The organism is Adhaeribacter pallidiroseus (assembly GCF_003340495.1).
GTDB lineage: Bacteria > Bacteroidota > Bacteroidia > Cytophagales > Hymenobacteraceae > Adhaeribacter > Adhaeribacter pallidiroseus.
In genome coordinates, this window is the sequence record NZ_QASA01000001.1 from 2076171 (window position 1) to 2191513 (window position 115343).

Here is a 115343-nt window from a genome sequence, read left to right on the forward strand (position 1 = left end):
CCGGGAGTAATTTATAATCTGCGTCAGATCAGCAAAGAGTTAGACTACGAATTAGTAATGGTCACGAATCAGGATGGTTTAGGAACTTCTTCTTATCCCGAAGAAACGTTTTGGCCATACCAGAACAAAATGCTAGAAATCCTGGCTGGAGAAAGCATTACCTTTTCGGATATCCTGATTGATAAAAGCTTTGAACACGAAAATTTACCAACCCGAAAACCGGGTTTAGGATTGTTGCAAAGGTATTTAAGCGAAGGTTATGATTTAGGGAATTCTTACGTGATTGGTGATCGGTTAACCGATATACAACTGGCTAAAAATCTGAGCTGTAAAGCTATTTACCTACATCATAACATTAATCCGGAAGCTGCCTTGTCAACAACCAGTTGGGACGATATTTTTAAATTTTTACGTTTGCCTGCTCGTAAAGCTTCCATTATTCGGAATACGAACGAAACCAAAATACAAGTAGATCTTAATCTAGACGGAACGGGCAACATGCAAATCCATACCGGTTTGGGTTTCTTCGATCACATGCTGGAACAACTAAGTAAACACTCCGGGGTAGACATGCGCATCCAGGTAAACGGGGATTTACACATCGACGAACACCACACCATTGAGGATACCGCTATTGCCATTGGCGAAGCTTTCGCGCAAGCGCTTGGCGATAAAAGAGGCATTAGCCGGTATGGTTACTTATTGCCCATGGATGATGTGTTGGCGCAAGTTGCATTGGATTTTTCGGGTAGGCCCTGGATTGTTTGGGAAGCCGAGTTCAAACGGGAAAGGGTGGGAGATATGCCTACCGAAATGTTTTATCATTTTTTTAAATCTTTCTCCGATGCTGCTAAGTGCAACTTAAACGTAAAGGCCGAAGGCACCAACGAACACCATAAAATAGAAGCTATCTTTAAAGCCGTAGCTAAATCCGTAAAAATGGCGGTAGCCCGCGATGTGAACAAAATGGAAATTCCGAGTACCAAAGGTATTTTATAATGAGTGTCGTAATTATTGATTACAAAGGCGGTAATGTGCAATCGGTAAAGTTCGCCTTGGAGCGATTGGGCGTAGAAGCAACTTTAACCGCTGACGCCGAAGTAATCCGATCAGCCGATAAAATTATTTTCCCGGGCGAAGGGGAAGCCAGCTCCGCCATGCAGGAGCTGCGGGAACGGGGCTTAGACAAAGTAATTCCGGAACTAACCCAACCGTTTCTTGGAATTTGTTTAGGTATACAATTACTCTGCCGGCACTCCGAAGAAAACGACACGCAAATGCTTGCTATTATTCCGATTAACGTGAGAAGGTTCCAGCATCACTTAAAGGTGCCCCACATGGGTTGGAACAATTTATTTAACTTGCAAGGCGAGTTATTTGCCGGCGTAAAAGAACAGGATTACGTGTATTTCGTGCATAGTTATTACCTGCCCGTTTGTGAATACACCATCGCCACTGGTGCTTACCCAGAGCCTTTTAGCGCGGCTGTACGATATAAGAACTTTTTTGCCATGCAATTCCATACAGAAAAAAGCGGCCCAACCGGTACCCGTATTATTGAGAACTTTCTTGCTTTATGATCCAAATTATTCCCGCTATCGATATAATTAACGGCCAGTGCGTGCGCCTGACGGAAGGAGATTTTGCCCAGCAGAAAACCTACGCCAGCAACCCGGTAGAAGTAGCTAAACAATTTGAAGGAGTAGGTTTAACGCGTTTGCACTTAGTAGATTTAGATGGAGCTCGGGCAAAAGAGCCTAAAAATCTAGCGGTGCTGGAAGCAATTGCTACCCAAACTAATTTAACTATAGACTTTGGGGGCGGCATTCAAAACGATATAGCTATTCAGCAAGCTTTTAACGCGGGGGCTCACCAAATTACCGCCGGCAGCATCGCGGTGCGGGAACCCGGTAAAGTGCAGGAATGGCTGGTTAAGTATGGGGCAGAAAAAATTATTATTGGTGCAGATTTTCGAGATAACTATATTGCTATTAATGCCTGGGCCGATCAATCCACGGTTTTACTGACGGACTTCATTGATCAATATGTGACGGTTGGAGCAAAAACTTTTATCTGCACCGATGTTAGTAAGGATGGTAAATTGCAAGGTCCGGCCACCGCTACGTATGCTGAATTAGTAAGAAGTACACCCAGAGCAGCTTTTATTGCCAGCGGTGGAGTTACTACCATTCAGGATTTAGAGGAACTTGATGCAGGGGGTGTAACCGCAGCCATTATTGGCAAAGCTATTTACGAAGGAACGATTGCCTTAGCTGATTTAAACCGCTTTGTATGCTAACGAAAAGAATAATTCCTTGTTTGGATATTAAAAACGGACGCACCGTTAAAGGCATTCGGTTCGAGAATATTCGGGATGCGGGTGATCCGGTGGCTCTAGCCGCGGAATATGCTCGGCAAGGTGCGGATGAACTGGTTTTTTTAGATATTACCGCTACGAACGAAGAACGGAAAACTTTTGCGCAATTAGTGCGTGCTATTGCCCGCCACATCGATATTCCGTTTACCGTGGGTGGCGGCATTGGGGCTATTCGCGATGTAGAAGTTTTACTACGCGAAGGAGCCGACAAAGTATCCATAAACTCTGCTGCCATCAAAGATCCCCAACTAGTGTATGATTTAGCGAAACGCTTCGGGAGCCAGTGCATTACAGTGGCTATCGATACGAAGTTAACCACTACTGGCTGGAAAGTTTTTAGCCGGGCTGGCACCTTGGAAACCGAACATTATACCCTGAATTGGGCTAAACAAATTACCGACTTAGGAGCCGGCGAAATTTTACTTACTTCTATGAGCCACGATGGCACCAAAAATGGTTTCGCTTTAGATATTACCGGTGACGTGTCGCGGGGGGTTTCTATACCGGTAATTGCTTCCGGCGGCGCCGGTAATATGGCGCATTTTGCGGATGTATTTAACCAGGCCGAGGCCGATGCCGCTTTAGCCGCCAGTATTTTTCACTTTGGCGAAATTCCTATTCCTTCTTTAAAAGAATATTTAGCCAGTCAGCATTTACCCATTCGATTATGTTATTAGATTTTGCCAAATCCGGCGGATTAGTGCCGGCCGTTATTCAAGACAACACCACCCAGGAAGTTTTGATGCTGGGTTTTATGAACCAGGAAGCTTATGAGAAAACGCAGCAAGAGCAGGTAGTTACTTTTTTCTCCCGTACTAAAAACCGGCTTTGGACCAAAGGCGAAACCAGCGGAAATTTCTTAAATGTGGTTAGCATGCACCTAGACTGCGATCAAGACACTTTATTGATAAAAGTTAATCCGGTGGGGCCCGTTTGCCATACCGGGGCGCGTACCTGCTTCGACTCCCCGGAATCAGCTGAAAATAAGAGCCATACAGGTACCAAGCCTACCGCTGCTTTTCTGGATTACCTGGAAAATATTATTAACGACCGGCGCCAAAACCCACAGGAAAAATCGTACACCAACTTGCTTTTCGAAAAAGGCATTCAGAAAATAGCGCAAAAAGTAGGCGAGGAGGCGGTGGAAACGGTAATAGATGCGGTAGCGGGCAATAAAGAACGCCTGAAAGAAGAAGCGGCCGATCTCATGTATCATTTGTTAGTTCTTTTGGCGGCTTCAGATTTAAAACTACAAGATGTGGTGCAAGTATTACAACAAAGACATCAGAAGTAAATCTTGGTACTAGAACCCAGGAGCAAGGTTAATTTTTTAAAAAATCTTTAATCTCCTGTAAAATTTCGGCGGGTTTTTCTTCTTGTAAAAAATGGCCGGCTTCCAGTTCTACTACTTGGGCCTGCAAAAAATGCATGCGCCACTTATGTAGAAAAGAACGGCGAAATAATTTGTCGTGTTTACCCCATAATAGCAGCATGGGTTTGGTAGCCAAAACCGCATGATTTTGCCAGAGCGTGGCATACCAGTTCTGGGAATCTAAAAGTTCTTTGGCAAACTGCCAGGTGCCCCTCCGGTGCGCAGGTTTACTCAGTGGTTTTAAATAATGTTGCTTAATCTCCGGAGTTAAATTTTTAGAATTGTAAAAACCACGGGGCAGTAAAACCTGGGCCGAAAAATTGAAATACTGGTACAATATTCTCCCGAAGCTACTTCCAAACAACTGGCTGGCCTGCTTAATATTTTTATCTTTATTTAAAGGCCAAAGCCAGGAATTTAAAACAACAATGCGTTTAACATTTTCCGGAAATTGGATGGCATAATCTAATCCAATTGGGCCCCCGAAATCGTGCACTACCAGGGTAATGTCCTTTAATTGTAAATGTTGGATTAGTTTCGTAAAATTTTCAGCGTGAGCGGCCGGCGTATAGAGCCATTTTCGCGGTTTATCCGAGAAGCCAAAGCCTAAAAGATCCGGGGCTATGCAGCGGTATTTATTCTGCAAGCCTTTGATCAAATTCCGGTAAATAAAAGACCAAACCGGCGAACCGTGCACCATAACGATGGTTTCACCGGAACCTTCATCCACATAATGTATTCGGCCCGGCCCCGCATCAAAATAATTTGGCCCAAAAGGATATTCCTGGGGATCTAACCAAGCGGCATTCTTCATTTTGTTTAATATGTTAAATAATCGTTGGTTTTTGTTTAAGCAACGGTTAAAATAATGGCTATTTCCTTATTTTGCATTGGGTTGTGGGTACTTCATCAGCAATAAATGAACTACATCATTCACCGGAAAACTGTTCTGCAATAAAAAATGTTGGGCCACGCCATCCAAAGAAGCCAGGAGTAATTTAGCTTCTAAACCTGGGAAAGCAATTTCTGCCTCTACTAAACAATTTTCCAGTATTTTCTGCAGCACGCTTTCTATTTCTTTTACTTCGTTTGTTACAACCAAGGCCGTAGTACCGGATAACCTTAGATCATAAAATAATATCCAGAAATGATTATTGTTCTTTACATTTTTAAAAAATTGGCGGATAAACCTATTTAAAGTAATTCCCTGGTCTGATTCTTTGCTGTTACGCCAATCGGCTTGAATGTCTCTTATGTTTTTTTGAAAAATAGCTCTTAAAACTTCCTCCTTACTTTTAAAATAATTATAAAGTAAACCCAGAGAAATACCGGCTTTTTCGGCAATCATTCGGATGGTAGTTGGAGAATATCCGTTTTCGGCAAATAAATCTAAACCAACTTGTAAAATCAATTGCATACTGGCGTCCCGTTTCTGTACAAACTTAGTAGACATGTAGTTGTTATATTATGAATGAACAATCGTTCATAAATATATAAAAAATTTTTTGAAATTTAAAATTTTAGCAAATAGCTGTCATTGTTAATTTGCTTCCATAAAAATTATCTATAACCCCTATATATTTTTTGGAAACATGATGCCTTGTATTTGTACTACTTGTGGCGTGCAATATGCCGCCCAAACGCAGAAACCGGAGTATTGTACCGTTTGCTGCGACGACCGCCAATATGTAAATTGGCAAGGCCAGACCTGGACCACTTTAGCCCAAATGCAGCAGTATTACCGCAACAACATACAAGAAGTAGAGCCGAATGTCTATCAGATTCAAACTACGCCCCGGTTTGCTATCGGTCAAAAAGCGCATTTAATCCAAACGGCCGCGGGCAACGTTCTTTGGGATTGTGTTACTTTGCTAGACCAGGAAACCATCGAAAAAATAAATCAATTAGGCGGAATTGCCGCAATCGCCATTTCTCATCCGCATTATTTTGCCACCATGGTTAATTGGAGCCAGGCATTTGGTGGCGTACCCGTGTACCTGCATGCGCTAGATAAAGAATGGGTTATGCAGCCGGATTCTAGCCTGCATTTTTGGGAAGGCGCTAGGAAACCACTGCTAGATTATAATTTACAACTAATTAAATGCGGCGGTCATTTTCCGGGAGCTAGTGTGTTGTATTGGCCCAATGGCGCAGATGGTAAAGGCGTTCTGTTTTCCGGCGATACGATACAGGTGGCCATGGATCGCCAGTCGGTTTCGTTTATGTATTCGTACCCGAACCTGATTCCTTTAAATAAGCCAAGCATTTTAGGGATACAAGAGGCGGTGGCAAAGGTAAGTTTCGACCGGATTTACGGAGCTTTTGAAGCTCATATTCCAGAAAATGCCCGGCAAGCTTTAGATAAATCTATCACGCGTTACTTACATATTTATGAATAAAAATCCTTACTTTTCAGTACCAGAAGTAAGGATATCCTTAATTGTTTATACTTTTTTAAAAATTTTATCAGCTTCAAACATTAAAATGGGATAATAATTTTCGCACTGAAGTTGCGGCCCATGTTGTAAATACCAGTTCGGTTGGTGGGCGATGCCTGGTAGTACTCGAAGTATTTGAGCCGGTTTAAGTGCGACTGATACGCTTTGTCGAATAAATTAGTTACTTGAAAGAATAGCTGGCAGAAAACACGCCCGGATTTTTGTTTTACCGAAGTACCCATTCCGGTATTTATTAAAGAATAACCGGGCGTAGGAGTTTCGGTATTATCTACCGCATAGATTTGATTTTGCCGGGCATAGGTATCAAGTTCCAAGCGAGCGTAAATACCCGTGTAAGGACCTACTGATTTCCGTAAAGTGCCGCGTACTTCGGACCGGAAGTGCAGCGGCAGAATAAAAGGCAAGTACTTCGCCGCGTTCCCGTATTGTTCTATCAATTCATCATTCTTGTTTAATCCTTTAACATAAGCCAAACTATTATTAAAATTTAGCCATTTTACCGATTCCGGATGTACATTTAAGGTAAATTCCCCTCCATAAAGCTGTGCCTTGGATTGTTGGTATTTGTAAGTCAGATTGCCCTGTTCATCTACTACCGGCTGCCCTTGCGAGTCGCTTAACCGGGCCTGAAAGATATAATTACTGATGCGGTTATCAAACAGTTCCACACTAATATCCAAATTTTTCAGGTAAGCTAAAAAGCTGATATCTTTCTGAAAATTAAACTCCGGCACAAAATCGCGGTTGCCTTGGTACCGGATATGCGCCCCCGGATCTAAGCCGTTCGAACCTACTTCGTTAATGTTGGGCGAACGATAGCCCCGCGCCAGGTTGGCCTTAAATAACAGCCTTTCGGATAAATTATATGTAGCGCCTACACTGCCGGAAATGCCGTGGTATTGGTGCGTAAATTCCGGAAATTGCAAAGAGGCATCCGGAAAAGTAGCCGGTACTCTTTGTCCCAAACCAGCTGCATCAATGCCGGTATAAAAGTTGTTCCAGGTTAAATGGCGGGTATCGTAGCGGATACCTCCGGAAACATCAAATTTGCCGATACTTTTTTTAGTAAACACAAAAGCGCCAATATCAAATAAATTGTAATCCGGAATGGGGAAATCGGTAGCATCTTTACTTTTATTTATTTGATACATGCCATTTACGCCCACTGCAGTTTCCAGCGTATGCCAGGTAGGCAGGTTATAGCGCAAATCGTAGTTTATGGTGTTCAAAACCAGAAATAAAGCGGCTTTGTCCGGCAGCGTTGGAAAAAGGAACTCGCGCCGCCGGCTTTGCTGAAACCCTAGAGAGGCATTGATATTGCCTTGCCCGATAATTAACTGATTGTGGGTATAAACCCGGTAATGCTGAATAGCCTGGTGTAAAGTTCCGATTGCGTACGTTTTTAAATCGTTTTCCGGCACTAAAGGACGTTTTTTTACGTCATCCTGAATTCCTTCCAGCACCGGCTTGGTAAATTTACGGCTCAGCGAATCGCGGCTGCCATCGGGTATTTCCTGCAGATTATCGTAGAGCGTAGCGGAAAGTTGCGAAAAGCCCCAGCTCTTATCTAACCGGATGGTGCCACTTACGTTATATTCGCGGTAGCCGCTGCCGTACACGAAACCATCTACGCTATTCCGGTAATTATGCGCTCTTTTCTGGGTGCCGCGTAAGTAATACGTCCACCCGCTTTTATTATAGGATATGCCTAGGGAATTGCCAATTAAACCGTTGTTGCTGTGCCAATCGGTTAAAAAATCACCTTTTAATTTACCATCTACGCCTTTGGGTACTGCCGGAATCATATTGATAACGCCCGCTAAAGCATCTGATCCGTAGGTGAGACTAGCCGGGCCTTTTACTACCTCGGCTCTTTCGATGCCGTATTGATCTACTTCGGTGCCGTGTTCATCGCCCCATTGTTGCCCTTCTTGCCGGATGCCGTCGTACATGTTTAATACCCGGTTGTAGCCCAAACCCCGGATAAAAGGTTTTGATATATTCGGCCCAGTAGTGGTGGCGCTGACGCCGGGTACGCCTTTTACGATTGCATCTATTATATTGGAATTAACATTAATGTTGATTTCTTTTTTGGAAATTGTAGCAATCGGAATCGGACTCTTTTTAACTTCGGTAGCCCGGGTAACGCCGGTTACCACTACTTCTTCCAGCCGAGAGGATATTTCCTGCAAGGTAAAATCCAGTACCACCGTAGCACCGGCGCTTACAGTAGCCGAAGTTTTTTCGGATTGGTAGCCTACACTCGAAGCACCTACTTCCACGGTACCCGGTGGTACATTTTTAATTTCGTAATAGCCTTTATCGTTGGAAGTCGCGCCCAGGCGGGTACCCACAATTCCAACGGAGGCGTAAATCAGCGGCTCTCCGTTGGCCATAATGCGCCCCTTCACCAAGCCATTCTGTGCGAAAAGGCTGTTTATGGAAAATAGAAAAAATGACAGGGTAAAAAGTAACTTCATAAGAGAAAGCGGATATTAAGCTGGTAACGTAAACGATAAATACAGTCGAATTTAAACATCTTCAATTTAATTAAAGGTTACATGGTACAAACAAGATAAAAAATTGTAAAATTTTAAAATTAATCAAATACAAAGCTTTATTAGCAGTAAATAGCGTTTCAGCAGAACCTTCCAATACCTAAATTTAAAAATTTAATTGCTTCTTGCTGGTATTGCCTTTATTCTAAGGTGGTAATCAAACAACCCAACATTCTACTACACATCATACATCCATAAACTCCGCTAAAAATACCTCTATTAAGATTTTTAGTCTTAACCGGTTGCCTTCCGGAATTTTGAAATTTAAAAATTTCTGGCAGTCGCTTATCTATTTCGGCTAAAAAACCGGCTTATACCAGGTATTCGTTTTAAGAGGGATACCGCATGTTGCTGCATTGAAATTGCATGGTACGCAGTACTACTTAATTTACTAAATCCTGGTTTTCGCGCAGGTTTGGGGGTTAGTAGACGCCTACCTTTGTATCATTCCAATGAGTAAAAAATAAATACTTATTTTAACTATAACCTAAACCCCACTATTAATCCATCCACTCTTTAACAACTTTCTATTTTATGAAAAAGCCAAAACTTACCCTGGTTTTCCTGGGACTTACTTTTATGAGCTTGTTTTCTGCGTGCGAAGATTCAAAAAAGAACGATCCGCAGCCCAATCCTAATAATAACGGAAATCAAGGTAATTCTTGCCAAATCGCGGGTATTTCAGAGACTACCGGTGCGGATAATGAACAATCGGAGTTTGTTTACAATGCCCAGGGTAAACTAACCCGGGTAAATACCAAAGAAAATAACACTTTAACCGAGTACATTACTTTTGATTACAACAACGCGGGCAAGGTAACGAAAATGTCGTCTTTTAATGCCAGTAATGTGTTGCAGGATTATTTCACGGTGGAACTAAACGCGGCTGGGAATCCTGCCAAAATGAACTTCTTTTCAAAAGACGATGATTCGAACCAAATGAAAAATATAACGCGGTACGAATATGAATACAACGCTCAGAATAAAACCAGCAAGGTTAACATGTTTCTGGACGTAGAAGAAAACGGAACCTTAAGTTTAGCCGGTTACATGACTTTTACTTACGATAGTAAAGGAAATCCGAATCACAAAGAATACGCGATTGTAATGGGAGCAGGCCAAGCGCCCACGCCGGCTTTTGCTTACGATTACACCTACGATGCCAAGTTAAATCCCGTGAATAGCTCCCCCATTATCAACATCGAGCCACTGGCAGTAAATAATGTTACCAAGATAGTGGCTACTAACAAAATGACTAATGCCGTAGATAAAATTCAATCGCAGGATATGACTTACGAGTACAACAGCAACGGCCTCCCCACCAAAGTAACTACCAAAACGCAATCCGGCGTCACTACGTCGCAAGTGTACAGCTACAACTGTAAATAATACTTGGTTTGTTTGGTCCAAGTGGTCGCTTGTTTTTGACAAGTGCCCACTTTTTTGTTTTAAAATAAAGACGGGAACCGGCTCCAAAGTACACCGGGAAAAGAAGTTAATCGACTTTATACGCTATGGAAGATCTTTAATATAATATTAGGTTTTGAACAATGAACAACTAATAACTACTTGATGGAATTACTTAGTTTTTTCGCGTGAGCGAATCCGGATTACCTACTTCCGGTAGAACCAAGCTGGGGTCCAGAGCATCTTCTTCGTGGTAGTCGAGTTCTTTGTGAAAGGTTTCTTCGAGCCGGGATAAAGCCCATAATGCTATGGCCACAATGAAGCCGCCCACCATGGCAGCCCCCAAAGTAAGGCCAAAATGAGCTTTGGCGAACACAAACAAGGCCGAAATGGGAATAACCGAAGCCCGCACAAAGTTAGGCACCGTAGTAGCCACAGTGGCCCGCAGGTTAGTACCAAACAACTCGGCCGCAATGGTGATGAACAAAGTCCAGTAACCGTTAAAAAAGCCCAAGGCGGCGCAAAAAAAGTAAAAAGTAGGGAGGCTGGTGGTGTTCACCAGTAAATACACCAACATAAAGGTGTACGAACCTAGCAGAAAAATGAGCATGCCTTTTTTCCGGCTTTTAAACCGCTGACTCAGGTACCCCGAAACAAGGTCGCCGGCTACTTGCCCGGCAAAAGCCAGCATCACGGCTTTACCGGCTTCAATGGGCTCCGTTACGCCCAGGGCTGCCCCAAATTCCGGGGAGAAGAAGATGAGCACCCCGGATACAAACCAGATGGGGGTACCAATTAAAATAGAATAAAGGTATTTACTAAAGCGGGCGCCGCTCGAGAAAAGCATGAAGAAATTGCCGCGCTGTACGTTCTTGTGTTTTAAATGCAGAAATACACCCGATTCAAAAACCCGCACGCGCATCAACAGCAAGATTAAACCTAAGGCACCGCCTACAAAATAAGAAATGCGCCAATCAAAAGCTGAAGCTACAAAATAAGCCAGTATTGCCCCGAAAACGCCCGTAGTAGCCACTAAGGTAGTACCCCAGCCCCGGATTTCTTTCGGTAATATTTCCGCCACTAAGGTAATACCTGCCCCTAGTTCCCCAGCCAAACCAATGCCGGCGATAAAACGCAATGGTAAATATTGGTCGTAGGAAGTAACAAAACCATTGGCAATATTGGCCAGCGAATACAACAAGATAGAACCAAAAAGTACCGACAAACGGCCTTTCTTATCACCCAAAATTCCCCACAAGATACCGCCAATGAGCATACCGGCCATTTGCATATCCAGGATCAGTAAACCTTTGGAAAACAATTCATCCGACGATAAACCTAAGGCTTTTAAGCTGGGTACCCGCACAATGTTAAACAAAAACAAATCGTACATATCTACCAGATAGCCTAAGGCAGCTACAATTACGGGTACCTTTAAAAGTTGCTTAAAAGGAGGATTGTCGGTCATACAGAAATGCTTAATACAGAATAACTAAATGGAACTTAGGTGAAAATTTAAAAAAAGAAAGGTGTTTTACAATCGAGGCAACGTTAAACCGCCATCTACCATTATTACCTGACCGGTAGAATAAGGAAAATAGCCCGTGGCTAAAGCTGCCACTGCTTTGCCTACATCTAGGGCTTCGCCCCATCGTTCTTGCACCGTTAAACCTTCGGCGATTAATTTATCGTATTTTTCGGTAACGCCGGCTGTCATGTCGGTTTTTATAATTCCAGGCCGTACTTCGTACACGGGTATGTTGTATTCGCCTAAGCGCGCGGCAAACAGCTGGGTAGCCATGCTTATGCCTGCTTTAGCCACGCAGTATTCGCCGCGGTTAACCGAGGCCACCGTGGCCGAAATAGAAGATACGTTTACGATGCAACCGGAAAAGTTAGGCTTTTCGTTTTTTTGTTCTACCATCCAGTTGGCTACGGCTTGGGTGAGAAAGTAAGGCCCCTGTAGATTAGTGGTGAGCACGTGGGTAAAACTTTCTTCGGTGGCTTCCAGAATGTCCCGCCGCTCTTTGGGCGCAATGCCGGCATTATTGACGAGCACGTGTAAAGCGCTATAATACGATTTAATTTCCTGAATCATTCGGGCTCTATCGGCACCGGAAGCAACATCGCCCGGCACGTAAATAACATCGCCGCCGTGCCGCATCAACCCGGTTATCACATCCGTAACAGCATCAAGCGGGCGGACTCCATTGACAGCCAGATCAAACCCAGCCTGAGCTAACTGGGTGGCAATGCCTAAACCAATTCCGCGGGTACCTCCGGTGATAAGGGCTACTTTTCTCATAAAAATTTAAAAATCCAGATCATCATTATTATTTTAAATCAGTTATTCCAAAAAATTTAAAATCTGTTTAACTTGAAACAAGAGAAATCCCCTTTTTAGATTTTCAGCTTTGGTCAGCCTTATTTCTAAATTAAGTTTAACTACTACGGGCTATCAACCATAAACTATCCACTATCGACCAAACTACAACTCCGGTACCTCTACCCAACACCGTTTGGCCCAGCTTTCTAAACCTTTTTCCGCGAGTTGCACGCCTTTGGCGCCTTCGCGTAAATTCCAGGGGAAAGGTGTGTCTTTTACTACGTGTTTTAAAAATAATTCCCACTGCACCTTAAAGGCATTTTCAAAAATTTCCTGCTCGGGTACTTTGGCCCAACCTTCCATGAACTGGATCGGCTGCGGAATATCCGGATTCCAGACCGGTTTGGGCGTGTTGCCGTAGTGCTGCGTGTAACATTCGCGCAAACCGGCCACGGCCGAGCCTTTAGTACCATCTACTTGTAAGGTCAGTAAATCATCGCGCCGCACCCGTACCGTCCAGGACGAATTAAAATGCGCGATAATCCCATTATCGAGTTCAAAGGTGGCGTAAGCGGCATCGTCGGCGGTACAACGGTAGGGTTGGCCGTTTTCATCGATTCGTTCTTTAATGTGCGTAGCGCCTAAACACGAAACGGCTTTTACTTTTCCGAAGATATGATCCAGTACGTAGCGCCAGTGGCAGAGCATATCCACGATAATGCCGCCGTCGTCTTCTTTGCGGTAGTTCCAGGAAGGGCGTTGGGCCGGTACCGTGTGGCCTTCAAAAACCCAGTATCCAAATTCGCCGCGCACCGATAAAATTTCGCCAAAGAAATCGTTCTGAATCAATCGTTTTAATTTTAACAAACCGGGCAGCCATAGTTTGTCCTGTACCACGCCGTTTTTTATATTGTTCTTCTGGCAAAGTTCGTATAACTCGAGCGCTACTTCGGTACTAACGGCGGTGGGCTTTTCGCAGTAAACGTGTTTGCCGGCTTTTACCGCCTGGCGCACGCCACTGGCCCGGCGGCCGGTGGTTTGGGCATCGAAGTAAATCTGGTACCGCGGGTCTTGCATTACGCTATCTAAATCAGTGGTAAATTTAGGTACGCCCGATTGTTCTGCCAGCTTTTGCAGTTTCACGGCATCGCGCCCCACTAAAATCGGATCCGGCATGATAAATTCGGAGGGACTTACTTTTACGCCGCCTTGCTTTATGATTTCAACAATGGAGCGCATTAGATGCTGGTTGGTGCCCATGCGGCCGGTAACACCGTTCATGATAATACCTACTTGGTGGATAGTGGGAGTCATTTTTAGAATTATGCGTTAAAAGTTTAGAGTTATGCGTTTAGCGGGAGGCGTTTAAAACTTTTAAGTGTTGTTACCAGATTTTTTTTAAATTTTTCACCTCTCTGCGTTCTTGTTATTGGCTGTTAGCATTGTATTCAAGGCTTCGTCGCCGGAAATAGCGTTTGCCGGTTTAGGATGACTGGCATTCCAAACCAGCAATTTAGCCCGATCTTCTACGGTAACAAAACTTTCATCGATCACCCCGTTGCTGGTTTTTACCAGGTTAGTATCTAAATTTAAATGTTTGGCCAGGAAAGCGTAAGCAGCCTGGCGTTTACTGCTGCCGTAATCGTGGCCTTCGTTGGGCAGATGTACGTTTTGTACCAGGTTTTCCTGATTATAGAGTTTATAAATGTGGCGGATGTACGGGTATTCTACCGTAGGCGTGTTTTTGGTCCAATCTTTCCCATCGGATACTAACAACATAGGTCGGGGAGCAGCTAAGGCGGCAATTTCTACATTGTTGGTTTGGTGATGCGCGCTTTTGTGAATTGGTAAACCGCTTTCGCAGTTGCAACCGCCAAAAAAATGCGCCGAAACCATTACTACCGGTACCGATACCGCTACCCGTTTGTCTAAAGCAGTCAGTAAAAAAGTTTGGGTACCGCCGCCTGATTCGCCGGTTACGCCAATTCGTTTGGGGTCAACTTGCGGTAACGAAATTAAAAAATCAATTGCCCGCATGCCGTTGTTTACCTGAATGGTAATGGTTTTCGGGTGAACCTGGGGCATTTTGTGGACGCTCTGGTCTGATTCGCCGTAGCCCAGCATGTCGTAAGTAAAAACAATAGCACCCATGCGGGCTAAAGTAGCGCAGCGCTTTTGCACCGATTCCAGAAAACGACCCATAGTGGCCGGATTGCTGGAATGGCCGTGCGGGGATAATATAGCCGGGTAAGTAGCTTTTTTTACGGTGGGCCGGTACAAATTACCGGTTACAAAGAAACCCGGAAAGCTTTCGAAAGCCACGTTCTCCACGGTGTATCCATTGTACACGCGTTTGCTGTGGATAATTGGTTTTAAAGGATTCTTCGTGGGCAGATTAGTCAGCTCACCGCCCGAAATTAGGCCTTGCCGGATTATGGCCGCCCTTTTTTCCCAGGTAGTTTTATCGTGGTAAGTAGCCGCCATTTTTTCCAGAGCCGCTTTGCCTTCGGCTTCGGTAGAGTAAGTTCCCCGGCACAACATAGCGGTATCTATTTCCTGCGCCGCCGCATGTAAGTTCCCCAAAGAGAAGAAGGTAAAAACCAGTATAACGGGTCGTAATAGTAGCTTCATTTTCCTGATTAATCGATTAACCAATTATTAAAGGCCGTTTATTCGCTGGTGGCAGCAACCTATTTTTAAATTCGGGAAAGTACTCTATTCAGGTAGATTAATTTATTTAACAGCGAGCCTAAAATTTAAAAATTTATGCGTTATTCATAATCTCAGGCATGCTGTTGGTACGCCGCCATGATTTTTTCTAAAAACTGCGACTGCTCTTGCTGCCAGTACAGGTTCGAAAAAATCTCTACTTCGTGAAAGCCCGTAAAACCCGTTTTTTCTACCCAGCCGCGAATTTGTTTTAAATCAATGCACCCTTCGCCCATTAAACCGCGGTCGTTGAGCATGTCCAGAGTGGGAGTTTTCCAGTCACAAATGTGAAAGGCCGATAAGTGGTTATTGGCCGCGCACCGTTTTATCTGGGTTTCCAGATCCGGATCCCACCACAAATGATATACATCCACGGCAATGCCGACGTGGGCGGAGTTTAAAGCTTCGGCCATGTCGTTGGCCTGGGCTAAAGTATTTACCGCCGACCGGTCGCCGGCGTACATGGGGTGCAAGGGTTCAATGGTCAGTTTTACGTTGGCCGCTTCCGCGTGGGGTAAACAAGCCGCAATGCCATCCTGAATTTGCTTCCGGGAATCCGCTAAGGATTGTCCGGGAGCGGAACCGCACACCAATACGACCATAGGCGCACCTAACGCTTCGGCTTCGTCGATGGCATTTAAATTATCCTGAATGGCTTTTTGTCGTCCTTCCGGGGTGAGCGCCGGGAAAAAGCCGCCCCGGCACAGGGATACTACTTCCAGATTTAAATCCCGGAGCCTGTTACCGGTTTGCCGGATATTGCGGCCCGCTAAAGCATCACGCCAAACGGTTATGCCGCCAATACCTGCTGCCGAAAACTCCTGCGCGGCGGTTTCAATGGGCCAGGGTTTGGTGGTAATGGTGTGGATGCACAATTTTTTTAAATTTTTTCTTTCTTCGGCCATTATTGCACGCAGTTGTAAAAGGTGTAATAAGGTTCTTGATTATTCAGTTTGTGGAGGTAAAGCGCTACTTCCCGGATGTGGTAATCGCCCCACATACTAGATTCGCCATAGGGGATGGTGCTGCCTTCGGGTACATAATCCCAGCCATTCGGCCAATGATACACGGAATGCAGCAAAATACCCTGGTGGTGCGGATCGGTGCTCAGGTAAGGTTCCTGTAATAAGGTTTGTACCACGGTTAATCCGGCCTGCCAGTACGTATTGCCAGCTTCAGTTTGGCCTTTGTTTTTTAAAAATTTACCTAACCGCAGTAAACCCTGGGCTCCTATGGCCGCCGCCGAAGCATCCACGGGTTCCTGATTATTAAAAGGATCGGCCGGTTGGTCGAGGTAATTGCCTAATTTATGCAGCTTCGGGGCACCGGTATCCCAGTAAGGAATGCCATCTACGGGCGTGTGGGCCAGATAAAAATCACAAGTAGCTTGGGCCGCTTTGAGCAGGTAAGCTTCTATTTCTGAGCGGCCGCCAAAATGCAGTAATTCCGTGTCGGAAATGGTTTGCAGAAATTCGAGTTCTTCGGCAAAGCCGCACATGGCCCAGGCTAAACCGCGGGTCCAGGTGCTAAAGCCAGTGTAGCCTTGCTGGGAATTGGGTGCCCGGTAATTGCCATCCCGGGTGTTAAAGATGCTTTCGTGCGCAGTGCGTCCCCACAAATCGTAAGAATCGCGACCTTCGCCGTAATACACCGAATATTGCGCCGTGGCCTGGCAATGTTGTAAAGCTCTTTCGAGTAAGTTTATTTTAATGTCGTTCTCGGCTTGCAGCACATGGCCCAGTTGGTGGCTCACCATTAAAGCCCGGCAGGAACGGATGGTATCCACAAATAAAGAATGGGGCCCGTTGAAGGAATGAATAAAACCGCCGTTTTTGGTGGTAGTCCAGCGGCTGGCCTGGACCGCGCCGGAAATTTTTAACGCTAATTCGTAAAAGTTTTTTTCCCACTCGTTATACGGCGATTTGCCTTCGTACATTAACCGCAGCAGGTTTCCGTAAGTACTCACGTTGTTAAAACCATGATCGTGTACGCCGATGTGACTCACGTGCGGCGCCATCACTGCTACCGTTTTCTGTCGTCCTGCTTCTAAAAACTCTATTTCGCCGGTAGCATCAAACTGTAAAATGGCGGAGCCAAAATGAAATCCCTGGGTCCACTCGGTCCAGCCGCGGGTGGTATATTGCCCTTTTACCGTAAATACCGGCGAACCCTGGCTGGTAGCGTAATGTTGTTCAATATTTTTAATTTTTTGTCCGGATAGCTCCCAGAACTTCTGTAATAAAGGTTGCAGATCAGCTGCTTGTAAACTGTTTTGGATTTGAATCATTCCTGCGAGGTATGGTTGGTACTGTTCCTGCTTTTACAAAAATTAAAAAAAAAAATTTAAAAATGATTAAACATTATGAAGCGAAAATCTAAATTTTTAAATTTTCTTGTTAAGCAAACAATTATTTACCCGCCAGATTTTGCCGTCCGTTTTGGTATAAAGGTACAGATCGTTGTTCAGCCCGACACCAAACCTAAGATCCGTTTTCTTGTTGCCGGTTATGTCCTGAAAGGTGGCATTTTTGCCCGCAAATTGCAACGTAAATTCCTGAATAGTGGCTTGCTGGCCTAATTTTAACTTATGGTTATCCACAAAAAAAACGCGCCCGCTTACGATGTCGCCAAATATATATTTGTTTTTTAAAGCCGGAATGCTGCCGGTATACACAAAGCCGGCCGAAAAAGCATTCCCCTCGTCGTGGTCGAACTGCACCACCGGATAGGTATAATGAGAAGCAGCATCATCGGCCGGTAAGGAGTATACTTTGTCCATTTTCCCTTGGTAGTTCAGCAGAAAAGTGCCTTCCCGGGCAGGCCAGCCATAATTGGCGCCGGGCTTACCAATGTTTAACTCTTCAATATTGGTCAGGCCAATGTCCGAAATCAACATTTTGCCGTCCGGAGACCAGTAAATGCGATTGGGGTTCCGGAAACCTGTCGCGTAAATTTCACCCAGAGTACTTGGGTCTTTGTCTTGGGCAAACGGGTTGATGGTCGGAATGCCGTATTTTTTATTTTTGCTGTTATTGCCCCTTGGATCAATGCGCAGCACCGTACTCCACACCGTTTGGTTGGAATTGCACAAAAACGAATATTTCTGTTCAGCGGCGCCACCATCGCCCACACCAATATACAACAAGCCATACTCCGGCGAACCCGGCTTAGCAAAAGGGTTAAACGTAATTTCCTGTACCCCGTGGATTTGATTTACCATATTGATGCGCAACAATTCGCGACCTTGACCGGCGAAAACCGGCGCATGCGGGTCGGGTAAATGCCACTCGGTTAATACCCATTGCAACGCCACTTTAATAGAATCATGGTAGGCAAAATCGGCGGGAGCGGTGCGGGCTTTTTCGGTGTGCGTGGTGTAAAATAAACCGTTTTTGTAAAAATCCGGGTGAAAAGCGTAACTGCCAAAGCCAGTGGCTAAACCGGGAGTAGGAATAAAAGCAGGTCGTTCTTTGCTTATATCCAGGTACTCCCGCAGGGTAGGGCCTTCCATTTCGTAAAGCTTGCCGCGCAAATCCTGCAGAAAAACCCGTTTCTTTTTACCCGGCAAAACTACCATGGTATTGATACGAGCCGTTGGTATTTTTTCCGAAGTAGCAGGAGCAGTAGTAACAGATTCGAGGCTTAGCAATAATTCCGATTTGGGGATTTTGGTAGGAATGGGGTCCCGCAGGGGAGTCCCCAGTTTAGCGCTATTTTCATCTTCCGGGCTTGGTTGCTGCGCATGCAGATAGCCCAAAAGTGCCTCTACATTTTCCGAAGTTAATGACGTAAAAGCGGGCATTACTTGTTTGTATTCCGCCACCAGTTTGGTAGCGTGGGCATCCCCCGATTGAATGACGGCAGGCGCATTCGGAATAAATTTTGTAAGCCATTCTTTGGTTTCGCGCCCGGTAACGCCGGCCAAATTAGGGCCGATGCCTTTTTGTTCAAAATTATGACAAGCCGTACAATTACTCTGAAACAATTGTTTGCCATCAATAAGTACGTGTTCGTCGGTGGCGTATACTTCTTTCGCGGGCTTTTGAGCTGGTTGCGTAGGACTGAGAACAGGTAAGTTAACTGCGGAACCGGTAATTGGCGAGGAAGCTTGCGTAACTACCCGATTTTTGCTATTAGCCTTTTCACTATTAATACAGGCTTGTAATCCCGCCAATAAGCTTAAACCCGTAAATCCAATCAGAATAAATTTTTTATTAGGAATGCTGTAACGATAGAACCCACCGCGATTTTTTCTCATAATATAATGTATTAATTGCCTGCTTTCAATCATTAGAACAGCATACAGCTGAAGAACCAGAGGCAAGTGCCACTATTTCGTTTTATAAAATGGCTACATAATACTTAAAAATCAGGAGAATTTTAAAATTACAGCTTAGTTAATTTTACCGGAACACCCGCAATGAAAAATTTTTAAATTTTATAAATATGGATCTGAGTAGGATAAAGTTAAACACCTGGTACCTCGAATGCTATTAATCCGGTTAAAGCCCTAATCGTTGGTTCAAATAAAAAATTTAAAAAAGTAGAGGAATGAGCATAAAAAAAGCAGAAACTCATTAGCTTCTGCTTTCTAAAGAATATTAAAAATTTTAAAATTAAGCTTCGTCGCGCAATCCCCGGATGTGATCGTGGGCTTCTTTTACCTGCTGGTATTGTTTTTCTACAATTGATTTTAAGTTAGTAGGCAAATCAGCTTTTAGCGCTTTTTCGTAAGCCGATACCGCGTAATCTTCGCCGCGCTCGCACTCCGACAAGATTCTTTTCCGATCCCGGGCCACAATAGCCGAAGATAAATCCAACCAGGTACGGTGAACGGTACCTTCAATTGAACCGCCTTCGTCCTGGGTTTTACCCATTTGGTGCAGTTGATCTTGTAGTTCGGTAATCATGTTATCGCGTTGCACGGCGTACTGGCGGAACAAACTTTTTAAATCTTCCTCGTGAACATCGTGCGAGGCAGTCCGGTATCCTTTTTCGCCATCTTTGGCGCGTTCAATCAGGTGGTGTACCACCGAAACAATTTCTTTTTCTTTGTCCATAGTCTTATTAGAGTTAATAACCGTTTTAAGTTTGAGTTATTTGCTATAAACTGAAAACTGGTCGAAAATGTTACTTATAATCCTAAATCAGACGCGGTGGGGGAATCAATGCCTTAGAGTAGTTTTAGTTGGTGGCCATGGCTTTACCCGCCAGAAAAGCGGTAGTCCAGGCAGCCTGGAAGTTAAAACCACCGGTTACCCCATCTACATCCAGGATTTCGCCGGCCAGGTATAAACCCGGAATTTTCTTGCTTTGCATGGTTTTGGGATCGAGTTCGTTTACATCTACGCCTCCGCAGGTTACAAATTCTTCTTTAAAAGTAGTTTTGCCCCGTACGGTAAAAGGAGCCCGATGTAATTGTTCGAGTAATTTATTTTGATTTTTGGCCGGCAGCTCGGCCCATTTTACCTGGTCGTTAATGCCCGCCAAATTAATTAAAGCTTTCCAGAGGCGCTGCGGTAATTGAAACATGGGATGCGCGGCAACGTTCCGGCGGGCAAACTCGTGGCGGTACTGCATTAACGCGGCCCGCAATGATTCTTCGGTATGTTCAGGTACCCAATTGATTAATATAGTAAACTGGTAGCTTAACTGTTGTAATAAGCGCGCCCCCCAAGCGGATAATTTGAGTACCGCCGGACCACTAAATCCCCAGTGCGTGATGAGTAAGGGGCCTTCGTTTTCGAGTTGCTGGCCCACAATTTTCACTTTGGCTTTAGGTACCGCCACTCCCGCTAATTCCTGTAAAGGCGAGCCCGGCACATTAAAAGTAAACAGCGAGGGGACCGGTTCCTGAATGTGTAAACCTAAATCTTTTAACCATTGGTAACTTTCCAACTTAGGGGCGCCACCGGTGGTTATAAGCACTTTGTTGGCGGTTAAAGTTTTTCCGTTGGATAATTGCAAATTAAAATGAGGCAGCGCTGCGGTAAAAACAGGCAGTATTTTTTCAACGCCTAAACTGGTTTCCACTGTAATATTGGCTTTTTGTGCCGCCTGCAACAAGCAGTTTACAATGGTGTCGGAATCATTGGTAACCGGAAACATGCGGCCGTCGGGTTCGGTGTGCAGCAGAACGTTCCGGTTCTGAAACCAGGCCACGGTTTCGGCAGCACCAAACGATTTGAATAAATTTTTTAAAAATTTCCCGCCCCGCGGGTAAAACTGCGCTAATTGCGTAGGATTAAAGCAATGGTGCGTTACATTGCAGCGCCCGCCCCCGGATACCCGAACTTTAGAAAGTAACTTAGTAGTTTTCTCGAGTAAAATTACCTGAGCCGTTGGGTTATTTTCGGCGCAGGTAATAGCTCCAAAAAAACCGGCGGCTCCACCGCCCATTACCACAATTGTTTCTCGCATTATCGAATTTAAAATTCCCAATTAAAATAGGATTAAAAGAAAAACATGGGATCGGGGTAAATAAATTCATAAGCAAGCTGCGCTTTTAATTTAGCGTTACTAATAATTTTATACGCCTTTGGTCCGGACTCCGTAAATTGGGGTGGTTCTAAGTTTAATGCTTGCGCCGCTGCCGTATAAAAGTGCTGCCGGGAAGGATGCTTATCCGCGGCGGCATGAAACATTTCGTTAAAAACACGCTGGGAAATTATTTGCCCGATAATGCCTACGCAATCATTTAAATGAATCAGGTTAACCGGTGCTTCTGGTTGCGGAACCTGAGTTTTACCCGCTAAAAAACGCCCCGGCTGGCGGGAGCCACCTACTAAACCACCAAATCGCAAAACAGTAGTTTGGTAAAAAGAGCTTTCTCGAATTATTTCTTCGGCTTGGTACAAAGGGCTGGCAAGATCCAACGCGTCACTGGGTTCATTTTCCGTGATTACCTGGTTTACGTCGCGGTACACCGAGGTAGAAGAAATAAATAACACAAATTTAACCGAGGAATGATCTAAGGCATTTTTTAAGAAATGAATCTGCGGTAAATACTCTTTTTCTAAACCCGCCCGCAATCGGGGTGGGAAGCTAATAATCAGGCAATCTGTTTCTAAAAATTCCAGTAAAGTTTCGGAGTTCGCCTGATCCAGAAGATTAATTTGGTAAGGAAGTATATTTTTTTGCCGCAGGATTTCTAATTTCTCGAAAGTAGTGGTGGAGCCGGCCACTTGGTAGCCGGCCGTAACTAATTGTTCTGCCAACGGTAAACCCAACCAGCCACATCCCAGAATACTTATTCGTTCTATTAAATTTTTCATGAAAGTGTTTTTCGGTGTACAATAACTGCATTATAAACAACAGAAAAAACACTAAAAATTTAAAAAACTTACACTACGGCTACCATGGGCTCTTCGTCTTCCAGGTTTCGGGTTTCCCAACTTCTAAACCGGGTAATCTCGCTTTGAAAAGTAGTAACAAACCAGGCAATCACACTTAAATCGTCGGAGTAGCCAATTAGTGGTAAAAAATCCGGTATAATATCCAGCGGCATCACCAAATACAACAGAGTAGCTACACCCAGTAAGAGCGATTTGGTAGGAATTTGCCGGTAAGAACCATTAATATAAGCCCGCACCAAGCGGATAAAGATAAAGAAAATCTCTTTTACCTGGGTAAGCCCACTTTTATCACTTTTTACGTTGATTAGCTTGCTGTACGCTTCTTTTAACAATAACCCAATTTTAACCGGTTTGCCCAGCAGGGTAGAAGCCCGCCGTACCAGCATATGAAAAATAGCTTTTTTCGAAATTTCTAAACCCTTATCAGAAAGTGTGCTCATACATTTTGCTCCTGTTTTTGCAGTATATACGCAATTTAACCAGGAGAGATAACCTAAGTAGTTGTTCGTTATTAGTTGTTCGTTGTTAGACTAAAAACATTTAAATAATCTGATTTTTTAAAATAAATTGCTTAAAGTACTTATTTTTAACGCATCATGATTAATCTATATAACAATGATTGCTAAAGCGCCTTTAACGGAGGTAGCTCCATTTTACCACCGCTACCTAGAACAAATTCCGGAAGGAGATATTATCACTCTTTTGCAGCAACAGGCAGAAAAGTTAAAAACCAGTTTGCAGGATCTACCCTTGGAAACACAAGATTTTGCTTACGGACCTGGCAAATGGACGATAAAAGAAGTACTGGGCCACCTGGTAGATACCGAGCGCATTATGGCTTACCGGGCCTTATGCATTGCCCGCGGCGAACAGCAGTCGTTGCCCGGCTTTGAAGAAAATGAATACGTAGCGCACGCCGCCTTCGGGGAACGCGAACTCGGTAGTTTACTACAGGAATACCGTTGGCAACGGCAAAGCAACCTTGTTTTGTTTCAAAGCTTTCCGGCTGAAACGCTTCAGCGTTCCGGAAGAGCAAATAATAGTCCGGCTACGGTGCGTGGCTTAATCACGGTTATTGCGGCGCACGAGTTTCATCATATGCAAATTTTAAAAGACCGCTATTTACTCTCTTAAACCCGGAATTTTTAAATTTTTATTTACTTTTCACAAAAATAAAACCATTTGTTCTTCGTGGTAATAATTGCCAGCCGGCGTTTTAATGGCATTTTTTTCGTGGGAAAAAGATTCGAAGCCAAAGCTTTGGTACAAGTTTTTAGCTTTGGTATTGGTGGCAATTACCGTTAAATAAATTTGTTCTAAACCGGAAAGTTGGCGAGCCCGGTTAATGGTATTATTAATTAACATTTTTCCGATGCCTTGACCGGCAAAATTCAGCCCCACGTACATGCGATACAATAAAGCTTTGTGCCGCATATTTACGGAAGTTTCGCGCTCAAAACTTACAACGCCCATAATTTCCGCCTGATTCGAAACAGCGGCCAACGTAAAACTTTCCGTGGTGCCTTCCGTCGGGAAGTAAGCCCACAACTCATCCGCCGGACTGGTCCGGAAACAGTCGGGATGGTCGCGCAGACCTTGTAGAAAAAAGTTTTTATAATCAAGCGGCTTTCGAGCCGTTAACTCCACTAGGCGCATAACCAGATGTTAGATGTTAGACACTAGATGTTACTCTGTAAGTAAAATCTTTTTGTAAGATGGTACTTTAAAGCACTAAAGTAAATTAGTTTAAGTATAAGTAGAAATCCGGAGCTGATCGTAAAACTAGCCCCGGATTATAGAAGTAAGAAGAGTAAAAATTTAAAAATTACAACAGATCGTTCGCTAAGTTCGCTAATTCGGATCGTTCTCCTTTGAGCAAGGTAATGTGGGCGTAAAGTGGGTGGTTTTTAGCTTTATCAATTAAATAAGACAGGCCGTTACTTTGCGTGTCCAGGTAAGGCGTATCGATTTGGTAAATATCGCCGGTAAATACAATTTTGGTGTTTTCGCCGGCCCGGGTAATAATGGTTTTAATTTCGTGGGGCGTTAAGTTCTGGGCTTCATCCACAATAAAAAAGATGTTCGATAAGCTCCGGCCCCGAATGTAAGCCAGGGGCGTGATAACCAGTTTTTCTTGTTCGGTTAGTTCTTTTATTTTCTGGTGTTCTTTGCTGGTTTCCACGAACTGATTGGATATAAATTTTAAATTATCCCACAAAGGCTCCATGTAGGGGTTTATTTTGGATTTAATATCGCCGGGTAAAAAACCAATATCGCGGTTACTGAGCGGTACAATGGGCCGCGCCAAATAAATTTGTTTGTAATTACGGCGTTGCTCAATGGCCCCGGCCAGGGTTAACAAGGTTTTTCCGGTACCTGCTACTCCTTGTATGGTTACCAACTTTACCATTGGGTTCATGATGGCGTGCAACGCAAAAGCTTGTTCCGCATTGCGCGGTTTAATGCCGTAACCCGATAATTTATCTACTCTTTCCAGTCGCCGCTCCACGGGATTGTAGTACGACAGCACCGAGTTTTTGTAGCTTTTAAGAATGTAGTAATGGTTATCCGGCGGCTCTTGTTTTAATACTTCCAAATTCGCGGAAATCCCGGTTTCGTATAATTCGGTAATTAAACTGGCGGGTACGTTTTCGAGCAGGTCGTTGCCGGTATATAGCGAATTTACATTTTGCACCTTACCGGTTTCGTAATCTTCGGCCGGCAAATTCAAGGCCCGGGCTTTCAGGCGCAGGTTAATATCTTTGGTAACCAGTATTACTTTGTGGTTGGGCATTTCGTGTTGCAACTGCAACGCCGAATTTAAAATTTTGTGGTCGGCTTTTCTTTCGTTAAAAACTTTCTCGGCATCTATGGGCGAGTCGTGGGTCATTACCACCCGGAATTTCCCTTTGTTTTTGCCCGTTAAAGGCAGCCAGTCCTGTAGCTTATTTTCATGCGACAGCTGATCGATGAAGCGGATAAACTCCCGGGCTTCAAAGTTTTTAATATCGTTTCCTTTCTTAAAATTGTCAAGTTCTTCCAGAACCGTAATCGGGATAGCAACATCGTGTTCTTCAAAATGTTCCACGGCACTGTGGTCGTACAAAATCACGGAGGTATCCAACACAAATACTTTTTTTATTTTGGGGGGCGCATCGTTTTTTTTGCGGGCGGGAGCTCTTTTAGTTTTTTGGGATTCAGTCATACGCAGAAAAGTAATTTAATTAAAAATAGAAGTGTTAGTTTAGCTAATGAAGCGCGCAACTCCTAGTATTTAGCCGGAATATTTCTACGAAACCAAGCAGGAAGCAGGCAATTTTCCGGCAAATATTATTTTAAACTAACCTCCGTAATTTCTGCGAATAGGTAAAAAGAGGAATTTGAACAAGTGCCACAAAACAAGGATTAAATTTAACCAATAGAATGAAATATTATGTTTAATTAAAGCTAACCTGTAAAGGGTTGGCAAATAAACCTGCCTGATTTTTTCATAAAAACACAACCGGTTCGTTAAAATAAAACAGAAACTTTTGGATGGACAAAAAAATAATTATCTTTCATTAGTTAGCTGGCACAAATACAATTAATTAAAAAGATGAAATTTATTCTACGTATAGGCTTGCTGGTAATCCTGGGACTAGCTATTCAACCCACCGCCCAAGGCCAAGTTTTAAAAAATATTTTTGGTAAAAACAAAGTAAACCGCGACAAAGAACACGTTGGTCGCTGGAACTATAAAGAAGACAAAGAAAATCCGGACCAGATTACCAGTAAAGGCCGGTTTAAAAACGGCAAGCAGGTAAAAAAATGGAAGTATTTTTACCCCAACGGTCAATTATATTTGGTTGAAAAATACGATTCTAAGAAAGATTTCCGGATATTAAACGCTACTTATTACCACAAAAACGGGCAGGTGGCGCATACCGGCAAAGCCGTGCAGGAAAATACCAAAGAGCGCATTCATTATTACTGGATTGGCGATTGGAAGTATTACAACCTGGATGGCACTTTGCGCAAAACCGTGGTTTACGAAAATGGCTGGCCCATCAAAGCCATTTACCCCGACGGACACGAAGAAAAAGAAACAGCCGAGCGTTTTCAGTCCGGGCCGCAGCTGCGCACTTTATAGAAGATTGCCGGAAATTTTAATACTTATAACCGGTAAACGCGGGTAAAATTTAAAAAAATCATCATCACCCTTTTGTTCTGATAATTAATAAGATGGAGAGCAAACTTATGCTGCTAAAAGTAAAACCATATTAAAAAATTTCAAGAGTGGCAAAGCAGTTGCCCTTTACTGCGACCCGTTTAATGCCTGAACTACTAGCTTTTTTAAAAAACGGCTTGCCCGATTAGCTTAACGTATAATAATCTTCTTGGTCTTTTTCATGTAGGCGAAGATAGCCGTGTAGCACCAATTTGATTAAGATGCGGTAAGCCCGGCGTTTCGAGATATTAGCTAGTTTCATGAATTCCGGCAAGGTAATACGCCGATTGGTTTTTAGATAATCCAGCACTTGGTAATCGGGTTTATCTAGGTTTAAGGGCCGGGCGGTTTCACTTAAGGGATGTTCGGTGCGCAAAACTTTATTTACCAGTTTGCTGGTTTGCACACTTTCGTCTTTCACGCGCACATACCCGCGCCAGTCGTTGTCTTTTACTTTGGCTAGGTGCGGCTTTTGGGTACTTTCCGGAATGCTCACTTCCAGAATGAGCCGGTTATCCATTTCTACTTCCTGGTAACCCAAGGTTAAGGGCGGATCGCAGTAAAACTGAGCGGCCAACTGCAAGGTATGCTTTTCTTCTTCCGGATCCACGCCCCTAATGGTGCCATTATCCTGCACCCCCACCAGAATGATACCACCGCGGGTATTGGCAAAGGAAACCAAAGTACGGGCAATTTTATCCGGATGCGTAATGGTTTTTTTAAAATCCAACTGCTCATTTTCCCCAATAGCAATCAAACGCCACAAATCGTGCATAATTAATCTTATTTTCCGGCAACCTGAGGAGTTCCGTATCTACCTTTTATATTTTAACCTGCGCTTCACTTTCTTGGTAAAGTTGTTGGGCCAAGGCTTGATTATACGATAGTTTGGAGGATTTTACTGTTTTTTTATTTTTAAAATATAAGCCAGTTGTTTGGGCTACGTTCGGGGAAGTAGCGAGGTAAATAACCGTGCTGGCTCCTTTTTCGGGAGTACTCATAAACGGCCGGCCCAGTTGAAACATAAATTTTAAAAAACCACTTCCTGTTTGGCCAAAACTGCTCGCAATTACGCCCGGATGCAAGGCATTTACGGTAACAGCCGTCGATTCTAAACGGCGGGCCAGTTCATACGTAAATAATACATTGGCTAACTTAGAGTTGCAGTAAGCAGTAAAAGCACTGTATTTTTTCTCATTTTTCTCCGGATCAAACGCGATCTTGCCCATGCGGTGCGCTTCCGACGAAACATTTATAATGCGGCCGGCCGGCGCTTGCTTTACTAAATCTAAGAGTAAGTTAGTCAGCAAAAAAGGACCTAAATGATTCGTAGCCCAGGAGCGTTCAAAGCCATCGGGGGTGATTTCGTGCGCACCGGGTAAAATACCGGCGTTATTAATTAAAACATCCAGGTGGCTGTATCTTTGCTGAACTTTGGCAGCTAGCTGCCTAACGGCGGAAAAGTCGGCTAAATCGCAGGGCATAAACTCGGCTTCGGCACCTGGTAATTCTTTATAAATCTCCCGTATTACCTGAGTGCCGCGTCGCTCGTTTTGCGACACCAGAATTAATGTATATTTCTGACGCGCCAGTTCTAAAGCGGTGGCCTTGCCAATACCCGAACTAGCTCCTGTTATTAAAGCGATTTTATCTATCATGTATGATAAAGATTTAGGGCCCGGATAATGTTTGCGTAAAATTTGCCTACCGGCTATAAATTTTAAAAAATAATAACGGACCTAACCTGAAAATAAAAATGCGGGCTGTTGGCCCGCATTCTCTTGTATATACCAAACAAGATAATCCTTTAGAAAGGCAAATCGTTGTCAATTTCTTCTGTTAAAAAAGGACTATTGGTGGCTGGTTGCTCAGCGCGGCTCGGATTGGATTTACCTGCTCCTGTAGCAGCTCCGGCATTTTCTATCCGCCAGGCTTGCAGGTTAGTAAAATACATGGTAGTGCCATTCTTGGTGAATGGTTTACCCGACAAGTTAAAATTTACTTTAACCTCATCGCCAATTTTATATTGGTCAACTACACCGCATTTATCTTGCGTTAACTGAAATTTTACGTGCTGCGTAAAAGAGCCATCCGGTATTTCCAGCACAAATTCGCGCTTCCGGAATTTATCGCTCACCTGAACTTCATCGAATATTTCGTGTAATCTTCCTTGAACCTCAAAAGACATAATCCTGATTTTTTTTGTATGAAAAACAATTTACTTGTAGCAAATATACGTATTAAATTAAGGAATAATTCCTTCCGGAACAGATAATTTCGGGATTATTTTGGTCTAAAATTGCCCTTATTTTTAAAAATAATTGCTGCCAGCAAGCTTTAATCGCGCGATTTATTTTATTTTAAAAAAATATAACTTATAGCTAATGAATCCAATTGCTATTGCTATTCACGGCGGAGCCGGTACCATTTTGCGCGCCTTGATGACCGCAGAAAAAGAAGCCATGTACCGGAATGCTTTGCGGGAAGCAGTAGAGTTGGGGCATCAGATTTTACAGGAAGGCGGGAGTTCTTTAACAGCCGTAGAAGCCGCCGTGCGTAACCTGGAAGATTGTGTTTTGTTTAACGCCGGGAAAGGCGCAGTGTTCACCCACGAAGGCAAACACGAGTTAGACGCGGCCATCATGTGCGGTGCTACCGGCTTAGCCGGAGCAGTAGCTGGCGTGCGGCGGGTGCGAAATCCGGTTACGCTGGCAAAAGCCGTAATGCAGCATTCCGAACACGTGTTATTAGTAGGTAACGGAGCCGAAGTTTTTGGTCAGAGCCAGAACATTGCCTTTGAACCGGAAGAATACTTTTATGACGGCGCGCGGTATGAACAATGGCGGGCCGCTGTAGCTTCGGACCAGGTGGTTCTGGATCATAGCTTACGGCCGGAAAATTTAACCGAAAAAAAATTTGGAACCGTGGGAGCGGTAGCTCTGGATCAATTGGGCAATTTGGCGGCAGCTACTTCTACGGGTGGCATGACGAATAAAAAATTTAACCGCATAGGAGACAGCCCCATTATAGGCGCGGGTACTTACGCGAACAACGCCACTTGCGCGGTATCCTGCACAGGGCACGGGGAGTATTTTATGCGGGCGGTGGTGGCGTACGATGTTTCTTGTTTAATAGAGTACAAAGGATTAACATTAGCGGAGGCTTGCCACTACGTGGTGCACGAAAAATTAAAAAAACAAGGTGGCGAAGGCGGCTTAATTGCTTTAAACCAACAAGGAAAAGTTGCCTTAATGTTTAACTCCGAAGGAATGTACCGGGCCAGCAAACAGAACCAAGAACCAACTTACATCGGGATTTACGGCTAGAGTACTAGTAGTTATTGGTTGTTCGTTTCTTGTTATTAGGACTAAAATCAATTTAACTACTGCATGCCTGGGTAACGAGTATATCTATTTACTCTTTTAGAAAGATTTATTCTACTTTTCCTGCAATAACCAGCAACTAAGTATCGGGACAAAAATAAACGTAAGGATATTTCAAAGTAATGTTTTAGATATCAATAGTTTATAGGTCGAACAACGAACAACTAATAACGACCAACTACTTAGTAACTATTAAGATAAGTTATCCAGAATATTCTGCACGTGCTGCTGACGCGTGGCGGCATCTTTATAGAATTCGCGGAGGTAGATATCGTACACGTTGCCTTTGGCTAAAACGTGCATCACCAAGTTTTCGATGGATAATGGTTCTCCGCGGTTTGCTTCGTGCACATTATTATGCTTGATGTGATAGCCATCTACTATAATCACCAGGTTAGAGCCAATGGTTTCGATCAGGTTGCCGTGCGTAATAAGCACTCCGGTGTCTTCGCCCAGGCCAATGCCAATTTTGCGGGAATGCAGCGCCACAGCTTCCATGAGTCGCCCAAAACGGCCGCGTTTTACAAAGTGCGAATCAATTACTGCGTTCGATAAAAAATCCAGACCCTGGCCTAATTTTACGGTTCCTTTCATCAGGGCTTCAAAGCTGCTACCGCGTTTAATCATAATCCCCGACATGGCCATAGCTCCCGCGCTGGTGCCGGCAATTACAAAATTTTCCTCGTGCTGGTAACGCTCTTTGCAAATCCGCAAAAATTCGGTTCCGGTAAAAGCCTGGATAATCCGCGATTGATCGCCGCCGGAGAACAAAATACCGTCGGCCGCTTTTAACCGTTCCAGGTAAACAGGTAAATTCGTTTCGGCGAAGGTGCGAATGTGCATTAAACCAATGTTAGAGAAATTTAAAATGCCAAAGGCTTTTTGGTAAATGTTGCCTACTTCTTCCGGAATCATAGAAGCCGTGGTAATAACTTCAATTCGGGGAGCAACCTTGCCCAATTCGGCGGTAAAGCGCTTTAAGATGCCGAGTTCAAAAAAATTTAAATAGTATTTGCGTTGGCTGCGCGCATGGGAGTAGGTGCCTTTGTCTTCGTTGCCACCAATAGCTATAATTTTTCCTTTGGGTGTATTCACGAGTAGTTTACGATCTTGTAAGATTGAGAAAGCCCGGTTTATTTTGGCAGTACTTAGCTTGATTATGCAAAGTAAAAAACTTTTGGTTACAAGTTTCCCGGAAAGCAAGAGATCATGCTGCAACAGCGTTAGCCGTACGGAGGGAATAAACAGGTATTTAATATTCTAAATAGAATTTTGAGACCTTACTATTGTAAATTTTTTAAAAAATCTAAAAAATACAATCCATTCAAAACCTTAAAATAAAAATTTAAGACCATAGGCTTTCGCTTTACATACGGGGTTATCTTTTTGTTATTTCACTAACCTTACCCGTACAAGGGCGTATAGGAGAGAAAGAATTTTACGGGTTTATTCTAAATATAAAATTAAAAGACTATGAAACTGCAATCATTAAATGATTTATTGGTTCACCAATTACAAGATTTGTACGGCGCGGAACAACAATTATTAAAGGCCATGCCTAAGATGTTATCGACGGCCCAGTCTCCGAAATTAAAAGAAGCTTTTCAAACGCACATGACCGAAACCGAGAATCAGGTAAAACGGCTAGAGCAAGTATTCCAATCCATGGGGATAGAAGCAGAAGCGATTAAATGTAAAGCCATGGAAGGCTTACTGAAAGAAGCAGAAGAGATGATGAGCGAAGATGCGGATGCCGAAGTAATGGATGCCGGTTTAATTGCCAGCGCCCAACGCGTAGAGCATTACGAAATTGCCGGTTACGGAACAGCCAGCACTTACGCTAAATATTTAGGCCATAACGAAGCGTTTAATCTGTTACAGGAAACACTGAGCGAAGAAAAAAAGACTGACGAATTATTAACGGTAATCGCGGAGTCTTCGGTGAATATAAAAGCCGAAAATCATTAGAAAATAATATTTAAATTATTGAATATTATTTAAAAATATTCGTATATTTGAACAAGTATAGTGTAATTTAGAAGTGAAAATCCTGTTGGTTGCTTTTTAAGGCGGCCCGCAGGATTTTCCTTTTAAGAGCATTTTTAAAGCCCGAGAAGCTTTTCCACGGATTGCCGGGTAACAGCATGGTAATTAGCCCGGGCTTTTTTAAAAATTTGCTGCGCTTTTTCTTTTCCGGAGCTATTCTGAGCCAATAACCGGTACAAGGGCAACACAAATTTGCGTCGGCCTACTTTCATTAAAAATTCCTCCAGAGCAGCAGATATCGGCTGGTAATCTGCTTTTATTCCCATTTCAAACCAAGTAGCGGCAATTTCGGCGTTCTTAGATTCCGTAAAGTGGAAAGTAGCATCTAATACTTTCAGGATACTTGGGTTTATATTTGTTTTAATTAAATGAAAGCAGTAAAGCCATTCGTGCGTGGTCCAGTGGTGGGTATTTTCTCCAGCCGCAGCTGGATTTACAAACCAATTATGCACAACTTCCTCCACCAGAGTTAAACGGGCAGATTTTACCTGAATTGCTGTATCGGGCAGTCCGGGCTGATAAATCCAATTTTCTGGTTTTACTCGTAGCTCAAGCAAGTCTTTCTCCTGGGAAAAATAGGAAAGTAGAAATTCCAGAAAATACTCGGTGGTGTTCGACTGAAATTTAAAATTTTTAAAGTATTCCGTTATAAAAGCATCAAAGCGGGGGCGGCCAACCACATTTTCCAGCGTGAGTAAAAATAAATTACCTTTTTCGTAAGCAATTTCGGTAAGTCCGTCATCCGGATCCCGGTTGGCCAAGTGTAGTTTCAAACAAGTATCAGGGTTAGTTGGTCCTAATTCGTTTAAAGTTATCAGTAAATCCTGAAATCCCAGCACCTTCAACATATCCGCATAATCCGCCCCATATACATTTTCCATAATCCGGCGTTCAAAGTACACCGTAAATCCTTCGTTTAGCCAGAAATCATTCCAGGTGGCGTTGGTTACTAAATTGCCCGACCAGGAATGCGCTAACTCGTGGGCAACTAAACTGGTTAGAGAGCGGTCGCCGGTAATAATGGTAGGAGTAGCAAAAGTGAGACAAGGGTTTTCCATGCCTCCAAACGGAAAACTGGGCGGTAAAACCAGTAAGTCGTAGCGACCCCAGGGGTAAGCGCCGTATAATTGTTCGGCCACGAGCAGCATATTTTCCATTTCGCTAAACTCATCAGCCGCTGCTGACAACATAGCTGGTTCGGCGTAAACCCCCGTTCTGGTGCCTATTTTTTTAAATTCCAAGTGCCCGACGGCCAATGCCATTAAGTAAGAAGGAATAGGATAGGGCATGGTAAAAGAATACCGGCCCGTTTCGTTTGACTCCTGCGGGTTGTGGGCGCTCATCAAAGCCAAAAATCCAACCGGTACTTGTACTTGGGCCGTGTAGGTAAATCGGATGGCCGGCGAATCCTGGCAGGGCAACCAGGTGCGGGCCAAAATAGCTTGCGATTGCGTAAATAAAAATGGAAACTTGCCCCCGGCGGTTTGTTCCGGTGCTAGCCACTGGAGAGCCGCCGCCCCCGGGGGCGTTTGGTAAATAATAGTAATTTCTGCCGTGTTATCCTGGAGTTCAATTTCTAAGGGCTGCCCAATATAAGGCCGTACAGCGCCTAGTGTAAAAGGAGTAGGGTAACCATCGGCTAATACTTGCTGTATAATTAGATCTTGCACATCCAGAATAATCCGGGTGGCCTTTGGTGCTTTATGAATGGTATAGCAGGCTTCCCCGGTTAAAGTTTGTGCCGCAAAATCAACTTGCAAGTGCAGTTGTAAATGCGTGACCATGGCTGCTTGTGGTTGAGCAAAGCTATGCGGATCTTGTACAGGCAAAGTTTGGTGTGAAAGCATAAAACCGTTTAACATTTAGTTTAGCAAAGCAAATTTTAAAAATTTAAATATTTTATGAGATTAAAATTATTTCTTCTATTCAGGAGCCATGCTAATTATTTCACCTGTATACTAATCTTTATAAATACTCGGATAAAATTAATTAAAGGCATAATTATAAAGTAAAGTTCTCACCAATAGTGTCTTATTAATCGAACAACCAACAACTAATAACAAACAACTACTTACATCATTTTTACTCAAAATACAGGCTTGGGTAAGTAGCACAGCATCTTAGGTTCTATGAAACCGAGCTGCTAAAGAAGGCGAACATTTTTAGATTTTTCCAGTAAAAACAACTATCCAATTATTATTTTCTAAACGGAATTTTTTTAAACGGAAATATTTCTGATAAAAAACTATTGCCATTCCGCTCCTTGTAAGCAATAATCTGGTTTGTGAGTAAAGAAAATTGATACCTGAATTTGACCTGAATCTATGATTTACCAACGCCACTATTACCAATACAATCAATTATTTATTTTTATAATTTTTCTGCTACAATTAACTGCTTGTAATAAATCTAAAACCAGCACCAAAGAAGCGGGCAACGAACAGGTTGCCAAAACTGATAGTGTTTTTATAGAAAATTATTTGAAGCAAGAACCAAAATTAAAAAAATACCGGGCTACTACGATGCTGTTTTACCGCACCCGGAACTATCGCCTGGGCTGGTTTAAAAAAGATAAACTCGTACCGCAAGCCAACACATTTTTGCAAGTAGTAAGCAAAGCCTCTCTTGAAGGATTAAACCCTGCCGATTACAAGGTCAAAGATTTTAACGCTTTGTTTAAACAATACCAGGGCACGCAAGATGATTCATTAAAACAAAGGTTACAACAAAAAATAGACGTGGCCTTATCCGCGGCGTATTTTAATTATGCATCTGATTTTTACCGGGGCACGGTTAACCCCCGGGAACTGGATAACATTGAATGGAGCGTAAAACGTAATAAAATTAAATTGCACAAAGCCCTGCAAACCATTTTACGCGAAAGAAACAGCCGCTATCCGTATTACCAGTTCGAACCTTTACACGAGGAATACGACCGATTGCGCACGGCTTTGGCACAATATCGCGAAATTCGGAAGAATGGCGGTTGGCCCAAAATAGTAAATGTTACGAATAGCCTTAAAGTGGGCCAGACTTCGGCGGCAGTACCTTTGCTGCGCCAGCGTTTGCTGCCCCCCAACCAAGCAATAGTAAACCGGCCGGATTCTTTGGTTTACGATGCTGAACTGGTAAAAGCCGTAAAAGATTTTCAGGAAAGGCACGGCTTAAAACCCGATGGCAGTTTAGGAAAAGAAACTTTGCGTTTGATGAACGTATCGCTCGATGACCGGATTGATCAGATTATTATAAACATGGAACGCTGGCGCTGGATACCCAAACCCAAAGAAATGGAACGCAAACACATTTTTGTGAATATTCCGGCGTATGAGCTTTATGCTAAAGATAAGGGCAAGACCGTGTTTAACATGCGGGTGATAGTGGGTAAAGTCATGAACTCTACGCCTATTTTCAGTGATAAGCTCGAGTACATCGTATTTTCACCTTATTGGTACGTTCCTTACTCCATCATTGAAAACGAAATGATGCCTCATTTACTGGCAGATCCCGGTTGGCTCGAAAGAATGGATATGGAAGTAGTGCAGGGGAGTGGTAAAGCCACGACTCCGGTAGATCCTTATTCTATAGATTGGAGTGCAATCACCAAAGAAACGTTTAAGTATGCTATTCGGCAAAGGCCCGGCCCGAAAAACCCGCTGGGTGATATAAAATTCATTTTCCCGAATGAACACGAAGTGTACCTGCACCATACCGCTGCGGAACAGTTATTTAATCAAACACAACGGGGTTTCAGCCACGGTTGTATCCGGGTAGAGAAGCCGGTGCAATTAGCCGAGTTTCTATTAGCTGATAAACCACAATGGACGGAACAGACCATTCTGGAGGCCATGCACGCCGGCGAAGAACAGTACGAAAACTTAAAAGAAAAAGTACCGGTTTACATTGTATACTTTACTTCGTGGGTCGATGATCAAGGGGGAATCCACTTCCGGGATGATATTTACGGCCACGATAAAGAATTGGAGAAAGAGTACTTTAATTAATCAGGAAATAAATTAGGGTAAAAACAAATGCTCCGTCCAACGAAAATTTAAAAAATCATTTTGAAAAACAGCTGGTAAGTGCTTTTACTGGCTGTTTCTATTTTAGGTGAATGGGATAAGAAAACTCAGTGTATTGCGGGTTAATTTAGTTAAAGGTAACTTTTACCCAGCGGTTAAGTAAATAGAACAACAAGTTATAAGAATGAATAAGTAAATATTTTTACCATAAAAGCTATGAAAAAGAAAATGTATGTATTTTTGCTGGCGTTAGCCACGGCCGGGGTTGCTTGTCAGTCGAAAGATCACAAGACTCCCCCGGAAGGGTACGGCGCCGGACAATACGAAAACAACCAAGCCGATAACCCAACCGACAATAGAAATACCGGCACGCAATCGCCTGTTAAAATAGAACCGGACAGTGGTATAGTGGGAATGGATAGTGCCAATATGGCTAAAAAGCCGGGTCAAAATAGTGCGGAGGATCCGGATGCGGCCCGGGCCACGTCTATTACGGAGAATAATGCGGGCACCTCCGAAACCCGGGGGGCCGAAAATAATTCGCCGAGCCGGCAAATGCCGCAAACGAATAAACCTAAAAACCAGAAAAACCAGTAAAATACGCTATAAAACCCTTTAATTAAACATGAGAAAATTAATCTATGCCGGTATGCTGGCGCTTACGTTTCTTTCCCTACAAGCCTGCGAAATGCAAAGCGACCGGGACAATGACCCGGCTAAAGATGCGGCCCACAAACGAAATCACCGGGCCGATTACGCGGAAAAAGCGCAAGAGTCGCACTAAAGCCGGAACCATATGAAGGATAGCAACCAAAGCTATCCTTTTTTATTTCAAGTCAGGGAAGTGGTATTTGCCGAGCCTCAAAAGTTTAACCTAATTTTTTAAATTTGATCTGCTTGCCTTTTCCACCAGCAAGTTGCGGGTTTAATTATTTTGCCATTTCTGGAACAGGATTATGACCGGAAATCGTTAGATTTGTTAGTAGTATGCAAACATCGGCTCCCTTAAAGTTATCTCAGCTTAACCAATTAATTCAGTATGCCATTGATGGTGTATTCCGGGAGCAGACTTATGCCGTAATTGCCGAAACTTCCGGCATAAAAAATTATCTGGATAAACGGCAATGTTATCTAACGCTAGTCGAAAAATCCGAGCATTCTAACGAAGTGTTGGCCTCCATACAAGCTAAAATATGGGGTAAATGTTACCACACCATCCGTAACTTTGAGGAAACTACCGGTCAGGTTTTTAAAGATAATATTGAGGTTTTATTTAAGGTCCGGATTCAATATCACATATATTACGGTCTCACGGTATTAATTGAAGAAATTGATTGCAATTACACCATTGGCAAACTAGCCTTAACCCGGCAAGCGGTGTTGCAAAAGCTCATTGATCAAAATCCGGATGCGGTACAGTTAATTAATGGTGAATTTCTTACCCGCAACCGGCAGTTAACTTTTCGGCCCGTTATTCAACGTTTGGCTTTAATATCTTCGGCCCAAGCCGATGGGTACAATGATTTTGTACACGAGCTTTATTTAAATAAATACCAGTATACTTTTCAGGTAGATGAATATTTTGCGCAGGTACAGGGGAACGAAGCAGCCAATCAGATTTGCCAGCAATTAATTCAAATTTTTCAGTCTAATATTGCCTATGACGCGGTGGTAATTGTGCGGGGTGGGGGAAGTCAGTTAGATTTTAGTGCCTTTGATACGTACACGGTTGCCCGGGCGGTAGCCCGCTTTCCCATACCCATTATTACGGGTATTGGCCACGAACGCAACGAGTCGATCTGCGATTTAATGGCTCGTTTACCCACTAAAACTCCTACCAAAGCGGCTGCCACCATTGTGGCGCATAACCGTACTTTCGAAGAAAATTTATTGCATTTGCAAAAAAGAGTTCTTTCTAAAACAAACGAAATTTTAGGAGCACAAAAATTAATTTTACAAACCTTACACGCCCAGGTTATCCGGTATGCCCACCAATGTTTACATCAACAGCAACAACGTTTGCGGCCCTTATCCGGGATTGTTATTCAATTAATAAATCGGCTGGTTTATAATCAACGATTTAAGCTAGAGAAAGTACATTATCGCTTAAGTTGCAGTATTGAATCTTTTGTTAAAACAGAACAGCATAAATTAGCCAGTCTCCGTAATACCATTAAACTTTTAAGTCCGGAGAATGTGCTGAAACGGGGTTACGCCATTATTTTTCGGGGCGATACCATTATTAAAAATGCCACTGAAGTAAGACCTGGTGACGAGATTACTACCATCTTCCAGGATTCGGAAATTATCAGTACCATTAAGGAAACACGATCTAGTTATGAATAAAGAAAATGATGAAAGTGAATGAGGATTTGACCTACCAGCAAGCGTTAGTGGAACTGGAAAATATTGTGGAAGCTTTAGAAGACGAAACTATTCCGGTAGATGAACTAGCCTTAAAAGTAAAGCGAGCTTCAGATCTAATTGAATTTTGTCAGGCAAAACTAACAGAAACAGACACCGAAGTGAAAAAAATTCTCACCTATTTAGAAGATAAAGCAAAGAAATAGCATATTTTTTAAAATATTTTTAAAAAATTTTTTCTATAAATAATACTTTCTGATTACTTTTTTTACTTGTCTTTTTTAATTCTATATAATAAATTAAGTACAATTTATTTTAAAACTATCCGCATTAGATTACTTAAAATCTAAATTTTTAAAATTTTCTCTCTAAAATATTTACAACTAATTAAAATTTATTGCTCCAGTTGTAAATTCATCAGCTATTTAAATATTTACATTTAAGTATTTATGATGCGTAGTAAGCGTTTATGTACTACCGATAATTCTGGAACTAAGCTCTCGGTATTTTTGTGGTAGGGTTGCATAAATGCCTCATTTTCATAGTATTCATACATATTTTGTAAATGCGGGTTTGTTAATGATAGCCCACGTAACAAATTTCTCATTTATGCAGTATTATACTTCAAAACTTGGAGTACATAAATTAAGGTAGGACTTTTAACAGGAACAGGAAAATGAAAGAAGTTAATCAAACAAAAAGCGCATCCACCGGGTGGATTAGTACAGGAAAAGATTCTGCCGCAACCGCTGGTTCTAACCAGTCCGGAAAAGTAGCGGATGAAAAAATTGTTAGCCGCGTATCTTTTGAACCGGATCCTTATGCTCAAGTTAGTTTTAACACGTATCAGGCTATTCTGGACAGCCGCAACCAAATGTTAGGTTCGGTAAAACCAAGTTTGTATAATTACGATGTAGATTAACTTTACGAAATTCATATAAAAAAGCCGCTGGTTCTCCTAAGACCAGCGGCTTTTTATTTTTAGGTAATTCTTGTAATAAGAGATTATAGTTTTTAAATTTTTGTCTTTGTTACAACTGTAATACGGCTTTTAATTTGGTGTATCCGGCTCGGCTTACCGGAATTTCGGCACCAGACCGGAGCTTAGCCATATACGTATCTTTCTGATAAGGGTCCAAACGCGTTATTTGAGCAATTTGCACCATGTAAGACCGGTGCACCCGCACAAACTGTTGAGCATCCAACGATTTTTCAAAATAACTCATAGTCCGGTTTTTCAGGAAGGTGCCGTATGCTGTATGCAGGTTTACATAATCATCATCCGCAGCCAAATATTGAATATCATCTACCGGAATTATATTTATTTTATGGCCCAACTTAACCACTACGCGGTCGTGGCGTTCGGTAGATTGGGCAGCGGTGTCTAATAAGGCAGCTGTTTTTACTTTGGTATCCGGGGGGGCTACTTTTTGTTCCAGCAACTTATTAATAGCTTTTTCAAACCGCTCCTGGCTAAAAGGTTTCAGCAAATAATCAACGGCATGCGCCTCAAAAGCTTTTAAGGCATATTGATCGAAGGCCGTAGTAAATATAACAGTAGGGGGCTCTTCAATTAATTCCAGCATCTCAAAGCCGTTTATTTTCGGCATCTGAATATCTAAAAAAATTAAATCCGGTTGGTGCTGTTGCACGGCTTTTACCCCTTCAAAGCCATCGTTACATTCCTGCAAAACGTGGATTTGCGGAAATGCCTGCAAATATTCGAGTACCAGGGAACGGGCCAGCGGTTCATCGTCAATAATTAATGCTTTTATCATAGTTGCGGAATAATTAAAATGGTAGTAAAAACCGATCCATCCGTTTGCGTGGTGAATAAATCGTTTCGGGCAAAGAGTAAGTACAAGCGGCGCTGTACGCTGCTTAATCCAAAACCCGTGCCTTGCCGGGGGCGGGCGGTTTGCGGATCAAAAGGATTTTGTACGGTCAGTCGCAAATAGTTTTCCAGGCATTGTGCCTGTAAGCTGATGACTACCGTACCAGTGGTATCGTATAAACCAAATTTAATGGCATTTTCTACTAAAGGTTGCAGCAGCATGGGAGGGAGGTGCATTTCGGCGCAACCTGGTTCAGCGGTAATTTCGGTTTGCAGGCGGTGGCCAAACCGAACTTTTTCAATGTCCAGGTATAGTTGCAAATGATTTAATTCCTCGGCTAAACTCACCCACTGGTCTTCTTCTTTTTTTAAAGTTCCCCGCAAAAAATCAGATAACTGATGGATCATGTGCCGGGCTTCCGCCGGCCGCGTGCCTACTAGAGCACTAATAGAATTTAGGCTGTTAAATAAGAAATGTGGGTTTAGCTGTTCCCGTAAATTAAGCAGTTCGGCTTCGCGGGCCAGTTTTTCGGCATGAGCCCGCCGGCGTTGGTGCGCTTTTTGGTCTTGCTGGTTATGCCAAATAATGGTAAGCATAGTAACCCAACCCATGGTAAAAAAGCCAAAAATAAACCGGATAGGTAACGAACGAATCAGAAAAACTTCGTAGTTGATTTCGTCTTCGTTGCACAAGAGTAAAAATTCAAAAGAGGTAAAAAGCCACATCAAGGCAAATACAGTACAGTACGAAAGCAAAAACCAGTACTGATCGGGCCGGGGGCGATAGAAGCGCAGGATATTTACCAGTATAAAACCCATCAGAATCAACAGAACCGTACTGATACTACTATCCGATAAAACTACATTGCCTTCCCAACCAAAGCTATTGAGGGCATAAGCTTGCAGCAAAGCCAGCACCAACCAGCAAAAACTTAAGGCCAGTAATAAGCGGGGTTGCGTAAATGGGGAGGAAAACTCCATAATGCTGTTTAGCTGGAAAGGTATTAAACGGTTTTTTAAAATTTATGAATGGTCAGCTATGAATATCTAAAATATATCTATCCTAAATATAACTGGTTATTTCAATGCCTCCCATTAAGGCTACGCCTTTTAAAATTAATACTTTGGGGTTGGCGCCATTGGTATTAGGTATAATATTCCGTTTATCGTCGATACCACCCATAACAGCCGTTATCTCAGAAATTACTTGCCAATTAGAAGGTACAATAAGCTTGCAACCGCCCATAATTAAAGTCATATCAATGATTACCCGGCCGTTTATATCAGCTTGAGCAAAATTTAATTCGGCTCCGCCCATAAAAGCGGTAATATCAGCGCCCGTTACATTTTTAGACAAAATGTTACGTTTAATACCACCTAGTACCGCGGTAATTTCTACAAACTCACTGTTTTGATTAGAAGAGTTTCCCGCATCAGCGTTTTGGGTGGCATACATGGGATATTCTTGCTGCTGGGTATAAGGGATTGGTTCCGTGGTGTTGAGGGAAGAAGCACCCGTTGTTGCGGTTGCATTGTTTATAAAGCGTTCCCGGCGATTTTGCCAATGTTGCCGACGTTCGGCACGGTCCGGCCACGAACGGTTGCGGTTTAAAATCATAAATAAACCCGCGCCAATAATAAATAAGGGCCAAGCATACCGGGTAATATGGTAAATCGGATACATTTGGTCGAGCAAAAAGGCTACTCCTAAACCAATTAAGATAAACCAGGCAAAGTGGCGGAAGCCGTGTTTAGCTCCGTTTATTAAGCCAATTACAATTAAAATCATGGGCCAGGAAAAAAGCCACTGGGGAAAATAGTAACCCATTTGGCGCAGTAAAAAAATTACCCCAACGGCTACAATTATTAATCCGGCTACAATTTTACCAGATGGAGAACTTGTATGTTGCATGTTCATATGTAAAGTTTTTAGGGAAGATAGTGCGCTTTAAGCTAGCTTAGCAACTGCTATAAGGCAACTAGGAACGAATTATCGGTAAATAGAGGTGAAAAGTCGGTGAAATGTATTGTCGGGTATTACTTAAATTACTGCTTATTTCTATAAATAAAAAAAGAGCGGCTACCTAGTAACCGCTCTTGTAAAAAATTTAAAAATAAGCTTAGGTTTATTCCACTACTACTCGTGTTTGCGTACTTCCAGAGTTGCCGGCTGCCTTAAGTATGTAAACACCGTGTTGTAGCTGCTGCTTCACTGTAATGTCGCTGGTGCCGGTACCTTGCGCATCCGTTACAATAGAAGAAGTATGAACTACCTGGCCTATTGCATTATACAGGTTAAATATAACGGGTTCCTGAGCCGCAAAGTTTTTAACTTCCACGTGCAGGTTATCTCCTGGATTTGGATTAGGGTATACACTTACCGCCATATTAGCTTGTTCGGGCGTAGCGGTAAATACCTCGAGGGTAGATGCATACGCTTCGGTCGCGGTAGCGCTGGCAGCCGGCGTATTTGCTTTTAGTAAAGTAATCCGGGGCTGACCATCGCCATTGCCATCGTAGTACTCGGAGATATACAAGTTACCGGTTTTTACATCTTCAATTATATCTAAAGGATTAGCAAACGGCCGACGGAAACCAGGTACCTTAATGCCTTCGGTAGCGGTTATTTTGCTTTTATTTGTGGCATCGGGGTCCAACACCATAATATCATCGCCGCCACTAAAACGGCAAACCAGCATTTTACCTTTTAATTTGCCGTTAAAAGCATTGCTCTTGTATTCAATAATCCCGTTTGGCGATTTATTTAAACCAAAGCTGTAGGCGTAGCCCCGGTAATTGGGCTCTTTTGGGGTACCTACTTTGTAGCCAGATACTTCGGCCGGATCGTTGCCACTGGTTGGATTGCCTCCGTTTAAGATATATTCATTTCTTAAAGGATTGGGATGACCGTAGTAACCCCCTTTTACCACCCGGAAGAGAAAATCACCCATGGTTTGGCGCACATCTGACATGGCAGGAACGGTTGCTCCGGAGTAAATCGTACCATTCGACCATTTTGTACCTTTTACCAAAGCGGGGGTATTACCCCCCGCCGCGGAGCCATTGGTGGGTACGTACAACTCCCCGTTAGAATGCCACACTAAATCGTAGGCGTTGCGCACCCCCGTTGCAAATATCGTTACAGGTGCACTAGAAGAATAAGGGTCATACCGGTATCCTTCTTGGGTTTTTACGTTAACCGGCAAACCTTGCTGTTGCGCTTTTGCTAAATCAAGGCGTAGTATCGCTCCATTCAATAATTTTTCAGGCCGGTTTCCCCAAGCACCATCTAAAGCACCCATTGCCGAGTTACTACCCTGCGGAAAATACAAAGCGCCATCTTTACCAAAGTCCAGGCTGTTAGTCGAGTGATCTTTGTAGGAGCGGGGCAAGTTAATCACGAAGTCAGTTACCTTGGGACTAGATGGAGTAGTTAAGATAATCCGGGAAATCTTACCAGACCACTCCGGGGCATTGGTAAATACAGGAGCAGAGTGGCTGATGTAAGCAACTAAGTTGCTGGAAGTAGCATTAGGAGCAAATCGGAAACCAATTAATAAACGCTTAGCAGAACCAAAAGGCGAAATGGTTACGTGGTTCGTAATGGTACCATCTGACCGGATATCCCAACGCTCAATTTTACCAGCAGAAGTAGCGGCATATAAGCGGTGGTCTGGTCCGATAACTAAAGTAGTAAACCCGGCAGTTCCAAAAGAATTCGTTATTAAAGTTTTTTCCGTAAAAGCAACATTGCATAAGTAGCCGCAATCCGGGGACGATGTAGTGGTTTTGAACTTAGAGGTAAAAGGAATTAAAGCGTTCCCGTTATCATCCTTTACACCATCGGTTATTTGGAATTCGTAGTTGGTATTAGGGCTGAGCGTAGCCGATAGAGTTACCGCATCGCCTGCAGCGGTAGAATTAACCGCGGTACCACCAACCAATGACTTACTAGTTGAATACACTTTGTATAATCTAACGGTATTGGTATTGACCGTATTGGTGTTAATGTAATTACCTCCCGGATATTTTAAATCCACCGATATAGATTGATCTAAATCAACATTGGTAGAGCCATTAGTGGGTCGTACTGCTGTAACATACGGGCGCACACTGGTGGTACCCGTATTTACCGTAAAGTTAATGGTTAAAGAAGTACCAGCTGTACCGGAACCAGCTGCACCGGAATAAGGTGTACATTTTAAAGTATAACTGCCATTAGTAGGAATCCAGGGGTTATAGTCACCGTTTGAATCACCGAATAAAGCTAGGGGAGGATCCGTTTGCATTTGGTTATGAATTTGCGCCCCGGTTAAAGTAAAATAAACGCTACCAACTTTAGATGGATAAGTATCAGCCCGAACATTTAAATTTTTGGTAGGGAGCTTAGATAAATACAGGGTAGTGCCGTTCGTTAAAGTTTGAATAGGCTGATCGGTATCGGCATTGATCAAAGTAAAACTCGTTACTTTTTCGCCGGCGAAAGCAGCGGTCTGGTGGTTAGTTGATTTGATAACCTTAGTAATTTTACCGGGATTGGAGGCAAATACAGGTAGATTGATTTTAATGCTAAAAATAAAAGCAAGAAGCAGGACCGCAGATACCCGTTTGTTTGGCAGACTTCGGGTTCTGGAATACATGGTAAATTCTTTTTTCATAAAAGTTAAAGTTGGGAAAGATAGGTAAGTGAAGATCTAAATGCAGATTTTTTTAAATTAGTCTAAATGAACATAAATATAATTACATTTTTATTGGTTTCTAAATTTATATAAAAAATATTATAATAAAGGATGTATTATTTACTTTCTAATGATTAGGAAGTCTAACCTTTAAAAACTAAAAAATTTTACCTTTTGGCTATAGTATCAATTTAAAGCGTCAAGAAGCCATACTTGTACTTAAATATAAATAGTGGTAACAAAATATTTAATATATTGTACAAAAATCTGGAGACTCATAATTTTGATTATAAACCTTATTTTTGAAAAATCCTGCCTGACACAATAGCCTTTTTGAAATACTAAAGCTAAAATTATCTTGAAGATTACATCGATGAAATTAAAAAACCAGTTCGTTTTCGCTATATTTTATTTGGCACTGGCGGCCATGAGTTGTACCAATGAAGAGCAAGATACTCTTGAACCACAAATCCATGTTATTTCCGAAAAGCTAACTGGGGTAAGCCCGACTATTGTTGCTAGCAATATAGGAAAACCAAATAATTTTGTTGATTATGCCGAAGGCCAAGAAGTATTTGACTGGGAAAACCTGGCCTACTTACCATTACCCCCGAACAACTCTTCTGTTCCGATGCCATGGAATAGTAGGGCAAAAATGCAGTTTAGCGAGGATATACGAAACGATTACAAAAAATCGGATGGTTGGGAATTGTATCTGAGCAGTTTTTCTACAAAATTCCGGGAAGGATCATTAACCTTTAGCCTTTATAATAAATATCGAGGAGTACTACGCTATTATTTTTTTATTGGTTCAGGTACGCAAAAGTTTCAGGATTATAATATTCTACAAAGCCAGGTGAGCTCCGTGGAAGAATCTCCTTTACTAAATTTTACCAGCCAATACCTAGTGGATGTCAATAAAAATGTTCCGCATTCCATGGGTTATGAACCTCAATTATTTAGAGATTCCTCGTGGTATGCGGTAGAATATGAGCTAGCGTATGATAAAAATATCTATAGCAAAAATTCTAATGATCAGATAGGGCTTGATTTTGCTATGACAAAGCAAAACTCTCTTCTAGTAAACGGACAGCAATTACCTGAATTAAAGACAAAAATCCGGGTTTTTGGTACGCATGATATAATTAGCAACACAATAGCGGCAGATGCCTACTATTTAATTTATGGTTACCAGGATTTAAATCAGATAGCTACTACCTTGCCCAGTAGTAATCTGGAGTTTTTTAATAATATATACGATTCTAATGTACTAAGTGCCATAAAAGCCGGGACACAATCCATGCACGTATTATGGAATACAAAATTAAACTTACAATTAGCTCCAAATGGAGTTGGTGTATTGAATGAGTCATTTGTGATTAGTGGGGCTAACCTATCTAGCATTCAAGGTCTAGGACCGTTTTATAATAAAGCTTTAGGTATATTTTATTTGAATAAGAAGCCTACATACGTAAAAACAACTAGTTCTGAAAAAAGCCATCCTTACCAATACACGCTTGCTATAAATTCGGTGGAGTATTTGTTCAACCCAGCAGTATTAGAAATTGCCAAGATCGAAAACCTGCAGCAAGAACTAATAGCTACAGAAACAGAATCATTAATAGAAAACAACAAAAGAGCTCCGCTATTTTCAGGACAAATTTTAAAATCAAATAAACCGCTCCATATTCAAGGCGTGAAGGTGAGTTTTGAAGTTGTGCCGAAAGATGGCGGAAATAAAATCCTCGTTGTAAAAACGTTTATGGCGGAGGAAGAAAATTGAAATTATTTTTTCGTTAAAACAGGATAATTTACAATAGGAGACCACTCCATAATTCAATATATGAACTCAAAAATGAAGCTCCTTAAGATTTTAAATCGTCGAGATTTTCTATTTAACATAATATATATTATAGGACAATTGGTAAGTTCCTGAAATAGCTTTACACCAATTATGTGAAGCCATGCATAAAAGGAATTTTAAAGGCAACTCTCAAGAAGCATTTTCGCCTACCGAGAAAGAAGGATTGTTTAAGAAAGTCGATCTGGTAAGCTGACCACCAAACAATATTGAAATTAGAAAAAATAGCGGACTGGTAATTTTATTCGCATATAGATTTCATAACTCTATCTTAAAGCTAAAATCAAAAATTAAGCTATTTTTTTGGTTCCAAATTCCGGCAACCGGATGGTGAATACTGAACCCATGCCTTCTTCACTTTCTACTTGAATTTGACCGCCATTATTTTCAGTAATTTTCTTGACAATATATAGCCCAACACCACTACCCACTACATGGGTATGCATGCGTTTAAAAAGTTGAAAAATACGTTCCCGGTTTGCAACCGGTATACCCAAGCCGTTATCTTGCACGACCAGGTGAAACTCACCATTCTCTAGCCTAATGGTAATTTGGATATGCGGTTGCCTGAAGGGGGAATGGTATTTAATAGCGTTGCTTACTAAGTTGTAAAAAATGCTTATAATATCTCTTTTGGGATAGCGGAATTTAGTTCCTGATGCCGCATTTAATTCGATATTAGCTCCCGTAGCAATTATTTCCCGCTCTAGAAGTTGTTTTATTTCTTCTAGCAAATCATTCATATCAATCAGAGTGGCTTCTCGTTCCGAGCTTTTCTGGATTCGGGAAACGGCAGTTAAATCTTCTACGGTTTGCTTAAAGCGCTGAATGGATTTTTTAATATGAGCTAAATCCATGGCAACCGTAGATTCAGCGCCCAGTTCTTCTTCTAATGAGGTCACTAATCCTTCGATGTTTAAGATAGGTGATTTTAAATCATGAGAAGCGGTATAGACAAAGGTATCCAGGTCGGCATTAACGCGGGCCAGGTGCGCATTTAGCTCTTCAAGTTCTTCCAGATGCGCTTGGGTTCGTTTTTGCGCTATTACGGGGGCGGTAATATTATTCAGGAGAAGCAGCTTGTAATTACTGGCAGCGTTCATATTTATTGGCGTAAGGGAAAGCTCCCAGTATTGGGAGCTTTCAGACCATTTTACCTCAACCACCTTTTTAGATTCCCGCAGATAACTATCCAACAAAAAAGAATTTATCTTTCCCTGGGTTTCTTCCGGAAATAATGCTAAAACCGCATTTCCGAGCACATTTTTTTCTGATTGTTCAAATAAGGTTAACGCGTAGCGATTAATACTATAAATGGTACCGGTATCAGAAATAAGAATAACGCCAATAGGTGCTTCTTCTAATGCCTTCGTGGTGAAATCCGTCCGGACCTTTTCCAAAATATTGGGCGCAAATCCTTGCTCAGAGAAAGAAGTACGTTTTATTTTGGCAAAGCTGCGCCGTTGCGAGGTACGCAGAATGGCATCTTCTACAATAGGAGCCATCCGCTGCCCAATCTCATTGGAAATGCATTGTACCGTAGGGCCGATAAAAGGAGAATATTGTAATGCCTGTTTGATTTTAGTATGGGTGTTACTATCGTCTATCAGCAAAATGGAAATATATTTATCATGTGTATAGGCTTCTTGGGCAAAACGAATCGGGTTTGCAACTTCTTCTCCAATTAATAGTGCCTGGTAATGGAGCAGTGTTTTGCAGCTATGCGGGAAATTATTTTCGGTGATTCTTTCAAAGACAACATCTAAAGCCAGCATACCGTTTTGCAACAAGTCCAAGGAGGTCTCGCGCAGACCAAGGGAAAGTATTGAAGTCATAGAAATTAGTTATCGAGGATGGGCTGCTCCAATAGAGCTCTTCCTAACCAAGTATACAAGATATCGGTAGTGGGAGACATAACGTGCGCGGCGCGAGCATCACGCAGCAATACATCTAGCCGCGAATGCTGACTATACGCAATGCCTCCCATCAGAGTCATCGCCTCGTTTACGACTTCCACGCAACAATGCCCTACTTCGGCCTTAGAGGCCAGTATTGGCAATACGGCGGCCGCCGTATTTTTTTCTCCTTCTCGAGTAGCGTGATAAAGTAATTGCCGGGTTCTTTCTATTTTTGACCATAAGAGGCCTAATCGATGTTGCAGCAAAGTATTCTGACTCAAAGTGGTTCCGTTGTGCCGGTAACTTCTTTCCATTAAGTGCTTTCGGGCTTCATTAAAAGCCGCTTGCGCGATGCCTAAATACGTACCCGACATAGCGGTGAGAAAATAAGGAGCTACCACCTGAAAGATATACCAGAGTTGGTCGCCGACTTCTCCCAAAAGGTTTTGCGCCGGAACTTTTACGTCTTTCAGAAATAGCGTTTTAGAAGAGTTGCCGCGCATACCCAGTCCCTTCCACTCGGGACCCCACGCGAGTTCTAGCGTATCACCTCGCAAAACCATGCAAGAAAATGCCTCTTGCGAAGCTTCCGGATCTACCCCGAGCGTGGAAAGCACATAAGAATCGGCTTTGCCGCCATTGGTAACAAAGCTTTTGTTGCCATTTACCAGATATTCCGCTTCGGACAAGGCTAGTAATTGGGTTTGTGGATAATAGAAATGAGCGCCGGTACCCGGCTCACTTAGGGCCAACGTGGTAAGATGTTCGCCAGCGGCGATGGGTTTTAATAAGTCTTGCTGCTGCTGCGCCGTAGCTTTGGCACCAATTACCGCTGATCCTACGCAATGCATACCAAAGCAAAGCGCCGTAGAACCGGATACTTCTCCTAAAATTTCACAAGCTTGGGCTAGGCCAGTTAAGCCCTGACCAAGACCGCCCATTTCTGTAGCTACTACCAGGCCGCCTAATCCCGCTTTTTGCAAGGCCCGAATACTTTGTTCCGGCCAAATGCCTTGTTCATCCACTACTAATGCTTCCTCTGTGACGGTAGATTTTGCGATAAATCTTACAGTTTCCAGGCTTTCTTGTAAATTCATTTAATGATTGTTCTAAAAGCTACTTATTTTGGACTGGAATATACTGACCATTTTATTAAAAAATTTATTTTTAAAGCATATTAAAGGTTTAAGAAAGAATATAAATTTTTATGTACTTTCTTTTGGGCTTGTACTATTTAAATATATAAAGTTAGACATACGTTTGTATTGATTGATTAGTTTGTCCTATATTAATGCTTATGTATTCTTATACTTACTTAATAAATTATTCTAAATGAATGGAAGTTACTTTATCCATCCAGAATAGATTACGTAGTATTATTTTACGTGAGTTCGCAGTCTACACTTTTGATTAATATAGTAATATATGCTTAAGATCTCTTGTACCTTACTGGTAGACGACGATGAAACCACCAACTACCTAAATGAAAGACTTTTTAATCGAATGAATATTACGGAAAAACTGCTCGTGGCTAATAATGGATTGGAAGCTTTAGAGGTTATTGATCGCAACTGCCCGGAGAAAAATTGTCCCGCCCTTATTTTGTTGGATATCAATATGCCTCTCATGGATGGATTTGAATTTTTGAAAGCTTATGAGCAGCTAAACTTCACTCAAAAGCAGTCAGTCGTCATCATCATGCTAACTACCTCCCTCAATCCGCTTGATATTGAAAAAGTTAAAGGGGCAAATGTAGCGGGTTTCCTCAATAAACCTTTAACTAAAGCAGCATTAGAGCAGATTGTAGAGCAGCATTTTGCATAAAACAACTTAAATTTATAATTGTTGTTTCATCCTTCAGCATTTCCCAAATTACTGTATTTACTCCAAGTAAATTTAGTTTAATATGGCAGAAAGTTCTCAATTGGAAGTATGGCTTCGTGGACCTTTACCGGATATGACGGCTGAATTACAACCGCTAGCACACGCTTTATTACAAGCGCGCGAAGAAGTTAATGAACTTACCAGAAGTTTCCCGGAAGAATTGCTTTGGAAAACTCCCGGACCAGTTGCCACAGTAGGATTTCATTTACAGCACCTTACCGGGGTGTTAGATCGATTATTTACGTACGCTCGCGGCGAGGCCTTACAAGCAAGTCAATTAGAATTCTTAGCGGAAGAAAGCAAACCAAACCAGGCTAGATTAACATTGGCTTATCTTCAGGAAAAGTTTAACAATCAAGTAGAATTGGCATTAATTCAATTAAGAGCAACTGATAAAAATCAATTAACGGCGACCAGACTCGTTGGCCGGGCTAAAATTCCTTCCACGATGCTGGGATTGCTTTTTCACGCCGCCGAGCATACTCAAAGGCACGTGGGGCAATTATTAGTTACAATAAAGATAATAGAAAATCAAAATAGGAAGTAAGTTTAAATATTTCAAGTTTTACTTAACATAATATTTGAACAACTTAGTGAATTGCTACCGAGTAAAACAGTTTATGATTGCGATAATGGTTAGAGCATGTTTAAATTTTAAGAAGTGTTGAATTATCTGTTTAAACCTTTTCTGAATAATTTTTAAAAATCATGCTCTATACGGGAGGCTTATGCAAGTATAATCGTCCATTTAAATTATTTGCCTCTTGACTTTTAAGAAGTTAAAAATTTCAGCATGCATGCTCTTAATTGCGTATGGGTAGTTTCTCTTCCACGTAAATCTCCGCTTGCCGGGTTAGCTTCCAGCCGGCTATACTTTGATCTAAAATTTTTTGAAACCAGATCCGCTCGTTTTTTAAGTTAATGATAATTTGCTTTAAATGCGCTGGTTTTCCGCCTAAATTTAAAATCCGGTAAGCATAATCAATGTTTCCTTCGGTAAAATATTCCTGGTGATTAATTTTGGTTATGTAGTAAGCTATGGTTACAATCCGGTTAGGATTGCCATTACCTGGATTTTTTTGCCGAAAAAAAGATTCTAGAGATTCTTTGTAGCTATTTTGGTAAACATCAAATTCATTAGGAACAATGCTGTTAGCCACTACTTTCCGGGAAACAGGTATACTGCGTAGGGTGTTTGGCCGTGACTGGGCGCTACTACCTGTTTTGCGTGTAAATGAAGACTTACTTTTTTCGTTCGCTTCATTCAGGTGCAGCAAGCTTTTTACTTTTTGTAAACCAGCTGAAGTAAAACGAAACTCGTTATCTTTTACCGTAGCAATGTATTTTTTAAAAAGTGTTTTCCAATTAGTGCCTAAATTTTTGAACCGCGTTTCCGTTTTCCGTTTATCTTTATATACCTGCCAGACTACATCTTTGGTAAATGTATTAACTCCATAATTAGAAAAGTAAAAAGCAAACAGCAACAGCCACTCGTTTTCTTTACAGTTTAACTTTATCTCTAAATCATTTATGTGCGGATAATCATTGATAGATGCAACTTGCGTACTACTTTGTTGATTTGGTAATTCAGCTTGTCCAGAGTTACTAGTCAATTCAGCTATTTGTGCCAGATTCTCCTTTTCTGAAATACTAGTTAGCTTGGAAGTAGTGTAGGAGGTATCCGCCATGTTATTTATTAAAGTGTTTTTGTTTTTAAGTAAATCTGCAATTACTTCTTTTATCTCTTTACCAACTTCATTGGTAAATTGAATTTCGTAAATTCTTTCTTCTTTATTTTCGCGCAGTTTAAAAGTATTAACCAGGTTAGGTGCTTGTTTGGCTGTAACCGGAGTACCACAGGCCATGCAGTTATTAGCACCCGGCTGTAAAATTTCTCCACAATTTTTGCATCTAAATTGATTGCCGCAATCAGAGCAATAAAAAGCTTCCGCCATAATAGGCAAATCACATTGCCCGCACTGCATTACTAATTTGTCAGAAGTACTCATTTTTGTAAGTCTAAATGCCTAGCGAGATATTTAGCTAAATATAAGATTAAAATTTAAAATATAAGAAATTTGTAAAAATTTTGTGAGTTATGGATAACTATCGGTTATACACATTTGTAAACAATTATGGATAACTTTATGTTATTAACACCTGTTAAACTTTAAGATAAACTATAATTAAATAATATTTCGTCTTATCTTTTAAACACTTAATTCATAATTGAGATGAAATATTTATAAGGTTTATCTTAAAAAATAATAAATTAAAGATATTTAACGAAATAAGATAAGATTTTAAATTAATTAAGTTGAAGGTACGAAGGTACATTTCTTCTCTTTAGAATTAGTATGATCCTTAAGTAGAGATTAGAGTAAAGTTTATAATATTTAGAACAACAGATGGAGCTAAATAGGTGGAGCTAGTAACCAAAAGAGGCTATGGTTTAGGAAGGAAATTGGTAATCAATTAAATAGAAGAATTATGAAAAAAATAATCAAAAGTAAGGTTGCTTACATCTCAATTATAGTTTTAATGAAAGTTAAAACAGTTGTTTGTTTTGCTACTCCCCTACCCTACCGTAGTTGTAATAGCTTTTGCATAGTTTAATTACAAAAAGCACAAAACTTAAAAGCTCTAAATAGTAAATACTTAGCGCTTTTAAGCTAAACAATAAATTAAAATACTAGGCTGAATTCCGCTCCGCATTGATTATACCAAAGGAACAACGCATAACTAGCTTTTCATAGATTTTCTTTTCTTCGGCTTCTTGTTGCTGTTCTTCCATAGTACGTATTTTGGTAAGTGCGTACTGCTGTATTGTAATAAGTGGTAATTCAATTCGCTGGCGCAGGTGTATAGAAAGCTGATCAATGGGTTTATCCGCCATTAATTCTTCACTGCCTGCTAGCTCCAATAAATATCTCTTAGTTCTCTCGAATTCTTCGTACATGATTTTCCAAAGAATTCCATACTTAGGATGTTTTGCCAAGTAAGCCGTAACCGGAAAACTGCATTTGTTCATAGCCATTTCGCAATTATCCAGTAAAGTTTTAAAAAATAAGGATCCTTCGTATAGGGCTTTTAACTCTGGCCACTTACCAGCTTCTTTTAATTTCTCCAGCGCGGTACCTACGCCGTAAAAACCGGGAACATTTTGTTTTAACTGACTCCAAGCTCCTACATAAGGTACTGCTCGCAAATCATCGAGATTTAATTGACCGGAATTACGTTTAGCGGGTCGGCTGCCAATATTAGCTTCGGCGTAGTATCTTAGCGGACTCACAAAAGTCAGGTATTCCAGAAAATCCGGGTGATTTTTGAGCATATTGTATGCGGCAAAGCTTTCGTTGGCTAAAGTTACCAATAATGCTTCCTCGGGTTCGGTTAAGGTTTTCTCTCGTGTCGAGAAAAGCGCATTGCTGATACCTGCGTGCACCAATTGCTCCATGTTGTAGCGAGCAGCATCTACGGTGCCAAAATTTGAACTTATAGTTTGTCCCTGGATAGTTAGCTGAATTTCTTTATTGGCAATGTTATGGCCCATAGAAGCATAAAACTGATGTGTTTTGCCTCCACCGCGTGCAGGCGGCCCTCCCCGACCATCAAAAAACACGACTTCCACTTCGTATTGTTTAGAAATAAGGCTGAGCATCTCTTTTGCCTTGTATATACTCCAGTTAGCCATTAAATACCCGCCGTCCTTAGTGCCATCTGAGAAACCCAGCATAATGGTTTGCACGTTGTTGCGCTGTTGCAAATGGTGCCGGTAAATCTTATTCTCGTATAAAATTTTCATGACGGTACTGGCATTCCGCAAATCTTCTATGGTTTCAAAAAGCGGAACAATATCTACCGTAATACTCTCCGCGGACCAGCCGCGTAGTAAAAACAAGGCGTATACTTCTATAATGTTCAGGGCACTGGTGCTATGGCTTATAATATACCGATGGCAGCCCGCTTCTCCGTTAAACTGCTGAATAGTTTGGATGGCTTCTAATGTTTCCAGCGTATCTCGGAGTAAAGCATCTTCAAAAAATGCAGGTTGAATGGTAGCATTTATTTGCAACAAAGCTTTAATTTTATTTTCTTCCGAAAGCTCCAGGTAATTGGCCGGTAATATAGTAGTATGTTTAGCCAGAACTTCTACTAGTTTTGTATGCACCGACGAATCCTGCCGGATATCCAGGGAGGCAAAATGCAAACCAAACAAATCTACTTTGTTCAGAAAAGAATCTACTTGATTTACGAATAAGCCATTATGTAAACGCAGGATGGTACTTCTAATTTCCTGCATGGTTTCTTTTATTTCGGAAACCGATAAATCGGCTCTATAGCCCGGCACAAATAGATTATTGTATAATCGTTGCTCTAAATCCGCTAATTTGCCGGCTACTCCTTTAAAAGTTAAGCGTTTTTTCAGGCGACGTACTTCCAGATAATACGATTTTACTATACCTCCTCGCAATGCTTCTGCTACTTTTAAAGTATTAGGCGCAGTTACATACGGGTTACCATCCCGGTCACCACCCGGCCAAAAACCCATTCGTATTAAAGGATTTTTTAAATTTATGGCATTCGGGAAAGTGTTTTTTAAATAAGATAAGATTTGACCAGCGGCCGTATAAAAGACATTTTCCAGGAACCAAATCAAATTAACGGCCTCATCGTAAGGAGTAGGTTTTTCTTTCTTAAAAAAAGGCGTTTTACCTAGTTGCTGCAAATAAGAGTTAGCTAAAGCGGTATTATTACTTGTTAGAGCTTTGGATAAATCGTTAATAATCCCAAGTACTTCGCTGGGATAAAATTGTGTTGGATGAGCCGTTAATACTAAACGCACTGAAAAGTCGCGCAGCTTTTCGGCCAGGTTATCCTGTGCGCGATGCTGCATTATTTCGGCTTCTAAATGCTTCAGGGTACCGATTCCCTGCATATCGTTTATTTCGTTAAAAGCGGCATCTTCTAAGGCATCGAATAATACTACCTGGCGTTCGGCAAATTGCACAAACCGGAACAACAAATCGGTCTGCTCTTGCTCGGTGGCGTAAGAAGTATATTGTTTAAAAAAAGAATCTATAATTTCGTTGGGGCTAGATTCTTTTTTCAATCCTTCTTCGCAGTGCAACAGAAATAATGACAACAGCACTCCTGTTTTTTCGACCCGGTAAAAAGGGAGTGACGAAAAAAGGCTATTATACATTTCGTATTTAAAACCTACTAGATTTCTGAATTTGTGCAAAGAGCCGTTGGAAAGGGCAGTCATCGTAAGGGGATTTTTATTTTCGGAGCAAAGCTAGAATTTTATTATAATTTATATAAAGTAAAGCGCAACTTTTAAAAAATTTTTATAAAGAAAAGCTTTTTTGTTGAAAGTAAAATGAACCAACCTAATCTTTTATATTTTATTTTTTTGCTTCGATGTATTCTTAAACGGAATATCCGGAGCAAATAAGTAATAATTAAAAAGCCTGTTCCGGGCTAACCAGAACAGGCTTTTATGAAAGCAAAGAAGTTAAAATTTAAAAATTTTGAGCTACCGCGCGGTTCACGGAGTTATGAAAAGCCGTATTATAGTGTTCTTCGGCCTCGTTGCGGTTTAAAAGCGTTCCGGCAATCGCTAAAGCTATCGCTATTACTAAAGCTGGCCAAAATCCCCGAATTTCAAAATTGCTGACAAATTTATCTACCAGCTTAATGATAATGGCAGTTACCACTAGACGAATTACAAAACTTAACAAGAAAAAAGTGACTAAATTAAGCGGTAGTCGCAAAATAAAACCAACGGTTGCGTTTAAAATACCAACCAGAAAAGCAACCCAAAGGGCTGTTCCAAAGCTTTTAATTTTTACTTGCGGCAATATGTAAGCCATTAGCATTAACACACCGGCACTTATTAAAAGGTTAATTATAAAGTTCATAGTTATAAGGTTGAGTGAATGATAAAATATAATTGAAAGCTTCTACGCAAACTATGGATTTTTGGCTAGGCTATAACTTTAAATTGCGCTCATGATAAATTTTTTAAATTTATTCTACTAAACCTCTTTTAATCGCTTCTTTTACCAAAGCGGCCGTATTTTTAGCATCTAATTTTTGCGTGAGATTATACCGGTGCGTTTCTACGGTTCGTAAACTTAAAAAAAGCCGGTCGGCTATTTCCTGATTACTAAACTCTTCGGCAATTAATTTCAGTATTTCTTTTTCGCGTTTGGTTAAAGGTACTTCGTACAACGACCGGCGTTGACCCGTGAGGCTTTCCTCAATTAATAATTTTTGCATCGAACTGTCAACAAATTCCCGATCCAGGATAACGGTATTAATCGCTTTTAGTAAAGTATTTAAATCGGCATTTTTAAGTACGTAGCCCGATGCCCCATTGCGCAGGATTTGTTTTACCAGGTGAGTATCATCAAAACTACTGAAAGCAATAATTTTAACTTCGCGATGTTGTTTATGGATTAATTTACATAAATCAATACCACTGATTTCAGGCATTTGAATATCCATTAAAATAACATCAACGGGTTGCTTTTGCAAATACTGCAATAACTCCTGATGTTGCGTGGTCGTGAAAATAATGGTTACGTCCGGGTGGTTGGCAAACATGGCCGTTAAACCGTTAATTACCACTTGGTGGTCATCAATAATAGCTACATGTAAAGGATACATAGGTTATAATTCTAATCCGCTGGTTTCAAATTCCAGGTAAGCGCTTACGCCACTACCTGTTTGGGTTTCTAGTTCTAGTAAGTTATGCTTTTCTGGTAATCTTCGATATTATCATACATAATACCCAAATTAAGATAAGTGCGGGAAAGCTCTGGCAAATACTTATTATTTTCTAATATTTTGATAGCCGACATAAACTGACTAATGCAACTATCCGATTTTCCTAAGTAACCATACACATTGCCCATGCTCGTCTGGCATTATGTACATAACCTAAAAGATATAAGGCTGCTCCTGTTCCATTGGGGTAATGTAAGTGATTGCTTAATTTTACAATTTTAAGTAAAAGCAGTAGCGCTTGTTTGGCATTGCAATCCGTTAATTTATCAGCATACTTAATCAATTGGTTTACTTTGGCAGTATCGTTTTTAGCCGTCAGCAACGTTTGCAAAGCCATAGAGGCACGGATGCTAAAATGGTTAAAACTAAGTAAGCTAATAAATAGAAATACCTTGAAATACATTGGGTATGCACTTGAAAGAGCAAGTAATGATCATAACAATATAATTTAAATATTTAAAATTTAAAATTTAAATCCATTCAGGTTTCTATCTATTTATCAAATATTTATATTCTTACCAGAATATAATTTACATAACTCTGATCATCAAGTTTTTAAAAATAAAAAATGATTATTACGTATATTAATTTTTTAACTATTGATTCTAGATTTATACACTTACATTTCATAAACAAAACAGTCATAAATAATTGGAATCATAAAAAAAGGTTAGGAAGCTCTCTGTAGCTCCTAACCTTTTTTTATGAAAATTTAAAAATCAAAACCCGGATTTTTAAATTTTAAACAGCTTTTATTCTGGTTCTTTTAGGGTAGCCAAAAAGCTAACTACATCTCGAATTTCTCTTTTCGTTAATAAGTAGCGCATTTCCGGCATGCTGGAGGGTGAATTGGTGCGCTTGGCAATTTGCTCTTTGCGGATCACTACTTCTGGTTGATCGCCCACTTTTACAGTTAAATCGTTATTAGTTTCGCCCAGAAGTACTCCACTCACGCTCCTGCCATTTTTTAAAGTAACTGCTACAGTTCCGTAACCAGGAGCTAAACGCGCACTCGGATTTACCAAAGCTTCCAGAAGCTGTTCCCTGGAAAGTCGGCTGGCCACTCCGTTTAAACGCGGACCAGCCTCGCCGCCTAAATCGTCGTAAGAATGGCAGCGGATACACTGAGCTGTCTGGTGCCGGAAGAAAATTTGCCGGCCTTGTTGCGGTTCTCCACCTGTTAAACTACCCTTAAAAGAAGCCGTAAGTGCGTCAGGGGATAATTTATTGGTTATGGATTTATGCCGGGCTAATAACTGCGGCGACCGGGTACTATCAATGGCTTCTTCCAATTCCAGTTGTATCTCTGGCGCTAACTTACCGCTTTCCATCGTAGTGAGTAATTGGTCAAAAATTTTCTGAGTACTTTTTACGGGTAGTTTGCCCAGCGTTACCAAGGCCGCTTGTTTTTCTTCGGTGGTACGGGTATGGATTACATCCGAGAGCGATTTTACCATTAAATCCTGCGGCATGTTAGTTTTGCCCAGCAGATCTAAAGCAGTTACCCGAACGGTTTTCTCCTGGTCCGATAAGGCTTGCTCAATGGCTTTGCTAATTTGCTTATCTCCCATACTCGCTAAAGCACGTAGCGCTTCTATCCGCACAATGGCATCTTTATCTTCTTTTAGGCGGGCAAACAACGGAGCAGATCCTTGCTCTATTTTTAATTTGCTGATGGCTTTAACAGCGCTCATGCGGATGGGTAGTTCTGGATGGCTGAGCAATTTAATGTACATATCACCCGCTTTACTTTTTACAGCCATGGGATCTCTTTGCGCGCTGCCCCGTAAACGCCCATCTACCCGGTCTAAAACCGAGGGCTTCGCCCAAGTGCTGAGCGCATCCAGCGCTTCGGCCCGCATGGCAATGGGATTGCCATCTTTCTGCGCATACGTAATTAAATTTTGCATCGCCTCGGGAGTACCCACGCGCAGGTTAGCGTTAATGGCCCGACGAATTAACGGTTCGTTAGTAAAGCGGGTGCTAGCTAACAAATTACCCAACGCGGGTAAAGCTTCGGTGATGGAAAGATCATCGTTGATGGCTCGTGCGGTTTCAGTTACTACAAATTCATCCTGATCATTCAGGAAACTGGCAATTCCCGGATGGTTCATGCGCCGTAAAGCCACCACGGCAGCAATGCGCAAACCGCGGTTGGGTGATTTGGCTAAAGCAATTACTGGTTCGGGCTGACCGATGCGGGCTAAAGCTAAGCTACCCGCATGGCGTAGATAAGCATCTTCATCGTTATTAACTTCCAACATCTTAATAATAGGCTGGACAGCCGGTTGAAACGCAATTCTACCTAATGCTTCGGCAGCAAAGAACCGGGCGCGGCTATTATTGTCCTGCAGAACCGGCAATAGGGCTTTACCTGCTTCGGCATATTTTACATCACCCAGCCATTTAGCGGCTTGGGCCCGAATTTCAGGATCTTTGTCTTTTAATAAACTAAGCAATGATTGCGCGTATTTTTTGTCCTGTCGGGCTAATTGACTCATTCCCCAAATCGCATGCACCCGGGCCAGTTGATGGCTGGTTTGTTTCAGGTTTTTTTGAAAAATTGCGGCTCCTTTTGCTCCCCGGTTAGCTAATTCAAATTGGGCTTTTTGGCGGACGCGCATGTCGGCATTTTTTAATAAATCACTCAGCTCATTATCGGATTTGGCAGTAAAGTTAGCGCCTAATAAGGTTTTAGTCAGTTGGCGTTCCGGAGAATTAGTCTGGCTTTTGTCGTCTAGTTTCCAGATGCGGCCGTTGTTTTTAGTGCCCCAACCGTTAATCCAATCGGCTACGTACATGGCGCCGTCCGGGCCAAAGTCAATACCAGTGCCTAACACATTACCAACAATTTTTTTAGTTTCGCCAAGCTCAAAACTAGCACCTTTGGGTTTTAAGGTAAACGCATGAATTCCCGAGCGGGCCGCACTACCCGTAAACTCACCCACAAAAAAATGGTTTTTATATTTAGGGCTAAGAGCCGTACCCGGGTTATACAACATACCCGCCGGGCCACTCACGTAATTGGCAATGGTGGGTGTAATGTAAGCCGCCTGGCCCTCGAAGCGCGGCTTAAACATATTCTCGTCCATCCAAACTTTGTAGGTGTTATTATCAGGGTCGCGGTATTTGCCGTATTGCCAATTGCTGCGCCAGCCAATATCGGCGCCGTTTACGATATACACTAATCGTTCTTTTTCGCCGGGATGATCGCCGTCATTGTCGTGGCTAATTAAGTTACCGTATTCATCGAACACAAATTCGTGCGTGTTGCGGTTACCGGAAGCAAAAACTTCAAAATCGGAGCCGTCGGGGTTGCAGCGTACTACTACGCCGCTGTTGGGATATTCCCATTTTTTACCATCCGGACCTTTGCCGTTAAACCCAATGTCGCCAATTTGCCAGTATATTTTTCCATCCGGGCCTACTTCTAATCCCGATAAGCCGTGTCCACTAAAGCCGATGTGGACGCCAAATCCAGTCATTAGGGATTTTTTCTCATCCATTAATCCATCGCCGTCTTTGTCTTTTAAACGCCACATGTCGGGAGCAACGGTAACGTATAGTTCATCGTTATGCGCCAGCACTCCGTGGGCCACATCCGTCACTTCGTCGTTAAAATCCTCCACTACCATCTGCTGAAAGTCGGCCACGCCATCGCCATCGGTATCTTCTACCCGGTATACGCGTTCTTTTTGAACAGCTAAATCGCGCCAATCATGCGAGCCATCTTGGTTTATATCTGTTAACCAATTATTCTGAGTACTAAGGTTAGGAGCTAAAGTTTTGCGCAAAAAGGCGCGCCGGTCTTCCACGCTTTGCATACTTATAGAGGGAATTTCCCAATCCTGGTGGCCGCGAATATCAAACTCCGAACTTTTCTGGCGGTTGGTACGAGTATAAAACAGACGGCCTTTATCGTCAATGTCTATGGCAATAGGGTCGGCAATCAGCGAATCAATGCCCCATACCCGCATACTCAGTCCGGCATCTAAAATAGGGTTTTCGCTGGCTTCAATGGCTTTCGCCCGCGCCGCGGCTTCTGCCGGAACCAATCTGGTAATTTTTTTTCCGGTGGGATCGTCTTTCGTAAAGCCTGCTACAAATAAAACTGGAACTAAGGCAGATGCCCAAAAGAATTTATAATTTCTAGTAAAAGCGTCTAAAAATTTTTTCATGATTTTAAAAAATTGCTTTTGCTTTAAAAAACGCAAAATTTATTTGTTACTGGAGGAGTTAAAAAAGATTTGCTATCTTCCCTCATTTTTGCAACCTGAAAGTACTAAGGCTTGTAGTAGAAACCAAGTTTTAAACCTCTGGTTTAGATTTTTTAAATTTTACGCTTTGTAAGAAGAAAGTACACCAACTTTATGCAGAGTTGGTTTTTACTTATTTAAACTTGTAAACATAAGTTTGAGCTACAACCGCAGATAAATGCACGCTTCAGTTTCATGCACAATGATATTTAAATTTCTTGCTGCCAACTCAAACGACGGTTCTGCTTCTGAATATTTTTTTGCATTGCCCAATGCGGTGAAAGTTCTTGTTTAATGCGGAAATACCAGATTTTACAGTAATTTGCGGGAATAGTATGGCAAGTTATTCTTGTTTGAAACAATACAAACTCAATAAAATTTAAAAAATGCGAAATACCGTACCGTTTTTATGTAGCATCCTCTTTTTTTTACTTAGTATAACAAGTCAGGCGCAAAAAATTCCGCAACTTGGGTTAGTAGAATCGCTGGATCGGGACAGTTTAGTATACGCTTCCGGCTTTCGTTTGATGGGTGAAACGGTAGGCAAAATGCTGGCTCCCACTTTAACCGAAGAACAATTTAAAGCTAACTTACAACAAATAAAAAAAGCTAAGTCTAAGTTATATTTATGTAATGTTCTTTTTCCGGGCAGTTTAAAAATCGCCGGTCCGGAAGTAGATCATAAAAAAGTACTCGATTACCTTGATCAGGTTTTTGCCCGGGCCAAAAAGGCCAATGTTCCGGTGATAGTGCTGGGCAGTGGTGGTTCCCGGAGACTACCCGATGGTTATGATCAAGTAAAGGCTACTGCTGATTTTATTCAGTTGTGTAAACAAATGGCCTTAGTGGCAAAAAAATACGGCATTACCATTGCGATTGAAAGCCTGAATAGTACCGAAACTAACTTTCTGACAACCGTGCAGGAAGCGGCTGCAGTGGTACGGCAAGTAAATCATCCGAACTTCCGGCTAAACGCGGATATTTACCACATGATGAAAGAAAATGAACCGCCGCAGCATATTATTGATGCGGGTAAACTGATCACCCACGTGGAAATAGCAGAAAAAGAAAAAAGAACCATGCCCGGAGTAGTAGGCGAAGACTTCCGCCCTTACTTTCGGGCTTTAAAAACCATTCAATACAAAGGCCCTATTGTGATAGAAGCCCGAATTAATGATGCAACAAAAGAGATTCCGGCAGCTTATCAATATTTAACTAAACAGTTGCAAGAAGTATACGGTGAAAGCAAATAAGCAAATAGCGTAATTAACTAAGTTTTAATCTATAACGGAGTGTAGTTTTTAACTACACTTTTTTTATTATAAGCCTAGCTAACGAGAACTGGAGGTAAACTAAAAAGTATTAATTATACCACAATTTTAATTTTGCCAATATCCAGTATCTAAGCTTAGTTTTAACTAAGTTTAATGTAGCTTATTAGAAGTTTAATGCTCCCGATATTAATCTTTAGTAGTTACATGTGTAACCTGCGAGTAATTGCTGCAGTCTAATAAAATAAACTTAGTAGAAAAGCAAAAAATTAAAAAAGCATGACACTCTCTATCCCATTAGCCTAAAGAGTAACTTTTTGAAAAGTATCATTAAAGATAGTTGCATTTTTATGATTACTCCAGCACCCAGGATTGAGCAGAATCTAAGTCTAAGAAGAATTCCAAGCTAAACAGTTTTTTAAGAGGAGAAGCAGGGTTGTAGTTTTCGGCTGTTGGGTTCTCCGTTATGGGATTCCGATCGGTCATCATTAAAGTTTCGGGTTGCATGACTATTGCCATTTTGCGAAGCTTACCTCCTTTAAGTAAAGGACGCATTTTTGCGTACATCCAATGCTGATCAGCCATGTGCAGGTAAGATAATAAACGCGAATCAGTTATCCAGTGCCTGATTTTATGATCTATGGCCAACAGAATAGCTTGCCGGTATCCCCGCCGGTAATGTTCACTGGTTGGTTGCTGGCGCCAGGTAAGTTTTAAAAAAGACAAGCTGGTATTAACTTCAATTTGAAGTATCTCATCTTCAAAAACGAGGTGTGTGGTGGAGGTATGAATCATCCGGTTAATTCTTAGTTATCACTACATTTAACTAGTTTGCAGTAAGATAATTAAGAGGATTCTAACTAATACAATAATATTTTATTATTTAAATATTATCTCGGAATACTCCTGTATATGAGCGAATTACACAGAAAGATTGGAATCTAACAGAACAGAAGCTAACCTGTTTAATTTTTAATTTTTTTCTCCTTTTTGTATTTGATACCATGTTTGCCGGGCATTAGTTTCCGGCCGTTCCGTTCCGCGCTGTTGTTCAATGCTATTAAGGTAATTATCACAAAAACAACTATCACCGTGATAAAGACCCACATCGTAGTTTTATGGATCTTTAAACTAGGTCTTTTTGTTGCCATCTAATTGTTTAAAAATTTAAAATTTTTTAAATAAAACAGTTCTGCTTTAATGTTGCAGGTAAAAGTAGTAACCTGTAGGCCATTGTACGAAGTTTCAGAATTATAGATGGCACTTTGTTTACATACAAAACTATACATTCCCTTTAAAAATCCAAGAGGATTACAATCACTGGAGTTAGCAATTTACTACTGGCAGTTAGATTTTGGCAAGTATAACTTATAAGAATGCTGAACTTTGTAGGTTCAGCCAAATAAAACCTGGCCGGCTAAAAATAAAAGCAAGCAGATTGTAAACCAAAAAAGGTATATACGGAGGATAAATGCTAAAAGGATAGGTAAAAAATTACAAAAAAGTGAAATTACCAGATAAACAGGTAAATGAAAGAGTAAGCATTGCTGCTGGAAACGATTAAACGCAACCGAATAGTGGACAAGTTAAAGGAAAATTAAAATTATTTTTCCGGCATTATGGGTATTTAAGTAGTTGTTCGTTAGTAGTTGTTGGTTGTTCGATTCATAAGACTCTACTAATCAATGTTTTATTATAAGTTATGCACTTAATTAATTTTGTCCAAGTACTTACCTACTAAACAAGCTAATAGGATGTCAATAAAACTTTAACAAGTTTTGGTTTTTGAATCCCTTTACAAAATACACTTGATTGTCCCAGGAACGGTGGTAAACTTCCGCGTAAAAGTTTTCTATGTGATACAAGCATACTTTACTACCCTGGTAATTTCTATCGGCCAGGTAAGTTCCTTGTTCTTGTAACCAAGCAGTACATTCATCAGGAGTAGCTTTATTAAAATCGGAAAGATTCATGATAGCGGAAATTTGGATTAGACTATAATATATACTATAGTAAATATTATGCCAATTTCAGCTTTCCAGCAATCGTGTAAAAGTCCTATTTTGGTTAAGAATTAATGAGTTTGCAATGATAAATCTTAATTTTTTAAAAATTTATATTTAATTAAGATTTACTTTGAAAAAATTACCCAAATAAGCGATGTAAACTTATTTGGGTAATTTTTTTTATCAGTATAAAACGCAACTAGATGGTGGGGTAACCGCCTGTAACTTGTACCGTGGAGCAGGTCATATAACTGGAGTCCTGGGAAGCTAATAACACGTATATAGGTGCCAGTTCGGCCGGTTGTCCCGCCCGCTTTATAGGTACACTTTCTCCAAAAGATTTAACATGGTCTTCCGACATGGTACTGGGAATTAAAGGCGTCCAGATGGGGCCGGGTGCTACGCAATTAACCCGAATGCCTTTATCAGCCCATAATTGGCCTAAACTGGCGGTAAAATTCTGAATAGCCGCTTTGGTAGCGGAATAAGGAATTAATTTCGGCGGAGCTTTATAAGCGTTCACCGAAGTAGTGTTAACTACCGTACTACCGGGTTTTAAGTGTGGCTCCGCTGCTTTGCACAGGTAAAACATGGCATGGATATTTACCCGAAAGGTACGATCCCATTCTTCCGTCGAGATTTCCTGCAGCGATTCTCTTTCCATTTGAAAGGCCGCATTATTTACCAATATGTCTAAACCGCCCAGTTCACTTACGGCTTGGCTGATAATATTCTTACAATGTTCTTCATTGCTGATATCTCCAGGTACTAAAACTGCTTTTTGGCCGACTTCTTCTACGTATTTGGCAGTTTCTTGCGCATCTTCGTCTTCGTTTAAGTAAGAGATTAGCACATCGGCACCTTCCCGGGCAAAGGCAATGGCTACTGCCCTACCAATACCAGAATCTCCCCCGGTAATAATAGCCTTGCGGCCGGTAAGTTTACCCGACCCTTTGTATGTTTCTTCGCCGTGATCTGGCTTTAGTTGCATTTCTGCTTCTGTACCCGGTATAGATTGAGGTGGTTCTGGGGTAGGTGGCTGCGGGTATTGTTCCTGCGGGTTTTGCATGCTGGCTGCATTTCCTTCTGCCTCTTTCATAGTAGTTGTTTTTTAAATAGATGATTGATTGATTTAGGATTTTCTTAAAATTTTAGAATGCTAGTAACGGGGTAACCCCGGTTAAGTTGTGGGAATAACCATATTTTAATTTTAAGCAGCAAAATAAGATATTAATACTGAGTACCTTAATAGTATATAAACGGATTTCTGATCTCGATATGGTTCGCTGAAGCACAGCCCTACGCCTTTACATTAATCCAACTTCTAAAAGTCAGGTACCCTATCCCTCCTCTATTGGTAAAAATTTAAAAAATAAACCACTAAATATTTAAAGCCCAAAAACTACACGCCAAGTTGCATTTTGCCAGAAGCACGGTGGTCAGTAGTAAAAGGATTGATTCAGCTACATTCCAAGGTAAACATTTATTTAAAGGAGGCGGTAATTGAGTAAAACCATTTCATTGCACTAGTAGAAAACTATTGCTTTGTTTGTTGGTTAAAGATTATTTACAAATAGTAATACAAAATAATTGATCGCTAAAAACTATAATTATAATTTACATCCCGAAAATATCTGAACCAATTACTATGCAACTTGCGCCAACCCCCTACGCCGATTTTTTAAAAAATTTCGAAGAAACCTTAGCAAACTTGTTTCATTCGGAAGTAAACATTGATCAGCTGAGTTTAGAAAGAGGCTTACCTCCCGAAGTTTGGCGCAAAATCATGGCACCAACGCCTTTGGCCGTGGCTATACCGGCGCCATTCGGGGGCCGGGGTAGTTTGGTAAAAGAATGCTTAGGCATTTTAGCCGCTGCTTCTTACGAATCGCTTTCTCTTTCATTAGTTTTTGGCATTAACATCGCGCTATTTTTAGAACCAGTGGCCAAGTATGCTTACGAGGAAGTAAAACCAGAAATTTTTGGCCGCTTTCTGCAAAATCAAAACATGGGCGGGCTCATGATTACCGAACCGAACTACGGCAGCGATGCCTTAAATATGAAAACCATTAACTCGGCGGTGGAGAATGGTTATAATATCAAGGGTACCAAACATTGGCAAGGCTTAACAGGCATGGCCGATTATTGGTTAATTGCTTGCCGCCACGAAACTGCTAACAGCGAATTAAGCCGCGATATTGATTTTTTTATTTGTGATGTTACCCAAGATAAGCAGCAGATAGTAGTAGAAGAACTATTCGATAATCTAGGGCTTTATATGATCCCGTACGGCTTAAATAAATTAGATATTGAAGTGCCCCGGAATTATAAATTAAAGCCTGAGTCTACGGGTATTAAAATGATGCTGGATATCTTACACCGGAGCCGGATGCAATTTCCGGGTATGGGCATGGGTTTTATTCATCGGCTACTCGACGAGGCTATTGCGCATTGCACAAACCGCGTAGTAGGAACTGCCCCATTATTAGCTCTGGACCAGGTGCAATACTCCATAAACCGGATCCAAACGGCATACACTGTATCTTCGGCTATGTGCGCGCGCAGCAGTAAAATTAGTGGCATTGAACATAACCTAGCCGCCGAAGGCTTAGAAGCCAATACCATGAAAGCCGTAGTTACGGATTACATGCAGGAATCCGCCCAAATTCTGGTGCAGCTTTCGGGGGCTAATGGCTACCGAATCAGCCATATCGGCGGTCGGGGTATTGTGGATAGCCGGCCATTCCAAATTTTTGAAGGCTCCAATGAAATGCTTTATTCCCAAATAGCTGAGCTGATACTCCGCCAAATGAAAAAGCAAAAGCAAATGCAGTTATTTGATTTTTTGAAAAATTTTGAGCTGACTGCTCAATCAAGTTTATTCTTTAAATCAGAAATTAATTTCACTTTAGATGATATTTTACCTCAGCGTAAACTGGTAGACTTAGGCAAAATACTGGGCCGTATTATTGCCACCGGTTATGTATTAGAATTGGCAAACAAAGGATTTCGCCAAGATTTAGTGGATAATTGCATTGTTTCCGTTAGACAGGAAATAGCGGCCCTGGTGGCGGCGTTTAAAGCCAATAACGACATTAAAGTAATTACGGATTATGCGGCAGATAGCGCCTGGTTGCAATTTGTGTAAGTTGGCAAGCTTAAGATGCCTTTAAGAGACGAACTGCAAGCCTACTTGAACCATGTTTATCCAGGCTCCAACATTGAAACGGAGCGTTCTCTTTTTAATTCTGCTCATTTAAGGTTTGAATTAGGAGCAAATCAATAAAACGGATCAAAGATATAACTTACATGATAACATAAAAGGTTTTTACGCTTATCCGACCGACTAAAATTTAAAAAAATCGATCATCCTGTTAACAAGTAAACGTAAGCATATTAAAAAATTTGAAAATTTTTGTTACCTATCCCGAATTAATCTATATAAAATTTCAAGAAAGCTAGGGTCGTTTTCTTCTTCGGGGACTTCCTCCTTTGCGGATATTTCGCATGATGATAAAGTAAATACCCGCAGCAATAAAGGCATAAGCTATATAATCGTACCATTCCATAACATACAAACTACATCTATTAATTATTTTTTCATTGATTTTCTCGTACTATCAAGAAATATAAAAGGTTTAATTAAATATTTATGTATACAACAACCATTATAATTAATAATCCTGATTCTTATGTAAAAAGCCCGCAGTTACTGAAAGAAGATGTATTAACAAAGCTCTGTACGGAAGCAGAAGTTAAAAGTGGTTCCAGACCAGATAAGAGCGACATAAATATTATCAGTGGTTTCCCCGAGCTAATAGATGGAGAATTACTTCCCTTTCAGGTAGAATGGGAAATTGTTGCTAAAGAGTAAAAAAACTGCTTAGCATTAGTATATGCCATTCCAATTAGTTTATTTAATTCTATATTCGTCGGTTAGATTCCTAGAGTAAAAATACGTTTCCAGATAGCGGTTAAAACCGCAAAATAACTCCATGCCATTGAAAGGCATTATGGCCAGGAAAAGATACGTTAAACAAATACATCTTAAACTTATATATCGGATTAAGTTGAAATAAAAGAAAGCTGTTAATGTAAATAAAAAAAGCCACTTACAAGTTTTATCTTATAAGTGGCTTTTATTTTAGGGAGCCCCCTGTCGGAATCGAACCAACGACCTACTGATTACAAGTCAGTTGCTCTACCAGCTGAGCTAAGGAGGCTTTATAAAACGAGTGCTTCGTATTTGTAAGCGGATACAAAATTAGTAAACCTGTTTAATAATCCAAATACCCGTTTCTCGTATTCCGCCATTTTTTATTAAATCTCTGATTATCAAAAAGAATATTTATTAAGAACGGATAGCTTTCAGCTGTTTTTTTAAAATATTCATGCGGTTATTGGCTTCTTCTATCCGTTGCTGGTATTCTTCGCGTAATCTTTCGGCGTTTTTAGAGCGGGCAAAGAACTCGATGTTGGTGCGTAAGGTACTAATATCGTTCTCCAGGTTACTAATTTCCTTTCGAATGTTTTGTTCTTTCTGGTAGATCTTATGATTTGCATCCGGATGCTGCCGCAAACGATCGAGCTGTAACTGAAAAACCAGTTCGTTCTTTTTCTCATAAGTAATATCCGGCACGGTATCTAAATACTTTTGCAGTAAATCAAAGAAACGTTCCTCCAGTTTTGCATTGGACCGTTGATCCTTATCATCAAAATTACGCCATTCGCTTAGCAACGTATTAAACTCTTCCAGGGAACCAATGGTAGTTGCGGAGTGGGTCAAGCGGCTCGCTAATTTATCGTAAAAAGCCATTTTTTCGGTAGCAGCCCGCTCCTGCTCAGCCTCCTTCTGGGTTTGTTGATTTTGTTTGCGGTCGAAAAACTCGTTGCAGGCTGCCCGGAAACGATTCCAGATTTTGTCGGAGTATTTGTCGGGTACCCGGCCAATGGTTTTCCATTTTTTTTGTAATTGAATCAGCCGTTCTTTGGTTTCTTCCCAATCGGTGCTGTCCTTCAGGGCTTCGGCTTGTTCGCAGAGCTCGGTTTTATGCCGCAGATTCTGCATTTTTTGCTCATCTAGCTGCTTAAAAAACGCATTTTTGTGTTGGTAAAAAGCTTTATAACTGCTCCAGAAACGTTTATTTACTTCGTCAGCATTTTCTTTGGGCACCAAACCAATAGCATCCCACTGTTCTTTAATTTTTTGAATTTCGTCTGTTTTATCGCGCCAATCGTTAATGCGATCGGAGTTAAATGATTGGAAAGGCGAAATAATTTCCAGTACATTTAACTTTCGTTGCAAATTTTCCTGTTCCTGCGACTTCCGGACATTTAGGTATTCTTTTTTACGCTCGTGAATTTTTTCAGAAGCCTGGATAAAACGTTCCCAAATAGCATCGCGCGACTCATTCGGCACTGGTCCTACGTTTTTCCATTCTTCGTGCAAATGGCGCAGCTCCTGCAATGAAGCATTTATAGATGGATTTTGCAGTAAACTTTCCGCTCGTTCAACCAGTTGAATTTTTTGCTGCAAATTTTTCTTACGGTCGAGTTCTTTTAATTCAAAGAAAATGCTGCGGTTGTTGTAAAATTTATCTAACAGAGCATGGTACGAATTCCACAACTGCTGAGTATCGGAGGTTGGTACGGCGCCAATTGCTTTCCATTCGCTTTGAATGGCTTTTAACTTATCAGCGCTATTTTTAGTTTCGGCGGCTTCCACCAAGGCCCGTAGTTGTTCGAGCAGTTCGTTTTTCCGCTTCAGGTTTTTTTCTTTCTGCTCTTCTTCCTTCTTCAGCTCGCGGGTACGGTTATCCCGAAATTGTTGAAACCCTTTTTCAATTTCAATATTTTCCGGACTATTATGAAATTCAAAATCTTCGGAATCGCCTCCTCCTGCAATGAATGCTTCTAAAGCATCGTGTTTTTCGGCCGCGAGCCGCAGTTCGTACTGCCGGTACAATTCAAAAATCTGCCGGGCATTCTTTCGCGGATCCGAAGTTTTGTAAGCCTTTAAAATTTGCTTCTTCAGTTCCGGAGCTGCTAAAGTGCTGTAATCTATCTCAGGAATATAATCATCCGCTGCGGCATCATCGTGCTGTTCCAGAGTGGTTGGTTCACTGGTGGCTGCTTCCGGATTGGCGGGAATAGCGGGTTTGTTAACCGGCTCGGTCTGATCCGGGATGATACCAGCAGTACTCATTTCGGGAGCTGCCGGACTATTGCCTTCCGGATTATTTATCGTGTCGGGTTGAGCCGGTGTGGTTGGCGTACCTGCTGCATAATCGGGCTCCGTTGCATCCGAAATAGTTTCGGACATAGGCTCATCCGGGGCAATATCTTGGTTACTGGTTAAATCGCCTTCAAACCCCGAAACTTCATCGGCCTGATTTACCACGCTACTTTCAATAGGCGGCAAATCAGTTGTTACCGTGCCTTGCGGCAATTCGGCGGGAACAGGTGTTTCTGAAGCAGGTACTTGGGGTGTTGCCGGTACCAGAGTCTCTGCCGTATTCTCGGAAGAAGAATCCGTAGTGGAAGCAGTAGAACCAGCGGAAAGTTCGTCCTGGGGCACCACCAGCGCATCGGCTAAACCCGGATTCGGATTGCTTCCCATGGCTTGCGTTCCTTCTGCGTTCCGGGCATTTATTTCGGCCAATCTTTTTTCCAACACTTTCTGCAGCTGATTTTCATCGGAGCGGGTGTTAGCAGAATTCTCGTTATCGGACGGACTATTTTTTTCGTTATCTAACATGATGCATTTGCTTATTTACAAAGCCGGGTTGTATTAATTTAAACTTGGGTCGATGGGATAATTCGATAAAATCTTGTATTTACCTCCCATTTGTTTGAGTATATCGCGCCAGAGCGAATCTACATTTAAGTGAAATAAGTTATCGGTAACGGTATTGTTTACAATCCAAACATTATTTTTTATTTCGTCTTCCAATTGCGCGGCCGACCAGCCGGAATACCCCAGAAAAAAGCGGATATCATCCTGATCAATTTTGCCGGAATTTAGCAAATCTTTTAGCTGCTCAAAGTCGCCTCCCCAAAATACATTAGGCCCCAGCACAATAGACTCGTCCAGAATTGCTAACTGATGAATGTAATGCAAAGTATTGTGCTCCATAGGGCCACCTAGGTGCAATTCCATATCAAAGTTTATGTCTCCCAATTCCGGAACATCACTTAATTTTAAATTAGCTTTTCGGTTTAAGACCAAGCCAAACGAACCTTCGTTGTCGTGTTTACAAACTAATACAACAGTACGTTCAAAATTCGGATCCCCCAGAAAAGGCTCAGAGATGAGAATACTGCCGCTTTTAACTTTCGCCATAAGAATAATATGCTTCGTAATAAATTAAACAAAAGGTTATAAATACCAGTTTGCTTTACGTTATTCCGGGGTTAATAGTAGTAGTATTTTAAAAAATAATCTACTTTATAAATTTTATTTCTGAGATTTGAAAAGTTCTCTCTTTATTCCGGTAAATAATAAAAGTATTTACGGAAAGAATCGAGATTTTAGCAAGCAAATTACAAAATTATAACGGCATATACGACATACCGCCTAAAATTTAGTATTTAGGTAATGGCAAATATTATTTTTTAATTATATGAGTACTAGCTTAAATCTGGCGGACATCCGGAAAAATTATGCGCGCCAGGAATTACACGAAAGTTTGGTTTCGCCGGACCCCTTACAGCAATTTAATACCTGGTTGCAGGAAGCCATTCAGGCCAACCTCCCGGAGCCTACCGCTATGGTGCTGGCCACCGCCGACCCGGAAGGAGTTCCGTCGGCCAGGGTGGTACTATTAAAGGGGGTAACGGATCAAGGATTTATGTTTTTTACCAATTATTTAAGCCATAAAGGCCAGGACATGGCCCGGAACCCGGCGGTGGCGCTTACGTTTTTCTGGCCCGAACTGGAGCGGCAAATCCGGGTAGAAGGTTTGGTTACCAAGGCGAGCTCCCTTGAGTCAGATCAGTATTTTGGCAGTCGCCCTCTGGGCAGCCAGATTGGGGCCTGGGCTTCGCCCCAAAGCAAACCCGTAACCAACCGCGAACAACTGGAAGCGGCAAATCAGGAATACGAACGTAAGTTCGCTGGTTTAGCCAATATACCCCGACCCGAACATTGGGGCGGGTATTTGGTGCAGCCTGATTTAATAGAATTCTGGCAAGGAAGACCCAACCGGCTACACGACCGGATTGTGTATTCCAAAAACGACAATAGTGCCGATTGGCAAATTGGCCGGTTGGCTCCATAACTACGCAGTTTTTAAAATTTTACTATATAAGCATTTTACTTTGGCCGAAATTATTCCTTTACGTGGCTGGCGTTATAACCAGGAGCTAAGCAAAAATATTCAGGATTTAACTTCTCCTTTGTTTGATGTAGTATCCATTAAACAGCGCGAAGCCTTATACCAAAATCCGTACAACAGCATCCATTTATCTGTACCCCCAGGAGAAAACCCCGCCCAAGAAGCGGCCATACGTTTACAAACCTGGAAAACCGAAGGAATATTAAAACAGGATTACTTACCCGGTATTTACGTGTATTATCAATATTTCCGGCTTCCGGGTTCGGAGCAGGAATATTGCCGCAAAGGTTTTATGTGCCACATCTGGACTTACGATTGGGCCGATAAGGTTTTGCTGCGCCACGAAAATACCATACCAGCCTCGGTAAACGACCGCACAGAATTACTGGCCGCTACCCACATGCAGGTAAGCCCCACCCACGGTTTGTATACCGATCCAAATTTTATTCTGGAAAAATACATGGACGAAAGCATTCAGGCGCCCTTGCACGAATCGGAAGATTACCAGGGAGTGCGCGATGTTGTAGCCGTGATTCAGGATGTAGCCGTTGTCCGCGAATTCATGAAAGTTTTGCAGCCTAAACAAATATTGCTCGCCGATGGCCACCACCGGTACGAAGGCTCCTTGCAATTCCGGAAAAGACAGACGGCCGCTAACCCGTACCATACCGGTAAAGAAGCGTACAATTATCATTTTATTTACCTGACTAATACCGAAGCCCACGACTTACGGATATTGCCTACGCATCGGCTTTTACTGCGTTTGCCGCTGACGAATGCGGAATTTTTAAAAAAAATAGAAACTTACTTCACTATAACGGCCTTAACTGATCCGTATGATTTAAACGAAATTATTGTGGGTAAAAAATGGGCTTTTGGTTTGTATTTGCGCGGCGTACCTTATAAAATTCGTTTAAAGCCCGAGGTGCACCACCAAATGGCCTGGGAAATTCCGGATGAGGTAAAAGACCTGGATTTAACGGTGCTGCACTACTTTGTGCTGGAAAAAATATTAGGGATAAGCCAGGAAGCGCAACGGAACTCCGACCAGATTCAATATATTCGCAGCTTTGCCGAGTGCCTGGCCCGGGTAGATCACCAAGAAGCAGAGGTGGCTTTTATTACCAATGGCGTATCCATGGAGCAGGTGAAAACGGTTTGCTACAGCGGTGCCCTTATGCCCCAAAAATCTACATTTTTTTATCCAAAAGTAATTTCGGGATTGGTTTTTAGTTCGATAAAGCAAAATGAATTTTACCTCGAAAATATTACTTGCTTCTAATTCGCCACGTCGGCACGAACTGCTAACCATGATGGGACTTCCCTTTACAGTCCGGGTGAAAGAAGTACCGGAAGATTTTCCGGATCATCTGAAAAAAGCAGCCGTAGCGGAATACCTGGCCGGTAAAAAAGCGGCGGCGTACCTGGATGAATTGCAAGCCGAAGAATTGCTGATCACGGCCGATACCATTGTTTGTCTGGATGATCAGGTGTTGAACAAACCCGTTGATTTTGCCGAAGCCCAAGCCATGCTGCAAGCTCTTTCGGGCCGAATGCACGAAGTTTATACGGGCGTTTGCTTACTTTCGCGGAGTAAAAAAGTAGTTTTTCATGATGTTACCCGGGTGTTTTTTAAAAATTTAACGAACCAGGAAATAACCGGGTACATTCATAAATACAAACCGTACGATAAAGCCGGCGCCTACGGGGCGCAGGATTGGATCGGGATGGTGGCCATTCAAAGATTAGAAGGCTCTTTCTACAATGTAATGGGTTTACCCGTACACCGGTTATATACGGCTTTGCAAGATTTTTAAATTTTTAAAGGTCAAGCCAATTAAACCAACAAACAAAATATATTTTAAACCTAAAACCTATAAATAAGCATATAACTATGGAATACAGACGATTTGGCCGCACGGGCTGGCAAGTAAGTGAAATTGGTTACGGCATGTGGGGATTGGCCGGCTGGACCGGTTCCGATGATGAGGAATCAAATAAATCGCTGGACTTGTCCGTGGAGCGCGGTTGCAATTTTTTTGATACCGCCTGGGGATACGGCGCAGGTCGCAGCGAACAAATATTGGGTGAATTACAAAAACGGCATGCCGGTAAAAAACTGTACTTGGCTACTAAAATTCCGCCTAAAAACTTTCAATGGCCTTCGAATCGGGCTTCTAAATTAGAAGATTGTTTTCCCTATGATCACATTGTGGAATACACCGAAAAAAGTTTAAAAAACCTAAACGTGGAAACGATTGATCTGCAGCAGTTTCACGTGTGGGAAGATGCCTGGGCGCAAGATGAGCAATGGCAGCGGGCAGTAGAAGATTTAAAAAAAGCCGGCAAAATCCAGGCCATGGGAGTTAGCGTGAATCGCTGGGAGCCCAACAATGTATTGGATACATTGCATACCGGTTTAATCGAAGCGGTGCAAGTAATCTACAATATATTCGACCAGGCTCCGGAGGACCAGCTATTTCCGCTCTGCGAAAAACTAGATGTGGGTATTATTGCGCGGGTTCCGTTCGACGAAGGTACATTAACGGGCACTTTCACCAAAGAAACCACCTTCCCTGCCGATGATTGGCGGAGTACGTACTTTGTTCCGGAAAACTTAATTTCCAGCGTTGACCACGCCGATGCTTTAAAGCCTCTGCTCCCTGCCGGTATGACTTTGCCCGAAATGGCTTTGCGTTTTATTTTAAGTAACCCGCAGGTAGGAACCGTTATACCGGGCATGCGCAAAGTAAACCACGCCGAAGCTAACCTAAAAGCCAGCGATGGACAAGGTTTGCCGCCTGAATTACTCCAAGCCTTAAAACGACACCGCTGGGACCGCGAACCGACCGAATGGTCGCAGTAGTGGAAGGTTAAAAGGTTAGAAAGTTGAAAGGTTAGAAGGTTAAAAGGTTATTTAATAAGAAAGTAGAAAAGGTAGAAGGTCAAAAGGATGAAATATGGAATTAATGGGATGGTTTAAAACTCCTTAATATCTCAACCTTTCAACTTTACAACTTTTAAACCTTCCAACCTTATAACTTTCAAACTTTTCAACCTTTCAACTAAAAATTAGCAGCAACCACCGCCATCGTAAAAGTAAGTGGAACCGGATATGTAAATGTCTTTTCGATCAAGATTGGCCAGGGCAGCGGCGGTTTTATCGCATACGGCTAATGGTTGATTCGCATATAACAGATGGCCTTTCTGATCATCAAAATAAGATTCAGAGCCAAAGTAAATGGCTGTTTTTCCGGTGAAGATGCAAGGGCCGTCATGGGGCATGGGGTCTTTAATAGCGCATACTTCTACACTTTCGATGTAAATTAATTCGGGAGTAGCGTAATGTTCCGGCGCCAGTATGCGGTAAGGTCGTTTTGCGCGAACTTCTACCGTTCCAAATCCCACACTGGTTATTACGTCTAAATATTGCTGCAACGGTAAAGCGCCGCTTAAACACAATGCCCGCAATTTTTCGTCTTGTTGCAGGCTGGCGGGCATGGTGGTTTCGCAAACCGGGTCGGAAAGAACCAGGCGACCATGGGGCTTTAATACTCGGTACGTTTCCTGTAGAGCTTGCTTTAAATCATCGGCTTTAAAAATATTGAATAAGCAATTCTGGGCAGCTACGTCTATGGAATTGGCGGCAACCGGTAAATGCAGCGCATCGCCTTTAACCAGCTCCACAAAATCTGATTGAAACCAGGAGTTGCTCTGCTCCGCCTCCAGCATGTTCTCCCGACTAGCCTGAAGCATTTCATCAACGACATCCACCCCCAAAACGCCCGCGGGTTGCCGGCTGAAATAAGCGAATTGCAGTAATTCCATACCTCCGCCTACCCCAACGTACAAAACTTTGGGATTATTAATTAAATCGCGGGGATGTACTGTACTTCCACAACCATAATTCATCTCCAGCATTCGCTTCGGAATCTGCAAGCCGGGTAATTGCCAAACCGGCGACGTGGTACAGCACAATCCTACTTCCGGGGTTAAGGCAGCTTGCCGGTAAACGTCTCGGGTAATATCTAAATAGGTATCCATGGTTGATCTAAAGAAAAAATTTAAAAAAATTATGTAACAAGATGGCTGTTAATAGTTTAGCATTTTGTATTAAAACTTCCGATTAAATGCAAATAAACCCACGCGCTAAAGCCATGGTCCAAAAACCTAATTATTTATTTCGTTTAACCGCCAGTTATAATCTAAGTTGCTTACTTGGGCATTAGCCTTTATTTGAACTGTAGAATAACGATTTAAGTATTGGATTAAAGGGCCATTGTGTGTAAAATCAGCGGTAAACCAGCTGAATATTTTAGAAATTTTGATCTTATGTGGTCGGATCTGGTTACGGCTGGGATCATTAATAAAGGTGCGGGCCTGATCTTCGAGTTGTTGATGGAGATTAGCTGCGGAATAAGCTTCGTTGCGTAACTTAGGGCAGGACACTGACGCACAAACAATGGCAAAATGAATGCGCGGTTCTTTAAATGTTTTTCTTAAAATTTGGTGCTCTATCTCGTTCAAGGATAATCGTTTAGCACCGATCGGAATAAAGGAAATATCCCAACAGGTATTCACAAACGGAATATGTATTTTACTTCCAATATCTTTAATGCTTTTCACGGGATAATGACGAAGCACCAGTTGCAGGGTAAAAGCATTATAAGCATTTAGCCAATAAGCCAATTTTTCGGGCGTACTCCAGGTATTTGCGGGCGGGTTACGCGATAAAAGCTGTAAATATTGGTTTAAGGCTAAGGTATCCAATAACAAGCCGCGGTAGTTTACTTGTCCGTTCGGGGTAACGTACTTGTGCAGGATATTACTAAATAACTGGTGCGAAACAGGTTTTACAGCGGGTGTTGATGAGTGGTTTTGCGAAGGGTAGTTTTTATTATCGCTAGAACAATTACCAAACGTTACTACGGTAATTAAAAGAATAAACAAAATTTTAAATAACATGCGCTTAGCGGCTAAACAAACATAAAAATTAAAAATTAAGATAGAGCCATCACCAAGGTCTGAAAAGTTAAGTAATCCGAAGGAATGCTAGATGTAGTAAAAACTGATTTTTACCGCACTTGTTTTAGCAAAAATTAAATTTCTGGCAAACGGAGGCCCATTATTGGTTTATCTTAAAGATCCTATTTGCCCGATAATGAATTTACAAAGCGTAATTTACCTTCTCTTTGAAATAGGACGAAGCATTATTTTTAAGGTAAATATTATAAGTATTCGCTGGTGTTGCTTAAATGAATAAATTAAGTATATTAGGTTAATTTGCTTAAATTCAATTTATTACAATATTTTGTTGTATTTAACTACAATTCACTTAAAACTTTATCAACCCATCCTTTACCCCAATCCGCAATTTCCTGATCGCTCCAGATTTCGGGGAAAAAGATGCGTTTTTGAAATTTAGGAGGTAAGTATTGCTGCCAGTTAGTTCCTCCGGTAGCGGCTAAACTGCCTTTATCGCTTTGTAAATACCGCACCGCCGATTTATAATGCATTAAAGGCCAGTTAACATTTACATTGCTGTCGAGTTCCTTCAGCTGGCGTAGAAGTTTGGGGTTTTGTTGATCTAGTTCCGGCAATCTTTTAACCACCGCCCACACGTTTTTATTTTTGTAATCGACGGCTAGTTTTAAAAGCGTTTCGGTGTATTTGGCTTCAAACTGCAACAACGTTAGGGTTTTGGTACTGGAACCTACCTCGGTGGCCCCTTCTTTCCAGTAGATACAGCCCATCATTTCGTCGTGCCCGGCGGTTAGGCCCAAAGCTTTGCGTTTTTCTTTATCCATTAAGTTTTGCAAATCCGTGGAGCAAATCTCTATCATCCGGAACTGTACCGATTGAAAACCACTCGCGGGCATCAAGGCCATCCGGAACTGTAAAAATTGCTGCGGGTCCATACCGTCTACCATTACATCAAAAGAATCAATCAGATTTTCAAAATACCGGTTAATCCGCTTCAATCGTAGAATTAATTCCGGCAAGGCATCCGCCGGCAGGTTGCCAATTTGTTCGTATTCGTTTAAGCACAACTTAAAGTAAAGCTCGGTAATCTGGTGATAAAGAATAAATATCTTTTCGTCCGGTATGGTAGTCCGGGGGGTTTGCAAACTGAGTAAAGTATCCAGATGAATGTAATCCCAGTAATTCAGAAAGTCGGAGTGGTATAAACCTTCCAGGTAAGCGGCTAAATCCTGACCCAAAGCAGCGTATTTTTCTTCTAATTTTTTAAGCTGCTCCAACACTTTTGGTTCAAAATAGATACTCATGAAAAAACAGGAAATTGTGAATTCGTAAACTTAAGGCAAAAATTTAAATCTGGTAATACCAGCAGGCAACCTTTCCAAAAATATTTGCATCTGCTTTTGTACCTGCGTAACCTGTAGTGAGCGTTGAATGAACAACATGCGCCCTTCCTCTGCTTTTTTTCTTTTATTTTGCTTGCTACTTTTCTTCAGTCAGGCAAGTTTTGCCAGCCAGGTAGATACCCTGCGTTTACGTTCCTATTTGTTGAAAATTACCGAAACACCGCAAGCTCGCCAGTACCAGCATTTGGCCAGTTTAAACCAGGTTGCCGATTACCTGCGGAGTGAATTTTTAAAAAACTCTAGCCGGGTAACCGAACAAGTATACCGGGTAAATAACCAGGAGTACCGCAACATAATATGTTCTTTCGGGCCGGAAGATAAACCGCGTATTATCATTGGAGCGCACTACGATGTGTGCCAGGATCAACCCGGAGCCGACGATAACGCCAGCGGAGTGGCGGGATTGCTGGAGTTAAGCCACTTGTTGGCGCAGGAAGAACTAAATTACCGGGTTGATTTGGTTGCTTTTACTTTGGAGGAACCGCCTTTTTTCCGGACCGAACACATGGGTAGCTTTGTGCACGCGCAATTTTTAAAAAAACAGCAAATACCTGTTCTGGGCATGATTAGTCTGGAAATGATTGGCTACTTTTCCGACCAAAAACACAGTCAGCAATACCCTTTAAAGCCGTTGAAACTTGTTTATGGTTCCAAGGGCAATTTTATAACCGTGGTCCAAAAATGGCAGGCGGGCACGTTCGCGCGGCAGTTTTACCGGCACGTAAAGCAGCAAGCCTTACTACCCGTAAAGAAATTTAAAGGTCCGGCTAAAATTCCGGGAATGGACTTTTCGGACCATTTAAATTACTGGCGGATGGGCTATTCGGCTTTTATGATCACGGATACGTCCTTTTACCGCAATCCCCATTACCATTTACCAACCGATACGTTGGAAACTTTAAACCTAACCAAAATGGGCCTGGTTCTGGAAACAGTTTACCAAGCTTTAATTCATTTTAACTCAAACGGATAAATAGCGGTGCCGGTATTTGCTACAGAAGTAAATAAAAACTGGTAAATCTTTCTTAATTGCCAGTTATACTTAAATTTGACGCAGCAAAAGCCATTACAAAGTTATTGTTTGATACCTGCTAAAAACAGTATTTTTAATCTGACCAGAAGTTATTTTCTTAGATGTTCTACGGTTGGTTTATGAAAATTAGTCAGGTCTGGTTTCCGAATATTAAGATCGCTCTTAAGATGAAGCGTATTTTTTAAATTTCCGGCATGGATTCGTAAAAGGTAAGACTCAGACCCAGACAATAATTTTGACTTAGGGCGGGTTACCACCGATAAAAGTTAATTAAAAGTTTCTTTTACCTTTGCCATTATAGGGTGCATATAACTGAGTGGTTGGGTAAAAAGGAAGGCTACTATCCGGGGCTCCGAAAATTTAGAAAAGAAAGTAACCAAGTTACTAACCAGTTAAAAGAAAGTACGGTAGTGAAAACCAGGTGAAAATAGTTCGGCTAACTTTCACCGCTCGGTTTGTTGCTAGGTATAATTAGGCTACCCGGAACGTGGGGCCTGGCACAGGGAATGATTTGCTTTCGGATATAAGTCAGGCAAATAGTGATCTTAAGTTTATTACGCTACAATATAGAAACCAACTTAGTTGGATTAATACTTAACTTACATCCCAAATATCGTTTAAGAATGGTAGATCAATCCAAAAAAATACTATTAGCCGCCATGCTCTGTGCTGGGCTGTTGGCATATTCCCCGGCGCAGGCGCAAACGCAGGATCAAAATAAACCCCAAAAAACCACCTGGACTTTACAGGAATGCGTAGAATACGGCTTGCAAAACAATTTACTCCTGAAACAATCCGGCTTAAACCGTGAACTGGCTTTTATAAACGCGAAACAAGCGCGTAATAACGTATTACCCAGTGTTAATGCGAGTACATCGTATAGTTTTAATTCTGGTTTAAATAACGACCCCACTACCGGAGTTCTGGTTAACAGTAATACCCGCACTAATAATATTCAGTTAAATGCCAATGTGCCCATATTTAATGGTTTTCAACTGCACAATTCCATTAAACAAACTTATCTCAATTACCAAGCTTCGCTCTCGGATTTAGAAAAGACCCAGAACGATGTTTTACTCAACATTGTATCGCAATATTTAGAAATTATTTTAAGTGATGAATTACTGGAAGCGGCTAAACTACAATTAGCCAGTTCCAAAGACCAGGCAGCGCGAACCCAGAAGCTTTTTCAAGCGGGTAGCGTAGCCGAAAACAACGTGTTCGAAATAAATTCCCAAATTGCCACCGATGAAGTGAGCATTATAAATGCCCAGAACCGGCGCGATATTGCGGCAGTTAATTTGATGCAATTATTGGATTTGCAAAACCTGCCGGATTTTAAAGTGGTAAAGCCCGATATTAAAGATCCGGATGAAGATGTAATAGCTTTTGATGCTGATAATGTGTTTGATGTGGCCCAGCAACGCATGCCCGAAATTAAAGCCGCTGATCTACGGGCTAAAAGTGCTTTGGTCGGCATTCGTGTGTCGCAGGGTGCTTTAATGCCTCAGTTATCTTTAGGCGCAAACTTTAATACAGCGCATTTTAACCTCTTAACTGATCGGGTAGTTGACCCAGGCCCCGAAGTAACCACTATTCAAACGATTGGTTATGTGGACGGGGGTGAAAAGTATCCGGTTAAAACGGCTATTACCAGAAGACAGCCCGTTACGGAAGATTACACATACTTTACCCAGTTGCAGGATAACCGGGGGATCGGCGTTTTTTTAAATTTAAGCATACCCGTGTTCAATGGATTCAGTGCCCGCAACGGGGTATTGCGATCTAAAATTAATCACAAAAATGCGGTTCTGAACACCGAAATTACGCGCAACCAATTACGGCAAACGATTCAGCAATCGTACGCCGATGCGGTAGCCGCCCAGAAGCGATTTAGTGCGATGAAAAAACAATTAGAATCTTTTCAGTTAACTTTCCGCAATGCCGAAATCCGGTTTAACAACGGGGTACTGAACTCCACGGATTATAACGTGGCTCGCAATAACTTTACCCGGGCGCAACTGGATCTGATTCAGGCTAAATATGAATACACATTTCGATTAAAAGTATTAGACTTTTATCAAGGTAAAAAAATAACTTTCTAGCTGATATAAATACGCACGTAAATGGCCAAAAGAAATTCAAATCGCTTATTATACATATTAGGAGCTTTGGCACTGGTATTAATTGCTGGCTTAGCCGTAGCTAAGAAACAAGGCTGGATTGGTAAACCGAACGGTGTGGAAGTAATGGTGGCCAAAGCCAAACAAGCTAAAATCGTCGAAAAAGTAAGTGCTTCCGGTAAGGTGCAGCCCGAAGTTGAAGTAAAAATAAGCCCTGACGTTTCCGGGGAAATTACCGAACTGCACGTGAAAGAAGGCGACTCGGTAGTTAAAGGGCAGCTGCTTTTAAAAATCCGCGCCGATAATTACGAATCCTTGGTACAGGCCCAGCGGGCCCGCGTGGATACAGAGCGCGCGAACATGGCTCAGGCCAAAGCTCAATTATCGCAGTTAATTGCCAGCAGTTCCAACATTCGGTTAACGCACCAGCGTAACACCGAGCTGTTTAAGCAAAAAGTAATTTCCCAATCCGAATTTGATCAAAGCAAAGCCCAGTATGAAGCCAGTATTCAGGAAATTGAATCGGCCCGCCAGCGGGTACGTGCTTCGGAATTTAGCTTAAAAAGCGCCCAAGCCAGTTTAAACGATGCCAACGAGAACTTACGCAAAACCACTATTTATGCCCCGGTAAGCGGCACTATCTCTAAATTAAGTGTTGAGCGTGGGGAACGCGTAGTGGGAACGTCGCAAATGGCCGGTACCGAAATGCTCCGGATTGCCAATTTAAATTCCATGGAAGTGCGGGTAAATGTAAACGAGAACGATATTATCCGGGTTGGCCTCGGCGACTCGGCCATTGTGGAAGTAGATTCTTACTCCAACGACGATACCAAGTTCCGGGGGGTGGTTACCGCCATTGCCAATACCGCCAAAGATGCCACTACCCTGGAAGCCGTTACCGAATTTGAGGTACGGATCCGGTTACTCAGTGATTCGTACAATAATTTAAAAAAGAAGAACACTACCCCTTTTAGACCGGGCATGACGGCCTCGGTAGATATTATAACGGAGCAAAAAGATAATGTTTTAGCCGTTCCCCTGGCGGCGGTTACTACCCGCACCGAAAACGGCGACGAAGCTAATCCTTCGGGAAACAACAATAACCAGCCGGAAAACCAGGATAACGCCAACAATTCCAATGCCGCCGCCAAGCCGGCGCCCGCGGATAATTTAAAAGAAGTAATATTTGTGCAGGAAAACGGCAAAGCCAAAATGATAGAAGTAAAAACGGGCATCAGCGATTTTGATAATATCGAAATTACCAGCGGCTTAAAACCCGGTCAGGAAGTTATTTCGGGACCTTTCCGGGCGGTAACTAAACAATTAAAGACCGGTACCGCCATTATCGTAAAAGATGAAAAGTCGTTGAATAAAGCCGGCGGCGACGAAAAAGAAGGTAATTCGTAATTTGTTCTGCTGATTAATCAGATTTTATTTAAAAAGCCAGGTATTTCTTTGTGCTTAAGCAAAAGGAAACCTGGCTTTTTTTAAATTTTAAGCCCGAAAGGAACTTGATTGTAAGTACTTGGCCAAAATTAAGTTGATAAAAACCAAAGTTTAAGTACTTGATGATTAATTTCTTAACGATCGAACAACGAACAACTAAAAACGAACAACTATTTAGTAGTTTATTTATCCAGCAATTTTCTATTTAATACTTCTTATTTTGGAAAGCGTAGCAGTAATAGGCGGCGGTAGTTGGGCCACGGCATTAGTAAAAATAATCTCTGAAAATAAATTTTCGGTAAGTTGGTGGTTTCGGAAAGAAGCCGATGTAGACCACGTATTAAAATACCAGCACAACGACCGGTATTTAAGTGGGGTAACCTTAAACCTGAGCTACGTACAACCTTCCACGAATTTGCCGCAGGTGATACAACAAGCTACCTGGGTTATTCTGGCCGTACCAGCGGCTTTCATCGAATCGGTATTGGCGAATTTACCTCCGACTATTTTTACCGGTAAATACGTGGTGTCGGCGATTAAAGGCATGATCCCGGTGAAAAACTGCCTGGTAACCGAATACATGCAAGCTACATTTGGCGTACTGATGCAGCAGCAATGCGTTATTGCCGGGCCGTGCCACGCCGAAGAAGTAGCCCTGGAAAAACAATCATACCTCAGCATTGGGTCTTTAGATTTGCAACTGGCCGAACGCTTTTGTGTTCTTCTTCGCAACCGCTACGTTCGGGCATCTCCGTTGGATGATATTTACGGGATTGAATACTGCGCCGTTATGAAAAACATTATTGCGTTGGCTTGCGGCATTGCCCATGGTTTAAACTACGGCGATAACTTTCAGGCGGTAATGGTTTCTAATGCCATGCTCGAAATAGAAGCTTTCCTGCAAGCCATCTACCCCCGGCCGCGTAATTTAAGCGGCTCGGCTTACCTCGGCGATTTACTGGTAACCGCTTATTCTCAATTTAGCCGTAACCGCACTTTCGGCAACATGGTCGGGAGAGGTTATTCGGTTAAGTCGGCGCAATTCGAAATGAATATGATTGCCGAAGGGTATTACGCGGTAAAAATTATTCATGAATTAAATAAAAAACTGCGGGTAAAAATGCCCATTACTGCCGCGGCTTACAATATTCTATACGAACGTATTTCGCCGCCCGTGGAAATTGCTATATTGAAGGATAAATTCCAGTAAGATTTAGATGTTGAATTAATTTGTAGTTAAGCACAAAATACTCTGGACTGATAAAATCATCTAAAATTTAAAAATTCTGCTCGTAAGGCGCAATTGAAGAAATTTACCGGTAAATGAAATACCAATGCCATCTGGAGTGTAATTTTTTGCGTATAGCTTTAGAATATACAACCTGTTAAAATAAAATTTTTTAAATTTTTTCTTCTTACTTGCTGTCCACTCCTTTAAATACCGCGTTAATTCTTTTTACCCGCACGCCGCAGGAGGAAGTGGCGCATAAAAGGATTTTAAAAAACGGGAAAGTAAAGCAACAAAAACAGTTATTTCAATTGCTGGTGCAGCATGCCCGCTCGCTGGGTCAGCAAACCGGATTGCCTTTTTTTGTGGTGGATTCTACAAGCCAGCAGGGCGCTACCTTCGGTGAGAGATTACACAGCGCTTTTGCTGCTTTATTTGCGCGGGGCTATGCTAAAGTAATTGCTATCGGTAACGATTGTGTGCAGTTAAAAGCCGGGGACATCCAGCAAGCTGCTCTAAATTTGCAGAACAATCAAGCAATTTTTGGCCCGGCCCAAGATGGTGGGGTTTATTTACTAGGTTTAGATCAAACTTTATTTCAACACAAACCCGGCTTTACCGAAATAAGCTGGCAAAAGGCTACGGTTCTGGCCGACTTACAAACCTGGTGCGCTGGTTTTAAAACATTACTTCTACCTAAAGTTTACTGTGATTTAGATTCTTGTCAGGAGGTATTTGCGACTTTTGCTACGAAACAATTGCCTTTTGCCATTATGGCGTTTTTGGCTAATATTTTAATTACACAGGCTTCCCGAGTAAATCATATCATCTTACGCGTTAATAGATTATTTGCTTCTGCTTTATTCTTTCGCGGTCCACCCGTACTTCCATCTTAGAAGTACACCTGCTTTTATCTACATACGATAAACATTTTTGCATCAACTTAACGGTCTTTGTAAAACCATTTACAAGGCTATCAGTTGCTATGTTGTTTATGACAAAAGGTTGTAGTTAAAATCCTGTAAGCAGTAGTTAAAATCCTGTAAGTATTTAATAAGCAAATTAATGTTTGTTGAAAAGGCGCAACCCTCCGTTTTTATAAAAAATTTAAAAAAATTAAAAATTAAAACCATGAGCAAATCGTATTATAATCCCGATGATCTAAAAAAGTTTGGTAATATCAGCGAATTTCAGCCGGAACTGGCAGCCAAATTTTTCAGTTATTACGGCGAAGTATTTAAAGAAGGGGAATTAACCGAACGCGAGAAATCTTTAATTGCTTTAGCCGTGGCGCATACCGTACAATGCCCTTATTGCATTGATGCTTACTCCGTAGACTCTCTGGAAAAAGGGGCTACCGAAGGGCAAATGATGGAAGCCATCCACGTGGCAGCGGCCATTAAAGGCGGAGCCTTGTTGGTACACGGCGTGCAAATGATGAACAAAGTGAAAGAACTGACCATGTAATCATGAAAACCTTAAAAAGGCAGGAACACCAATTAGCCGATTCGTTTATTCAGTTACAAGTGTTAAACCAATCAACGCAGCAGGGAATGCAGTTCCCTGCTTTTGCGCATAAATTAAATCAATCCGGTTTATTGCCTTTCAAACCTACCGGGATCAGTATTTTCCAAATGAATCTGGGCAAAATGTGCAACCAGGTGTGTAAGCACTGCCACGTGGATGCCGGTCCGGATCGCCGGGAAATTATGACCCGTGCCACCATGGAAGAATGCCTGACCGCCTTAGCCGGCTCAGATATCACTACCGTAGATTTAACTGGCGGAGCGCCCGAAATGAACCCCGATTTTTGCTGGCTCGTGGAGCAACTTAGCCAGTTGGGCAAAAAAGTTATGGTGCGTTGCAACCTCACCATAATATTGGCTAATAAAAAGTACCACCATTTACCCACGTTTTACCAAAAACACCGGGTGCATGTAGTATCGTCGTTGCCTTATTTTACGGCGGCCCGCACCAACGCGCAACGCGGAGACGGGGTTTTCGAAGATTCTATCAAAGCGCTTCAACTGCTAAATGCCGTGGGCTACGGTCAACCCGGCAGCGATTTAGTAGTAGATCTGGTGTATAATCCCTCCGGTGCATTTTTACCCGGGAACCAGTCGGCTTTAGAAACAGAATTTAAAAAAAAGCTGAAAACGGTTTACAACATTGATTTTAACAATTTATTTGCCATCACCAATTTGCCCATTAGCCGGTTTCTCGATTATCTCATCCAGAGTGAAAATTACGACGGCTACATGGAAAAACTGGTGAATGCTTACAATCCAACCGCCGCCGCCAATGCCATGTGTCGCAACACCCTATCCGTTGGTTGGGATGGTTATTTATACGATTGCGATTTTAACCAGATGCTGGATTTAAAAGTGGAGGCGCCCGGTACCCAGCACATTAGTCAGTTTGATGTAAATACTTTAAATAACCGGTCTATTATCGTGAACCAACATTGCTACGGATGTACCGCCGGGGCTGGTTCCAGTTGCGGAGGAGCTACTGCGTAACATGAAAAAAAGTACCTTATTGGTATCCTTGCTGTTGGGGTTTGCCTTTCCGGGCTGCGGCCAAAAAGCTTTCGACCAGCAATTTCGTTTATTATACCGCAATACCGTACCCCTTATTCTTGCAAAAGATTTAGCCCGGGACTTACAGCAAAATGAAGGTATTGTGCTGCTGGATACCCGCTCTCCGGCGGAATTTGCCGTGAGTCATTTGCCGCAGGCCAGGTTTATCGATTACAATTCCTTCGCGGTGGAACAGCTAAAAGATATGGCCAAGAAAACGCCGATCGTGGTTTACTGTTCCGTTGGGGTGCGCAGCGAACGGGTTGGTGAAAAATTGCAACAAGCCGGGTTTAAAAACGTGCGAAATCTGTACGGGGGGATTTTTGAATGGAAAAATAAAGGATTTGCCGTGTATCATCACCAAAACGTACCAACCGATAGTGTGCACGCTTATAACCGGTATTGGGGGCAATGGTTAACAAAAGCCACAAAAGTTTATGAATAAAAAACTACTGCTGATATTTGTAAAAAATGCGGTGCTGGGTAAGGTTAAAACGCGTTTGGCAGCTACCATTGGTCCCGATAAAGCTTACGAGATCTACCAAATACTTCTGAAACGGACCTTTGAAGTAACCGTAGCTTTACCGGTTACCAAGGTGGTGTATTACTCCGACTATACCTCCGAGGATCTTTTTAAACCTCCTTATTACAATAAGCACATCCAAAGCGGACAGGATCTGGGCGAACGCATGCAACAAGCTTTTGCACAAGCCTTTGCCGATGGTTTTAGAGAGGTGTGTATTATCGGCAGCGATTGCTACGAATTAACCGAAGATATTCTTTTGCAGGCCTTTGAAAAGTTGGAACGAAACGATGTGGTTATTGGTCCGGCGGAGGATGGTGGTTACTATTTATTGGGAATGAAAGAACTGCATCCTTCCTTGTTTACCGGCAAAAACTGGAGCACCGATTCGGTGCTGCCAGATACTTTAAATAATGTAAAAGCCAATGGTCAATCGGTGGCGCTCCTCCCCCAACTCACCGACGTAGACGAAGAAAAAGATTTAAGCACCATTCCGTTACATTTACAAATTTAAAGTGAACTATTCCGCTGAGTAGATTGGCAGCAACCTATCATTAAAATTTACCTCCAAGCTTTGCTTAAACTTAGGTGTTTTCTAAACCAAACTGCTTCTTACTTTTAAAGTTTGAACCAGCTAGTCGAGCAGTTTCCTAATAAAAATCAGACCTATTTATTAGAAAAACTGAAGCCTTATGGTTGCTTCTTCAAGCAATTCTTTCCGTGGCGGTTACTACTTTTTTTTAAATTTAATTCAAAATAGTTTAGAGCAAAGGCAGAATATTGGCCATGGGCGTTTCTCCTTTAAATGCTTTTACCAGTTTCCCTTTTTCGGAATAAATAAAAACCGAAGGTGCCGGAATTGGTCCGAATTCTTGCAGTAAACTACTGTTGGGTGTTTGGGCAAAAGAAATATTTGGCCCGGATAAGTTGTATTTCATAAAGAACTGCTGCATCTGATCCATGGGGGCTGGCGATACAAAGTACACGTTATAATTCGCAAAAGCGGGTAAATGGCCCTGCATCTCGTTCGCCTCCCGTTGACAATGTTCACAATCCGGCTCAAAAAAAATAATTATAGTTTTTCCTTTTAAATCCTTGGTCGAAATTCTGGTTTGGTCAGGTTTTAACAAAGGTAAATTAGGCAAATCATTAGCCGCCACCAGCGGAGCACTTGTTTGCACCGGGGTAGAGGTATCTGGTTCTAAAGCGGTTTCTTTCGGGCGCACTAAAAACCAAGCCGCAATGCCAACTAAAACTAAAAGAATAATTAATAACCGTTTGTTCATGGGGTGAATAGTACTAAAATTGTTTTTAAAAAATATAGGTAAACTTACTTTTTTAAATAATTACTTACTCGGGAATATACGAATGAATTGTACCCGTAATCAGAAGTTTTTCGGGTATGCCGGCACTTTATCTAAATCTTTAATCTGCGCTTTGTAGGCGGCAGGCAATATACTAACTTTTAAAAGCCAATCTAATTTTACTAGTCGGCTAAACTTGTATACTCCAACAACCGGTTTCAGAAAAGCCACCCAACCCAATTGCAATTGATTTTTTACCCGCTTGGGCACAATTAGTAGTTGACCTTGCTTTAACAAAAAATAGCGGAATAACCCCAGATGTTTGCGGTACTGCCGGTATAAATCAAGGGTATAATTGCTTTTTTTTAAATTTTCGGCCAGGTATTGTTCCCGAAGCAGTAACCAGCTTGGGTAATGATCGGGTAACCCGCGGAGGCCCATTCTTTGTCCAACTTGTAAAAATACCTGACATACTTCGGTTTTTTCCGCTTCGGTTAACGGGTGGTACATTAATTCATAAGCCCGGATGGAATAATCAATAAGCATAAACAAAACATCGCGGTAAGCCCAATCCGGAATTTTTGAACCCCGGTTGTTTTCTACTGCAGCATGGATGGCTGCCATCCGGTCAATGGCCTGGTAAGCGCCCATCTTATCGGAAAATACAATCTGGCGGGCGTAGGCAACCGTCGAAAAAAGCCGGCCCAGGGGATCGGCGGGTAAACGACCGGTAAAATATAACCAATCCACGGCCTTGTTCAAGGCAAACTCTGCCGCAGCACCGGCAAAAATAAACAAGATCGTATCACTACTGCCCCAAATCTTCCGCACGACCGAGTTTTTGCTCACAAAATACTCCATGGATATTTAACGCATTTGATTATACTATTAAGGTATAGCCTCTCCTAATTAGTTTTAAATTTTAAAAATTTAATCAGTAAACAATCCATAAAGTTATTGATCGAAATAAAATACGCTCCATACAGATTATTTTAACTTCTGCCAAGCATACTTAATTAAACGAAATTAGATGCAATAGGAAGTAATTTTGACCCAGTTTAGCTCAATCTATAACCAGAATTTTGTAGCCTAGTTCAAAACTCGGTACGGTGAAAATGTAAACTTAAAATTTAAATGGCTAGTATTAGATCACTGGCGAAACCATTATGAACACAGCATGCGGTAAAATTTTTTCCGGAAGGAGGTATTTTTTAAAATTTACTCTTCCACAATAATCGAAAAAGCCGAACTTTGCCCGGTAGATAAATTGTTATTTTTTTAATTATACGTGTTTAATCCAGGATAACTACCGGGCTGGCCATCATGAAAAAAGAACTAGAACTGGTACTTCCACCGGAGGTTGCCTACGATGATTTGTTGTTGCACCAGGCGATCGTAAAGCAAGCCGGGGCGCTCCCCGAAGATATTTCCTTTATCCATAAAGTTAAAAGATCCGTAGATGCCCGCGGAAGACAGGTTTTGTTGCGGGTTCGGGCGGATGTATATTTCCAATCGCCTCCGGCCGACATTTTAAATCCCACGTTTTTGTATGCCCGCGTTGAAAAAGCGCCCGTGGTAATTATTGTAGGGGCCGGACCGGCCGGTTTATTTGCGGCTTTGCGCTGCGTTGAATTAGGTTTGAAACCGGTGGTAGTGGAGCGCGGCAAAGATGTGCGTGCCCGCCGTCGCGACTTAGCGGCTATTAACAAAGATCACACGGTAAATCCGGACTCTAACTATTGCTTCGGGGAAGGCGGAGCTGGTACCTATTCCGATGGTAAGTTATATACGCGCTCAAAAAAGCGGGGCGATGTAAACCGGATTCTGCAAATTCTGGTGCAGCACGGCGCCACTACCGATATTTTATTCGATGCGCATCCGCACATTGGTACCAATAAACTACCCGTTATTATCGCGAGCATGCGGGAATCAATCCTTCAGGCTGGTGGCGAGATTTTATTCAACACCCGGGTTACCGATTTTCTGGTTGAGCAAAATGCTTTGAAAGGTGTAGTAACGCATACCGGACAAGAACTGCTCGGGGAAAGTGTGATCCTGGCCACGGGACATTCTGCCCGGGATATTTACGAATTGTTGGCGGCCAAAAACATTTACATCGAAGCAAAGCCTTTTGCCATGGGCGTGCGGGTTGAGCACCAGCAATCCTTAATTGATTCAATCCAGTACCACTGCGAAAACCGGGGACCTTACTTACCGGCTTCTTCCTACGCGCTGGTCCACCAGGTTACCTATAAGCAAAAACAACGGGGTATATTTTCTTTTTGCATGTGTCCGGGCGGCTTTATAGTGCCCTCGGCTACGGCTCCCGGCGAAGTAGTAGTAAATGGTATGTCGCCGAGCCGCCGCGACTCCCGGTTTGCCAATTCCGGCATAGTAGTAGCCATTGAAACTGAGGATATGGATTTAAAAACCCACGGACCTTTGGCTGGCCTACGGCTACAGCAAGCCTTGGAGCAAAAAGCCTGCGTGGCCGCTGGTGGCACCCAACTGGCTCCGGCGCAATTATTAAAAGATTTTACCCAATCCAAAGTGTCTAACCAGCTATTAGAAACCTCCTATCTACCTGGTTTAAGCTCCGTGGATATGAACGATATATTACCCGCCGGCATTGCTTACCGCTTGCGCGAAGGTTTTACTTATTTTGGCAGCAAAATGAAAGGTTATTTAAGTAACGAGGCCCAGATTATTGGCGTGGAAAGCCGTACGTCGGCGCCGGTACGCATTCCTCGTGATCGCGAAACCTTGGAACACTTGTACCTGGCAAATTTATATCCGTGTGGTGAAGGGGCCGGTTACGCCGGTGGTATTGTATCGGCCGCTATGGATGGGGAACGATGTGCGGAGAAAATTGCTTTAAAAATTAAAAATAAAGTAATTCGTTAAACGAAATGGCGTAATCGTTGTTCATTCTTTAAAAAAGGGCTATAATCGCAACCTAAGTAGCAAAAGAATTATATAACAGCGGAATTTTCTTAAAGGCTAAATTTACTTACTTTATCAAACTTGGTTTATAACCGTATAAACCGCATTAATTTTTTTACCATTATGAAAAAAACAGTTGTATTAGGCGCCTCAGATAATCCTTCGCGTTTTGCTTACCGGGCGGTGCATAAATTAAAACAATACGGGCACGAAGTAGTACCCGTGGGTATTCGAAAAGGTGATGTAGCCGGCATTAAAATCGAAACGGAAAAAATTCCGGTAGATAATGTAGATACCGTTACTTTATACGTTGGCCCCCAGAATCAACCGTCATGGTACGATTATATTTTAAGTTTAAAGCCCAACCGCATTATTTTTAATCCGGGCACGGAAAACCCGGAACTGGAAAAAAGAGCGGCCGAGCAAAACATTGATACTTTGCACCATTGTACCTTAGTAATGCTGGCCGTAGGTGAATATTAAAATTATTGCCTTTATTTCTTAATTAAACCTATTCTTAAAGCTTATTCGGTGAAGATCTTTATAAAATCCCGGCTGCAGAAAGTAGCCGGGATTTTTGTTTTATGGTAAGACCTAGACGATTAAAGTTAGATGCGTTTCCGCTACCTTATAAAAGTTAATAATAGGCCATACTTCCTTTTAGTAATAAAATCAAGTGAGCAAAAGGAGGCCAATCAAGTTTTACCTAGCGGCTGTTTCTTTACTTTTTGTGGCAATACCTAAATATTTTTAAATTTAGAGGCAACCTGCCGCTGCACCCTTGCATCTAATAAGCAAACGCCATTAATAACTGCCGTCTGAAACAATTTTAATCAACCACGTGACCGAAGCGGAACTTATACAGGGTTTAAACCGGGGAGATGCCAAAGCGCATAAAGCCTTGTATGAAAAATACGCTGGACTTATGTTGGGTATTTGCTTACGTTATCTTAAAAATCAGATGGATGCTGAAGAGGTCATGTTAACGGGGTTTGTGAAAGTGTTTCAGCATATCGGGCAGTTCGAGAACAAAGGTAGTTTTGAAGGTTGGATTAAAAGAATTATGGTTAACGAAGCGCTGGGCTTTTTACGGAAGAAAGAGCCTTTGCACTTAGCAATAGAAAAAGACGTGTTACATATTGCCACCGAAGCCAATGCTGAGCAGGATTTAGCTATAGAAGATTTACTACGACTATTGCACGAATTACCGGCGGGTTACCGAGCAGTTTTTAACTTGTACGCCATCGAGGGTTATTCGCATAAAGAAATTGGGGACCTTTTAAATATCTCCGAAGGAACCTCTAAATCGCAATTGAGTAAAGCGCGGGCCATGTTACAGCGCCGCTTACAAGATCAGGAATTTATTACGCTTTAAAAGCAAATAGTGTCATGAAGGAAGAAGAAGTAGACCAATATTTTAAAAATAAATTTAACCAATTTACTCCGGCACCATCCGCCGATGCCTGGGCTCGGTTACAAAGTAAAATGGAACCGCCCCAAAAGAAAAAATCGGTAATGTGGGTGTATTACGCCGCAGCGGTATTTACGGTAACACTTTTATCAGGAGCCTTATATTTTTATTTAAATACCAATAGCTTAAATCCCAATATCCAGCTCACGCAGTTAAAGCCATTAACGGTGCCCTTGCAAGTAGAACCAAAATTGGAAACCAGCTTAGCCGATGTAGGCCCTAAAACACCTTCGGCATTGTCCACGATGGAACCGCAAAGCACCGAAAAAAATATAAAGAACAGCACCAGCAATACCGCTCCCGTTAATAAACCTGTAAAAAAAGTTAAAAAAATTCGGCCCGGAATATTAGTAGCTGCGGCAAAGTCGCTGCCTTACACCAACCATCCGGATAAAGCAGCCACCCCGGAAAACTACAATACTGATATTGCCACAACAAACGCTCCGAATACTACTTCATCCAACTCAGCACCGGCTGCCTCCGAGTATGTAATGGAAGTTATTATTAAGAAAGATCCGGAAGTATTGGCTGCTGCCCCGGATAACGGGTACCAAACCGTAGAAGAAGCAATTAAAGAAAATGTTTCCAAGAAAGGCCGTTTAGTTAAAAACATCTTTAAGCAGGCCCGAAATTTAAAAAATGGGGAAAAAGTAGAGTTATCTACTCTTGGCCTTAATGCCAATTACCGCATTGATGTAGAAAGCAAACTCTTTAAACAAAAATATACCAAAGTAATTAATCTCTAATCATTTATTATATGAAACGCCTACTTATAGCTACTGCCCTTTTTTGGGCCGGCGCTACGACTGTGTCCTTAGCGAACGGTCCGGCTCCCCAATTAATTAATCCCCTGGCTCTCCGGGATACCATTCAAATAAAAATGGCCGATGGAGCTTCGTTAACTTTGCAGGTAAAAAATACCGGGCAACTCAAAAACTTTCAGCACTACAGCCTGGATTCTTTAATGGTTTTGCTCGATAAATACGTACAGCAGGTGGAAAGTATGAGTAAAGCTAATTCAAATGGCTCCGCCGAGATCACCATGACTTTTTATCCGGCCAAGGATATGAATAATGCGCATGCACCGGAACAAGTTAAAATCCGGATGTCGAGCAGCAACAACGGCAACAGACAAACTTGGCAGGCGAGAGCTTCGGATGTAGTTAAAGTAGAAGTAGATTACGAGGACGATGATACTAACAACCAAGAAGAGAAAAACGTACGGGTACTGATAAATTCGCGCAATGATAGTGTCCGGAGAGCTAGAAATGAGCGAAAAATGAGCCGGCGGCACCACTTTTTCAGCACCGTGGATCTTGGCCTGAATACCTTCGTGAACTTACCCGAAACGAAAAACAGCCTTTTTGATTTAAAGCCTATTGGGTCGCGGTTTGTTAGTTTAAACCAATACATTACTACCCGTTTAGGTGGGGTTAAGAGCCCGCTGCATTTGCGGACTGGTTTGGAATTTGCCTTTAACAATTACATGCTGGCTAAAAATCACCGCATTGCGGATGAGAACGATGTTACGGTATTTTACAACGAGACAACCTTATCCCTCGAAAAAAGCAAATTAACGGCTTCTTCTATTAACCTGCCTTTAATGCTGGAACTTAATTTTAAAGATCGAAACGGCAAAGAATCTTTTAAAATCGGGGGTGGCGGCTTTATTGGTTATCGGTTGGGTTCGCATACCAAAATTAAATACCAAAGCGAAGGCAATACCTATAAAGATAAAGAACGCGGCAATTATAACCTCGAAGACATGCAGTACGGCGTTAACTTTGTGATAGGCTATAAATGGATTAACTTGTTCGCCAAATACAACATGAACGATTTATTTAAAGAAAACCGCGGTCCGAAAATGAATGTAGTAAGCTTTGGCTTCCGGATATAAGCTAAATTTTTTAAATTTTATAGAAGGAGATCTCACGCAGGATCTCCTTCTTTATTGCAGTTAATTACCACAACTTGAGTACTGGAATAAGATTACTATCAAGTAAATTTTTAGATTCTGATTCGGTTCCATAAACCCCAACGACCTAAAACTTACAACCTGTAACTTGTAACCCTGCTCCTACTTATTCCGAAAAAAATTATCCAGGATAATACCGGTTGCATTAGCAACATTCAAAGATTCTGCCCCTCCAAAACGTGGTATTTGAATTAACTCCTGAACGTGCTTTTCCACTTCCGGCCGAATGCCATGCGCCTCGTTGCCCATTACTAGCATTCCGACGGGTTCTAAAGTTAACTGGTGAATGTTTTGACCGTGCAGCGAAGCGCCAAAAACTGGTATGTTGGAAGGTGCATTTTTTAAAAATTCTGGTAAGTCCACGTATACTACCTGCACCCGCGTGAAAGAACCCATTGTTGCCGCTATTACTTTAGGATTGTAAAAATCAGCGCAACTTTCCGAACAGAAAATCGTGCGCAAACCGTACCAATCGGCCAACCGGATAATCGTTCCTAAATTTCCAGGATCGCGGATATCATCCAGTACTAAGGTAAATAATGCTTTTTCCGGATTAAAAAAATCCAGCGGCTTCATCCGGACAATGGCTAATGCCGCGTTATTCGTTATCAAGGTTCCTGCTTTCACTAAGTCTTTTTCATCGATTAACTCGTAGGTCCCATTATTAAAGTTTATTTCGGTACTTTTACGGAGAAATTCTTCTGTTACGAATAGTTTTTCAATGGAGAAGTCTGATTGAAGCAGTTCTTTTACGCTTTTGGCCCCTTCCACCAAAAAAGCCTGGTGCAGGTGGCGGTATTTTTTTATTTGTAAAGAATTAATATATTTTAAAACGGCTTTCGATAACATAGCACGAGTAGTTTTGAAGTTAGCGAGTTATATCTGTTTCATACTAGGTATTTGGGGGTTAGCCGCATCGTGCGTGCCAACCCGGCATTTAGAAAAACAACAAAATCTGTTGTACTCCATCAAACTTCACGGAGTAGAAGTAAATGATCCGGCCAAAATTAGCACCTTATATAAACAAAAAGCAAATCGAAAGATTTTAGGCACTACTCCTTACTTATCGCTTTACTATTTTGGCCGCAAGTTTTATAACCCAGCTAAAATACAGCGTTGGATGGAAGAATACCGGATACAAACCAATGCCAAAATAGCGGCTGCCGGCACTGATTCTTTAAAAATATCGGATATTCTGGCGAAGCGCGAACAGCGGTTAGCCGTAATGACTCGTAAAAAAGAAGAGGGCAATTGGCTCATGACCGTGGGGGAGCCACCCGCTATTTACGATACCCTGAAAACCCAATCTACGCTGCGGCAGATAAAAACGTACTTAAATACCAAAGGCTTTTTCCATAGTAGTGTCTCGTACACCGAAGAAATTAAAAATAAAAAGGTGTACTTAAATATTTTGGTGAAAGAAGACAAACCCACCAAAATTATCCAGCTCCAGTACAATAGCCCGGATCCGGTAATTGCCCGAATCGTGGATTCTACCCAAAGTAATGCTTTGCTCCGGATTGGTCAGAATTACGACGAAGAAATTATTGACCAGGAACGTAACCGTTTGGAGATTTTGCTGCGAAACATGGGATTTTTTGAATTTAGGAAGCCTTTTATCACGGCTAAAGTAGATACCAATTACGCCTCCTATGCCGCTCACTTTACCTACATCATTGCCAACAATAAAAACAATCAACCGCATAAACAATATCGTATTCGGCAAGTAAACTTCGTGGCCGATGCGGGTTTAAACCGCTTTGGTTTTAAAAGAGATACCATCTGGTACAATAATGTAAAATACCTTGCCTATCAGCACAAAATAAATCCCAAGGTTCTGGACAGTAAGTTAACGGTTTACCCGCAACAGCGATACAGTTTAGAATCAACGCAGCAAACTCAGCAGCAATTAAACAATTTGGATATGTTCCGATTTAATTCGGTAAACTATGCCATAATCGCCGACTCCACTCATGGTCCGCAACTAGATGCTACTGTAAATGTATCACCCACTAAAAAATATCAGGAAACTAGCGAAGCTGGTGGCAGTTACACCGCGCTTTTGCCCGGTCCTTTTGCCAATGTGCGTTTAAAAGTACGCAACATTTTAGGTGGAGCCGAAATTTTAGATATTGGTCTGCGCGGCGGTTTACAAGGCCAGTACAGCAGTTTGGATTTTAACGAGTCTATTTATATGAAAGATTTGGGAGGTAACGTAGGATTAACTTTTCCGCAGTTTTTGGTACCTTTCCGGGTTAAAAAGCAGTTTAGCCGCTTTAATCCACGTTCCCGGTTAAACATTTCGTATACGTACGTCGATCGCCGAGAATATATCCGGACGAACTTGGAGACTACTTTTGACTATATCTGGCAGCCGTCTTCCACGTTGCAGTATGTATTTACCCCTTTAGATATCAGCTTAGTTAAAACGCCCCGGTTATCGCCGGATTTTGATTCGTTGCTCAATAAAAATACTACTTACGGCCAAAGTTTTACCAATGCCTTAGTACCCAGTATTAATTTTACGCGTTTTTATAACAATTTCCGTAATGATAACTCCGGCCAATTCTGGCGATTGTTCACCGAGCTGGGCGGCTTAACTACTTTGGCCGCTGAACAATTTAACGGTGATGCCTCTATAGATCATGTAGGAGACTTGCGGTTATATAAGTTTTTCCGGGTAAATAGTGATTTCCGCAAGTACTATAAAATGTCGAGTAAAGCGTTTTTGGTTTACCGGGTAAATGTAGGAGTAGCTCAACCGGTTCGTTCGGTAGGTTTGCCATACGATAAGTATTTCTTTGGCGGAGGTGGTTCCAGTATTCGTGCGTGGCGTCCCCGTCGCTTAGGACCAGGAGCTTACCAAGCCCAGCGACCGCAACGCAATACTACTACCAACGAAATTTTGCGTGATGCAGCCGGAAATATTTTGTACGAAAAAGATTACGATACCGAACAACCCGGCGAGTTGTTAATTGAAACTAGTTTAGAACACCGTTTCAACATTGTTGGCTATTTAAACGGCGCTTTGTTTATTGATGCCGGTAATACCTGGATGATTTCGGAAGATATTAACCGCCCAGATTCTCAGTTTGAATGGCGCGACTTTTTAAGTGAATTTGCCGTGGGCATAGGTACTGGTTTACGTTTTGATTTTAATTTTTTAATCGCTCGTTTTGATTTTTCTACAAAGGTTTTTGATCCTTCCTATCCCAAAGGCAGCCGTTACGTTTTAAATCAATTTACTTTAGCCGATATTTTTAACCGCAATAACAATCATACTACATTTAACTTGGGTATTGGCTATCCTTTTTAATTGTAATTTATTTGCAGTTGTTTAGTGGTATTTAGAACAAGTCACCCCTTCCAGCAATTGTATTATGGATTACTCCCGACCCTTGGACCAGCTCAATTGTTTATATTAATTTAAAAACTTAAAATTAAATTTTCGTAATCCCCAACTAATATAGGATTGTATAGTACTTGGGAAGTACCAGATTTATAATTATCAAAATTGCATTTTAAACATCTGTATCGGACTTTAAATATAATTTTTTGGATTAAAACACGTTATAAAAAGGTTGCAATAAACGCGGAAAAATCTTATTTTTGAGTTGAACATCTGGTATTGTAAGTTCACCTGTTAAATCAGGCGGTTCATCGAAAATTTATATTGACTAAAATAAGCTTATATAAATTTGCCGCAGTGATTGTAACATTTTTAATGTAAACAACACTATTTAAAAGTTACATGAAGACATTACCTAATTTTAAATATGCATCTTCAAATTACAAGTACGTTTCGAATATACTAATTGACCGGGCAAAACCAGTTATAGCAAAGCCTAAACAAGCGAAGAGTTCTCCTAAGTCGCGCTTGTTTAATCGTACATTTTGGATATTGTTTTTATCTAATATTTTTTTCTTGTATATACTGTTATATAAGTTTTTTACTAACTAAATCAATCATTTGAGAATTTAGATTTTATCTAGTTTTCTCTCCAATCTAATAATATTTCGTGTAAGCTGGTTATAGCCACCTTTGGGGGCTTACTGCTTTTTATTTTCATTACTTACCATAGAAATAAAGCCCTTTTAGGGTTATCGGTTCTGTATTGCTTATACTTTATTGATTATGAATAAACTCTACTCATTAGTAATCCTCATTATACTTGTAACTATTTCTTTTAGAACAATGGCGCAAGTTTGTTCTACACCTGGAAAAGACGGAGTTTTGAGTGGCGCTACTACTATTGTCAACACGTACTATCCTGGTACGGCATCAGTAACAGCAGGAGCTAATCGAAGTATACCCATAGGAACTTCAGTGGGTAGTGCTACCCAAATTACCGCGGGTGATTTAGTATTAATCATTCAAATGCAGGGCGCTGATTTAAATTCGGCTGTTAACGATAACACTTACGGTACGGTTACGAACAATGTAGCGGGTATTTACGAATACGCGATTGCTACCAGCGGTATCACTGCCGGAGCTTTTACAGTGGCTAACCTGGTAAACAGCTACACCAATGCGGCCTACGGTATGCAGGGTCAGAAACGGTTTCAGGTAATCCGAGTGCCGCAGTACAGCAATGCAGCTCTAGGCGCAACTATTACGGCACCAGCCTGGAATGGTTCCACGGGCGGCGTGGTAGTATTGGATGTAGCGGGTAATTTAAATTTTAACGGAAATGGCATTAACGTGAACGGTCTAGGTTTTCGGGGAGGGGCCGGTCGCCAGCTTAATGGTGGAACCGGGCCAAATACCGATTATAGAAACTTATCTACGGTTAATACGCATGGTCAAAAAGGGGAAGGTCTGGCAGGTACTCCCGCTTACGTAAACAATGGCGGTACCTTGTTAAATACAACAGTAGAGGGTTATCCGAACGGTAGCTCGGCGCGCGGCGCTCCTGGTAACGCCGGCGGCGGCGGTACGGATGGAGCAACGAATAACAGCGAGAATACCGGCGGCGGCGGCGGCAGCAACGGTGGAGCCGGCGGCACAGGTGGCAACGCTTGGAATGATCCAGGTGTTACTGGTGGTGTGGGCGGCAGAGATTTAGCGTCGGTGATTACTACCCGCTTACTAATGGGCGGCGGCGGCGGGGCAGGTTCCACCAATGACGGTACCGGTAATCCGGGAGTTGGTTTCGCGAGCAGTGGGGCGGCCGGTGGGGGCATTGTTTTAGTAAGGGCTGGTTATGTTACCGGTAATGGTACCATTACTGCTAATGGTGGCAATGCGAATAATACCATATTAAACGACGGCAGCGGCGGCGGCGGTGCGGGTGGAAGCGTACTTATTACCAGCGCCGATGCCGCATTAAACACTGTAACGGTAAATGCGAACGGAGGTACCGGGGGCACTAACACGGGGGCGGCAGCAACCACGGTCCGGGCGGCGGTGGGGGCGGCGGTATCATTTTAGCTAATGGTGCGCTGGCCGGGGCAAATGTAAATTTTGGAACGGCCGGCACTACCTTCGACGGCAGTAATTTTGGGGCGACTCCCGGCTTAGTAGGAGAATTTAACCAAACTGCCACTCGTCCGGTTCTTGTAGCTCCTGTGGCTCCTAATTGTGTACCTACGGCCATTGATGTAACCGGCGATAATCTTTATAATACCGACCCAGCAACCACCATTCGGTCGTTAATTGGGTACGAAACGGATGGCGCTATTGCCTCTTACACTATCACCAGCTTACCTAACACCAACCAGGGCATTTTGTATTTAGCTAACGGTACTACAGCCGTTACGCTTAACCAGGTATTAAACCAGGCACAAGCCAGTACCCTTAAATTTGACCCAGCGGCGGGTTTTACGGGAACAGCTCTTTTTACGTATACAGTTACCGATAATAGCGGAGCTTTTGATGCCAGCCCGGCTACCTATTCTCTCACTATTTTAATCAATAATCCGCCGGTAGCTACGGACGTTACCAATGCTACTACTTTGGCCAATACCGCTGCTGCCACTGCTATTTCCGCTTTAGCGGCTACGGATGCCGACGGTACTATTGCTAGTTACACCATTTCAACTATACCAACTGCGGCGCAGGGCATCTTAGCCCTTGGCGGTACCGCCGTTACAGCCGGACAAATAATTACGCCAGCCCAAGCTACTACGCTTACCTTCGATCCGGCGGCGACTTTCACGGGTATCGCTTCTTTTACTTTTACCGCCGCCGACAACCGAGGTACGACCGATGATACGCCAGCCCTTTACCGCATTCCGGTGAACGCCGCGCCGTTGGCAAGTGATGTAATTACGTCCACTGCAAACGAAACCATAACCACTAATATTAATGCGTTAAGTGCTACTGATACAGATGGCACCATTGCGAGTTTTACCATTGTCAGCTTACCTAATGCGGGAACTCTGCTCGTAAACGGGATAGCTGCTACTATTGGTCAAGTTATTACGCCAACTCAAGCAACGCAGCTTTCTTATACTGCTCCTACTATAAATGGTAATGGAGCAGGACAAAACAACACTTTTACTTATAGGGCAACCGATAACAATTCAGTTATATCTAATACAGCTACTTATACCATTCCGGTAAGTAACACAGACCGGGGTAATAACCCAACAACTTTACCACCAACCGCCACGAATATTACTACTGCTCCCTTGCTCAATTCCCTTGCTGCAACGAACATTGCTTCTTTAAGTGCTACTGGCGGAACTATCACTACTTACCAAATTTTAGCTTCTTCCTTACCAACTGCTGCTCAAGGCGTGTTGTATGGAGGAACTATGATGCCTATAATGAGCTTTATATTAACAGGTGGCTATTATACGCTAACTGCTGCGCAAGCTGCTAGTTTACAGTTTGATCCCGCACCTGGTTATTTTGGTACGGCTACCTTTAGTTATAGAGCTAGCAATAATAATGGCGTGACCTACTCTACTAATACTGCTACTTATTCCATTCCAATTGATGCGGCTCCAGCAGTAAGTAATACAACGACGCCTCCTGTTGCAAATAATGCTACCCAAAAGCCGATCACCTCTTTAAGCGCCACCGACGCTGATGGCACTATTGTTAATTTTAAAATTGCTAGTCTGCCTACTTCAGGTACACTTTACATTAACGGTGTTGCTGTTACCGCAGCTAATCTGGCCAACACCTATTCGGCCACTGCTAACCAGTTAACCGGATTAACCTACCAACCTAATACTACTACGGCCACCACTGTTACGTTTACCTTTACTACTAACGATAATGACGGTTATGTATCTAACACGGGTACCTACTCTATTCCGGTTCAGGTAAATGCGGCCCCGGATATTACTTCTAATGGTGGCAATGCGACAGCCGTTGTTTCCTTTACGGAAAACAGTACAGCGGTGATAACCACGGTTATAGCTACTAATGATAACAGTGCTACGGGTGGTACGACTCTTACCTATAGCATTTCCGGCGGTGATGATCAAACGAAATTCATTATTAATTCTACTACCGGGGCATTAACGTTTTTATCTTCGCCTAACTTTGAATTACCAACTGATGTGGGAGCTAATAACGGTTACGAAGTAATCGTCCGGGTAACCGATAACGGTACCGGTAACCTGTACGATGAACAGGCTATCACCGTAAACGTGATCAATGTCAACGAGGCACCTACTACTCCCACTGATAACAATCCGGCTATTAACACAATTGCCGAAAATGCCACGAACGGTACGACCGTAGGTATCACTGCTCAAGCTACTGACCCTGATGCGCCCACCACTCTCACCTATTCTTTATCAGATAATGCGGGTGGTCGTTTTACTATTAATCCTACTTCGGGTGTTGTTACCGTGGCAGATGGCACTTTACTTAATTTCGAAAACGCGACTTCGCATAATATTACGGTGCGGGTAACTGATAATGGCACTCCGACGGCCTTTACCGAGCAGATATTTACCATTGCAGTTACCGATGTAAACGAACCGCTGGTGCAAGTAGTTAACGCTACTCTCACTGTAGCTGAAGGTGCAACCGGCTTAATCAACAACACCTTGCTCGAATTTACTGATCCAGAGTTGGCTACCGTAACCTACACCATAACCACCGCGGTGAATAACGGTACCTTATTCCGGGATACGGACGGTGACAACATAATTGATGCAGGCGAAGATTTTGCTTTATATAGTACTTTTACCCAAGCAAATATTAACAGTGGTCTAATAAAGTACGCGCATAATGGTAATGAGCCGTCTACTACCAGTTTCGGATTTTCAGTATCAGATGGCACCAATACACTCATTAACCGAACTTTTAACATTAATGTTACTCCGGTTAATGATCCTCCTACCACGCCAATCGACTTTAATGCTACTGCTAATACGATAGCTGAAAACGCCACTGCCGGTACTTTAGTGAATATCACTGCTCGTTCAACAGATCCGGATGCGGGAGCTACTATTACGTATGCTTTCGCAGCAGGTGGCAATCCGGGTAATCGTTTTGCTATAGACGCTACTACCGGAGTGGTGACAGTAGCTACTGGCGCTGTTATTAATTATGAAACTGATCAAAACTTTACCATTACGGTATTTGCTTCCGATGGCACCATCAACTCTGCTAATCAAAGCTTTTTAATAAATGTACTTGACGTAAATGAACCGCCCATATTTACTACTCCGGCGGCTCTCTCGGTAGCGGAGAACAACACCGCAGTAACAACCCTGGCAGCTACCGACCCGGAAAATAACAGCATTACGTACACCATTACAGGCGGAGCCGATGCCGGCAAATTTAATTTAACATCAGCGGGGGTATTAACATTTCTTACCGCACCTGATTTTGAAGGCCCTACCGATGTTGGGAACGATAATACTTACGTAGTAACAGTGCGAGCCACCGATACCGGTACTCCAGCAGGTTTTACCGACCGAACTATTACCTTAACTGTAACCAACCAAAATGAAGCACCCGTAGTAACCGACTATACCAATGCCACGCTGCTAAATACGGCCGGTCCTACGGGCTTAGGACTACCCACCGTCACCGATCCAGAAAACAATTTTCAATCTTTTCGGTTTCCTACTATTCCGAATACTGCCACGCAAGGTACTCTAATTGTAAATGGTAATCCAGCTGTTGCCAATCAAGATTACATTTTAGCTACGTTTCCAACTATTACCTTTACTCCTCTTGTAAGTAATACTGCCGATGTTATTTTTACATTTACGCTTACTGATAACGGCGGACTCACTAGTAACACTGGAACTTTTACTATTCCCATCAACGGCGAACCCGTAGCTCAGAATGTAACCAATGCTGCTATCTTGAATACAGTCGCCAATGTGTCTTTAAATACTGGTTTGGCAGCTAACGACGATGGTACCATAGCTAAATTTCGTTTAACCAGTTTACCTACTTCCGGCACCCTCCTATATAATGGAGTAGCACTTACTACAACTGGTACCGAATACGATTGGGTAAACCGGAACCTATTAACCTATACTCCCGCCGCGGGTTTCAGCGGGAACGCTACCTTCCAATATACGGTCCGTGATAATGAAGGAGCACTTGATGCTTCGGCGGCTACCTATACCATTCCGGTAACGGATAATCCCCGGCCAGTAACTATAGCAGTAGCAACAGTAACTATGCCCAGTACCAACGGACCGACTGATATTACGGATTTTAGCGGCACTGATACGGCACCAGGCTCAGTGGCTAAGTATATAATCAAATCCATTTCGGGTACGGCCGCTCAAGGAACACTCTTGTTAAATACCACGGCTCTAACGACCGGTAGTGAAGTACTAGCTACCGATGTTGCTAATGTAAGGTTTGATCCGGTAGATGGGGCTTCTGGTTCGTATATTTTTACCTTTACCGCCGTTGATAACCAAGGTGCCGAAGATTTAACGCCGGAAAATTATACTATTGCCATCACTAACAACGTCCGGCCGACTACTGATGATAAAAACGCAACGGTACCCAGTACGGCGGATGCAGTAACCATTGTTCCTTTTACCGGCGCTGACACTAGTCCGGGTACCGTTACTAAGTTTGTAATAAAATCAATTACTGGTACTCTTGCGCAAGGCACATTATACTTAGGTACTACGGCCTTAGCGGTAAATAGCGAGGTATTGCTAGGCGATGTTAATAATTTAAAATTTGACCCGGCTAATGGTAGTTCTGGTACTTTTTCCTTTACCTACACCGCCGTCGATAACCAAAACGCAGAAGACCTAACCCCGGCTACCTACAATATTGCTATTATTGCCGATAATGCTGCTGTTTATTCTTCGCCGAATACTTATAACAAAGATGCTTTAGCGCTTAACTCGGTATTGGCTACCGTTACCGATACTGATGGTGCCTTGACCTCTGCCACTTTGGCGGCTGGTTTTACACTGCCCGCTGGAACAAGCCTCAATGCCTTAACCGGAGCAGTAACGGTAAGTAATGCGGCCAACGTAGTGGCCGGCACTTACACTTTTTCGGTGAATACGGTGGATATTAAAGGCGGCAAATCAACTGTACCTGTAACTATTACCATCGTCAACGATAATGCAGAAGCCGTATATTCAACGCCGAATACCTTTAACAAAGACGCTTTAGCTACCGGTTCTACTATAGCTACTGTGTCCGACGCGGATGGCGCTTTAACATCGGCAATTGTAGCTGGTACTGCTCTGCCCACTTGGATGAGCTTGGATGCCGTCACCGGAGCCATTACCGTGAACAACGGGGCCGCTGTGGTAGCAGGTACTTACACAACTACTATCAATACCGTAGACAATAAAGGCGGCAGATCAACGCCAACGGTGTCTATTACCATCATCAACGATAATGCAGAAGCCGTTTATTCTACGCCTAATATTTTCAACAAAGACGCTCTAGTTACCACTTCTACTTTAGCGACCGTGTCGGATGCGGATGGCGCACTAACATCGGCGATTGTAGCTGGTACTGCTCTGCCTACTTGGATGAGCTTAAATGCCACTACTGGAGCCATTACCGTGAATAACGCGGCTGCCGTAGTAGCGGGTACTTACACAACTAACGTTAACACGGTAGATAATAAAGGCGGCAGATCAACACCAACTGTCTCCATTACAATCAACAATGATATAGAAGCGGTTTACTCTAGTACGGCGACCAATACTTATAACAAGGATGCTTTGGCGCTTAACTCAGTGTTGGCCACGGTGTCGGATCTAGACGGGGCTATCACTTCAGCGGTAGTATCCGGAACAGCTTTACCTACCTGGATGAGTTTAAATGCATCTACTGGAACCATTACCGTGAACAATGCGGCTTCTGTAGTCGCGGGTACCTACACAACTAACGTTAACACGGTAGATAATAAGAATGGCAAATCAACCGTACCCGTTACCATTGTGATTAACAACGACGTAGAGGCTGTTTATTCCACTACTAATATTTACTCCCGTTTTGCTATAACCAATGGAACACCAGTGGCCACTGTATCTGATACCGATGGGGCTATAACTAGTGCTACGCGTACGGGAACCGCTTTACCGGTATTCTTAACCTTAAATACTAATGGTACCATCACGGTTAATTCAAACCCCGTGGCGGATGGTACTTATGCCACCACGGTGAATACCATTGATGCTAAAGGTGGAACATCTACCAATATACCCGTTTCTATTACCATTAACTCTGATCTGTATCAGCCCAATAATGACGCGTTTAAAGTGGCCGACAACTGTTATCAGTTAACCCCAGATGAGGGAACGAAAAGAGGTGAAGTGTGGCGTGTAACGCCCATTAACTTTGCCAACTCTTTTGAAGTAAGCTTTAACGCCTATTTAGGTGACAAAGATGGGGGTGCCGATGGAATGGCTTTTGGCTTTCAACGAACTACTAATCCTTTGTTTGCCAGTGGCCAAACGGGTGAAGGTTTGGGTTTTGGGGATGGGGCGGCTCGCACCGGCGGTATTAAGCCTTCTGTGGCTATTGAATTTGATACGTATCAGAACACATTCACCGGGAGTGCAGCCATTGAACCCGCTTACGATCATATTTCTATTTTCAAAAATGGGGATGAACGAGATCCCGTCACTACTATACAAGGTACGAAAGCAGTGCAAATGAGCAGTACGAACGTTAACGTAGAAGATAATGTCTCGCATCCGGTGCGGATTATCTGGAAAAAAAGTACCAATACCTTATATGTTTACTTTAATAATGTGCTGCGTGCCAGCTACTCCGAAGATTTTGTGAATACTGTTTTTGGCGGCAATCCTACAGTTTATTTTGGCTTTACCGCTAGTACCGGAGGCTCTACTAACCGTCACGAAGTTTGCGAAATTACCTTTACCATCATGGATGAAGATGGCGACGGCATAGCAGATTCTGAAGACTTAGATGATGACAATGATGGCATTCCGGATATCCTGGAATCAGGTGGCTTTGATCCCTCTGGTGATGATGACAATGACGGTATTCTAAATTATAAAGATCCTACTTTCCCGAATGGTAATTTTAACAATACCACTGGCGTAAACAGATTATTTGACAAAGACAATGATGGCATCATCAATGCTTTTGACTTAGATTCGGATGGAGACGGGATTACCGACGTGGTAGAACAGGCTCCTAATGGTTTAGAACCTTCCTCCAACTATAGTTCCAGCTCGGGTCGTCTTACCAGTCCGGTAGGTAGCAATGGTATCCCAAGTAGTTCTACCACTACCACCGCTGCAAGTTTAAACGACTTCGATGGTGATGGCTTATACAATTTCCTCGACATTGATGCCGATAACGACGGATTACGCGATTACCTGGAAGCGCAAGCTACACCTAGTCCGGCAGTACGCACGCCTAGCGGCATCGATACGGATAAGGACGGCATTGATAATACCTACGATGCTACATGCGGCTGCGGCAGTAACGGTACGCCGCTTTACCCGGTTGTATCGGGTGTATTAAATCCCCGGCCCGATTATCTGGATGAAAACAGCGACGATGATTTGTACGGCGATGCTATTGAGGCTTTTGATAACAATAGCGACCCATCGAAAGTAATCGGCTACTCGCTGTTGGATTTAAAAGATTTGGCTGACAAGTTCAAGGCAGCAGCTACTACAGCCGGTAATTTAACAGCCGCAGGTTATTACGACAATACTGCGGACAGCGACAGTGATGGTATCCCAAATTGGCTGGAAGATGCTGATAATGACAAACGCTTAAATCATGTCGATTTTGGAAGCGGCTTTTACCACGACTCTGACAACGATGGCTGGATTGACTTGTTTGATCAGGATAGCTACGGTACCATGCCGACCGTGAACTACGCCTTCCGGAGCAATGCCACGCAAATACCATTACCGGCGGAGTTGATCTTGTTTGCGGCCAAGCTGCAGAAAGACGGGACCTTGCTGAATTGGGAAACGGCTTCGGAAACCAACAATGCCTATTATGAGGTAGAAAGAAGTTCGGATGGAGTTACATTTGAATCCATTGGGCGGGTAAAAGGAGCCGGTACTACTTCGCAACTTTCGCGGTATACTTTCCTGGATAAACAACCCTATAACGGAACTACCTACTACCGCTTAAAAATGGTAAATGTAAAAGGAAACTACCGGCACAGTGGTGTAATTGCCGTGAAACGTGCTTTTGTTAGCCGTCCGCAATTAAAAGCTTATCCGAACCCAACTACGGGTGAGTTTAGCTTGGACGTAACGGCTCTGGTAGCCGAAGACGTACAAATTACCATTACCGATATAACCGGCCAGGTCATACAAACTAAGAAAATACCTGCTTCTGTCGGTGTAAACAGCGTTTCCTTGAATATTACCGACCTGCGTACGGCTACTTATTTAATTATTGTAAGAGGATCTAATATTTATTTAGTAGACCGCATCGTAAAATTCTAGTAGCCAGGTTAAGCAATTACGCCAATAATTCAGTTTTTACGACTGGGTTATTGGCGTAATTTGTTTTGGAATAGTAATACCGGGAGCTACCATTTGCTTTCCATCCTACTATATACATTTTTTAAATTTTTCTATTTAAACCGCCCACCATTTAGATCATACTTTAAATAGCTAATCTATTTAATACATGCTTTTCTTTTTTAACTCATTACTTCCCTGTTGCTTGCCTAGTTTCAAAACAGCTTTAGCGTAATCTTTTTTAAAAAATTCTTCGTTGTTGCATTTAGGGTACCTTGGGTATGCTTGCTTATTGTCACCACAGATTTGATAATCGGCAAATAAACTTTTTTGTACCTCCACCATTTTCTAAATATTATAACTTATTAAACTAACTTGATTGCTTGTTGATAGAGTGGCTTACTCCGTAACTAAAAATTCTATTTAACGAATCGGTAAGTTGTTTTGATTAATACTAATTAATTTTAGCCGCCAGAATAAAGAAAGTTTTATTGATTTGGTACTGGCGTAAATACCGGTAATTTATTGTTGCCCAAAATGACCCAGTAAGCATAAACCTTCAAAATTTTAAATAATACATTCATTCGTAATTCACTAAAATGAAAAAAAGAGTAGAAGCCTGGATTCGGGAATTTCAGGACCGGTTGTGTCGCGCATTAGAAGAATGTGATGGCCAGGCACTTTTTCAGGAAGATAATTGGCAACACGAAACTGGCGGCGGGGGACGGTCGCGGGTTATTCAAAACGGAGCCATTTTCGAAAAAGGTGGGGTAAACTTCTCGGCAGTTTCCGGCGAAATGCCCCAAGCCGCCGCGGCTAAGTTACTAATGCCCGATAACCGGTATTTTGCCACCGGCGTTTCGGTAGTATTACACCCTAGCAATCCCATGATTCCGATTACGCACATGAACGTTCGTTATCTGGAAGCCGGCAATGGCGAAGCTTGGTTTGGTGGCGGCATTGATCTCACGCCGATTTACGTGGATGTAGTCCAAGGCCGCTATTTTCATGCACAACTTAAAAAAGTGTGCGACCAGCATCATCCGGATTTCTACTCCCGGTTTAAACAATGGGCCGATGATTACTTTTACTTGCCGCATCGCCACGAAACCCGGGGCATCGGGGGGGTTTTCTTCGACCGGCTTACCCCGGCTGGAGACATGGACATAGATCAACTATTTGCTTTGGTGCAGGATGTGGCCGACGTATTTGCCCCTACTTACACCCACATTATAAATCAAAATCGTCATTTAACTTACACGGATCAGCAAAAAGAATGGCAATTGCTGCGCCGGGGCCGCTACGTAGAATTTAATCTGGTCCATGACCGGGGCACCAAGTTCGGCCTGGAAACGGGCGGACGGGTAGAATCTATTCTTATGAGTTTGCCTACTTACGCTTCTTGGCGCTATAATTACAAACCCGAACCCGGCAGCCCCGAAGAAAAAACCCAGCAATTTTTAAAAAAAGGCATTGATTGGGTGAAGTGAGTTGCAGGTTACAGGTAGCAACTTACAGGTTGTAAAAATGTGTTGAGAAAGTTGCAGGTTCAAATCAACTTTTATACTTTATTTTCACATAAAATTTATCTTCGCTTCAGAAAACTAAATTTTTAATTATTTAAACTCACAACCTGTAACCTGCAACCTGCAACTAAATCCCGTGCTGGAAAAAATTAAACAACTTGACCAGGAATGGTTCTTGACGATTAATGGCTACCATTCCAGTTTTTGGGACCCTATTATGGTGGCTATTTCGGACCGACTGTTCTGGATTCCTTTTTATTTAATTTTAGCTGCCTATTTAATTTACCGGCACCGGCGGCAGAGTATCCTGATGTTTTTGGCTATAGGTTTAGCATTACTCGCCGCCGATGGTATTTCATCACGCTTTATTAAGCCGTATTTTGCCCGATTGCGGCCCTGCCACGATGCTACTTTATCCGAAACCATTAATATTGTAGGGGGTTGCGGGGGTAAGTTCGGCTTTTTATCGTCGCACGCGGCTAATACGTTTGCCATTGCCATGCTGTTCGCGCTCATGCTGCCGGATCGATACCGTTATTTTAAAATTTTTGCCTTTATCTGGGCGGTAGCCATCTCGTATAGTCGCGTTTACTTGGGGGTGCATTTTCCCGGGGATGTACTGGGTGGAGCCGTTTTGGGCATTGTACTGGGTCTTATATTCGGCTTTTTATTCCGCAAGCTCCTGGTGCGTCATCCTTATTTTACCAGGTAATTTTAAAAAAATTTAACCGGTTCTATATGAATACCAATTTTTACGTATCAACAGAAAAAACTAAGTTAGACAAAAATGTAATAATTGATTTTCTGCAAAATAAATCATACTGGGCAAAAACAAGAAGTAGAGAAACGATAGAGACGTCCATTGAAAACTCGTTTTGTTTTGGCATATATACTTTAAAAAATAAACAAGTTGGTTTTGCCCGGGTAATAACTGACTTTGGCGTTTTTTCCTGGCTATTGGATGTGTTTATTCTGGAGGAATATCAAAATAAAGGTTTAGGAAATTTTTTGCTGCAGGAAATAATGGCGCACCCTGATTTACAAGCAATTAAAAGATGGGGTTTAGGAACAAAAGATGCGCATGGCTTATATGAAAGATTTGGTTTTACTGCGTTGTCCGATCCGGGTATAATGATGGAAAAAATCAATAAATAGAGAAGCAGAAAATTTTAACAAAATTAGCTCAAGGGTTAATCACAACGGTTATTAAAAAATAAAAAACTATTTACTCCTTTTTTGTTCTACAGTTTCCTTCATGAAGGATTACCTAACTTACTGGTAACTTTCCGGGCTGCAATTTGTTTAAATAACAAATCTTTGTGCCGAACCACTCATACCTTTGAATAAGCTCTTTTTACTCTTACTTTTATTTATTTCGGGCTCCGTTTGGGGGCAGCAAAAATATACGCTTAGTGGTTATATTCGGGATGCCGCCTCGGGCGAAAGCTTAGTGGGGGCATCCGTACGCCTTCAACAAAACCCCAGTCAAGGGAGCGCGGCCAATAATTACGGCTTCTATTCCATTACCCTTGCTCCGGGAACCTACACCCTAATCGCGCAGTATTTAGGCTACCGCGCCCAGGAAATTAAAATTACCTTAACTTACAACCAGCAACAAGACATTCTGTTGGAGGTAGCCTCGGTGGAGGTAGAAGAAGTCGTGATCTCGGATAAGCGGCCCGATGAGCAGGTAAAAAGCACGCAACTCGGCCAGGTAGTTTTGCCTATCCAACAAATTAAAACTTTACCGGTATTATTTGGCGAAACCGATATTTTAAAAACCATTCAATTACTGCCCGGCATCAAGTCGGGTGGCGAGGGCAATACCGGATTTTACGTGCGCGGTGGTGGTGCCGATCAAAATTTAATTTTGCTCGACGAAGCGGTGGTGTATAATCCAGGTCATTTATTTAATTTTTTCTCTGTGTTCAACGGCGATGCTATCCGCAACACCACGGTTATTAAAGGCAATATGCCAGCGCGCTACGGTAGTCGCTTAGCCTCCGTGATAGACATCAGCATGAAAGAAGGAAACAAAGATCAGTTGCGGGCCGAAGGCGGCGTGGGTATAATTGCTTCCCGGTTTTTAGTAGAAGGCCCGCTGGCGCGGCAAAAAGCTTCCTTTATGCTTTCTGGTAGGCGAACTTATTTAGACGTGCTGGCCAATCCTTTTTTAAAAAATACTGCTCAAGGCGGAGTCCCCTACTCTTTTTACGACTTAAACGGCAAGATTAATTATACTCTTTCGCGCCAAGACCGCTTATATTTAAGTGGTTACCTGGGCAACGATAAAGGAGCCTTTGACTTATCCGATGGCCGCTTTCAGGCAGATTTTGATTGGGGAAATAAAATAGCCGTGGCGCGTTGGAATCATCTTTTTTCTGATAAGCTGTTCTTAAATGTATCCGGCATTTATAACCAATACCGCTTTATTTTTGATTCGCACTTTGATAATTACAGTTCTAAACTAGATACCGGCGTAAAAGATGTGGGTGTAAAAGTAGATTTTGATTATTACCCTTCCGTGCGGCACACACTGCAATACGGCTTGCACCTTACCCGGCATTTAGTAACTCCTCGGACGGGCACCGCCCAAACCGAAGAAGGAGTAGATTTTTCGACGGATCGGGTTCGCCGCAAGCAAGTATACGAAGCTGCCGTCTACGTTTCGGATGATTGGGCCGTATCGGAACGATTAGCTTTGAATATAGGCTTGCGCCTGAGTGGTTTGCGCCAAACCGGACCTTTTACCCAGTTTAACTTTAACCAAACGGGCCGCCTGGTTGATTCTGTTACCTATGCCGCCAACCAAAAAGTAAAAGATTACCTGGCCTGGGAGCCGCGATTTTCCTGGCGGTATTCTGTTTCTAAAACCGCCTCGGTAAAGGCAGGAATATCCCGGAATGCGCAGTATTTGCATTTAGTGTCTAACGCCTATACCGCTTTGCCCGTTGATATTTGGGTACCGAGTTCGGCTTTGGTAAAACCGCAGTTTTCGTGGCAATATGCGGGCGGGTATTTTCAAAATTTTAAAAATAATGCCTACGAAGCTTCTGTGGAAGTGTATTACAAGACCCTGGATAACCAACTGGAATACCGCGAAGGCTACGTGCCCGGTCCTTTAAATAAAGATTTAGAGTACGAGTTTGTAGTGGGCCATGGACGCTCATACGGGGCTGAGTTTTTTATCCGGAAAAATCAGGGCAAGTGGCAAGGTTGGTTAGGTTATGCTGTCGCACGTACTACCCGCACTTTCCCGGATTTAAATAACGGAAAAGCTTTTCCGGCCCGTTCTGACCGGCGCCACGACTTGTCTTTGGTAACTTCCTATCAGTATAATACGAACTGGACCTTGGGCGGAACTTTTACTTTAGGCACTGGCCAATCGGTAACTTTACCCGAACGGCGTTACGTGATCGAAGATGCCGTTATTTACCAATACGGAGCTCGTAATGGTTTCCGGATGCAGCCCACTCACCGTTTAGACTTATCGGCCACTTACCAGAAAAAAAAGCCGGGTTGGTTG

The 115343-nt window shown here is 42.2% G+C and carries 93 protein-coding genes and 1 tRNA gene (2 of these 94 cut by a window edge); 48 read left to right on the plus strand and 46 right to left on the minus strand.

Translation table 11 applies throughout. The annotated features are described in order from the left end of the window. The 5 genes in view from hisB to hisIE are tightly spaced (each overlapping or abutting the next) and all read left to right on the plus strand, a layout consistent with a single transcriptional unit that may run on beyond the window. Nucleotides 1-999 carry the 3' portion of a bifunctional histidinol-phosphatase/imidazoleglycerol-phosphate dehydratase HisB gene (gene hisB / locus AHMF7616_RS08150; protein WP_115372434.1) on the plus strand. The gene continues 96 nt to the left of window position 1, outside the view, so the window shows 999 of its 1095 coding nt (coding positions 97-1095); its start codon lies beyond the left edge, outside the window; its stop codon occupies nucleotides 997-999. Further along, nucleotides 999-1580 carry an imidazole glycerol phosphate synthase subunit HisH gene (gene hisH, locus AHMF7616_RS08155; protein WP_115372435.1) on the plus strand — a complete coding sequence of 194 codons (582 nt, stop codon included), beginning with the start codon at nucleotides 999-1001 and terminating at the stop codon, nucleotides 1578-1580. The genes hisB and hisH overlap by 1 nt, the downstream gene beginning before the upstream one ends. Further along, nucleotides 1577-2299, plus strand: coding sequence for a 1-(5-phosphoribosyl)-5-[(5-phosphoribosylamino)methylideneamino]imidazole-4-carboxamide isomerase (gene hisA / locus AHMF7616_RS08160; RefSeq protein ID WP_115372436.1), 723 nt, complete (start codon nucleotides 1577-1579; stop codon nucleotides 2297-2299). The genes hisH and hisA overlap by 4 nt, the downstream gene beginning before the upstream one ends. Continuing rightward, nucleotides 2293-3054: an imidazole glycerol phosphate synthase subunit HisF gene (gene hisF / locus AHMF7616_RS08165; RefSeq protein ID WP_115372437.1), complete on the plus strand. Its 762-nt coding sequence runs from the start codon at nucleotides 2293-2295 to the stop codon at nucleotides 3052-3054. Before hisA ends, hisF begins: the two co-directional genes overlap by 7 nt. Then, nucleotides 3045-3671: a bifunctional phosphoribosyl-AMP cyclohydrolase/phosphoribosyl-ATP diphosphatase HisIE gene (gene hisIE / locus AHMF7616_RS08170; RefSeq protein ID WP_115372438.1), complete on the plus strand. Its 627-nt coding sequence runs from the start codon at nucleotides 3045-3047 to the stop codon at nucleotides 3669-3671. Before hisF ends, hisIE begins: the two co-directional genes overlap by 10 nt. A 28-nt stretch (nucleotides 3672-3699) precedes the next feature. On the opposite strand, the gene AHMF7616_RS08175 is transcribed toward hisIE, so the two are convergent. After that, on the minus strand, nucleotides 3700-4563 hold the full coding sequence (locus AHMF7616_RS08175) for an alpha/beta fold hydrolase (protein ID WP_115372439.1): 864 nt from the start codon (nucleotides 4561-4563) through the stop codon (nucleotides 3700-3702). Nucleotides 4564-4629: 66 nt separating this feature from the next. Then, a complete protein-coding gene (locus AHMF7616_RS08180) occupies nucleotides 4630-5202 on the minus strand; it encodes a TetR/AcrR family transcriptional regulator (protein ID WP_115372440.1) in 573 nt (190 codons plus the stop codon). A gap of 139 nt (nucleotides 5203-5341) precedes the next feature. Between AHMF7616_RS08180 and AHMF7616_RS08185 the strand changes: the two genes are divergently transcribed. Next, nucleotides 5342-6148 (plus strand): MBL fold metallo-hydrolase, encoded by an 807-nt coding sequence (locus AHMF7616_RS08185; protein WP_115372441.1) that lies wholly within the window; start codon nucleotides 5342-5344, stop codon nucleotides 6146-6148. Nucleotides 6149-6228: 80 nt separating this feature from the next. Here the strand turns inward: AHMF7616_RS08185 and AHMF7616_RS08190 are convergent, their stop codons facing one another. Then, nucleotides 6229-8688 carry a TonB-dependent receptor gene (locus tag AHMF7616_RS08190; protein ID WP_115372442.1) on the minus strand — a complete coding sequence of 820 codons (2460 nt, stop codon included), beginning with the start codon at nucleotides 8686-8688 and terminating at the stop codon, nucleotides 6229-6231. Nucleotides 8689-9300: 612 nt separating this feature from the next. Here AHMF7616_RS08190 and AHMF7616_RS08195 point away from each other — a divergent pair. Beyond that, complete coding sequence (locus tag AHMF7616_RS08195) at nucleotides 9301-10155, plus strand: hypothetical protein (RefSeq protein WP_115372443.1); 855 nt, start codon at nucleotides 9301-9303, stop codon at nucleotides 10153-10155. A 193-nt stretch (nucleotides 10156-10348) separates the two neighbouring features. Here the strand turns inward: AHMF7616_RS08195 and AHMF7616_RS08200 are convergent, their stop codons facing one another. The 11 genes from AHMF7616_RS08200 to AHMF7616_RS08250 all read right to left on the minus strand — a co-directional run bounded on the left by AHMF7616_RS08200 (nucleotide 10349) and on the right by AHMF7616_RS08250 (nucleotide 23003). Further along, nucleotides 10349-11641 (minus strand): MFS transporter, encoded by a 1293-nt coding sequence (locus tag AHMF7616_RS08200; RefSeq protein ID WP_115372444.1) that lies wholly within the window; start codon nucleotides 11639-11641, stop codon nucleotides 10349-10351. A gap of 66 nt (nucleotides 11642-11707) precedes the next feature. Beyond that, nucleotides 11708-12478: a 3-ketoacyl-ACP reductase gene (locus AHMF7616_RS08205; RefSeq protein WP_115372445.1), complete on the minus strand. Its 771-nt coding sequence runs from the start codon at nucleotides 12476-12478 to the stop codon at nucleotides 11708-11710. Between the two features lie 183 nt (nucleotides 12479-12661). Further along, nucleotides 12662-13813, minus strand: a complete 1152-nt coding sequence (locus AHMF7616_RS08210) for a Gfo/Idh/MocA family protein (RefSeq protein WP_115372446.1) — start codon at nucleotides 13811-13813, stop codon at nucleotides 12662-12664. A gap of 93 nt (nucleotides 13814-13906) precedes the next feature. Further along, nucleotides 13907-15130, minus strand: a complete 1224-nt coding sequence (locus AHMF7616_RS08215) for an alpha/beta hydrolase family protein (protein WP_115372447.1) — start codon at nucleotides 15128-15130, stop codon at nucleotides 13907-13909. A 152-nt stretch (nucleotides 15131-15282) separates the two neighbouring features. Beyond that, nucleotides 15283-16113: a sugar phosphate isomerase/epimerase family protein gene (locus AHMF7616_RS08220; RefSeq protein ID WP_115372448.1), complete on the minus strand. Its 831-nt coding sequence runs from the start codon at nucleotides 16111-16113 to the stop codon at nucleotides 15283-15285. Continuing rightward, nucleotides 16113-17495: a glycoside hydrolase family 88 protein gene (locus AHMF7616_RS08225; RefSeq protein ID WP_115372449.1), complete on the minus strand. Its 1383-nt coding sequence runs from the start codon at nucleotides 17493-17495 to the stop codon at nucleotides 16113-16115. Before AHMF7616_RS08225 ends, AHMF7616_RS08220 begins: the two co-directional genes overlap by 1 nt. Nucleotides 17496-17591: 96 nt before the next feature. After that, nucleotides 17592-19466, minus strand: a complete 1875-nt coding sequence (locus AHMF7616_RS08230; RefSeq protein ID WP_115372450.1) for a PQQ-dependent sugar dehydrogenase — start codon at nucleotides 19464-19466, stop codon at nucleotides 17592-17594. Nucleotides 19467-19824: 358 nt separating this feature from the next. Beyond that, entirely contained in the window at nucleotides 19825-20268 is a 444-nt protein-coding gene (locus AHMF7616_RS08235) for a ferritin-like domain-containing protein (protein ID WP_115372451.1), read from the minus strand. A gap of 124 nt (nucleotides 20269-20392) precedes the next feature. Further along, nucleotides 20393-21628 (minus strand): BaiN/RdsA family NAD(P)/FAD-dependent oxidoreductase, encoded by a 1236-nt coding sequence (locus AHMF7616_RS08240; protein WP_233507408.1) that lies wholly within the window; start codon nucleotides 21626-21628, stop codon nucleotides 20393-20395. 32 nt (nucleotides 21629-21660) lie between these two features. After that, nucleotides 21661-22482, minus strand: a complete 822-nt coding sequence (locus tag AHMF7616_RS08245; protein WP_115372452.1) for an SDR family oxidoreductase — start codon at nucleotides 22480-22482, stop codon at nucleotides 21661-21663. A gap of 68 nt (nucleotides 22483-22550) precedes the next feature. Continuing rightward, nucleotides 22551-23003 (minus strand): YkvA family protein, encoded by a 453-nt coding sequence (locus AHMF7616_RS08250; protein WP_115372453.1) that lies wholly within the window; start codon nucleotides 23001-23003, stop codon nucleotides 22551-22553. 175 nt (nucleotides 23004-23178) lie between these two features. Between AHMF7616_RS08250 and AHMF7616_RS08255 the strand changes: the two genes are divergently transcribed. After that, nucleotides 23179-23697, plus strand: coding sequence for a DinB family protein (locus AHMF7616_RS08255; RefSeq protein ID WP_115372454.1), 519 nt, complete (start codon nucleotides 23179-23181; stop codon nucleotides 23695-23697). 30 nt (nucleotides 23698-23727) lie between these two features. On the opposite strand, the gene AHMF7616_RS08260 is transcribed toward AHMF7616_RS08255, so the two are convergent. Both AHMF7616_RS08260 and AHMF7616_RS08265 read right to left on the minus strand, forming a co-directional pair. After that, entirely contained in the window at nucleotides 23728-24219 is a 492-nt protein-coding gene (locus tag AHMF7616_RS08260; protein ID WP_115372455.1) for a GNAT family N-acetyltransferase, read from the minus strand. A gap of 169 nt (nucleotides 24220-24388) precedes the next feature. Beyond that, nucleotides 24389-25768 carry a PhoH family protein gene (locus tag AHMF7616_RS08265; RefSeq protein WP_115372456.1) on the minus strand — a complete coding sequence of 460 codons (1380 nt, stop codon included), beginning with the start codon at nucleotides 25766-25768 and terminating at the stop codon, nucleotides 24389-24391. 390 nt (nucleotides 25769-26158) lie between these two features. Between AHMF7616_RS08265 and AHMF7616_RS08270 the strand changes: the two genes are divergently transcribed. Next, the gene (locus tag AHMF7616_RS08270; RefSeq protein ID WP_115372457.1) at nucleotides 26159-26692 is read left to right on the plus strand and encodes a toxin-antitoxin system YwqK family antitoxin; all 534 of its coding nucleotides are present in this window, start codon (nucleotides 26159-26161) and stop codon (nucleotides 26690-26692) included. A 223-nt stretch (nucleotides 26693-26915) separates the two neighbouring features. Here AHMF7616_RS08270 and AHMF7616_RS08275 read toward each other — a convergent pair whose 3' ends face one another. The 3 genes from AHMF7616_RS08275 to AHMF7616_RS08285 form a co-directional block, all read right to left on the minus strand. Continuing rightward, a complete protein-coding gene (locus AHMF7616_RS08275) occupies nucleotides 26916-27545 on the minus strand; it encodes an RNA-binding domain-containing protein (RefSeq protein WP_115372458.1) in 630 nt (209 codons plus the stop codon). 46 nt (nucleotides 27546-27591) lie between these two features. After that, complete coding sequence (locus AHMF7616_RS08280) at nucleotides 27592-28428, minus strand: SDR family oxidoreductase (RefSeq protein ID WP_115372459.1); 837 nt, start codon at nucleotides 28426-28428, stop codon at nucleotides 27592-27594. Nucleotides 28429-28577: 149 nt separating this feature from the next. Then, nucleotides 28578-28958, minus strand: a complete 381-nt coding sequence (locus AHMF7616_RS08285) for a DUF3127 domain-containing protein (protein ID WP_115372460.1) — start codon at nucleotides 28956-28958, stop codon at nucleotides 28578-28580. A 196-nt stretch (nucleotides 28959-29154) separates the two neighbouring features. Here AHMF7616_RS08285 and AHMF7616_RS08290 point away from each other — a divergent pair, with 196 nt between their 5' ends. Beyond that, nucleotides 29155-30096, plus strand: a complete 942-nt coding sequence (locus tag AHMF7616_RS08290; RefSeq protein ID WP_115372461.1) for an isoaspartyl peptidase/L-asparaginase family protein — start codon at nucleotides 29155-29157, stop codon at nucleotides 30094-30096. Nucleotides 30097-30345: 249 nt separating this feature from the next. On the opposite strand, the gene AHMF7616_RS08295 is transcribed toward AHMF7616_RS08290, so the two are convergent. Beyond that, nucleotides 30346-31248: a cyanophycinase gene (locus tag AHMF7616_RS08295; protein ID WP_115375509.1), complete on the minus strand. Its 903-nt coding sequence runs from the start codon at nucleotides 31246-31248 to the stop codon at nucleotides 30346-30348. Between the two features lie 378 nt (nucleotides 31249-31626). Here AHMF7616_RS08295 and AHMF7616_RS08300 point away from each other — a divergent pair, with 378 nt between their 5' ends. Continuing rightward, on the plus strand, nucleotides 31627-32121 hold the full coding sequence (locus AHMF7616_RS08300) for a YciE/YciF ferroxidase family protein (protein WP_115372462.1): 495 nt from the start codon (nucleotides 31627-31629) through the stop codon (nucleotides 32119-32121). A gap of 134 nt (nucleotides 32122-32255) precedes the next feature. Here AHMF7616_RS08300 and AHMF7616_RS08305 read toward each other — a convergent pair whose 3' ends face one another. Next, nucleotides 32256-34046 carry a M1 family metallopeptidase gene (locus AHMF7616_RS08305; RefSeq protein ID WP_115375510.1) on the minus strand — a complete coding sequence of 597 codons (1791 nt, stop codon included), beginning with the start codon at nucleotides 34044-34046 and terminating at the stop codon, nucleotides 32256-32258. A 477-nt stretch (nucleotides 34047-34523) separates the two neighbouring features. Between AHMF7616_RS08305 and AHMF7616_RS08310 the strand changes: the two genes are divergently transcribed. From AHMF7616_RS08310 to AHMF7616_RS08330, 6 genes are all read left to right on the plus strand, one after another. Then, entirely contained in the window at nucleotides 34524-36200 is a 1677-nt protein-coding gene (locus tag AHMF7616_RS08310; RefSeq protein ID WP_115372463.1) for a L,D-transpeptidase family protein, read from the plus strand. Between the two features lie 234 nt (nucleotides 36201-36434). Next, complete coding sequence (locus AHMF7616_RS08315) at nucleotides 36435-36815, plus strand: hypothetical protein (protein WP_115372464.1); 381 nt, start codon at nucleotides 36435-36437, stop codon at nucleotides 36813-36815. Between the two features lie 28 nt (nucleotides 36816-36843). Next, complete coding sequence (locus tag AHMF7616_RS26345) at nucleotides 36844-37002, plus strand: hypothetical protein (protein WP_158546121.1); 159 nt, start codon at nucleotides 36844-36846, stop codon at nucleotides 37000-37002. A 203-nt stretch (nucleotides 37003-37205) separates the two neighbouring features. Further along, entirely contained in the window at nucleotides 37206-38564 is a 1359-nt protein-coding gene (gene xseA, locus AHMF7616_RS08320) for an exodeoxyribonuclease VII large subunit (RefSeq protein ID WP_115372465.1), read from the plus strand. A gap of 5 nt (nucleotides 38565-38569) precedes the next feature. Next, a complete protein-coding gene (gene xseB, locus AHMF7616_RS08325) occupies nucleotides 38570-38788 on the plus strand; it encodes an exodeoxyribonuclease VII small subunit (RefSeq protein WP_199474156.1) in 219 nt (72 codons plus the stop codon). Between the two features lie 470 nt (nucleotides 38789-39258). Beyond that, complete coding sequence (locus tag AHMF7616_RS08330) at nucleotides 39259-39504, plus strand: hypothetical protein (RefSeq protein WP_115372467.1); 246 nt, start codon at nucleotides 39259-39261, stop codon at nucleotides 39502-39504. A 109-nt stretch (nucleotides 39505-39613) separates the two neighbouring features. Here the strand turns inward: AHMF7616_RS08330 and AHMF7616_RS08335 are convergent, their stop codons facing one another. From AHMF7616_RS08335 to AHMF7616_RS08350, 4 genes are all read right to left on the minus strand, one after another. After that, complete coding sequence (locus AHMF7616_RS08335; RefSeq protein ID WP_115372468.1) at nucleotides 39614-40360, minus strand: LytR/AlgR family response regulator transcription factor; 747 nt, start codon at nucleotides 40358-40360, stop codon at nucleotides 39614-39616. Further along, nucleotides 40357-41397, minus strand: a complete 1041-nt coding sequence (locus AHMF7616_RS08340) for a sensor histidine kinase (RefSeq protein ID WP_115372469.1) — start codon at nucleotides 41395-41397, stop codon at nucleotides 40357-40359. Before AHMF7616_RS08340 ends, AHMF7616_RS08335 begins: the two co-directional genes overlap by 4 nt. Before the next feature lie 82 nt (nucleotides 41398-41479). Next, nucleotides 41480-42328 (minus strand): LiaF transmembrane domain-containing protein, encoded by an 849-nt coding sequence (locus AHMF7616_RS08345; RefSeq protein ID WP_147275632.1) that lies wholly within the window; start codon nucleotides 42326-42328, stop codon nucleotides 41480-41482. Nucleotides 42329-42542: 214 nt separating this feature from the next. Further along, nucleotides 42543-45074 (minus strand): Ig-like domain-containing protein, encoded by a 2532-nt coding sequence (locus AHMF7616_RS08350; protein WP_115372471.1) that lies wholly within the window; start codon nucleotides 45072-45074, stop codon nucleotides 42543-42545. A 394-nt stretch (nucleotides 45075-45468) separates the two neighbouring features. Here AHMF7616_RS08350 and AHMF7616_RS08355 point away from each other — a divergent pair, with 394 nt between their 5' ends. Next, a complete protein-coding gene (locus AHMF7616_RS08355; RefSeq protein ID WP_233507410.1) occupies nucleotides 45469-46878 on the plus strand; it encodes a hypothetical protein in 1410 nt (469 codons plus the stop codon). Nucleotides 46879-47246: 368 nt separating this feature from the next. Here the strand turns inward: AHMF7616_RS08355 and AHMF7616_RS08360 are convergent, their stop codons facing one another. After that, the gene (locus tag AHMF7616_RS08360) at nucleotides 47247-48791 is read right to left on the minus strand and encodes a sensor histidine kinase (RefSeq protein ID WP_115372473.1); all 1545 of its coding nucleotides are present in this window, start codon (nucleotides 48789-48791) and stop codon (nucleotides 47247-47249) included. 5 nt (nucleotides 48792-48796) lie between these two features. Next, entirely contained in the window at nucleotides 48797-49951 is a 1155-nt protein-coding gene (locus AHMF7616_RS08365) for an acyl-CoA dehydrogenase family protein (RefSeq protein ID WP_115372474.1), read from the minus strand. A 328-nt stretch (nucleotides 49952-50279) separates the two neighbouring features. Here AHMF7616_RS08365 and AHMF7616_RS08370 point away from each other — a divergent pair, with 328 nt between their 5' ends. Beyond that, on the plus strand, nucleotides 50280-50678 hold the full coding sequence (locus tag AHMF7616_RS08370; protein ID WP_115372475.1) for a response regulator: 399 nt from the start codon (nucleotides 50280-50282) through the stop codon (nucleotides 50676-50678). 82 nt (nucleotides 50679-50760) lie between these two features. Further along, the gene (locus tag AHMF7616_RS08375; protein ID WP_115372476.1) at nucleotides 50761-51285 is read left to right on the plus strand and encodes a DinB family protein; all 525 of its coding nucleotides are present in this window, start codon (nucleotides 50761-50763) and stop codon (nucleotides 51283-51285) included. A 256-nt stretch (nucleotides 51286-51541) separates the two neighbouring features. Here AHMF7616_RS08375 and AHMF7616_RS08380 read toward each other — a convergent pair whose 3' ends face one another. The 6 genes from AHMF7616_RS08380 to AHMF7616_RS08410 all read right to left on the minus strand — a co-directional run bounded on the left by AHMF7616_RS08380 (nucleotide 51542) and on the right by AHMF7616_RS08410 (nucleotide 61711). Then, nucleotides 51542-52747, minus strand: a complete 1206-nt coding sequence (locus AHMF7616_RS08380) for a zinc ribbon domain-containing protein (protein WP_115372477.1) — start codon at nucleotides 52745-52747, stop codon at nucleotides 51542-51544. Nucleotides 52748-53430: 683 nt separating this feature from the next. Next, nucleotides 53431-56007, minus strand: coding sequence for a phosphoenolpyruvate carboxylase (locus AHMF7616_RS08385; protein WP_115372478.1), 2577 nt, complete (start codon nucleotides 56005-56007; stop codon nucleotides 53431-53433). Between the two features lie 256 nt (nucleotides 56008-56263). Next, the gene (locus tag AHMF7616_RS08390; protein WP_115372479.1) at nucleotides 56264-56662 is read right to left on the minus strand and encodes a phage holin family protein; all 399 of its coding nucleotides are present in this window, start codon (nucleotides 56660-56662) and stop codon (nucleotides 56264-56266) included. Between the two features lie 109 nt (nucleotides 56663-56771). After that, on the minus strand, nucleotides 56772-57413 hold the full coding sequence (locus tag AHMF7616_RS08395; protein WP_115372480.1) for a response regulator: 642 nt from the start codon (nucleotides 57411-57413) through the stop codon (nucleotides 56772-56774). 223 nt (nucleotides 57414-57636) lie between these two features. Beyond that, nucleotides 57637-57870, minus strand: a complete 234-nt coding sequence (locus tag AHMF7616_RS08405; protein WP_115372482.1) for a hypothetical protein — start codon at nucleotides 57868-57870, stop codon at nucleotides 57637-57639. 415 nt (nucleotides 57871-58285) lie between these two features. Then, a complete protein-coding gene (locus AHMF7616_RS08410) occupies nucleotides 58286-61711 on the minus strand; it encodes a PVC-type heme-binding CxxCH protein (protein ID WP_115375511.1) in 3426 nt (1141 codons plus the stop codon). Between the two features lie 464 nt (nucleotides 61712-62175). Here AHMF7616_RS08410 and AHMF7616_RS08415 point away from each other — a divergent pair, with 464 nt between their 5' ends. Beyond that, the gene (locus tag AHMF7616_RS08415) at nucleotides 62176-63042 is read left to right on the plus strand and encodes a sugar phosphate isomerase/epimerase family protein (RefSeq protein ID WP_115372483.1); all 867 of its coding nucleotides are present in this window, start codon (nucleotides 62176-62178) and stop codon (nucleotides 63040-63042) included. Between the two features lie 372 nt (nucleotides 63043-63414). On the opposite strand, the gene AHMF7616_RS08420 is transcribed toward AHMF7616_RS08415, so the two are convergent. The 3 genes from AHMF7616_RS08420 to AHMF7616_RS08435 all read right to left on the minus strand — a co-directional run bounded on the left by AHMF7616_RS08420 (nucleotide 63415) and on the right by AHMF7616_RS08435 (nucleotide 66165). Then, nucleotides 63415-63855: a hypothetical protein gene (locus AHMF7616_RS08420; protein ID WP_115372484.1), complete on the minus strand. Its 441-nt coding sequence runs from the start codon at nucleotides 63853-63855 to the stop codon at nucleotides 63415-63417. A 962-nt stretch (nucleotides 63856-64817) separates the two neighbouring features. Continuing rightward, nucleotides 64818-65033 (minus strand): hypothetical protein, encoded by a 216-nt coding sequence (locus AHMF7616_RS08430; RefSeq protein ID WP_115372486.1) that lies wholly within the window; start codon nucleotides 65031-65033, stop codon nucleotides 64818-64820. Nucleotides 65034-65265: 232 nt separating this feature from the next. Beyond that, on the minus strand, nucleotides 65266-66165 hold the full coding sequence (locus AHMF7616_RS08435) for an SDR family oxidoreductase (protein ID WP_115372487.1): 900 nt from the start codon (nucleotides 66163-66165) through the stop codon (nucleotides 65266-65268). 549 nt (nucleotides 66166-66714) lie between these two features. Here AHMF7616_RS08435 and AHMF7616_RS08440 point away from each other — a divergent pair. Together AHMF7616_RS08440 and AHMF7616_RS08445 are read left to right on the plus strand one after the other, a co-directional pair. Then, entirely contained in the window at nucleotides 66715-68214 is a 1500-nt protein-coding gene (locus AHMF7616_RS08440; protein WP_115372488.1) for an acyl-CoA dehydrogenase family protein, read from the plus strand. A gap of 504 nt (nucleotides 68215-68718) precedes the next feature. Further along, nucleotides 68719-68940, plus strand: coding sequence for a hypothetical protein (locus tag AHMF7616_RS08445; RefSeq protein WP_115372489.1), 222 nt, complete (start codon nucleotides 68719-68721; stop codon nucleotides 68938-68940). Between the two features lie 276 nt (nucleotides 68941-69216). Here AHMF7616_RS08445 and AHMF7616_RS08450 read toward each other — a convergent pair. From AHMF7616_RS08450 to AHMF7616_RS08460, 3 genes are all read right to left on the minus strand, one after another. Further along, nucleotides 69217-69289 (minus strand) — tRNA-Thr (locus AHMF7616_RS08450). 128 nt (nucleotides 69290-69417) lie between these two features. Then, on the minus strand, nucleotides 69418-71823 hold the full coding sequence (locus tag AHMF7616_RS08455) for a DUF349 domain-containing protein (protein WP_115372490.1): 2406 nt from the start codon (nucleotides 71821-71823) through the stop codon (nucleotides 69418-69420). 33 nt (nucleotides 71824-71856) lie between these two features. Beyond that, nucleotides 71857-72408, minus strand: a complete 552-nt coding sequence (locus tag AHMF7616_RS08460; RefSeq protein WP_199474159.1) for a YqgE/AlgH family protein — start codon at nucleotides 72406-72408, stop codon at nucleotides 71857-71859. A 280-nt stretch (nucleotides 72409-72688) separates the two neighbouring features. On the opposite strand from AHMF7616_RS08460, the gene pdxH reads away from it, so the two are divergent. The 4 genes from pdxH (at nucleotide 72689) to AHMF7616_RS08480 (ending at nucleotide 76268) form a co-directional block, all read left to right on the plus strand. Then, on the plus strand, nucleotides 72689-73345 hold the full coding sequence (gene pdxH / locus AHMF7616_RS08465; RefSeq protein WP_115372492.1) for a pyridoxamine 5'-phosphate oxidase: 657 nt from the start codon (nucleotides 72689-72691) through the stop codon (nucleotides 73343-73345). A 40-nt stretch (nucleotides 73346-73385) separates the two neighbouring features. Then, nucleotides 73386-74684, plus strand: coding sequence for a DUF1015 domain-containing protein (locus tag AHMF7616_RS08470; protein WP_115372493.1), 1299 nt, complete (start codon nucleotides 73386-73388; stop codon nucleotides 74682-74684). Then, a complete protein-coding gene (locus AHMF7616_RS08475; protein WP_115372494.1) occupies nucleotides 74650-75219 on the plus strand; it encodes a Maf family nucleotide pyrophosphatase in 570 nt (189 codons plus the stop codon). Before AHMF7616_RS08470 ends, AHMF7616_RS08475 begins: the two co-directional genes overlap by 35 nt. A gap of 77 nt (nucleotides 75220-75296) precedes the next feature. Continuing rightward, nucleotides 75297-76268: an aldo/keto reductase gene (locus AHMF7616_RS08480; protein WP_115372495.1), complete on the plus strand. Its 972-nt coding sequence runs from the start codon at nucleotides 75297-75299 to the stop codon at nucleotides 76266-76268. A gap of 206 nt (nucleotides 76269-76474) precedes the next feature. On the opposite strand, the gene arsM is transcribed toward AHMF7616_RS08480, so the two are convergent. From arsM to AHMF7616_RS08495, 3 genes are all read right to left on the minus strand, one after another. Continuing rightward, nucleotides 76475-77446, minus strand: a complete 972-nt coding sequence (arsM, locus tag AHMF7616_RS08485; RefSeq protein WP_115372496.1) for an arsenosugar biosynthesis arsenite methyltransferase ArsM — start codon at nucleotides 77444-77446, stop codon at nucleotides 76475-76477. A gap of 126 nt (nucleotides 77447-77572) precedes the next feature. Further along, entirely contained in the window at nucleotides 77573-78367 is a 795-nt protein-coding gene (locus AHMF7616_RS08490) for a DUF547 domain-containing protein (protein ID WP_115372497.1), read from the minus strand. Nucleotides 78368-78726: 359 nt separating this feature from the next. Then, nucleotides 78727-79689: a tryptophan 2,3-dioxygenase family protein gene (locus tag AHMF7616_RS08495; RefSeq protein ID WP_115372498.1), complete on the minus strand. Its 963-nt coding sequence runs from the start codon at nucleotides 79687-79689 to the stop codon at nucleotides 78727-78729. Between the two features lie 136 nt (nucleotides 79690-79825). Here AHMF7616_RS08495 and AHMF7616_RS08500 point away from each other — a divergent pair, with 136 nt between their 5' ends. The 9 genes from AHMF7616_RS08500 (at nucleotide 79826) to AHMF7616_RS08540 (ending at nucleotide 89234) form a co-directional block, all read left to right on the plus strand. Beyond that, nucleotides 79826-80761 (plus strand): M28 family peptidase, encoded by a 936-nt coding sequence (locus AHMF7616_RS08500; RefSeq protein ID WP_233507413.1) that lies wholly within the window; start codon nucleotides 79826-79828, stop codon nucleotides 80759-80761. A 683-nt stretch (nucleotides 80762-81444) separates the two neighbouring features. Then, a complete protein-coding gene (locus AHMF7616_RS08505; protein ID WP_115372500.1) occupies nucleotides 81445-82926 on the plus strand; it encodes a TolC family protein in 1482 nt (493 codons plus the stop codon). 21 nt (nucleotides 82927-82947) lie between these two features. Further along, nucleotides 82948-84351, plus strand: a complete 1404-nt coding sequence (locus tag AHMF7616_RS08510; RefSeq protein WP_115372501.1) for an efflux RND transporter periplasmic adaptor subunit — start codon at nucleotides 82948-82950, stop codon at nucleotides 84349-84351. A 259-nt stretch (nucleotides 84352-84610) separates the two neighbouring features. After that, nucleotides 84611-85600, plus strand: coding sequence for an NAD(P)H-dependent glycerol-3-phosphate dehydrogenase (locus tag AHMF7616_RS08515; RefSeq protein WP_115372502.1), 990 nt, complete (start codon nucleotides 84611-84613; stop codon nucleotides 85598-85600). Between the two features lie 209 nt (nucleotides 85601-85809). Beyond that, nucleotides 85810-86514, plus strand: a complete 705-nt coding sequence (locus AHMF7616_RS08520) for a TIGR04282 family arsenosugar biosynthesis glycosyltransferase (protein WP_158546122.1) — start codon at nucleotides 85810-85812, stop codon at nucleotides 86512-86514. A 235-nt stretch (nucleotides 86515-86749) separates the two neighbouring features. Continuing rightward, entirely contained in the window at nucleotides 86750-87085 is a 336-nt protein-coding gene (locus AHMF7616_RS08525; RefSeq protein ID WP_115375512.1) for an arsenosugar biosynthesis-associated peroxidase-like protein, read from the plus strand. Between the two features lie 2 nt (nucleotides 87086-87087). Further along, nucleotides 87088-88137, plus strand: a complete 1050-nt coding sequence (gene arsS / locus AHMF7616_RS08530) for an arsenosugar biosynthesis radical SAM (seleno)protein ArsS (RefSeq protein ID WP_115372504.1) — start codon at nucleotides 87088-87090, stop codon at nucleotides 88135-88137. A gap of 1 nt (nucleotide 88138) precedes the next feature. Then, nucleotides 88139-88642 (plus strand): rhodanese-like domain-containing protein, encoded by a 504-nt coding sequence (locus tag AHMF7616_RS08535; RefSeq protein ID WP_115372505.1) that lies wholly within the window; start codon nucleotides 88139-88141, stop codon nucleotides 88640-88642. Beyond that, a complete protein-coding gene (locus AHMF7616_RS08540) occupies nucleotides 88635-89234 on the plus strand; it encodes a TIGR04282 family arsenosugar biosynthesis glycosyltransferase (RefSeq protein ID WP_115372506.1) in 600 nt (199 codons plus the stop codon). The genes AHMF7616_RS08535 and AHMF7616_RS08540 overlap by 8 nt, the downstream gene beginning before the upstream one ends. Nucleotides 89235-89481: 247 nt before the next feature. On the opposite strand, the gene AHMF7616_RS08545 is transcribed toward AHMF7616_RS08540, so the two are convergent. After that, nucleotides 89482-90006 (minus strand): peroxiredoxin family protein, encoded by a 525-nt coding sequence (locus AHMF7616_RS08545; RefSeq protein ID WP_115372507.1) that lies wholly within the window; start codon nucleotides 90004-90006, stop codon nucleotides 89482-89484. Nucleotides 90007-90105: 99 nt separating this feature from the next. Further along, nucleotides 90106-90885, minus strand: a complete 780-nt coding sequence (locus AHMF7616_RS08550; protein WP_115372508.1) for an oxygenase MpaB family protein — start codon at nucleotides 90883-90885, stop codon at nucleotides 90106-90108. Nucleotides 90886-91347: 462 nt separating this feature from the next. Between AHMF7616_RS08550 and AHMF7616_RS08555 the strand changes: the two genes are divergently transcribed. The 5 genes from AHMF7616_RS08555 (at nucleotide 91348) to AHMF7616_RS08575 (ending at nucleotide 96335) form a co-directional block, all read left to right on the plus strand. Continuing rightward, on the plus strand, nucleotides 91348-92928 hold the full coding sequence (locus tag AHMF7616_RS08555) for an NAD(P)/FAD-dependent oxidoreductase (RefSeq protein ID WP_115372509.1): 1581 nt from the start codon (nucleotides 91348-91350) through the stop codon (nucleotides 92926-92928). A 162-nt stretch (nucleotides 92929-93090) separates the two neighbouring features. Next, a complete protein-coding gene (locus AHMF7616_RS08560; protein WP_115375513.1) occupies nucleotides 93091-93450 on the plus strand; it encodes a CoA-binding protein in 360 nt (119 codons plus the stop codon). A 358-nt stretch (nucleotides 93451-93808) separates the two neighbouring features. Beyond that, nucleotides 93809-94342: an RNA polymerase sigma factor gene (locus AHMF7616_RS08565; RefSeq protein WP_115372510.1), complete on the plus strand. Its 534-nt coding sequence runs from the start codon at nucleotides 93809-93811 to the stop codon at nucleotides 94340-94342. Nucleotides 94343-94356: 14 nt separating this feature from the next. Further along, nucleotides 94357-95184, plus strand: coding sequence for a hypothetical protein (locus AHMF7616_RS08570; protein ID WP_115372511.1), 828 nt, complete (start codon nucleotides 94357-94359; stop codon nucleotides 95182-95184). Nucleotides 95185-95195: 11 nt separating this feature from the next. Further along, entirely contained in the window at nucleotides 95196-96335 is a 1140-nt protein-coding gene (locus tag AHMF7616_RS08575) for an outer membrane beta-barrel protein (RefSeq protein WP_115372512.1), read from the plus strand. Between the two features lie 180 nt (nucleotides 96336-96515). Here the strand turns inward: AHMF7616_RS08575 and AHMF7616_RS08580 are convergent, their stop codons facing one another. Further along, a complete protein-coding gene (locus AHMF7616_RS08580; RefSeq protein ID WP_115372513.1) occupies nucleotides 96516-97262 on the minus strand; it encodes a TrmH family RNA methyltransferase in 747 nt (248 codons plus the stop codon). 13 nt (nucleotides 97263-97275) lie between these two features. On the opposite strand from AHMF7616_RS08580, the gene tamL reads away from it, so the two are divergent. The 3 genes from tamL (at nucleotide 97276) to AHMF7616_RS08595 (ending at nucleotide 110273) form a co-directional block, all read left to right on the plus strand. Next, nucleotides 97276-99729, plus strand: a complete 2454-nt coding sequence (tamL, locus tag AHMF7616_RS08585; RefSeq protein WP_115372514.1) for a translocation and assembly module lipoprotein TamL — start codon at nucleotides 97276-97278, stop codon at nucleotides 99727-99729. An 819-nt stretch (nucleotides 99730-100548) separates the two neighbouring features. Then, nucleotides 100549-101844: a hypothetical protein gene (locus AHMF7616_RS08590; protein ID WP_147275633.1), complete on the plus strand. Its 1296-nt coding sequence runs from the start codon at nucleotides 100549-100551 to the stop codon at nucleotides 101842-101844. A gap of 137 nt (nucleotides 101845-101981) precedes the next feature. Continuing rightward, entirely contained in the window at nucleotides 101982-110273 is an 8292-nt protein-coding gene (locus AHMF7616_RS08595; protein ID WP_115372516.1) for a lectin-like domain-containing protein, read from the plus strand. Nucleotides 110274-110453: 180 nt separating this feature from the next. On the opposite strand, the gene AHMF7616_RS08600 is transcribed toward AHMF7616_RS08595, so the two are convergent. Further along, nucleotides 110454-110636 carry a hypothetical protein gene (locus AHMF7616_RS08600; protein ID WP_115372517.1) on the minus strand — a complete coding sequence of 61 codons (183 nt, stop codon included), beginning with the start codon at nucleotides 110634-110636 and terminating at the stop codon, nucleotides 110454-110456. Between the two features lie 254 nt (nucleotides 110637-110890). Between AHMF7616_RS08600 and hemF the strand changes: the two genes are divergently transcribed. From hemF to AHMF7616_RS08620, 4 genes are all read left to right on the plus strand, one after another. Continuing rightward, nucleotides 110891-111781, plus strand: a complete 891-nt coding sequence (hemF, locus tag AHMF7616_RS08605; RefSeq protein WP_115372518.1) for an oxygen-dependent coproporphyrinogen oxidase — start codon at nucleotides 110891-110893, stop codon at nucleotides 111779-111781. A gap of 172 nt (nucleotides 111782-111953) precedes the next feature. Further along, entirely contained in the window at nucleotides 111954-112529 is a 576-nt protein-coding gene (locus tag AHMF7616_RS08610) for a phosphatase PAP2 family protein (RefSeq protein WP_115372519.1), read from the plus strand. Between the two features lie 26 nt (nucleotides 112530-112555). Further along, entirely contained in the window at nucleotides 112556-112972 is a 417-nt protein-coding gene (locus AHMF7616_RS08615) for a GNAT family N-acetyltransferase (RefSeq protein WP_115372520.1), read from the plus strand. Nucleotides 112973-113156: 184 nt separating this feature from the next. Next, nucleotides 113157-115343, plus strand: partial view of a TonB-dependent receptor gene (locus tag AHMF7616_RS08620; protein WP_115372521.1) — the 5' portion only. Its footprint extends 171 nt past the window's final position; the window shows 2187 of its 2358 coding nt (coding positions 1-2187); its start codon is at nucleotides 113157-113159; the stop codon falls past the right edge of the window.

Excerpts from the sequence above, each read along its gene's own strand:
- AHMF7616_RS08615 (WP_115372520.1), top strand. The coding sequence starts at position 112,556 with ATGAATACCAATTTTTACGTATCAACAGAAAAAACTAAGTTAGACAAA.
- AHMF7616_RS08210 (WP_115372446.1), bottom strand. The coding sequence starts at position 13,813 with ATGACTCCCACTATCCACCAAGTAGGTATTATCATGAACGGTGTTACC.
- AHMF7616_RS08495 (WP_115372498.1), bottom strand. The coding sequence starts at position 79,689 with ATGAGTATCTATTTTGAACCAAAAGTGTTGGAGCAGCTTAAAAAATTA.
- AHMF7616_RS08235 (WP_115372451.1), bottom strand. The coding sequence starts at position 20,268 with ATGGACAAAGAAAAAGAAATTGTTTCGGTGGTACACCACCTGATTGAA.
- AHMF7616_RS08270 (WP_115372457.1), top strand. The coding sequence starts at position 26,159 with ATGAAATTTATTCTACGTATAGGCTTGCTGGTAATCCTGGGACTAGCT.
- AHMF7616_RS08500 (WP_233507413.1), top strand. The coding sequence starts at position 79,826 with ATGCGCCCTTCCTCTGCTTTTTTTCTTTTATTTTGCTTGCTACTTTTC.
- AHMF7616_RS08580 (WP_115372513.1), bottom strand. The coding sequence starts at position 97,262 with ATGTTATCGAAAGCCGTTTTAAAATATATTAATTCTTTACAAATAAAA.
- AHMF7616_RS08290 (WP_115372461.1), top strand. The coding sequence starts at position 29,155 with ATGAATCCAATTGCTATTGCTATTCACGGCGGAGCCGGTACCATTTTG.
- AHMF7616_RS08245 (WP_115372452.1), bottom strand. The coding sequence starts at position 22,482 with ATGAAAAATTTAATAGAACGAATAAGTATTCTGGGATGTGGCTGGTTG.
- AHMF7616_RS08510 (WP_115372501.1), top strand. The coding sequence starts at position 82,948 with ATGGCCAAAAGAAATTCAAATCGCTTATTATACATATTAGGAGCTTTG.
- AHMF7616_RS08420 (WP_115372484.1), bottom strand. The coding sequence starts at position 63,855 with ATGATTCATACCTCCACCACACACCTCGTTTTTGAAGATGAGATACTT.
- AHMF7616_RS08275 (WP_115372458.1), bottom strand. The coding sequence starts at position 27,545 with ATGCACGATTTGTGGCGTTTGATTGCTATTGGGGAAAATGAGCAGTTG.
- AHMF7616_RS08370 (WP_115372475.1), top strand. The coding sequence starts at position 50,280 with ATGCTTAAGATCTCTTGTACCTTACTGGTAGACGACGATGAAACCACC.
- AHMF7616_RS08490 (WP_115372497.1), bottom strand. The coding sequence starts at position 78,367 with ATGTTATTTAAAATTTTGTTTATTCTTTTAATTACCGTAGTAACGTTT.
- hemF (WP_115372518.1), top strand. The coding sequence starts at position 110,891 with ATGAAAAAAAGAGTAGAAGCCTGGATTCGGGAATTTCAGGACCGGTTG.
- arsM (WP_115372496.1), bottom strand. The coding sequence starts at position 77,446 with ATGGATACCTATTTAGATATTACCCGAGACGTTTACCGGCAAGCTGCC.
- AHMF7616_RS08600 (WP_115372517.1), bottom strand. The coding sequence starts at position 110,636 with ATGGTGGAGGTACAAAAAAGTTTATTTGCCGATTATCAAATCTGTGGT.
- AHMF7616_RS08180 (WP_115372440.1), bottom strand. The coding sequence starts at position 5,202 with ATGTCTACTAAGTTTGTACAGAAACGGGACGCCAGTATGCAATTGATT.
- AHMF7616_RS08280 (WP_115372459.1), bottom strand. The coding sequence starts at position 28,428 with ATGATAGATAAAATCGCTTTAATAACAGGAGCTAGTTCGGGTATTGGC.
- AHMF7616_RS08330 (WP_115372467.1), top strand. The coding sequence starts at position 39,259 with ATGAAAGAAGTTAATCAAACAAAAAGCGCATCCACCGGGTGGATTAGT.
- AHMF7616_RS08225 (WP_115372449.1), bottom strand. The coding sequence starts at position 17,495 with ATGATTCAAATCCAAAACAGTTTACAAGCAGCTGATCTGCAACCTTTA.
- AHMF7616_RS08265 (WP_115372456.1), bottom strand. The coding sequence starts at position 25,768 with ATGACTGAATCCCAAAAAACTAAAAGAGCTCCCGCCCGCAAAAAAAAC.
- AHMF7616_RS08310 (WP_115372463.1), top strand. The coding sequence starts at position 34,524 with ATGATTTACCAACGCCACTATTACCAATACAATCAATTATTTATTTTT.
- AHMF7616_RS08345 (WP_147275632.1), bottom strand. The coding sequence starts at position 42,328 with ATGCAACATACAAGTTCTCCATCTGGTAAAATTGTAGCCGGATTAATA.
- AHMF7616_RS08575 (WP_115372512.1), top strand. The coding sequence starts at position 95,196 with ATGAAACGCCTACTTATAGCTACTGCCCTTTTTTGGGCCGGCGCTACG.
- AHMF7616_RS08555 (WP_115372509.1), top strand. The coding sequence starts at position 91,348 with ATGAAAAAAGAACTAGAACTGGTACTTCCACCGGAGGTTGCCTACGAT.
- AHMF7616_RS08205 (WP_115372445.1), bottom strand. The coding sequence starts at position 12,478 with ATGAGAAAAGTAGCCCTTATCACCGGAGGTACCCGCGGAATTGGTTTA.
- AHMF7616_RS08540 (WP_115372506.1), top strand. The coding sequence starts at position 88,635 with ATGAATAAAAAACTACTGCTGATATTTGTAAAAAATGCGGTGCTGGGT.
- AHMF7616_RS08365 (WP_115372474.1), bottom strand. The coding sequence starts at position 49,951 with ATGAATTTACAAGAAAGCCTGGAAACTGTAAGATTTATCGCAAAATCT.
- AHMF7616_RS08455 (WP_115372490.1), bottom strand. The coding sequence starts at position 71,823 with ATGTTAGATAACGAAAAAAATAGTCCGTCCGATAACGAGAATTCTGCT.
- AHMF7616_RS08480 (WP_115372495.1), top strand. The coding sequence starts at position 75,297 with ATGGAATACAGACGATTTGGCCGCACGGGCTGGCAAGTAAGTGAAATT.
- AHMF7616_RS08285 (WP_115372460.1), bottom strand. The coding sequence starts at position 28,958 with ATGTCTTTTGAGGTTCAAGGAAGATTACACGAAATATTCGATGAAGTT.
- AHMF7616_RS08445 (WP_115372489.1), top strand. The coding sequence starts at position 68,719 with ATGTATACAACAACCATTATAATTAATAATCCTGATTCTTATGTAAAA.
- AHMF7616_RS08255 (WP_115372454.1), top strand. The coding sequence starts at position 23,179 with ATGATTGCTAAAGCGCCTTTAACGGAGGTAGCTCCATTTTACCACCGC.
- AHMF7616_RS08505 (WP_115372500.1), top strand. The coding sequence starts at position 81,445 with ATGGTAGATCAATCCAAAAAAATACTATTAGCCGCCATGCTCTGTGCT.
- AHMF7616_RS08200 (WP_115372444.1), bottom strand. The coding sequence starts at position 11,641 with ATGACCGACAATCCTCCTTTTAAGCAACTTTTAAAGGTACCCGTAATT.
- AHMF7616_RS08220 (WP_115372448.1), bottom strand. The coding sequence starts at position 16,113 with ATGGCCGAAGAAAGAAAAAATTTAAAAAAATTGTGCATCCACACCATT.
- AHMF7616_RS08350 (WP_115372471.1), bottom strand. The coding sequence starts at position 45,074 with ATGAAAAAAGAATTTACCATGTATTCCAGAACCCGAAGTCTGCCAAAC.
- AHMF7616_RS08590 (WP_147275633.1), top strand. The coding sequence starts at position 100,549 with ATGAATAAACTCTACTCATTAGTAATCCTCATTATACTTGTAACTATT.
- AHMF7616_RS08440 (WP_115372488.1), top strand. The coding sequence starts at position 66,715 with ATGCAACTTGCGCCAACCCCCTACGCCGATTTTTTAAAAAATTTCGAA.
- AHMF7616_RS08395 (WP_115372480.1), bottom strand. The coding sequence starts at position 57,413 with ATGTATCCTTTACATGTAGCTATTATTGATGACCACCAAGTGGTAATT.
- AHMF7616_RS08475 (WP_115372494.1), top strand. The coding sequence starts at position 74,650 with ATGAATTTTACCTCGAAAATATTACTTGCTTCTAATTCGCCACGTCGG.
- hisF (WP_115372437.1), top strand. The coding sequence starts at position 2,293 with ATGCTAACGAAAAGAATAATTCCTTGTTTGGATATTAAAAACGGACGC.
- AHMF7616_RS08570 (WP_115372511.1), top strand. The coding sequence starts at position 94,357 with ATGAAGGAAGAAGAAGTAGACCAATATTTTAAAAATAAATTTAACCAA.
- AHMF7616_RS08355 (WP_233507410.1), top strand. The coding sequence starts at position 45,469 with ATGAAATTAAAAAACCAGTTCGTTTTCGCTATATTTTATTTGGCACTG.
- AHMF7616_RS08175 (WP_115372439.1), bottom strand. The coding sequence starts at position 4,563 with ATGAAGAATGCCGCTTGGTTAGATCCCCAGGAATATCCTTTTGGGCCA.
- hisH (WP_115372435.1), top strand. The coding sequence starts at position 999 with ATGAGTGTCGTAATTATTGATTACAAAGGCGGTAATGTGCAATCGGTA.
- AHMF7616_RS08435 (WP_115372487.1), bottom strand. The coding sequence starts at position 66,165 with ATGAAAGAGGCAGAAGGAAATGCAGCCAGCATGCAAAACCCGCAGGAA.
- AHMF7616_RS08550 (WP_115372508.1), bottom strand. The coding sequence starts at position 90,885 with ATGGAGTATTTTGTGAGCAAAAACTCGGTCGTGCGGAAGATTTGGGGC.
- AHMF7616_RS08190 (WP_115372442.1), bottom strand. The coding sequence starts at position 8,688 with ATGAAGTTACTTTTTACCCTGTCATTTTTTCTATTTTCCATAAACAGC.
- AHMF7616_RS08415 (WP_115372483.1), top strand. The coding sequence starts at position 62,176 with ATGCGAAATACCGTACCGTTTTTATGTAGCATCCTCTTTTTTTTACTT.
- AHMF7616_RS08385 (WP_115372478.1), bottom strand. The coding sequence starts at position 56,007 with ATGACTGCCCTTTCCAACGGCTCTTTGCACAAATTCAGAAATCTAGTA.
- AHMF7616_RS08250 (WP_115372453.1), bottom strand. The coding sequence starts at position 23,003 with ATGAGCACACTTTCTGATAAGGGTTTAGAAATTTCGAAAAAAGCTATT.
- AHMF7616_RS08185 (WP_115372441.1), top strand. The coding sequence starts at position 5,342 with ATGATGCCTTGTATTTGTACTACTTGTGGCGTGCAATATGCCGCCCAA.
- AHMF7616_RS08405 (WP_115372482.1), bottom strand. The coding sequence starts at position 57,870 with ATGGCTTTGCAAACGTTGCTGACGGCTAAAAACGATACTGCCAAAGTA.
- AHMF7616_RS08335 (WP_115372468.1), bottom strand. The coding sequence starts at position 40,360 with ATGATAAAAGCATTAATTATTGACGATGAACCGCTGGCCCGTTCCCTG.
- hisIE (WP_115372438.1), top strand. The coding sequence starts at position 3,045 with ATGTTATTAGATTTTGCCAAATCCGGCGGATTAGTGCCGGCCGTTATT.
- AHMF7616_RS08260 (WP_115372455.1), bottom strand. The coding sequence starts at position 24,219 with ATGCGCCTAGTGGAGTTAACGGCTCGAAAGCCGCTTGATTATAAAAAC.
- xseB (WP_199474156.1), top strand. The coding sequence starts at position 38,570 with ATGATGAAAGTGAATGAGGATTTGACCTACCAGCAAGCGTTAGTGGAA.
- AHMF7616_RS08315 (WP_115372464.1), top strand. The coding sequence starts at position 36,435 with ATGAAAAAGAAAATGTATGTATTTTTGCTGGCGTTAGCCACGGCCGGG.
- AHMF7616_RS08430 (WP_115372486.1), bottom strand. The coding sequence starts at position 65,033 with ATGAATCTTTCCGATTTTAATAAAGCTACTCCTGATGAATGTACTGCT.
- AHMF7616_RS08230 (WP_115372450.1), bottom strand. The coding sequence starts at position 19,466 with ATGAGAAAAAATCGCGGTGGGTTCTATCGTTACAGCATTCCTAATAAA.
- AHMF7616_RS26345 (WP_158546121.1), top strand. The coding sequence starts at position 36,844 with ATGAGAAAATTAATCTATGCCGGTATGCTGGCGCTTACGTTTCTTTCC.
- AHMF7616_RS08390 (WP_115372479.1), bottom strand. The coding sequence starts at position 56,662 with ATGAACTTTATAATTAACCTTTTAATAAGTGCCGGTGTGTTAATGCTA.
- AHMF7616_RS08545 (WP_115372507.1), bottom strand. The coding sequence starts at position 90,006 with ATGAACAAACGGTTATTAATTATTCTTTTAGTTTTAGTTGGCATTGCG.
- AHMF7616_RS08410 (WP_115375511.1), bottom strand. The coding sequence starts at position 61,711 with ATGAAAAAATTTTTAGACGCTTTTACTAGAAATTATAAATTCTTTTGG.
- AHMF7616_RS08300 (WP_115372462.1), top strand. The coding sequence starts at position 31,627 with ATGAAACTGCAATCATTAAATGATTTATTGGTTCACCAATTACAAGAT.
- AHMF7616_RS08360 (WP_115372473.1), bottom strand. The coding sequence starts at position 48,791 with ATGACTTCAATACTTTCCCTTGGTCTGCGCGAGACCTCCTTGGACTTG.
- AHMF7616_RS08535 (WP_115372505.1), top strand. The coding sequence starts at position 88,139 with ATGAAAAAAAGTACCTTATTGGTATCCTTGCTGTTGGGGTTTGCCTTT.
- arsS (WP_115372504.1), top strand. The coding sequence starts at position 87,088 with ATGAAAACCTTAAAAAGGCAGGAACACCAATTAGCCGATTCGTTTATT.
- AHMF7616_RS08305 (WP_115375510.1), bottom strand. The coding sequence starts at position 34,046 with ATGCTTTCACACCAAACTTTGCCTGTACAAGATCCGCATAGCTTTGCT.
- AHMF7616_RS08525 (WP_115375512.1), top strand. The coding sequence starts at position 86,750 with ATGAGCAAATCGTATTATAATCCCGATGATCTAAAAAAGTTTGGTAAT.
- AHMF7616_RS08340 (WP_115372469.1), bottom strand. The coding sequence starts at position 41,397 with ATGGAGTTTTCCTCCCCATTTACGCAACCCCGCTTATTACTGGCCTTA.
- AHMF7616_RS08375 (WP_115372476.1), top strand. The coding sequence starts at position 50,761 with ATGGCAGAAAGTTCTCAATTGGAAGTATGGCTTCGTGGACCTTTACCG.
- AHMF7616_RS08560 (WP_115375513.1), top strand. The coding sequence starts at position 93,091 with ATGAAAAAAACAGTTGTATTAGGCGCCTCAGATAATCCTTCGCGTTTT.
- AHMF7616_RS08380 (WP_115372477.1), bottom strand. The coding sequence starts at position 52,747 with ATGAGTACTTCTGACAAATTAGTAATGCAGTGCGGGCAATGTGATTTG.
- AHMF7616_RS08240 (WP_233507408.1), bottom strand. The coding sequence starts at position 21,628 with ATGCGAGAAACAATTGTGGTAATGGGCGGTGGAGCCGCCGGTTTTTTT.
- xseA (WP_115372465.1), top strand. The coding sequence starts at position 37,206 with ATGCAAACATCGGCTCCCTTAAAGTTATCTCAGCTTAACCAATTAATT.
- AHMF7616_RS08215 (WP_115372447.1), bottom strand. The coding sequence starts at position 15,130 with ATGAAGCTACTATTACGACCCGTTATACTGGTTTTTACCTTCTTCTCT.
- hisA (WP_115372436.1), top strand. The coding sequence starts at position 1,577 with ATGATCCAAATTATTCCCGCTATCGATATAATTAACGGCCAGTGCGTG.
- AHMF7616_RS08460 (WP_199474159.1), bottom strand. The coding sequence starts at position 72,408 with ATGGCGAAAGTTAAAAGCGGCAGTATTCTCATCTCTGAGCCTTTTCTG.
- AHMF7616_RS08195 (WP_115372443.1), top strand. The coding sequence starts at position 9,301 with ATGAAAAAGCCAAAACTTACCCTGGTTTTCCTGGGACTTACTTTTATG.
- pdxH (WP_115372492.1), top strand. The coding sequence starts at position 72,689 with ATGAGTACTAGCTTAAATCTGGCGGACATCCGGAAAAATTATGCGCGC.